The following is a 115343-nucleotide window of genomic DNA, read 5'->3' as shown; positions in this document are numbered from 1 at the left end:
ATTTTATTTTGGCGGAGGCGCGCCGAGCCCAGGCGGCGACATTGGTGGCGATCCGGTGGATTTGGCGACCGGACTCCTCATGGTCACGAAAACCGACCTGATGCTCCCAGGCCGTCTGCCGATCGCACTCACCCGCTCCTACCAGACCAACGGCACTGTGACGGGCCCGTTTGGACGAGGCACGACGCATGCGGCACAGATGGCCGTCCTGATTCAAGGGAACCAGCGTATCGTACGCGTGGGCGACGGCCGTCGATTTGCGTTCACGCAGCAACCGGACGGAGCGTTTCGCAATACGACCGATGGACTCATGCAGGGAGCGGTGTTGACGGAGCCCGGTGGAATTCCCACGCTGCGCTGGAAAGATGGGGCACGGTGGGTATTCGGCGCCTCGGTGAATCAACTCACCCGTGGGCTGACCCAACAGATCGATCGGAACCAAAACGCGCTCACCAACGTGTGGAGCGGCCAGCGCATCACGGCGATCACCGGACCGGATGGCCGCCAACTGACCTTCGCCTACGACGCCTTGGATCGCATCACACATGTCACCGATCCTCTCGGGCGAGCCGTGGTGTATGCCTACGACGCAGCGGGGAACCTGGCCACAGTCACGGATCCGCAAGGAGGCACCACCCGCTATACCTACGACAGTGCAAATCGGCTGACGACGATCTCCGATCCCACCGGGGTGGTATTCCTTCAGAACTTCTATGGTCCTAGCGGCCGTGTGTTGCGGCAACTTCAAGCCGACGGCAGTGACTATCGATTTCGGTATCAGCTGACCGGAGCAAGTTCGAGCGGCGGTGGCTGTACCAATCTGACGGGAAACGTCGTCTCAGTCACCTTGCCATTTGTGCCCTGTCCGACCATCGATTCCTGGGAGAACTTCCAAGCGGGCTATACCGTAACCGGCGGGACGATCACGGAGACAACCGTCGTGGACCCGCGCGGCCATGTGACGACGACACGCTTCAACGGCCGCGGCTATCGGACCAGCGTCACCGATGCGCTAGGCCAGACGAGTATGGTGCAGCGCAACGCGGCCAATCAAGTCGTCACCTCCACCGACCCCTTGGGTCGGATCACGGCCTTCGACTACGATGCTGCGGGGAACGTCATCATGATCACCGATCCCAACAACCAGACCACCCGGTTCGAGTACCATCCCACGTGGAATCGTGCCACGAAGATCACCGATGCCCTTAACCACATCACCGCCTTCACCTACGACCCGGCGAACGGCAATCTCCTCACGGTGCAAGATCCGCTGAACCATGTGACCAGCATCACGTACAACGGCTTTGGGCAGCCGTTCTCGGTGCAAGGGCCGATCGCGACCGAGCCGCCGACCACCTTCGCCTATGATGCAGTGGGTAATCTCATCACCACGACTGATCCGTTGGGGAATGCGACGCAGCGGACGTATGACGTGGTCTCGCGGCTCCTCTCCCTCAGTGACCCCCGCGGACTCGTCACGCAGTTCCGCTACGACGACTTAAATCATGTGACGGATATTGCCGACGCCCGGCAGGGGCTGACGCGATTCACGTACGATCCGAACGGGAATCTGCTCACGGTCACGGATGCCAAGAATCAGACGACGACGTATACCTATGATGAAATGGATCGCCTCAAGACCCGGAAGGATGCGCTGAACCGGCAGGAAAGTTATCAGTATGACGCCGCGGGCAATCTCAGTCAGTTCACCGACCGCAAAGGTCAACAGACTACTTTTGCCTACGACCCGCTCAACCGCCGTATCCAAGCGACCTATCCCGATGCGACCACGAGATTTACCTATGATGCCGTGGGACGGCTTATGCGCGTGTCGGATACGGCTCCGGGAGCCGGCGCGATCGACTTTGCCTATAATGTGCTGGACCGGTTGATCCAGGAGACAACAGGCCAGGGGACGGTGAGCTATCAATACGATGTGCTCGGTCGTCGAACGCAGATGATGGCGAATGGATTGGCGCCGCTGACCTATCAGTACGATACGGCATCACGCCTCACACAAGTGGCGCAGGGGTCGCTCGCCGTGGGTCTGGGGTACGATGCGGCAGGGCGCCGAACAAGTCTCACATATCCCAACGGCACCACCGCGAGCTACACCTACGACAATGCGTCGCGACTGACGAATATTCTGCATCAAGGGCCCAGTGGCGTGATTGAGAATCTGGCTTATGTATACGACGCGGCGGGGAATCGCACGAGCCTGACACGTAACAATGGAACCGCATCATTGCTTCCGTCTGCCGTGGCTTCTGCCACGTATGACGCAGCCAATGAGCAGACATCCTTTGGTGGTCAGATTCTTGAGTACGACACCAATGGGAATTTAGAGAAAGAAAAAGACAACGGAGGGACGCTGTTGCGGCAATACGCTTGGGATGCCCGTAATCGGCTGGTTGGCATCAGTGGCAACGCCCCGGCGACTTTCAATTACGATTCTTTAGGACGTCGAATTAGTAAGACGATAGGTAGCCAGGCCACACAATTTCAATACGATATCGATGACATCGTTGCCGAAATCAGTGGCGGAGCAGTCGGAGCCGCGTACCTCCGTGGCCTAAATCTGGACGAGCCATTTATCAGGCAGACCGCAACAGGGAACGAACATTACCACACAGATTCTCTCAGCAGTACCATGGTGCTCAGTAACAGCAGTTCCACGGGAACGACCAGCTATGTTTACGAGCCGTTTGGTCGAACGACGTCAAGCGGTGCGTCTTCGAATCCATTTCAGTACACCGGTCGCGAAAATGATTTGGCAAGTATCTACTACTACCGTGCACGGTACTACTCGCCCAATTTGGGGCGGTTTATGAACGAGGATAGAATTGGCTTTAGCGGGAAAAGCTTGAACCTATATTCTTACGCATCGAATAGTCCGCTGAGGTTTTCAGACCCTTTGGGCCTGTGGAGCGCAGAGGCGCATCGCCTGTTTTTGGAACATAGATTCGGAGAAATTTCCGATGAACTTCTAGCTCAAATGAAACAGGGGAGTCAGAGCGTAGATCTGCCAGCAGGCCAGTTGCCAGGGAATGCTCCACAGCACGCGATGACCCCTCTAAGCGGAGATAAGAAAAAGGCCTTTAGGGAAATGTGCGGCTTTGTTAAAGACCAAATGGATTTGTTCAGGCGCTATCTCAACAACGGTTCGCCAGATCTCGCTTATTTCCATCTGGGACGAGCATTGCACCCAGTAATGGATTCAACCTCTCCTCTTCATCGGGGCTTCCAATATTGGCCCGGACCAGGTGCCACTCAACACGGGGAAAGAGGTGAGGGTGTAAAGGACATAACGCCAGAACTTGAAGAAGAAACTCTTGGATTAATGAGCGCTGTGGCTAGCGGAGATTATTCAGTGCTGAAATTTGGCTCAATGAGTTGCAATAAATAGATGTCTGACTCCAAGAGTGTAAAACACAAATTGTAAGACGAAAGAGTAGGAGGACTGAGCACAGGACCATTCGCTCAGGGAACCGAAATGCAATTCGCAGAGATACGCTTAAAGAGTAACGACCCCAAAGGAATCTGTGTCATTGGAATTCTAAGCGGTCTTCTGTTTGCATGCCCCACATTGGCATACGCGCACGACATGAGCTTCCCGTTCTACGTTGTCCCTTGGTTTCTGATCATGATCTTTCAGATCTTTTGCTTGTACAGAATAGTTGGTTTGAAGGAGATGGAGGGCAGGCGTGTTGCGGCTAGTCTTATTTATTCCATTATTCTAGGGACTCTATGGTGGTTCATATTTTATGGGTTTCAGGTGGAATCACAGTCTTTTCTGGACTTGGCGCCAGGATCTGCTCGCGAAAAGGAGTACCGCAGGTTTGATACCGGACCTACCATTGAGGGCAGGCAAACTCACCAGTATCACGCATTTCAGAGCACGTTTGGTTCTGATCTAGCGGGCGGTCTTCATCTCATGTTTATTTTTGGAGTTCCTATCCTACTGCCGCCATTCCTTGCATGGGGTCTATATCGCGCTCTCAAGTCAGAGGACAGAAAATAGGGTCAGGCTGGATTTCCGATGATGGCCGTAGCTGAACGACACACGATGAGTATCGAAGGAAGCGTGGGCGCAACTGATCGTGTGACGACGATCACAGACGCCCTCAATCAGGTCACCGAGTTCACCTACGATCCGGCCAACGGAAATTTATTGACGGTGAAAGATCCGCTCAACCATGTGACGACGATCGGGTACAACAACGTCGGCCAGCCCACGTCCGTCCAAGGTCCCATCGCCACCGAACCACCGACGACCTTTGCCTACGATGTCCATGGCAATCTCCTCACGACGACGGATCCGTTGGGGAACCAGACGCAACGGACCTACGATGTCGTCAGTCGGCTGCTCAGCCTCACCGATCCTCGCGGGCTCATCACCCAGTTTCGGTATGACGGCCTGAACCGCGTGACCGACATCGCCGATGCCAGACAGGGGCTGACGCGGTTCACCTATGATCTCAACGGCAATCTCCTCACGGTCACGGACGCCAAGAACCAGACCACGGCATACACGTATGACAGCATGGATCGGCTCAAGACGCGCAAGGATGCCCTCAACCGTACTGAAACCTACAGCTACGATCCCGCCGGCAATCTCGCCTCCTTCACCGACCGCAAAGGCCAACAGACCACCTTTCAATACGACCCCCTCAACCGCCGCATCCAAGCCACCTATCCCGATGCCACCACACGATTCAGCTACGATGCCATAGGGCGGCTGACCCTTGCTGCGGACACCGCGTCCGGTGCGGGCGCGATCGACTTCAGGTACGACAGCTTGGACAGACTGATCCAAGAAATCACCGGCCAAGGCGCAGTCGCCTATCAATACGATGTGCTGGGTCGCCGCACCTCGATGTCAGCCAATGGGCTGGCCCCGGTGGGTTATCAGTATGACGCCGCATCACGCCTCACACAGGTCGCGCAAGGGGCATTGACGGTAGGCCTGGGCTATGACAACGCGAATCGCAGAACGAGTCTGACCTATCCGAATGGGACCAGCACGAGTTACGCCTACGATGTGGCGTCACGGCTGACGGACATTACGCACAATGGCCCGAGCGGACTGATCGAAGCATTGACCTACACCTATGACCGAGCGGGAAATCGGACCAGTCTCACGAGAGCAAACGGGACAGCGAGCCTCGTGCCGCAAGCGGTCCACTCGGCCACCTACGATGTGGCGAACGAACAGATCTCGTTTGCTGGTGCCACGCTAACCTATGATCAAAATGGCAATCTGACGAATGACGGCATGAATAGCTATACCTGGGATGCGCGGAATCGTCTCGCCGGGATCAGCGGGGGTGCAACCGCCAGCTTTTCGTATGACTCATTGGGCCGAAGGATCAGTAAAGCGATCGGGGGCGAGGCGGCACAGTTCGCCTATGACAGGAATGACATTGTTGCTGAAATCAAGGGCGGGGCGGTTGGGACGACGTATCTTCGGAGCCTCAACATCGATGAAATGTTCGGATTCTTACGACAGGACGGGCCCTACTTCTCCATCTACGATGGGTTAGGCAGTACGCTCGCGCTGACCAATCAAGCCGGTTCCTCTGCCGTTCAGTATACCTACGACCCGTTCGGAAAAACGCAATCTGCGAATCCAGCCTTTTCCAATCCATTCCAATTCACCGGTCGCGAAAACGATGGCAACGATTTGTATTACTATCGAGCAAGATACCTCTCGCCAAAGTTACAGAGATTCGTTTCTGAGGACCCGATAGGTTTGTTCGGAGGAGATGCCAATCTTTACGCCTACGTCTGGAGCATCCCAACAATATTGGTGGACCCGCATGGTCTAGCAGGCAAACAGCAAGAGCCACATTTCGATCCGTACAGACACGGTGGACCTCACTTCGACCTGCCCCAAGGCCGGTATGATGCCGAGACGTTGAAGCCGATACCGCATAAGGGGGCAACCCCGCCTGAGCTGACCCGAAATCAGATACAGTCTCTAAAGGTAAGCAAAGCATATAAGCAGTGGTTGAAATTTGCCAAGCAAGCAGGAAAGGTTGGCGGAATCGGGCTCGGGATATTCCTCGAATTGGCAGATCCCGCTGAGGCTGGTGATCCTGATCTAGACACAATCGACCTTGGTCAGAGGAAAACAGAATAGAAAACAAATCGAACTCGGGAATAACTCTGAAATGGGCAAACTGCGGCGGCGTGGCAACAAGAAAGAAAGATACGAATTTGTTTCGGCATATCCGGTAAAAAAATATAGATGCGGCCTGAAAGCGGGTGACCGACTTCGAATCAAGAAAAGAATTGTAATTAGAGACCACACAGGAAAACCTACTGGGAAAATCCATCCGGCAGGAGAGGTTTGGACAGTATTGCCAGGGGCAAAAGACAATCCAACACTTGTGTGGATTCGCCAAGCAGATGGCAACAGGCATACCTGGGACGATGACGAGTCAATTTTCAGAACGTTTGAACTCATGAAGCCGTTAGATCACAGAAAAAGAAAGCCAGCGGGTCAGAGCTCTGCAGGAAAAGCTAGAGACCTCGGTGAAGCCATGAGGCACCAGTTCGGTGAAATCATTGGTGAACGCCAACTGAATAGAGCCGGTGCGCGGAGTAGGGATCTGACGGTAACCCTGGGAAAACCACGAAGAAGCAAAGACGGTGACTGGGAATGTGCCTTCCGAATCACTGGCTTGGGAATTCAATACGGATATGGTGTAGATGGCATACAAGCTCTGATTACGGCTCTTGATGGGATTCGAGTCATGTTGGAACGAAGTGCACAACGATTCTCGTGGTTGGGGGGTGATCCGGGTTATACAGGGTTTGATCGCTTCGTTACCACATCGCTTGGAGAAAAGTTCAACAAGCGACTAAATCTGATAATAAATCGCGAAATAGCCAAGTTTGTGTATCTCCTTGAACGGACACACCAGAAAAGAAAAACAACAACGAGAAAAAAAAAGCTGCTCCCGCCTGCCCAGTAGAGGGAGATGGATGGGGTGGGTGGAAGAAGAAATTTTTTATATGTGGACAGTTGCGGCGAAGACGATTCGATCCACAGGCTGGTGGCTGCCCCCGTTGCTTGTCGTGACTCTCCTGTCTGAGCCCTCCGCAGCTCAGGCTGATCGTTGTCCGGATCGTTCAGACTCATTCGATGGGCGTCATGATCGGATGACTTGCATGGTGGACAGTGAATCGCACACCGCTGTCTTCCTTCATCTCGAAATCCGCTGGCAGTTGGTTGTGTGGACTACCACGCTGGTGTCCCTCCAGATCAGACCGCCCCGTTGGGTCAGACCACCACCTTCACCTACGATCCGGCCAACGGCAATCTCCTCACCGTCGCGGATGCGAAGAACCAGACCACCACTTATAACTATGACAACATGGATCGGTTGAAGACGTGCACGGATGCGCCAAACCGACATGAAAGTTATCAGCACCACGCTGCAGGAAGACGTACGGCACTGACGTATCTTGATAAGGACCAGCACCAGTACGCTTAGGATATCGTATTGGGCCAAAGCTGGTGCCAGAAATGATTCTCTATAGTCTGGCTCAATTTGAACAGGGCGTGTTGAGGTCAGCCGAATGAACAGGTTCCCTTCATATAGTGTTGCGAGATTTGGCCTGATGACTCTGCTCTGCGCGAGTCTTTTGATGCCGACGGCCTTATCTGCCGACACCGCGCAATATTTCTACGATGAGTTGGGCCGACTGGTGGGCGTGATCGATGGGCAAGGACAGGTTGCGGTCTACACCTACGATGAGGTCGGTAATCTCCTCGCCATTCAACGGTTCACGACGACTGGTGCGGGTGTCGGGCTCTTTGTCGTTGCACCAGGCAGCGCACGCGTGAACACAGCGGTGACCATTCACGGCTTCGGCTTTACTGCTCCGCCTTCGAGCAATCAGGTGTCGTTTAACGGTGTGGCAGCCACCGTCCTTTCGGCGACGGGGACGAGTCTGGTCGTGAATGTGCCGGTTGGCGCATCCACGGGCCCTGTTACGGTGACGAATACGAACGGTACCGCCACCAGTTCCTTGGCGTTCACCGTGCTGATTCCGCCCGTCATTGTGAGCGTCATGCCCAATAGGGTCCCGCAAGGCAGTACGGTTCAGCTTGTGGTCGGGGGATTTAACCTGGGAAATACCCCTGTCATCACGTTCGCCCCTTCCAATCTCACGGCCACGGTGGTGCAGGGGAATAACCCGCAGGAAATCACCATGAATGTGACGGTCCCGGCGTCTGCGCCACTGCAAGCCTATACCTTCTCAGTTGACACGCTTGGTGGCACGGCGACCAGTGGAGCCGTGACGGTCACTGTCACGCCCGCGCAGTCATCATCTGCGGTCGCGAAGGGAAGTGTGTTTCGCCATGGGCCGTCAACGGGTTCGTCATCGAGTGTGACCATGGGGAGCGTCCTCCTCGACGGGCCCCATACCGGTCCGTCGTTCGGTGTGGCGAAGGGTAGCGTGCTGTTGCCATGAGAGAAGCCCGTCAGGGTTGTTGTTCATGCGTTGAAATGACTGACCACAAGGAGTCGATTATGAATGGCTATCTACGCGGTATCACCCTAGCGCTATCTTGCCTTGCCTGGGGATTGGTTGGAAGTCCATCGGCCTTGGCACAAGTGCCGTTCAATAGCGGCAGCACGGGAGTGTTGGGCGCTCTGAACCCGACCTCCAATACGGCCATCGCCTTGCCGCCGGACGGGGTCTTGAATTACACGACTGTGAACATCCCCGCCGGTGTCACCCTCACCTTTACCCCGAATGCTAGCAACACGCGGGTGACCCTGTTGGCCTCAGGCGATATCATGATTGCCGGAACCGTGAGTGTGAATGGGTTCGATGGAGTGCCTCAATCCACCAGTGGTCCCACATTAAATTTTGGTGCCCTCGGTGGCCCTGGCGGATTTGCTGGGGGTAACGGAGGTCAGCGAGGGACCAATGACTCAGGAACGACTGGGCAAGGGCCAGGCGGGAGGCCGGGATGTGCCTCCAGCACGTGCAACAATGCTCCGCAAGGGCATGGTACCTATGGCGCCGATCTGTCCTTTGTATCGCTCGTCCCACTCTTCGGCGGGTCCGGAGGAGGAGGAACCCGTGCAAATTCTACGTCGGGGCAGACCATAGCCGGTGGGTCTGGTGGCGGAGGGGGCGGCGCGATTGTGATTGCATCTTCAACCCAAATCACCATCAGCGGGGCGGTGACGGCAAACGGTGGCAAAGGAGGAATGCTCGGTGCTAATTGCTCTTTTAATACGGTTGCCGGAAGTGGAAGCGGCGGGGCGATCCGATTAGTGGCCTCACAGATTCTCGGTGCGGGAACCCTGCAGGCCACTCCTGGCATCCAGCCATCGTGTTTTTACAATTTTTTGAACAGTGGCCGTATCCGGGTCGAGGCCAACACATTGTCTTTCACCGGAACGAGTACGCCCGGTTTCTCGCCGGGGGCGCCGACTGGGGTGACGGTTGCCAGCGTGCCCCCGCTGATCAGCGCGCCGAGCTTGCGTATCGCCTCGATTGCCGATGTGGCTATGCCGCCGGTCCCGATCGGGTCCGCCACGATGCCGGATGTGACGCTCCCGGTTGGAACTGGCAACCTGGTTCCGGTCGTACTTACTGCCAACAATATCCCCGTGCCGACATTATTCACCGTGCAAGTTCATTTACCAACGACCTCCAACCCCATGGTGACGGTCACGAGCGGCGCCTCAAGTGGGAGTTTTGCCTCCTCGACTGCGACCGCGAATGTGACGCTCACTCCCAGCCAAGTCTCGGTTTTGATTGTGTATGCCAATTTCAATATCCCTCCGACCATTGCCCGCTTGTTCCCCCTCATTGATGGAGAAGAAGTGGACCACGTCATGATGGCAGCGGGGCTTGGCGAAACTTCTTCCACTTCATTGGTGACCAAACATGGCAAGAAGGTTGATCTGGATCAACTATCACGGGCGGATCAGCTGAGAGTCGCCACGGCATTCGAGGCCCTCCAGCATGCAGAGAACTAAGCAACGGTCGCACCGCAGATTCCTGTCTCGGGAGCGACCCTCGTGCTCCCACTCTCTACCGCATGCTGGCGGATCTGCCGGACATTCTCGAATACCCCTCCACAAGCCCAGAAATCCAGGACGACCCAGAGAGACAGCCATCGTGCCTATCTCACGCTTGTCCTCCGCTGAAAACTTCTGCCGTTCCCCCATAGGATACCTCCTGGCCCATTATGGGCCCGCACCCAAGTGTTCGTAAAATAGGGGCGCTACCCGTGCTTCCTATCTTAATAATTACAGCGCATTCGCACTTTACCTTCTCATTAAATTAGACTATATATTATATTGCATTAATGGAGGTGCCATGAAATCCGACGAAACCAAAACCGAAACGCTTCAATTCAAGGTGACCGAACAAGAACGTAAACTGATTGAACGGTGCGCAGCAGATGAAGGGACGACCGTCTCCAAGTATGTGCGCGGCGCGGTTCTCATGAGCATGGTGATGGACGGCAAAGCTGAGGCGATCAAGATTGTGGCGAGAGAAGTTGGCGAGAAAGCCTTTGGCGTCGTCCGACAGAAGCTTGTTCGACCGACACAGGAAGGACGCTAATAACAGTGCTAACCGTCTCCCTATTAATGGACAAAGCCGGTCCGCGCCGCATGCCGGCAGGCTGGGGCGCGGAGCGGAATGGCCCCCGTCTTGGTAACACGGGGGCGCTACCCACAGCGCTCATTACAGGAGTTCGATAGATTCTATGGATTCTGGCTTCACTCTGACGATTGATTGGCTGGCGTTTACCGTCTTGGCCAGCAATCCCCAAGAGACCATGAAAGTGCTTGGCGGAGACTGGAGCAAGGCCAAAGGCGGCTTCCGAGGCTATCCCTTGTCCTGGATGAGAACCGACGGCCAGCGCGGGGTCGGCAAACTGGGCACGAATGCGCCGCGTCGCCCGAATGAAATCCATGTGGATCTCTCGGGCGGCCTGGCGTCCGCCTTAACACTGGATCAAATCCGACCCCTGCTCAAGTGGGTACAGGCTCAACAAGGGCACGTCACCCGCATCGACTGTGCCCTGGATGACCGAGCCGGAACGGTTCCCGTCTCGACGATTCGTGAAGCAGTCTCGGCAGGCCAGTGTGTCACGAGGGCGGCTCAGGTTCGTCATATCGTCTCCAACCTGACCCACGGCACTGGGGCAACGACCGGCGAGACGATGTACTTCGGCAGTCCGCAGAGCCAGACCTTGTTGCGCATTTATGATAAACGGCTCGAACTGCAGAGCAAAGGCCAGGAGAACTATCAGGACTACGGGACACGGTGGGAGTTAGAGCTCAAGAAGGATCGGGCCGAACAATGTGCGAGAGCGTTGGCCTCGTTAGACGAAGCCGATTGGAAGGAGTTGGTCGTCGGCTTGCTTCGCTCCTATGTGGATTTCCGACAGATCACCAAAGAGACAGAAGACGAAGACCGGTACCGGGCTCCCATGCTGGAGTGGTACGCCCTCCTGACGGAGGGATTTCAGAAGGGGCGATTAGCCCAGGAGAAGCAGGTGCAGACCCTGCAGAACGTGAAACGATGGGTGAGCAACACCCTGACGCCGATGTTGGCGGTCATTTGTGCCACCCCTGGAGGGGAAGAATGGCTACTACAGGAAATTGTCAGGGGCATCTCCCGGTGGAAAGACCGACACCGGAACTTGCTCACACGACCTACTCGGTTTCACCGGTCTGCCGGCGGGAACGCGGGCAGTCCATGTTAGGGGGACTGGGGGTGTCGCGAGACGCCCCCGGTAGATCTGCACATGCTCACTACCAAAGAACTTTCGGCTTGGCTCAACATCAAAGAATCCACACTCTACCTCTGGGCCTCAGAGAACAAGATTCCCTGCCGCCGCATTCACGGCCTCGTCCGCTTTGAACCTGAGGCGATCCAGGCGTGGCTGAGTGGCTTTGATGTGGCTCCTGGAAAGCCACCCACCCTGCCTACTCACCATGACACCCGTGACCTTGATCAGCTCATTGAAGCCGCAAAACACGAGGTCTATACTCCCCGTCACGGGGAAGCCATTCAGTCAAGCCTCATCCGGAAGGAGGATGCAGATGGGGCTGTTTAGACGTAACAAAGTGTGGTGGATGACGTTCATTCATCAGGGCCAGCAGGTGCGGCGGTCCACAGGGACAACGGACAGGCGCTTAGCTGATGCCATTCTGGGAAAAGTACGGGTCAAGATTGTCGAGGGCCGATTCTTTGACACGTTGGAAGCCAAAGACCATACGTTCAACGACATGATGGATCGATACCTTAAAGAGCGATCAATCACCAAGGCCCCGGCAAGCCGACTGCGGGACGAACAATGCCTCACGCATTTACGAAGTGCGTTTGGTTCGTTGAATCTTGCAGAAGTCACACCGAAACTTCTTGCCGCCTACAAGGCGAAGAGGCGTGAGACGGCCAAGCCAGCAACCGTCAATAAAGAACTGGGCTTGGTTCGGCATAGCTTCAACGTGGCTATCCGAGAGTGGGAATGGTGTCGGGACAATCCCATGCAAAGAGTCTGCATGGAAAAAGTGCGCAACGAACGAGACCGGTGGCTGTCTTCAGATGAAGAGGGCCTATTACTGGCTCATTCGGCACCGTGGCTGCAAGACATCATTGTCTTTGCCTTAAACACGGGCATGCGACGAGGCGAGATTCTCAACTTGCAGTGGCCAGCCGTTGACCTCAATCGGCAGGTCTTGGTGGTGATGCGAAGCAAGAATGGAGAGAAGCGCACTGTCCCACTGAATGGTCGGTTAACGGAATTGCTGAAGCGAAAGGCGTCAAAGAAGACAGCAGGCTCGTTCGTGTTTGCGAGTTCAGCAGAGACGCTATTCGACGCTCGAAACCTTACACGAGCATTCAGACTTGCGGCGACGAAGGCAGCGCTGAGCGATTTTCGCTTTCACGATTTGAGACATACCTTTGCCACTCGACTCGCACAAGCAGGAGTGGATCTGTACAAGGTGCAACGCTTACTGGGGCACAAAACAGCGGCTATGACGCAGCGTTACGCGCATCATTCGCCGGAGAGTCTGAGAGAAGGAGTGTTGATTCTGGAGCGCGTTCACCCTCAGATATCACAAAACTATCACAATGAGGGTGGGAGCGTCGGGGGCTGTTGTGTAAGTGCTTGAGAAAATTGGAGCGGGAAACGGGATTTGAACCCGCGACCCTCGCCTTGGCAAGGCGATGCTCTACCACTGAGCTATTCCCGCATCCATCGACCGAAGAAGCGGGATTCTACCGGCCATGCGTAAAGACTGTCAAGCCGCCAGTCACAAATATCATCTTTGTCTCCATCTACGTAGACTCCTGGGGTGCGCCACCATCAAAACGGACCATCGACAGAATGGGCGGGTGGCCCCCTCTTCCCTACGCTGATCAGCCTTTCGACTCAGACCTGTCTGCTTCTTCTATCCACTTGACGGACCTTCTGAGCTTGAGTAGAGTGATTGTAATGACGCTCCGCACTATTCTCATCAACCAGGGAACCTCAGCGTGACCTCACGTCCGCAGCCGTCGATTCCTTTTGCAGCACAAGCGATCCCCTTCGACGAGTATCTCGCCTCGGGCAAGATTCCCGATGGTCTACTGACAAGTGAATATGTCGAGCAGCAGTTTGTCGAGCGACTGGTTCACTACATCCTGAGCGTTCCTGCCGGCAGCTATTCGATGGCACAACTCAGCCGTCTGCTTGAACAACTGGATCCACGTGCGCAGGTGTTCTTCTTCAAGCGGTTGAAAGAGAATAGCCCAGACAGCCTGAAAGACTTTGCTCCGCTGTACTATGGATTCATGAACGAGTTTCACTCCCTCCTGTTCACGTAAGTCACAGCCCAACAAAAAAAAATCTTGTCGGGCCCCCAATCTCAGGTATAATCACGAGAACCTCTCAATGAGCCAAGGAGCACTATGAATCCCACGCTACAACGGGCTGTTACGAGTTTTTATAATCTGGTGTACGAAGCCCAAACGTTCGCGACCACGATGTCTCGGATCGACACCGCCGAGCAAGAACACTATGCGGGGCGGATCGAGGGCCTGAACTGGGTGCTGGACCGCTGCCAGGAGCTCGAGGACATGGATGCCAACATCACTCCGACGACACTGCAACGTGTCCTGACGGAAGTGAAATCGGACTTAGATCATGAGCTCTCCGTACAGCGGCGTGAAAAAGGCCGACGAGCCGACGGACGCGAGGAAGCCTTGACCTTCGTGGCGGACTATTTGTCCAGCCTGATCACGGCAACTGAGATCGAATCCGCCAAAACCTCCGTGTAACCGCCTGTCGATTGTCTCCAGGCTTATCCTTCGTTATGGCCTCCTCCGAGGGCGACTATGGCCCGTGAGTGGATCATCTTCGCCGTGTGCCTCGGCTTGGGAGGCCATATTGCCCTTGCCGTGGTGCTACACGCGCCAGACTTGTGGCCCTGGAGCAAAGCGTGGCTCTATGGATTACTCTCGGGCATCGCGCTCTATGTTGTGGTGCAAGTCATTCGCTCACTCTGGTGGATTTTTCGCGGCAGAAACGCCGAGGAAACGGAACCCCCTGAGGATCAGCGGATCGGCCATCCCTGAATTCAACCACGCAGACCTCTCCAGGTTGCACCACATCCCTCTCCCTCAGTAAAATAGCGATCATGCAGTCACGTTCGAACAGACCCTCACCGCCCAACTGGCCTCCACAGGCCACACGGTCGCGCCCTGCACCTTCACAGTCCGGGCACCGCCCAACGGATCAATATGATTCGTTTAACGCCTCCCTTCTATATTGCGGAAAATGTCGCCAGGCGACGCCCACCCGGCAACGCCTGCTGCTCGTCCTGCCCACAGGCAATCTCTACGAATACCTCTGCGCTCAATGCGGAACCTCAACCGGCTCAAAGACGGAAAGTGCGTCGGCCGAGGGCGGACTGCTGACTCCGTAGCCATTCTCGTCAGAATCCACAGCCAGGCGCATGAGGACTGCGCGCACTCAGGTCACACACCGTAGATGAATGGGGATCGGCACTGCCCGTGGCAATGCACGCACACCGGCCAGGGAGGCTCACGTCGAAGAGGACGAGTCTGAGGAAGGGGAATTAGGAAACCTGCTCCAGAGGAATGCCTTCGTCGATCAGCATGACGGGAATGTCTTCTCGTACGGGATAGAGAATTTTATTGTCGGACCGGATTAATCCTCCATCCAGTTTTTCGGTGACGGGCTTTTGCGCCTTGTTCTTCAGCGTCCCACGCTCAATCGCGCCATTCACCTTTTGAATCAACTGATCGTCGGCAAGCGTCACGGCTTGTTTCGTTTCCGGGCAACACAAAATGGCCAACAGGTCCTTATCTACATTCGCCTTTTTCCCTAGCGCATCGCTCACAGTAGCTCTCACAATCCCACCCGAGCGGGTGACTGAATGGTTATGGGGAAGATAGTCCAAATGAGCCGCTAGATCAAGAAGATACCAAATCCAACCCCGTTCTGTTATCGTAAATGACCTATTCCTCCCTCACTCACCAATAGCGGGACGCGGCGTGACTTCTTCTCATCGGCTCGGACGCATCTTCCTCACAGGACTCCTCGTGCTGCTCCCGGCATGGACGACATTTCTCATTTTGGCCGCACTGTTCGAAACACTGGACTCCTTCCTGCTCGATCTCATCGGGCGGCAAATCCAGCCCTACGCCCCAGGCCTCGGCCTCTTGCTGCTCGTTGGAATGGTACTCACTATCGGAGCGATTGCGACACAGGTCATCGGACAACGAATGGTACGGTGGACCGAGACCGTCCTCGAACGGATTCCGTTGATTCGCAGTATTTATCTCACGCTCAAAGGCATGACGGACTTGCTGAACTACCGGGCACGCTTCGGGCAAAGTACCGTCGTGGCCTTCCCCTTCCCCCGCGACGGACTCTGGGCGCTAGGATTCGTCATGGGCCCGCCGCCACCGGCACTTCAGATCGCCCCGATGGTCGAGTTGGTCATGGTCTTCGTCCCTACCGCCATTCATCCCTTCACCGGATACTTGGCGATGATCCCCAAAACACAGCTGCGTCCACTGAGCCTGCTGCCGGAAGAGGCATTGAAGCTGGAGTTTTCCGCAGGATTGTATCGCCCCTTACCAGGTTGGCTCACAGCGCCGACACGCAACGCGTCATGATCCTCGCCGATCACCTCACCGTCCGTCCGGCAACCCTGGATGATCTGGACACACTCACGGCATTCAGCGCCGCCATGGCACAGGAGACTGAACAACGAACGCTCGATGAGACACTCCTGCGACAGGGAACTCAGGCGGTCCTCGAACAGCCTCAGCACGGCCGGTTTTACGTCGCAGACTTGCGGCAAGCTGCTCCGCTCGATACAGTAATCGTGGGACAACTGCTCATCACCTACGAATGGAGCGATTGGCGAAACGCTCAGTTCTGGTGGATCCAAAGCGTATATGTGCACCCCGCATGGCGACGCAAGGGTGTCTACCGATCCCTGCATGACAGGATCCTTACGTGGGCACGATCACAATCCGGGGTGTGCGGTGTCCGGTTGTATGTCGAGGGCGACAACCACATCGCCAAGACCGTGTATGAGCGAGTCGGACTCACACCATCCGGCTACCACGTATATGAATGTGACTTTGTCCTACCCAAGACCCATACCACCGGCGACCAAGCATAAGCCCGCCCGATGGAGATCTGCAGAAGGAGGATCACACATGCGACGAGTGAGTATGCTCCTGGCCATGATGATACTGACGCTGAATGCCTGCGCATTCAGCCGCGGCACGCTTGGCGACGAGATTAAGACCGAAACCGTCAACCTGATCAAAAAAGGTGTCACCACCAGGGCTGAGGTCCTGGCTCTCCTCGGCGCTCCCGACCGACTCCTTCAATTGAACGGGCGAGACCTCTTTCAATACTACCGGTACGATGCGAAGGTCGGCAGCCTGCTGTTGATCATCGCTAATTTTTCCCGTGCCTCAATTAAAAGCGACGATCTGTTTGTGGTGATCGCCCGCGAGGGAACAGTCGAAGAGGTGATCGCGTCAAAACGCACCGAGGGACTGGAATTTCGTTTCTGGCCGTTTGGGGACTGATATCGTGATGTCCTGGAACCGCTCCCTCACACTCCTTTTTCCCCTGATCCTTGCGGCGGCCCTGTCCGGCTGTAACGTGGCTCGCCTCACGATCAATACACCATTGACGTCAGACTCGGTGGCCTTCATCACGGAAGGCCGCACCACACTGGCGGATGTCATCGCCACGCTGGGGGCACCGGACTCCATGACCGATGCGGAAGCCGGAACCCTCGTGACCTACCGGTTCCTCGACGCCAAGTATTCCCGGGTGAATTTCGGATGGCTGCTGAAACCCTGGTCGCCGGTGGATCCCGACCTCATCTTCTCACGCTCCGGCCTGGGCACAGATGCGTTTGAGCTCCTGTGCGACAACAACTGGATCGTGACCCACCAGGCCTTCGTACGTCACCGCCCTGCGCCGCCATTTACTCCTTATCCGTTCTGATCCCGCCGCCGAGAGGTCGACCTCGATGAATTGCTGCCTCCCGTACATCTGGTTATAATGCCGCTCATGGGTGCAGGTTCTTCCGACGACTCACCGAGCCAAGAGACCCCTGGCTCGTCCGCCTCATATATCCCTGCCGATCGCGACATCGACTTTCTCCAGCGCGACGAACTCCGCCCACTGCGCCTCGGGTTGGAGCTCCTCAAACCGGAATTGATACAAACCGAGCAAGGTATTCACTCGACGATTGTGGTGTTCGGTAGTGCAAGACTTCTCGAGCCCGCGCGCGCGCGCCAAGCCCTTGAGCAAGCCTCCGCAGAATTAGCGGCCTTCCCCGACGATCGAGCCTGCCAGCAACGTCTCGCCGTAGCTGAACGGCGTCTTGCGCTCGCGCGGTATTATGATGTCGCTCGGGAGTTCGGTCGGCTGGTGTCCTCAACCTGCCAGATTGATGGGCAGTGCGACTACGTGATCGTCACAGGCGGAGGCCCTGGGATTATGGAGGCGGCCAATCGTGGCGCGGCGGACGTGGGCGCGAAATCGATGGGGCTCAACATCACGCTCCCTCACGAACAGCAACCGAATCCGTACATCACCCCGGACCTCTGTTTTCAGTTCCGCTATTTTGCGCTCCGCAAGATGCATTTTCTCCTCCGCGCCCGAGCCCTGGTCGTCTTTCCTGGCGGGTTCGGCACACTCGACGAACTCTTTGAGACGTTGACCTTGCTCCAGACCGGCAAAACGCGCAACATCACGATCATCTTGATGGGACAAGCGTTTTGGGAGCGGCTCATCAATTGGCAGCTCTTGATCGAAGAGGGGCTCGTCAGCCCCAAGGACCTCTCGCTGTTCCATTTCGCAGAAACGGCGCAGCAAGCCTGGGACCTCATCAACCGGAACCATGGAGGGCCTACCACCCAATGAAACTCTCATTCCATGGGGCCGCACGATCCGTGACGGGAAGCCGGCACCTCCTCGAAATGCCCGGCAGCAACATCCTCATGGATTGCGGACTCTTTCAGGGGCAACGCCAGGAAGCCGATCGCCAAAACCGGTTGCTGGGATTCGACCCGCGCTCGATCCAAGCCGTGCTCTTGTCACATGCCCACATCGACCATTCCGGAGCCCTGCCCGTACTGGGCAAACATCAGTTTCGCGGGGCGGTGCACATGACTCGTGCGACCGCCGATCTTGCTGCCGTGATGCTGGAAGATTCTGCCCGCCTGCAGGAAAACGACTGCGCCTATTTGAATCGGAAGGAAAAGCGGCGCGGGAAGCGCTGCCTCCAACCCTTTTACGAAAGCCGCGATGCCCGCGCCATTATCCGTCGCTTCGTCGGCGCCCGCTATGACGACCCGATTAAGGTGACCCCACGCGTCACCGCGTCCTTCCACGACGTCGGCCATATCCTGGGATCCGCCGCCATTCGCCTCAAATATACCGCGCGCGGCAATAGTACGACGGTGCTCTTTTCGGGCGATCTCGGGCGCTCGCAAATGCCGATCCTCCGTGATCCCACTCCGCCGCCAAGCTGTGATGTGCTGATCATCGAATCCACCTACGGCGACCGCCTGCACGAAGAAGCCGGGGAGGCGTTGACTCAAAAAGCTCAGCAACTGGTCGCCCATGCCAAAGAACAGAAGAGCAAGATCATCGTGCCCGCATTCGCGCTCGGACGCACGCAGGACCTGGTCATGCGGATCAAACGATTGGTGGCTGAGGGGAGAATCGACCCGCTCCCGATTTATATCGACTCGCCTCTGGCGTCGAAGGTCACAGACGTCTTTCGAAAACACCCCGAGTGTTACGACGAAGAAACCTTCCGTACGTTCACGTCAGAAGGAGATCCCTTTGCGGCCCGATATATTCGCTATGTCTCCTCGCCGGAAGAAAGCAAACGATTGAATGAACTGAAGGGTCCCTGTGTGATCATCGCCTCTTCCGGCATGTGCGAAGGAGGGCGTGTCGTGCATCACCTCAAACATGCCATCCAGGACGAAGCCAACATCATCGCCATCGTGGGATTTCAAGCTGAGCATACGCTGGGCCGCAGACTGGTCGAAGGATGGGATATCGTGCCGATCTTCGGGGTTCCGACCCCACGCCGAGCCCAGGTGGTGGTCTTCAACGGGTTGTCGGCCCATGCGGACCGGAACGATCTGCTTGCGTATGTGCGAGCGATCTCCCCCGCCCCCCAACAAGTGTTCGTGGTCCACGGAGAAGAAAAACAAGCTTTGTCGCTGGGCGCGGCCATTCAGACCGAACACCCCAACATGGCTGTTGTCGTTCCGGCCAAAGACAGCACCTACGAGATCTAGCCCCGCGTCTGAGGCGCACCCACTCACGGAGGAAATCGGCAGACATGAATCTCTCAAGAACGAGCCTCGATGCAGTCCTGTCCTGCGCCGTGATCCTGGTGGCTGCCTGTGCGTCTCCGGCCTGGAGCCTGGACGGATCGCCCGATGCCGTGACCCAGGGCCGAGTCCGTGCGCGCGCCTTGGGGCTGAACCTCGGACAATTTCAACCGGGCCCCCTGAATGCCATCACCGATGTGCCGGGCGTCAAAGTCGGGCAGGTGACGCTGACCCAGGGGGAGGGCCCTCTGCAACCCGGCCAGGGACCGGTCAGAACCGGCGTCACGGTCATCGTGCCGCGCGACGATGTGTGGCGCAAGAAAGTCCCGGCAGGAGCCTTCGTCCTGAACGGCACTGGTGAAATGACGGGACTGTCCTGGGTCGCGGAATCGGGTTTTCTCGAATACCCCATTGCGTTGACTAACACCCTCAACGTGCCCCGAGTGGCCAATGGCGTCATCAGCTGGATGCTCACGCAATATCCCGGCATCGGCATTACCGATGACACCCTGACCCCCGTCGTGGCGGAATGCGACGATGGACGATTAAACGACATTCAGGGTCGCCACGTCTCGGAAACCGATGTCATGCGGGCACTGAATGAGGCGTCATCAGGCCCTGTCACGGAGGGGAGCGTGGGAGCCGGAACCGGCATGATCTCCTATGGATTCAAAGGCGGCATCGGCACGGCCTCGCGGCGAATCCCGGATGCCAATGGAGGATTTACGATCGGGGTCTTGGTGAATGCGAACCATGGCCGCAGGTCCGAACTCACCATGGGCGGGGTGCCGGTTGGGCAACGCTACGACGCCGCAGGCCCGCAAGCGAGCCTGTCGCTGGAGCGAAATTCGAGTGCCCTTCCCGCCCCCCGCGAAGGAAGCAGCGGCAACGCCGAAGGGTCGATCATTATCGTCATTGCCACCGATGCGCCGTTGGATAGCCGACAACTCACCCGCCTCGGAAAACGAGCCGCATTAGGACTCGCCCGCACCGGCTCAACCGCCCGCCACGGGAGCGGGGATTTCATGCTGGCCTTTTCCACCGGCAACGTCATCCCTCATTACCCGTCCGACCCCACCTTTTCACTCACTCATCTGGCCGATACCCACCTCAATCCGGTAATCACCGCCACGGTGGAGGCCACTGAAGAAGCGATTCTGAACGCGCTCACCGCAGCCACCACCGTCATCGGGCGAGACGGGTTTCGGGCAGAAGCCATTTCCATCCCTCGCCTGCGAGAGATCCTCTCCGCCGGTAACGCACCTAGTCCCTAGCCCGCATGATTCAGGGTGGTTCGTCTCGAACTGGCGGAGTCGCGCAACGAGATGGGCGCACGGAGCCGTGATGGAAGAAGCATCCTTGAACAGGAGGCCGACCGACCGAGCGGCGAGCCCACCCGACGACAGGCTGGTCGCACCTGCGCATCCTCAATTGCAGCAGCGCTCATGAATACTGCGGGCTAGCCACGCACCAGCTTCCCCTCTGCGGCTCCGGCACCTTGCTTTTGTAAGGCCTCACAGCTATCCTTCTGGCTTGTCAGTATGTCATACGGAGGGCTATGGCTGATTATTCTATCGGAGGTGGCCTTACACTTCTGACCGCGCTCGAAAAGAACGGGAAGTTCGCAGAATTTCTACAAACACGCATGACGCAGGCACTGGAAACCCAGGACCCGACCGAACTCCATTACTTGCTCGCCCAGCTTGATGACTACCATTCGTATATGTGGCGCTATTACAAGAAACTTGCGTCGGAGCGCCCTGAGCGCATGAATCCAGGCGTCTAACCGCACCAGGCAGGTCGCACCCCGATCCTATAGGCAAAGATCTACCGGTGATTCTCACACCTCCATCAACACTGCGGTTTGCATCCGCCCTCACCCGCCAGGCGGACGCGCAGGCGGCCGCAGATGAACTGATCCGGGCCATTCGTGAGCAGTTGGGGTCCTCCCGCATTGACGTCGCCTTCCTGTTTATCTCCGCCCAACATGCGGATCAGGCCGATACGCTCTCACACGCAATTCGTACAGCACTCGGCCCAGAAACCCTCGTCGGCTGCACAGGAGAGGGCGTTATTGCCACCGGACGTGAAGTTGAAATGGGACCAGCCGCCACCCTCTGGGCAGCCCATTTGCCCGGAGTCATCGCCCATCCGTTACGGCTGTCATTTTCAAGCATCCACGATCAGTTTTCCCTGCGTGACTGGCCTGAACTAGACTACGGGGGCGAGTCGGCACCCCTCATGCTCCTCTTCGCAGATCCCTTCTCCACCCCACTGCAGGACGTGTTGGGCATCATTGAAGAGCGGTATCCGCAGGCTCGAACACTTGGCGGGCTGGCAGGAGGCGGTCAGGATCTTGCCGAGAATCGACTATTCCTCGATGAGGAGGTGTACAGCGACGGACTCGTCGGTGTCGCGCTCTCCGGGAACATCGCCGTTCGCTCCGTCATTTCGCAAGGCTGTCGGCCGATCGGCGACCGATTCATCGTGACAAAGGCGGAGCAGAACATCATTCAAGAACTCGGTGGAATCCCAGCCTTGCATTGCTTGCAGACCGTCTTCGGGCAACTCTCTATGGATGAACGTGCGCAGGCCCAACGGGCGCTCCATATCGGCATCGCCATGGATGAACACCGCGCGGAATTTACCCGCGGGGATTTTTTGATCCGCAATCTCCTGGGAGCAGACCAACAGACGGGGGCCATCGTCGTCGGCGACGTCATCCAGGAAGGGCAAACCGTTCAATTTCAAGTCCGGGACGCCCGGGCCGCCGACGAGGACCTCCACGCGCTACTCGCCGCGTCCCGTCTCCATGAATCACAACGGCCGCTGGGCGCGCTGCTCTTCAGTTGTTGCGGACGCGGGAAAGGGCTCTTCGGTGTTCCCAACCATGACGCCTCTGTCCTGGGAGAGCAATTGGGCGCCATTCCGTTGGCGGGGTTTTTTGCGCAAGGCGAGCTAGGCCCGGTCGGCGGACGGAATTTTCTCCACGGGTATACGGCAAGCATCGCCATCTTTTCTGAACCGGGTCGATCAACCACACAACGCTCGACTCGTTGAGTTCCATCAGCGCGTCAGGCCATCGAACTCGCACACCGGGAAAGGACTTCTCCATGACCACTCGCTTCTGGTTGACGACTTGCGGTATCGTGGCACTCTTATTCCTGACTATAGGGAGACCAATCATGGCAGAGAGCGAACAGACCGCCCCAACCCCAGAAATCACGACCGATTCAGGCCTGAAATACGTAGACCTCGTGGCGGGCACAGGCCGTGAGGCCACCGCGGGAAACCAGGTGAGCGTGCACTATACCGGCTGGCTCACGAATGGAACGAAGTTCGATAGTTCCGTCGACCGCAAGGAGCCGTTTTCCTTTCCACTCGGAGCCGGCAGGGTCATCAAGGGATGGGATGAAGGCGTCGCGGGCATGAAAGTCGGCGGAAAACGGAAACTGACGATTCCCTCGCAACTTGGATACGGAGCGCGTGGAGCCGGCGGTGTGATCCCACCCAATGCCACGCTCGTCTTCGACGTGGAACTGCTGGAAGTCCGGTAGGGCCGCTGCACAGACGTCGACATTCACTCACCACCTTGGACGGTAGATACACCTGATGAAACAGACACCCCTGATCGATGCCCATCGCAAAGCTCAAGGCAAGCTAGTCGACTTTGCAGGCTGGGAAATGCCCATCCAATATTCCGGCGTGGTGGACGAATACCAGACCGTCCGCCGGCATGCCGGACTGTTCGATGTGAGTCATATGGGGCGCATCCGCGTCACCGGACCGGGCTCGTTGGCGTTTTTGCAGCGCATCACCACCAACGATGTGTCGAAACTCTCTGTGCGTCAATCGCACTACTCCATGATCTGCGCTTCGAACGGCGGCATCAAAGACGACATCTTCGTCTACCATGTGAAGCCCTATGAGTTTCTGGTTTGCGTGAACGCCTCAAACCGGGAAAAGATTGTGGCGTGGTTGCATGAGAAGGTGGCGCAGGCCCAAGGCTGCAAAGTCCAGGACCAGTCAGCCTCCCTTGCGCAGATCGCGATCCAGGGTCCAGCCTCACGTGACATCCTGACAGCCGCCGGCCTGGCAGACCTCGCGGCACTGAAAATTCGTCAGTGCCTAGACACCACCCTTTGCGGCCACGCAACCTTGGTGACACGGACCGGATATACCGGCGAATTGGGATATGAGTTGTATCTTCCGGCAGAGGGAGCGCCGAAGGTTTGGGCTCAGCTCCTCGAAGCGGGACGTCCACTCGGCATCAAGCCGACAGGGTTAGGCGCTCGCGATTTGCTCCGGCTTGAAATGGCCTACCTGCTCTATGGCAACGACATGAACGAGGAGACCACTCCCATCGAGGCCGGGGCTGATTGGGTGGTGAAATTCGATAAGGGAGACTTCATCGGCCGGACTGAATTACTTGCCCAACAATCACGCGGAGCAACACGACGGCTCGTGGCGTTTGAACTCATCGAAAAGGCCGTACCGCGGCATGGGTTCAAGATTCTGAGCGCGCAGGCTCCCCATCCCGAGATCGGCGACGTCACCAGTGGAAACTTGTCACCCTTGCTGCAAAAGGGGATCGGCATGGGGTATGTCACGCCGGCTGTGGCCCAGCCGGGATCCTCCATTCTGATCGATATTCGAGGCAAGGCTTACCCCGCCGTTGTCGTGAAGCCACCATTTTACAAGAAACCTTCAGGCACACCGTAACGCATGGTCAAACCGATCTACAAAGGCACAGTAGTCACGCTCAACGTCGATACGGTGCGTCTGCCGAACGGCCACACGATCGATCTCGAAGTCATCCGCCACCCCGGTGCCTCTGCCGTCGTTCCCCTCAAAGAAGATGGAACGGTCGTGCTGATCCGTCAATTTCGTCATGCCGCGAACGGATTTATTTACGAAATACCCGCGGGGAAACTACATCCGAAAGAAGACCCACTCGACTGTGCGGCCCGCGAACTTGAAGAAGAGATCGGCTACAAGGCCGGTCGCTTTGAACTCCTCTCCAGCATTTTCACGGCGCCGGGATTTGCGGATGAAGTCATCCACATCTACCTTGCCACAGGCCTGACGATCGGCACGCAGAATCTGGATGAGGACGAAGTTCTGGAAGTAGTGGAAATGCCTCTTCGCGAGGCCATTTCGAAAATTGAGGATGGAACCATTCGGGACGGAAAAACGATCGTCGGGCTACAAGCAGTCTATATTCGGCAGGAACGACACCGGTAGAAGACCGAAGAGGTCTCCCACCTTGGAAATGGGAGACCTCTCAAGCCAGCTAGCCTCGCCGAAAACGGTGTTGTTTTTAGTGGCCGCCCTTTTTCTCGTCCTTCTTCTTCTCTTCGCCGAACACGGTCTGGGACAAGTGTCCACCCTTCTTCTCGTCCTTCTTCTTCTCTTCGCCGAAGAGGGTCTGGGAGAAGTGGCCGCCCTTCTTCTCTTCCTTCTTCTTGTCGTCACCGGCGAACGAAGGAGCGCTGAACGCAACCAACAATGCAGCCGCCATCACCGTCAACATCATCTTCTTCATTCTGACTTCCCTCCTGTTAGATTTGAGATTACCAACGACCGACGGATGCTTAATAAAGCAAAGTTCTTGCCGTCTGGACGCACAACCATAAACTATTGTTTTTTCGGACATGTCCCTCAAAGTACCTCATAATGCTACAGAAAGCACAATTCGATTCTGTGGCAGAATAGTCTGGATGCTACTAAACCGCCTCATCGATCGATTCAATTGATGCCGCAAGGTACCTCTCCACGACCATCATGCCCATGCCAAAACAATCTCCTTTGCCAGACCATCTCCGACCGGGACTCAGCATCGTCTTTGTCGGCATCAATCCGGGGACACGCTCCGCCCAACTTGGCCATCACTATGCCGGACCGTCGAATCGGTTTTGGAAACTGATTTATGAGGCGAACCTTGTGCCGGAACCATTGAGCTACCGAGACGACGGGCGACTTCCGGACTGGGGGCTGGGCCTCACCAACCTGGTGAGTCGATCGACAGCGAGTATGGACAGTCTCACACCAAAAGATTACGCGGCAGGCCGGCTCACACTTATGCGAAAGATTCGCCGGTATCGTCCCCAGGTGGTTGCCCTGCTGGGCATCACACTGTACCCCACGCTCTTTCCGCACGAACCAAACCAGACAAGGCGAAAACCGGGGCTGCAACCGGCGACGCTGTACGATTCAAAAATCGTCTTACTCCCCAACCCAAGCGGGCGAAACGCATCCTATCCCTACCATTCCATGCTGGAAGCCTTTCGTACGTTGACACCATGGGCCCAGAGCGGCCTCACGAGTCGCTCCTGATGCCCCTCATCCACGCCGTGCCCTCTGATGGAATTCCGCTGTGCACCTGCTGTAGAATCTGCCGCTGATTTTCCGCCAACACATCGACACGGACATTCCATGAAATCTCTTCGCCTCACGCTTAGCCTTACGATCACCCTGTTATTCGCTGCCGAGTTGGCTCGCGCAGGCACCTCGGCGCAACAACTCACCGCCGATGCGACGCACGAATGTGCGCTGGGCCGTCAGGCTCACACGCGTGCGGAGCGCGTTCAACATTTCGCGCAGGGGCAAGCCTTTGGAGAGCAGGCGATTGAAAAGGATGACTTATCCCCCGATGCTCACTTCGCGCTCTTCTGCAACCTCGGTGAGCAACTGCGGATTGACGGGGAAAGCCTGACCTCGCTCTTTGGATTCCGGCGGATGATGAAGGAGTTAAACCGCACCCTCGAGCTGGATCCTGACCATCTGGATGCGCTCTCAGCCAGGGGGGCCGTTCTGGTTCGTATCCCGGGGTTCATGGGCGGGGACAAAGAAAAGGGAGAGACCCTGTTGCGTCAGGTCATTGCCAGGGAACCGGCGGCCGTCAATGCCCGACTGAGCCTCGCAAAAAGCTACTGCGCCGATGGGCGACATGAAGAAGCGATCGCCCTTGCCACCAAGGCACTGGATCTCGCGCAAAGCCTTCAGCGTGCGGATTTCATTCCTGAAGCGAGGCAGGTGCTCTCCCAGCTACGAGCCCAAGCCGCTAAAGGCAACTGAGCCGGCTACTTACCCCACGCTGCCGAGAGCAGAGCTTCCGACTTCCTGCCATCACGCCGTTTCCATCCTCGTGGCTTGGGATCGGCATAACCGCTCGATGTCATCTTTCGTCGGCAGCGACTCCTGCGCCCCACGTCCCGTCGTAGCCAACGCACCGGCCGCATTGGCCCTCTCTATTGCGCTCGTGATCGATGCCCCTTCAGCCATCGCACAGGCCAAGACACCGTTAAACGCATCGCCGGCACCCGTCGAATCAATCGACTCGACCACATAACCGGGAATACGAGTTGCTTCGTGCCCACCGATCATCAACGCCCCCGCTGCGCCACAGGTCACAACCACGGTGCCGACTCCACGACCAGTCAGAATCCGTGCCGCCTCCGCAGGATCCGACGAACCGCTCAACGCATGCGCTTCGGTTTCGTTGGGCGTGAGAACATCCACCAATTGCAGGAGATCCGATGGTAGCGGAGCGGCAGGAGCTGGATTGAGAATCGTGGTGAGACCATGTGCCTTGGCCAGGCTCAACGCCTCACGAACGGTCTCCAGCGGAATTTCCATTTGAACCAGCAGTACCCGTACTCCAACCATCAACTCACAATGCTGCTGCACAGCGGCGGGCGTAAGACGCCCATTACTCCCTGGCACAACCACGATCTGATTCTCGCCATTGTGATCCACGAGAATCATCGCCACTCCGGTAGGAGCTTCGGCATCGCGAAGAAGGACCGGGCGTGACAGCCTCTGCGTGGCCAAGTGCTGTTCGATCAACAGTCCATTGGCGTCTGCCCCCAGCATACTGAGAAATGTCACGTCCCCGCCGGCGCGGGCTGCCGCTACGGCCTGGTTGGCACCTTTGCCACCGAATGATTGGGCAAAATGGTACCCGAGGACGGTTTCCCCTCGGTTCGGCAGACGATCGACCGACGCCACCAGATCGATATTGCTGGACCCGACCACTAGGACCATGGACATAGCCGGCTGCGCAAGAGACGCAGCGCCCGATCAACATCGACATCAACGGCCACGCGCATATTCGGGCTCATCTTCTCCTCCGGCCTGCGTAGGCGTCGATCCGCCACCGTCATCCCGCGAGACACACGCCCAACCATTTCAACCGCCACATGGAATGGCTCCACCTTCAACAAAGACGAATCCGCGGCAGCCAGAACGGCCAACGGATCGTGAAAATAGAAGAGCCCATGGCCTTCAACCGTTTCAGCAAATTCGAATGCCTTGCGCGTCATATCAGTTGTGATTCGACCAAGCGGGTCACACGACTCAGCGGCCCAGGTCGTCAGGCGCTCGCGTGTCACCGCAACACGGGTCGTCACATCGAGCGGAACAAGGGTCAAGGGAAGCGACGCCTGAAACACCCGATGGGCCGCATGCGGATCCACATACATATTGAATTCTGCTGCCGGCGCAATATTGCCGGGGACGCCGATCGCCCCACCCATCACGATGACCGAACGGAACTTCTGAACCGTCAGGGGGTTCACTTTCAGTCCCAAGGCCACATTCGTCAGTGGGCCCAACGTGATCAACGTGACCTCATCGGGGTATCGACGAACACATTCACTCCAGACATCCTGCGCGGTCGAGAGCACAGACGGCAAGCGGACTTGAGGGTAGCGTAGCGCGCCCTCCGCGGTCAGCACAGCGTCCAATTCACCAAGCCCATCGCTTCCGTGAACCTGGGTCGCCATCACAAGATCTTCCTCCAGGGGCCGCGCCGCTCCCTGTCCGACCAACAACCCCGGCGGCGTCTTCACGAGATTCAGGACGCGGAACAAATTCTTCGTCGCCTGTCCCACAGGCACGTTACCGCACACGGTCGTGATCCCCACCACCTCCAATTCCGGCGAGGCCAACGCCAGCAGGATCGCCAGAGCGTCATCGACTCCGGGATCGGTATCGAGAATCACTTTCGTGGGCGAAGGTCTCTGCATGCCTAAATGGTGTGGGACGGGAATCCACCCGTGTTACAAGCCGACATCGCGCTCGGGAACCGAAGCTGCCAATCGGGTGGATTCCGCAAGCTGCTCCAGGACTGAGTGAAAATCAGACGCCTCGTCTGGTGGCCCCATGAGAAAATAAATGACCGCGGTGTCCCCTGGACCCAGAACTGCCAAGGCTCGGCCGGCCATGTCGTCCCCCTGATACGACCGAGCAATCGAACGATCGGTCTCCAGTTCTGAACCGGCGGGAATAAACGATAACCCGTGCAAGAGCGACAGCGGTTGACTAAGGTGGTCACGGACCGTCTCACGGGTGACATCGGTGAGGGGGAACATCATCCCCAGGCCCTTCCCTTCTTCCGCCGTCAGGAAAGGCATCTCTGAATCTTCAGGGCGAGTACTTTGCCAACCGGCCGGGATCAAGAACGACCAGTCGGTTCCAGGAATTCGGAGCCTGGTGCCGGCGCGGTACGTGGCGCCAGGATTGATATCGAGCGGACGCCCATCCGGTTGTGTGTCGATCACGCGGCCAGGATTCGATTCGGCCCACACGGCGAACGAGACACAGACGTTGAGCAGAAGACAGCCGGCAACAATCTGAAGGACGGTACGCGCCCACCGCAGGCGGCCTGCCGCCGCCTCGCACGAACCACTGCCCACAGACCGGCTAGGATGCTGGATCCATCGGAGGGCAGGTGCAAAAGAGGTGGCGATCGCCATAGGCTTCATCGATACGACCTACGCTCGGCCAAAATTTATTCTCCCGAACCCATGGAGCAGGAAACGCGGCCTGCTCACGCGAGTAGGGCTTCGTCCACTCGGCCGCCGTGACCGCCCATGCCGTGTGAGGAGCATTTTTGAGTGCATTGCCCGCACGCGGTTGCCGACCTTCGGCAATCGCCTGAATCTCACCCCGGATCGCGATCAAGGCGTCACACAACCGATCCAATTCCGCCTTCACCTCGCTCTCCGTCGGCTCGATCATCAAGGTGCCTGCCACGGGAAAAGACACCGTCGGAGCATGGAACCCGTAATCCATGAGACGCTTGGCCACGTCCATGGCTTCCACACCGCTCCCCTCCTTGAGTGGACGAAGATCCAGGATAAATTCATGCGCGACGAATCCACGCGAGCCGCTGTACAACACGGGATAATGCTTCTCCAAGCGTTTGGCCATGTAGTTCGCGTTGAGGATGGCGACCTGCGTGGCCTTGGTCAAACCCTCACGACCCATCAGTGCAATATAGACCCACGAAATCGTGAGAATGCTTGGACTGCCATAGGGAGCGGCTGACACCGGACCAATCGACTGCGGTCCGCCGAGTTTGGTCACCGGATGCCCGGGAAGAAATGGCACCAGATGGCTGGCCACACCAATCGGTCCCATCCCCGGCCCGCCACCGCCGTGGGGGATACAGAACGTCTTGTGAAGATTCAGGTGACAGACGTCCGCCCCCAGATCTGCCGGCCGACAAAGCCCGACTTGCGCATTCAAATTCGCGCCGTCCATATAGACCTGCCCGCCATGCGTATGCACAATCTGGCACATCCGGCGAATCCCTTCCTCAAACACCCCGTGGGTTGAAGGGTAGGTGACCATCAATGCCGCCAAACGAGTGCGATGTTGAGTCGCCTTGGCTTCGAGATCGGACAGGTCCACATTACCGCGATCGTCACAGGCAACGGACACCACTGTCATTCCGCACATCGAAGCACTGGCCGGATTCGTCCCGTGAGCCGACACCGGAATCAAGCAGACATCACGCTGCGTTTCCCCGCGATGCCGATGATGCGCGCGGATGACCATCAGTCCCGTATATTCCCCTTGAGAGCCGGCATTGGGCTGCAGAGAGATGGCGGCAAACCCGGTCAGCTCGGCAAGCCATGATTCGAGCTGCTGAAACAAGACTCGGTACCCCTGCGCCTGCTCGGAAGGAGCAAACGGATGGAGGCGCCCGAACTCCGGCCAGGTCACCGGCAACATTTCCGCCGTGGCATTCAGCTTCATCGTACAAGACCCCAGGGGAATCATAGAATGTACGAGCGACAAGTCGCGGGATTGAAGCCGGTGGATGTAGCGTAAGAGTTCATGTTCAGCATGGTACCGGTGAAACACCGGATGCGTCAGATAGGGACTCGTGCGCGCGAGCGGAGCGGGATACCGCACATCGACCGAAGCGAGAATGGACTGAACCTCTTCCGCCGGGATCTCGTGGCCGACAAAGAGCGCCAACACCTGCTGAACTTCCGCAACCGTACTCCATTCATCCAATGACAGCCCCAGGCTGTGGTCGTCATACTGCCGGAGATTGATCTTCTGCTGGCGCGCCCGATTCAGAATCGTCTCCGATTGGGCCGGCGAAAGTGGAACACGTAGCGTATCGAAGACAGGCTCAAGGCCGACAACACAGCCGTGCCGACGCAATCCCTCTGCCAGCATCATCGTCAAACCATGGATGCGTTCCGCAATTCGCCGCAACCCCGCCGGTCCGTGGTAGACGGCAAACATCCCCGCCATGACCGCCAACAGCACTTGCGCCGTGCAGATATTGCTGGTGGCCTTCTCGCGCCGTATATGCTGTTCCCGGGTCTGCAGAGACAGGCGATACGCCATACGGCCCGTCACATCTTTCGAGACACCGATGATCCGGCCCGGCATCTGCCGGCGAAACTCTTCCTTCGTGGCAAGAAACGCCGCATGCGGTCCACCATATCCAAGCGGGACACCGAACCGTTGGCTGGACCCGATCGCCACGTCCGCGCCGAATTCTCCCGGTGAACGCAATAGCGTGAGGGCCAGCAGGTCGGTCGCCACCACGACGTAGGCACCGGAGGCATGCGCCCGCGTGATGAATTCGCTGTAGTCACCGACATACCCATCCGTCGAGGGGTATTGCAGCAACAGCCCGAAGAACTCGCCCTGGGAAAGGTCCAACGATTGAATCGAACCGATCTGCAATACAATACCCAGCGGTTCCGCGCGGGTCTGCACCACGGCAATGGTTTGCGGATGACAATTTTCAGAGACGAAGAATTTCTTGCGCTCATGCCCGGCGGCGCGAGACATGGCCGCACACATCGTCATCGCCTCGGCAGCAGCAGTTGCTTCATCGAGTAGCGACGCATTGGCGAGCGGCAAGCCGGTTAGATCGGCAACCATGGTCTGAAAATTGACCAGTGCCTCGAGGCGCCCCTGCGCAATCTCGGCTTGATACGGGGTGTACTGCGTATACCATCCTGGGTTCTCCAGAATGTTACGTTGGATGACCAACGGAGTGATGCAATCGTAATAGCCCATGCCGATCAGAGACCGCCACACCTGATTCTGTCCGGCCAAACCACGCAATTCCGCCAACACCTGCTGCTCACCTCGCGGAGAGGGCACCGTCAAGGAGGTCTGCAAGCGAATGTCGGAAGGGACCGTCGACTCGACGAGTGCGTCCAACGACGGCAGGCTCAACGTGGCCAACATCTCCTGGATGTCGGAATCCGTCGGGCCGATATGGCGAGGCACAAAGGTATCGTTCGGCTCAAGAAAGTTGGGTTCTGGCATGAGGGTGAAATCCTGCTAAAAGTTGGCGTTCTCGTCCATTCGAAGGGGCGTGAACTAACCTATCATGCAGGGCCGAGTTTTCCAAGCGTTCAGCGCCAACGCCCATCGCTTGTTTTCCGAAATTCCATAGCGTAATAGTGACGATGGATCTCCGTTCTGGGACGCCGATTGTGCCCCGAACAGTCATCAGCATAGGAAGACCCATGATTACGCATGACATCTTGATTGTCGGGGCCGGGCTCGCTGGAATGCGGGCCGCGATCGCCGCACCACCTCACCTGAATGTGGCCCTCCTCTCGAAGGTCCACCCGGTCCGCAGCCACTCCGTGGCCGCCCAAGGGGGGATCAACGCGGCCATCGGCGAGCAGGACTCTTGGGAAGCCCATGCCTATGACACCGCCAAAGGGGGACTCTACCTGGGCGACCAAGATGCGATCGAGGCCATGTGCCGGGAGGCGCCGCAGGACATTCTAGAGCTTGAACGGATGGGTGTGATCTTCAGCCGCACCCCGGAGGGGCGGATCGCCCAACGGCCGTTCGGCGGGGCCGGATTTCCGCGCACCTGTTATGCCGCCGACCGCACCGGCCACGCGCTGCTGCACGCCATGTACGAGCAGCTAATGAAGCGCCGCTGTCGGGTCTATGAAGAATGGTATGTCACGGCCTTACTGGTCGAACAGGGCCGTTGTTGCGGCGTCGTGGCCTGGGATCTGGTCCACGGAGGGTTGCAGGCCCTGCACGCCAAGGCCGTCATTCTTGCCACCGGCGGAAGCGGCCGCGTCTTTTCCACCAGCACCAACGCCGTCATCAACACCGGGGACGGCATGGCCCTGGCCTATCGTGCCGGCCTCCCCCTGGAAGACATGGAGTTCGTCCAGTTTCACCCCACCACGCTCAGAGACACCGGCATTCTGATCACCGAAGGCGCGCGCGGCGAGGGCGGCTATTTGCTGAATACGCTCGGCGAGCGATTCATGAAACAGTACGCACCGGAACAGATGGAGTTGGCGACCCGGTCCACGGTCTCTCTCGCGATCGGACGGGAAATTCAGGAAGGACGAGGGGTAGATGGTTGTGTCCTGCTTGATCTTCGGCACCTGGGCCGTGCCCGCATCCTTGAGCGGCTCCCGCAAATTCGGGAGCTGGCGCTTGAATTCGCAGGGCTCGATCCGATTGAAACACCCATTCCCATTCGACCAGGCGCCCACTATCAAATGGGCGGCGTGCGCACCAACGCCTGGGGAGAAACCGATTTACCGGGGCTCTTCGCGGCGGGCGAATGTGCCTGCGTCAGTGTTCATGGAGCGAATCGCTTAGGCGGGAATTCCCTGCTCGAAACTATTGTCTTTGGTCGCCGCGCCGGCACAAGAGCCGCCGAGTCGATCCACGATCTTGCCCCGCCGGCTGTTCCGGCGGGAATCCTGGAAGCAGAAGAACAGCGTCTGCACACCCTCCTGACCAATCCCGGCCCCGAACGGGCCTGGCAGATCCGGGATGACCTCGGCAAAACCATGAGCCTGAATCTCGGCATCTTCCGCACCAAGCAGTCCATGCAAGAGGCCCTAGACGCCATTCAGGCCCTCAAGGTCCGGGGGCAACAGATGTGCGTCCAGGACAAGGGACGGGTCTTCAATACCGATCTGATTCAGGCCCTGGAGCTCCAGTGTCTGCTGGACATCGCGGACACCATCGTCGTGAGCGCCCTCGGCCGGGAAGAAAGCCGCGGGGCCCACTACCGGGCCGACTTCCCCACTCGAAACGATAGTGCCTGGCTCCGCCACACCCTCTCCCACCGCCAGACGGAAGGGCCTCGGTTAAGCTATACTCCCGTGACCATTACGCAATTCCCCCCTGCATAATACGTCGTCTTCCGCATCCGAAGTCTCCCCAGGCGAACCACCCCGAAAACCGGCAGCCCAAGCCGGTTCGGCCGGTTGCGCTCCTGCGGTTTTGCGCTATCCTTTTCAGTAATCACCAACACTCTACTCACGGGACCGTCCACCATACGCCCGGGCGAAGGGTCGTTCGTTACCATGGCAACCATTCACCCAGGCACGGCAACCTCTGCGCTCGCACTCTCTCCATCGCTGGATTCGACACAGACGGTAGTCTGTCCCTTTTGCCACGCCATCGCCCCTTGCCCGCCTGCCGCCGGTCTACCCCTACATGAATTCCCCTGCCCATCGTGTCAAGCAAACCTGCTGATACTCAACCCCAACGGGTCAGCAGCCGATGAGGAACTGGCCGTCTCTCACTCAGTAAGCGCCCCTGACGCAACCGACATGACGCGCCGGCTCGTCGGCATTGTGGTGGCTGTGTTGGCCTGTGTATTGAATTACCTGCTGCTGGCTGGAATGGGCTTCTGGATGTTTAGCCAAATCAAGGCAACCCACGACCCCTACGATATCGATGAATTGACGCTCTCCTCGCTGATCCTGAAAACCAACGGATGGACGCCCCTCCACCTTGCAGCCGCACGAGGCGATATGGCTGCCGTGACGTCGCTCCTGCAGGAAGGAGCACCGGTCGACCAATACAACGACAAGGGACGAACAGCCTTATTTGAAGCAGCCAAACGAGGGCGGACGCCGGTGGTGACGGTCCTCTTGCATCATGGGGCCAACCCCAATGCGAGAACCAAACAGGGCCTGACCGCACTCCTGACCGCTGCCGAGCAGGGACATGCCGATACGATCGCCGTGCTGTTGTCGAACGGCGCCGATCTCAACGCGACGTGCACCTGTGGCGATTCAGCGTTGCATCGGGCCGTACGGAGAGGCCATCTGGTCGCGACGCAAACCCTGCTTGAACAGGGCATCGATGCGAACATCAAGAGCCATGGAGAGACCGCCCTTGAGATCGCGCAGCAAGACGAGGACCAGGAACTGATCGCCCTCCTGCTCGCGCATGGGGGCAAAGAATTTTCTCAAGCGAAGGCCCATCGAGCCCAAGGCGTGGCCTTCCAGAAAAAAGGGCAGATCGATCAGGCGCTATTCGCGTATGCCGAGGCCTTGAACCTGGACCCAAACGATCCCGAATCCTATTTCGATCGCGGCACGGCACTGCTGCAAAAGAACTCGCCTGACGAAGCCCTCATCGCGTTTCACGCAGCCATCCGCCTCAGCCCAGCCTACTTCGAAGCCTATCGCGCGGCGGCCTCAGTGCACACCATGCGCCGGCAGTGGGACGAGGCCATCGCCTTGTGGGACCAATTCCTGACACAACGCCCACAGAACGGTCGCGCCCATTATGAACGCGCACGGATCAGGCAAGCGAAAGGCGACGGCAAAGGTTTCTTGCGAGAACTGCAACAGGCCTGTGCATTCGGCCACCAGGCGGCCTGCTGAGCGATGAACACCATGGAAACCCACACCGAGACCAGCGAACGGGCCCCCCGCGTCACCTGCCACCGCTGCCTGGGCCAATACCGTATCCGCGACATACATCGATTGACGCACCGGGCTCGAAGTAGGTGCCCAGCTTGTGGCGCGCGATTCGCCATTGTGATCCCGACGCCCCCGAATGAGCATCCGCATGCAAGTGGAGACCACCGTCCACCGACGCCCCTCACATCCGTACCATCCGGAAGCACCGAAGCCCTCGACCCCATCAAACGTGGATCCTTCCACGGAGCCGGTGGCACCTTACTGGGCATGCAGATCGTCAATGTCTGCCTCACCATCCTCACCCTCGGCGTTTACCACTTTTGGGGCAAAGCGAAAGTTCGCCGATACCTGTTCAGCCACACGGCGTTCGCGGGAGATCGGTTTGCCTATCACGGCACCGGAAAAGAACTCTACCAGGGGTTTCTGAAAGCGATGTTGGTGTTCGGTATCCCCTATTTTTCATTAGGCGCCGCGCACACCTTCCTCACAGTCCCGCCATCGGTCGATCCCTTCCTGCAGGCAACGGCCGGTCTGGTGCTCTTCCTCTATGTGCCAGTCGCGATCGTGAATGCGCGGCGCTATCGCTGCACGCGCACATCTTGGCGAGGCATCCGGTTCTCGTTTCGAGGCCACACGGTGGACTTCCTGAAACTCTATTTCAAAGGGTGGCTCTTCACCGTCCTGTCCCTCGGCACCTACTATCCCTATTTCCACACACAACGACAGGCGTTCCTCCACTCCCACACCTACTTCGGCAACCAACGGTTCCACTTTACCGGGCATGGATCGGGCCTGATGGTGCCCTTTGCCGTCACACTCTTCACTACCTATGCGGTGCTCTGCCTGTGCGGTTTCGCCCTGGCCCTTCAACTCACAAATGGCGGCCTGACACTGCTCTTGATTCCCTTAGTGCTTGGGCCGGTGTGGGTCTGGTGGCTCGGACAAAAGCAGAAGTACTGTTGGGACCACACCACGTTCGGCGACGCACAGTTTTCATGCAGCATCACCTGGCAGCAGCTCTTCACCCTGTACCTCGGCAATGTCGCACTCGTGGTTGTGACCTTGGGGTGGGCCTGGCCATGGGTGACAGTTCGGAACGCACGCGTCTTTCTCGGCACCCTTTCGTTACAGGGAACCACCGATCTCGACCACGTGCTGCAGGACAACACTGAAACATCCGTCACCGGCGAAGGCCTGTCGAACCTCCTCGACACCGGCTTTGATATGGACTAACCCGTATGCCCATCAGCCGAAGCGCCCATTACCTCGACGGTCGCACAGCCACGCGCCATCGCGTCACCCTCACGATCACCCCCACCAGCCTGCACATCGGGATGCCCGACGGCAGCATCAAACAATGGCCTTACGAGCAGATCCGTCAAACACAAGGGACCTATCGCGGCGAACCAGTGCGCCTGGAATTCGGACCAGAACCGGCCGAAGCCGTCGTGACTGGCACCACGGCGTTGTTAAGGGAAATTCACAAGGCCGCCCCTGCCGGTGCACAACACTTCCACAACCCAACCTCGCGAAATGCGCGCGTCCGTTGGACGGTGTATGCCGCCGTGGGAGTCGTCCTCATGGTCGTGGGACTCTATCGATGGGGCATCCCCGGGGTCGCCGCCGCAGCCACGCCCTATGTGCCAGTGACGTGGGAAGAATCTTTGGGACAGCAGGTCGTCGCACATCTTGCGCCGGAAGCGCAGAAATGCCGCGATCCGGAACGACTACAAAAGCTCGACCACATCGTGCGAACATTGACTGCCACTCGTCCGGCGTCCCCCTATCGAATCACCCTATCCGTCGTCGATGCCCCAACCGTCAACGCGTTCGCCGCTCCCGGCGGGCAGGTGGTGATTCTCCGAGGCCTGCTGGAGCAAACAGACAGTCCGGAACAACTGGCCGGAGTGCTCGCCCACGAACTCCAGCATGTCTACCAACGTCATACGACCAAAGCCATTCTTGAACAGACGGCGATGACGTTTCTTCTCACCACCATCTCCGGCGATCTGTCCGGCGGGCTCGCCTGGGGACTCGAAGGCGCGCGCACAATGAGCTCGTTACACTACAGCCGCACCCATGAAACGGAAGCGGACATCGAGGGACTCCGCATGATGCAGGCCGCCCACCTCGATCCTGCCGCGATGATGTCATTTTACGGAACCATGGAGAAAGGCGCGCTGGATCACGCCGGGCCGCCTGATTTTCTCTCCACCCATCCGGACATGGGCGAGCGGCTTGCCACGCTCGTCACGCTGGCCGGCCCCCCTCCATCCGACGCGCAACGGCTCCTCCCGGGAGAAGACTGGAAAGACATTCGCTCGCTCTGCCGCCTGCAAGCCGGCGAACGCTCCGCCGCACTATCCCTCGACCTTCCCTAGCCCGCACGATTCCGCTGCTCACAGATTCGGCCGCCTCTGGTATAATCCACGGACTTGTGAGCCCTAAGTATGCGCGTCCTCGTCATTGAAGATGAAACCAAGGTAGGCTCTTTCATCAAGCGAGCGCTTGAGGAGGAGAGTTACGCCGTCGACCTCTGCGAGGACGGCGCGCAAGGCCTCGACATGGCCTTGAGTGGCACTTACGACCTCATCATGATCGATCTCATGCTGCCGAGCCTGCCAGGCCTGGAAGTGCTCACGCGTCTCCGCAAGGGAAAAATTCAGACCCCGGTGCTGATCCTGACGGCACAGTCGAAAGTAGACCAGCGGGTCAAAGGGCTAGACGCCGGCGCAGACGACTACCTCACGAAGCCCTTCGCCATCGATGAATTGCTGGCGCGTGTGCGGGCCCTGTTACGACGCGGCACGGCGGAATCCTCCGGCACGCTCCAGATCGACGATCTTCTGCTCAATCCGGCCACACGCGAAGTCACACGCGGCGGGCAACGTATCGACCTCACCGTGAAAGAATATGCGCTGCTGGAATATTTCATGCGCCATGCGGGGCGGGTGTTGACCCGTCCCATGATCTCAGACCACGTCTGGAATCAGGATTTCGATACCTTCACCAACGTCATCGATGTCTATGTGAACTACCTGCGGAATAAGATCGATCGTGGACGGGCTCGAAAGTTAATCCATACGATTCGAGGGAGTGGGTACATGCTCAAGGTGGACTGATGCCGCTTCGCGTCCGGCTCACACTCTGGTACGGCACGGCCTTGGCGCTCATCCTGCTGACCTTTTCCGTAGTGCTGTACACCATCACGGCCCGCAGTCTTCGAGATCAAGTCGATGAGTCGCTGCAAGAAACCGCATCGGCAGCCGTACGTTCCCTGGAGAAGCGCGGATTTCTCCCCCTGATCGACGAAGATGCCCTCCTGAGCCAGTTCCCTGAGTTGACCCGCATCGATAAATTTTTTCAGATCTTCAGTCCCACCGGCACCATCACCATCCGCTCCCCCAATATCCGGCAACATGACGTGCCCTTGAGTCGGCCCGCGCTGGAAGCCGCATTTACCGGCAGCACCGTCTTCGAGTCGGCCAGGTATCCCAACGAACCGCCACTACGCTTGGTCTCCGTCCCCATCATCTATCGCGGGTCCCTGTTGTATATCGTGCAAGTCGGCACAACCCTGGAGGGTGTAGAGGAAACGCTGCGCCGGTTCTTGCTGGTCCTCGTTGTGATGGCCCCGATCGCACTGGTCGTGTCATTGGTCGGAGGATGGTTTCTGGCAGGACGTGCCTTACGGCCCGTCGATTCCATCACCGTCGCGGCGAAACGCATCGCTGCAGGAGACCTGACGCAGCGCCTGACGTCCGAACGCTCCACGGATGAAATCGGGCGTCTCACCGACACCTTCAACAACATGATCGCGCGCCTGGAGACCTCCTTCGCGCAAATCCGGCAATTCAGCAGCGATGCCTCGCACGAACTCCGGACTCCGTTGACGGTGATGAAGGGCGAAAGCGAGTTAGTCCTGCGGCGTCCTCGCCCCGTCGAAGACTACATTGCCGTCTTGGAAAGTAACCTGGAAGAGATCGACCGGATGTCGCGCATCGTCGAGGAACTCTTATTCCTCTCACGAGCGGATTTGGGCCAAGTCAAAACAGAATGTGAACCGGTCCGCCTGGAGGCATTGGTGGAGGATATCCAGCGCCAGGCCTGCCTGCTGGGCCAAGAGCGCGAGGTGGATGTCGTCATGGGCACCATCCAACCCGCTACGGTGCAGGGCGATGAACTTCGCCTGCGGGAACTCATTCTGAACATCGTCGACAATGCCGTGAAATACTCCTACCCACAGGGCAAGGTGGAAATCGATCTGCTGGTGGAAGGCCGCACCGTTCGCCTCTCGGTGCGCGACCACGGCATCGGCATCCCCCCGGACGCGCACAAACAAATCTTCGACCGCTTCTTCCGCACCGACGACGCACGTGCCCACACGAAAAAAGGGACCGGGCTCGGCCTGGCCATCTGCGCCTGGATCGCTGAGGCTCACCACGGACACATCGAGGTCAAGAGCGAGGTGGGCGCAGGATCGACGTTCACCATCGTACTCCCCCTCGCTCCGCCGACAGCTTAACGACTTCTAATCGCGCGTTAATTGGTTTCTCATCCACGGCTGCTACCTTTCAGCATGGCTGTAGCGGGATTTCTCCCGCGCACACAGATCACCGACGTTAGAAGGAGGAGCCCTCATGAAACGTCCCTTGCAGTCCGTCAGTGCCATTGCCGGCATCGCCGCCCTGGGCGCTGCCTTGATCTGGAGTTATCTCCCGCTCACGACCTCACACGCCTCGAATCCGTCACCAGCGGCCGATGACCGTCCGGCGACGATAGCCGGCGGCCTTCCCGCAGCCGGATTCACGGACGTCGCGAAGAACGTGACACCGGCCGTCGTGAACATCACCACGAGCGGCGCAGAAGAAGTCTCTGATTCATCCCGCCCACGTGGCCGGATGGAGGATTTTTTCGGATCGCCGTTCGGGCCCCGACGCTTCGGCCCACCGATGGAGCCCAGGGAACGCCGTGGCGGAGGGCAAGGATCCGGCGTGATCGTCACTCCGGATGGCTATGTGCTGACCAACAACCACGTGATCGCAGGGGCGAAAACCGTCACCGTCACACTACCCGACAAGCGGGAGTTCAAGGGGCAAATTGTCGGCAGTGACCCCAAGAGCGATATCGCCGTGGTCAAGATCGACGGCACTCAGCTGCCGACAATCCCATGGGGCGACTCCGGCCGTCTTCAGGTCGGTGAATACGTCCTAGCCGTCGGGAACCCGTTTGGGCTGAACTCCACGGTCACCCTGGGCATCGTGAGCGCCCTGGGCCGTGGACATATGGGAATTACGCAGTACGAAGATTTCATCCAAACCGATGCCGCCATCAATCCAGGCAACAGCGGCGGCGCGCTGGTGAATACCAAGGGTGAGTTGATCGGCATCAACACGGCCATCTTCTCTCAGACCGGCGGCTACCAGGGCGTGGGCTTCGCCGTCTCCACGAGCATGAGTAAACCCATCTACGAGAGTCTGGTCAAGACGGGGAAGGTCGTACGCGGGTTTATGGGTATCGGGATACAGGATCTCAATCAGGAGTTGGCCAAGTCGTTCAACGTCAAAGGAAATCATGGCGCCATCGTCACCGACGTGAAAGAGGAAGGACCGGCAGACAAGGCCGGCCTGAAACAGGGCGACGTGATCGTGTCCTATCAGGGAACCGCGATCGAGGATGCCGTAACACTCCAACGCGCCGTCACCCGAAGCTCGGTCGGCAGCAAAGCGACCGTGACAGTGATGCGGGATGGCCACGAGAAAGATTTGTCCGTAACCATCGGTGAGCTCCCCGACAACCCGCAGGTGGCCAAGGCGGAGGCCGTTCCATCGGAACAGCCGCTGGCCGGACTCGCCGTACAGGAGTTGGATCGGGAAACCGCTCAGGAACTTGGACTGAAAGGGAAGATTCAAGGCGTCGTCGTCACAACCATCGAGCCTGAGAGCGACGCGGAGCGGGCGGGATTGATGCCAGGTGACGTGATCCGGGAGATTAACCGCAAACCGGTCACTTCGATGAAAGATTTCGACCGGGCTGCCTCTGACCTCAAGAAAGGGCAAACCGTGCTAGTCCTGGTCAATCGACGAGGCGCGTCACTCTATCTCAGCGCAACAATCTAAGAGCGGCTGTAGGAGCGGGCTACTGGTGAGCGCAGGCTTATCGGTAGCCTGCTCCGGCTTTTTTGGGCATGAGCAGCGTGGGAGCAGTCGGAGAAGAAGCTGGAGAGTCGACCCGACCAGCCGCCTGGGCAATCAAGTCATACCCGGCCACATCGGTGATGGTGACTGAAACAAACTCACCCGGCTTCGCCGCAGCGCGATCACAGAAGACCACCCCGTCAATCTCAGGTGCCAGCCCTTCATGCCTGGCTTCAAGCAGCCGGTCAGATTCTTCAGAGATCCCATCCACAAGGACCTCCATTGTACGGCCGAGGTAGTCACGATTCTTGGCTTCTGAAATAGATTCTTGCAAGGCCAGCAATTCATTGCGCCGCTCTTCCATGACCGCCTGGTCGACTTTCCGGTCAAGATCGACAGCCGATGTGCCCTCTTCATCGGAATAGAGAAATACCGCCACGCGATCGAATTCCATCTCGAGGATGAATTGTTTGAGTTCCTCGAACATGGCATCGGTCTCACCGGGAAATCCGACGATAAACGCCGTCCTGAAAAAGACGCCAGGAATCTTGGTTCGAATACGTTCGACTAGTTTGGTGACGTGTTTGCGGTCTCCCAACCGGTGCATCCGCTTCAACATCCCGTCGCTGATATGTTGCAGAGGCATGTCGAGGTACTTCGTAATGCGCTCCTCTCCAGCATAGAGACTCAGCAACTCATCCGTCACCTGTTGCGGATACAGATAGAAGGGCCGGATCCAGCGCACATCCTTCACCGTCACCAGTTCGCGAAGCAGCGCCGTGAGCCCCTGTTTCAATCCAAGATCCACGCCGTAATTGATCGTGTCCTGGGAGATCAGGTTGAGCTCCTTCACTCCTTCCTGCACCAACCGTTCGGCCTCAGCCACAATCGACTCAATCGGACGGCTCCGCTGCTTCCCTCGCATGATGGGAATCGCGCAGAAGGCGCAGTTCCGGTTACAACCTTCGGCAATTTTGAGATAGGCGCTGTGGGGAGTTCCGAGGCGAATGCGCGGCGTCTCGGCATCGTACAGATAGGGCGGTTGTCCAATCCAGAGTCGCTGCTGACGGGCTTTCGGCGCCAACAGACTGCGGCAGATTTCCGCAATACGCCCGAACTCGCCCGTCCCTACGACGCCGTCCAACTCGGGCAACTCTTTCAACAGTTCACCCTGGTACCGCTGCGCGAGGCACCCGGCGGCAATCAACACGCGGCAGGATCCGGACTTCTTCAAGCGCCCATGCTCGATGATGCTATTGATCGATTCCTGCTTGGCCTCTTCGATAAAGCCGCAGGTATTAATAATCACGACTTCCGCGGCTCGCGCGTCGCCGGTGAGTTGAAAACCGCCGGCCACCAACGTGCCGAGCATGACTTCCGAATCCACCTGGTTTTTGGAACACCCGAGGTTCACAAAACCGATCGTGGGCTTGGTGCGTTTCGCGCGTGATGGAGTAATCAATGATGAGGCCATAACCTGGCAGTCTACGAGAGGGCAGAAAAGTCTGTCAAACGAGGTCTCTTGCTATTCCGCTGTAGCTATCCTAGATTGAGCGTATGATCCGCACGTTTCAGGGCATCACCCCGACTATCCCGCAGTCCTGCTTTATCGAAGAGACCGCCGTGGTCATCGGCGACGTCGTGATGGGCGACGAATGCAGCGCATGGTTTCATGCCGTCATTCGCGGCGACGTGAACTACATTCGCATCGGGCACCGAACGAACGTGCAGGATCTCTGCATGTTGCATGTCACCCACGACACGCATCCGCTCATCATCGGCGACGACGTGACCATCGGGCACCACGTGGTCTTGCATGGCTGCACCATTCAGAACCGTGTGCTGGTCGGAATGGGCGCCATCATCATGGACGGGGCGGTCATCGGTGAAGACTCGGTAGTCGGCGCCGGCGCATTGATCACCGAAGGCACCGTCGTTCCGCCCAAGAGTCTCATCCTGGGCTCGCCGGCCAAAGTAAAACGTTCTGTGACCGAGCAAGAGCTCGCCTGGATCCGAGAATCCGCGCAAAACTACATCCGCTATTCCCGCCAGTACCTCTCTGGTCCCGATAAGCTTCGCCCCGGATTCTGGGTCTAGCACGATCCGCACACCCAAGCGCCTTCGGCCGTTCGTTTTTTACCCGAGCCGCATGAGGCAAATGGGATCACCCACCGTCGGTGATGCGAATGTCTGGCGGTCGATCCGGTAACGGATGCCTCGACGATGACACCATTCAGCGACCCACACCGCTTCCTCGACCGTCGTCGTCACCAATCCCGGAATCATCAATCGGCTTAAGCAACGATCCACCAATGTGGCCACCGCGCGCTGCTGCGGCAGGAACTTGCGCGCATCGAACGTCACCGGATTCGCACGCCCGTAGGACAACGCCGACAGCTCCGGGAACCGTTCGGGATCGTTCAGCACACTGACCAGCCAGAGGTGGTCCACCCGGTCTTTCACAGAACCGGCATCGCGATGCTCAAATCGTATCGGGAACCCGACGCAGGCTCGATTGAGAATCAGCACTTCCTGTTTCCGCAGATTGCAGGCGACCGCGCGTCGCCTGAGATCCAGCGTTTCCATCGCGAGCAGCGGAATCTCCGCCACCCCGGCCCCCACGTACAAACTGGCACCCCCCGAGCGAAGTCGCGACACCAGCGCCTTCGCGAGTTTCAGACCAAGACGTTGACAGAGCCCGCGTTTCACCGCCCAAAATTCATCCCCGCCTTCGTCGCAATAGATCGGCCCCAATCGCGCATAGTCGAGGCACGCGAAAATATCCTTCATCGCCTGCCGAACGTCAGTCCCCACGGTCTTCAGTTTACGAACCATGATGCTCCATACCGGCCAAACCTGTTGCCGCTGTGCCGGCGCCGACGACAACCGGGCTCATCAGATTGAGGGTCAACCGATCGCATTTGATGGGAGTGCGGCCGGCCGAGATTCGCCGCAATTGGAAACCACCAGCCAGCACGGCATCGTGACACCACGCAGGGGTCCACGCTACGACCTCCATCTGCGGATCGTTGAAGCACCGCGTCATCAACGACTACGCCACGATCTCTGTGCCGATCCCCTTGTGGGTGAAGATTTCCAACAGAATGGCATGGGGCGTACGACCGTCGATGATGTGCGCCTTCCCCACGCCGCCGGCCAAGGCATCCAGGCAGGCGTGCACTTTCGGCAACATGCCCTCGCTGATCGTGCCACGCTTCACCATCCGCTGCACATCCTTACGGGAGACCGTCGGCAGGTGGCGGCCATTGGCATCGCGGATGCCCTTCACATCGGTCAACATCACGAGTTTTTCCGCCTTCAACGCGGCGGCAATCGCGCCCGCCACCAGATCGGCGTTGATGTTGTACGTACTGCCTTCCCGGTCTGTTCCGATCGGCGCGATCACAGGAATGTAATTATCTTCCTGGAGCTTCAAGAGCAACGTGGGATCAATCGACTTCACATCGCCGACAAACCCGAAGTCGGCATCCGCATCATCCGAGTCGAGGTCCTTTTCTATGCTTTCCGCCCAGGCCTTCGCCGTCAGGGCCTTGGTCAACATCAACCCGCCGTCCTTGCCGCTGAGTCCGACTGCCTGTCCACCGTGTCGATTCAAGAGGTCGACGATTTCCATATTGATCCGGCCGGCCAATACCATCTCGACAATTTCCATCGTCGCCGCGTCGGTGACTCGCACCCCATGCCGAAACTTCGCGACCATTCCCAATCGATCCAGCATCTGATCGATTTGCGGACCACCGCCATGCACGATCACGGGGTTGAGCCCGACATACTTCAGCAGCACCACATTCTGGGCGAATCGCTCTTTCAGCGGCCCATCGGTCATCGCATGCCCACCGTACTTGATGACGACCGTCTTGCCCTTGAAGGTGCGGATGTAGGGCAGGGCCTCGATCAGCACGTCTGCCTTCTTAATCAGTTTATTCATGCGTTCCCCCGTCCTGCCGGCCGCTTACAAAATATAGCGGCTCAAGTCTTGATCCTTCACAATATTCTGCAAGCGCTCCCGCACATACGCGGCATCCACCACGATCTTCTTTTCTTTCATCTCGGATCCTTCGAACGACACCTGCTCCAGCAAGCGCTCCATAATCGTAAACAGCCGCCGGGCCCCGATATTTTCTGTCCGTTCGTTGACCTGCACGGCCGTTGCCGCAATCTCTGCCACCCCATCATCCGTAAACTCCACCGTGAGGCCTTCCGTCGCCATCAACGCATGGTACTGACGCACCAACGCCCCTCTCGGCTCGGTCAAGATACGCACGAAGTCTTCTTTGGTGAGCGGCGCCAATTCGACACGGATCGGGAACCGGCCCTGTAGTTCGGGAATCAAGTCAGACGGCTTGGCAACATGAAACGCGCCCGCAGCGATGAAGAGAATATGGTCGGTCTGCACGGCGCCATGTTTAGTGCTCACCGTGGTCCCTTCCACAATCGGCAACAAGTCACGCTGCACCCCTTCACGGGAGACATCCGGCCCCATCGCGCGTTCACGCCCTGCGATCTTGTCGATCTCATCCAAAAAGACAATACCGGTCTGCTCGACCTTCGTGATGGCCTCCCGGACCACTTCATCCATGTCGATCAACTTTTGGGCTTCCTCCTGGGTGAGATGCTTGAGCGCATCGGGCACTTTCATCATTCGTTTCTTTTTCTTCCCTTGGAACATACCGCCCAGCATGTCGCGCAGGTTCCCTTCAAGATCCTCCATGCCGCCCGCATTGGAAATCACCCCCAACGGCAACGCCCGCTCCTTCACTTCCACTTCCACGGATCGCTGATCCAGCTTGCCCTCGCGCAGTTGCAGGCGAAGCTTCGATCGCGTGGCATCCGATGATTCTGTGGATTCAGACGTGTCGGCACGTGCCCCGGAAGGTTCGAATCCAGGGGACGTCGAACGCGACGGTGCACCAGGCAACAAGAGATCGAGTAGCCGCTCTTCTCCAAGCCGCGACGCCTTCTCCTGCACCTCTTCCAAGTGCTTGGTCTTCACCAAACTGATGGCCAGCTCAGTGAGATCACGAATGATCGATTCGACATCTCGACCGACATAGCCGACTTCGGTGAATTTGGAGGCCTCCACCTTGATGAACGGCGCTTCGGCAAGTTTCGCCAGGCGTCTGGCGATTTCGGTTTTGCCCACGCCGGTCGGCCCGATCATGATGATGTTTTTCGGCATGACCTCATCACGCAACTCAGGAGCCAGTTGCTGACGACGCCAGCGATTACGGAGCGCAATCGCCACCATACGCTTGGCATCCTGCTGGCCGATCACATAACGGTCCAGCGCTTCGACGATCTGACGAGGTGTGAGGTTATTCACGTTGAGGGGACGGGAGGTCGTTTCGGTCGTCATGGCGGCAGATCCTAACGCGAGAGCGATTCGATCACAATCTGTTGGTTGGTATAAATGTCGATCCCGCCGGCAATCATCAGGGATTCCCGGACGACTTGTTCGGCAACCAGTTCGGAATGCCCCAGCAAGGCGCGCGCGGCAGCCAGCGCATACGGCCCGCCTGATCCGATCGCCAGGATCGCGTCTTCCGGCTCAATCACATCTCCGGTTCCCGAAATGATGAAGGAGTGATCGAGATCGGCCACGGCCAGCAACGCCTCCAAACGCCGTAACGCGCGATCGGTGCGCCAGTCCTTTGCCAATTCCACGGCGGCTCTCGTCAGATTTCCACGATACTCGGCCAGTTTGGCCTCAAACTTTTCAAACAAGGTGAAGGCATCGGCCGTCGCACCGGCAAACCCTGCCAGCACCGTATCACTGTGCATACGGCGCATCTTCCTGGCATTGTGCTTCATGACCGTAGTGCCGACCGTGACCTGCCCATCGCAGCCCATCGTCACCTGGTTGCCTCGTCTCACACACAAGACCGTGGTAGATCGAATGATCATCGCGACCCCTTCCGCTTGGTAGACTCGCTCGCCTCCGTGGCACTCACGGCACGAGGGTGAGTGCGATCGTATAACGCGAGTAGTTGGTCCGTCGCAAGATGTGTATATTTTTGTGTCGTACTGAGCGAGGCATGTCCCAGCATTTCCTGAATGGCGCGCAGATCGGCGCCCTCATCCAATAAATGCGTGGCAAACGAATGGCGCAAGGTGTGAGGATGAACCGCGCCGCCGGTCAGCTGCCGCGAATATTTGGCCACAATGCGCGCAATGGTTCTAGTGGTCAATCGGCCCCCGCGGCTATTGCGAAAGACGGCCACGGCGTCCGATCGCCCAGAGGACGGCCCCGGCACCGTCTGGATCTGCGCGTGGTAGGCATCGATCGCCTCCAAGGCCATGCTCCCGATCGGAATCACCCGTTCTTTCCGGCCCTTTCCACGCACGCGCACCAGCCCTTCGCTCCGGCTGATATCGTCGCAATTCATGCCGACCAATTCACTGACGCGAGCCCCGGTGGAATACAAGGTCTCGAGAATCGCGCGATCCCGCCCCCCTTCCCGCGCTGTGGCACCGGGGAACTCCATCAACGCACCCGCATCGTCTTTCGTGAGAACCTGGGGAAGGTGTTTGGGAAGCTTCGGGGCGCGCACGTCCTCTGCGGGATTCACCTCCAATTGCCCGACACGCACGAGATATCGAAAGAAGCTGCGCAGGCAGGCCAGCTTTCTTGCCAGCGAGGCCTTCTTATCCCCCTTGCGATCCCGTGCGGCGAGAAATTCGCGAATCAGAGCCGGTGTCACCGCTTGAGGCACCAGCGGCCCGCCCGGCTTCAGCACACTCAGCACGAAGGCGTGGAACTGAGCCAGGTCGGACGTATAGGCCCGAATCGTTTGAGGCGACGCGCTCTGTTGGACAGACAAGACGTCTAGGAAAGTCCGGATTGCGCGATCCATGCGTCAAAATCCTCAACGGCTCGTTGCTGGATAAGACGCCGCTTCTGATCCTTGTCGCGCGTCTTGACGGTGACGGGTGGGAACAGCCCGAAGTTCGTATTCATCGGCTGAAAGTGGGCCGGGTCGCTCTTGGCAATATGCGCAATCAAGCAGCCGTGGGCGCTGTTCGGCGGCGGAGTCACCAACGGCTGGTCCGCCAGGCCTCGCGCCGCATTGATGCCGGCAATCCCTCCCATCGCGGCCGACTCGGTATACCCTTCGACCCCGACCAATTGTCCGGCAAAAAACACCGTGCCGCGAGATTTGAGCTGGAGCGTGTCGCGCAGCAGTTGTGGCGAGTTGATGAAGGTGTTGCGATGCAGACTTCCAAGTCGTAGAAATTCAGCATTCTCAAGGCCGGGAATGAGACGAAACACCCGTCGCTGCTCCGGATAGGTGAGTTTGGTCTGAAACCCGACCATGTTGTAGCAGGTCCCATGCGCATTCTCGGTACGCAGCTGCACCACGGCATAGGGACGCACACCGGTCTTGGGATGTTCCAGCCCGACCGGCTTGAGCGGGCCGAACTGCATGGTCTGTCGACCACGCTCGGCCATGACTTCAATCGGAATACAACTTTCAAAATAGGCGATTTTTTCGAACTCTTTCGGTTGGACCTTTTCGGCCGTCATCATCGCGTCGTACAACGCATTGTACGCGGCTTCATCCAGCGGGCAATTAAGGTAATCAGCGCCCCCCTTGCCATACCGTGACGCACGATACACGATGTCCATATTGATCGACTCCGCGTCAATAATGGGCGAAATCGCGTCGAAGAAATAGAGATGCCGCTCGTGGGTCAATTCGCTGATGGCTTTCGATAACTTTTCCGACGTGAGCGGACCTGTCGCAATGATGCAGACGGCGTCCTGCGGAATCTCCGTGACTTCCTCACGCATGATCCGGATATTCGGATGCCCCTCCAGCGCCTGCGTGATTGCCCGGGCGAACTGCTCGCGATCCACTGCTAACGCCGAGCCGGCCGGCACACGCGCCTCCTCAGCGGCACGAATCACCAGCGAGTTCAGGCGACGCATTTCCGTTTTCAAAATGCCGGGGGCATTCAACGGATCGACGGATCCGAGGGAGTTCGAACACACGAGCTCTGCGAGGTCACCGGTCTTATGTGCTTTGGTCATTTCTTTGGGGCGCATTTCGTAGAGCGTCACCTTGGCGCCACGATTCGCGGCCTGCCAGGCGGCTTCTGTGCCGGCCAGACCACCCCCGATGATCACGATGTCTTCACGCATGAATGGGAAACCTTTGAAAAGATGGAAGGAGGCCCATTGTAGGAATCGCCTTTTCTCGATGTCAAGAAACGCGAGGCCCATTCCATTCAGCCCTCGCCCATGAGGCCATCTGAAGCCATTGAACCGGAAGGCCGACCGGAAAAGGCCCCTTGAGTTTGTTGCTCCCTTTTGCCAGACCGTGCTAAACTCCGCCCGCGTGGGCGATTAGCTCAGGGGGAGAGCGCTTCCTTCACACGGAAGAGGCCACTGGTTCGATACCAGTATCGCCCACCATCTTTTCAACGACTTCCGAGACAGTACTCTCCGACACCCTCAACACTGTGGTCATGTTTGTGTCACGGTGTGACCGTCGGTCCAAAATTTCACTCCATCTCGCAGGCTTTCCTGGTAATGATGCGCACAGCGTTGCGTCATCCTCGGCGACTTGTGTCCGAGGAGCCGTTGCACCTTGTAGAGGTCCACTCCCGCCTGGACCAGCCGCGTCACAAAAGTGTGGCGGAGATTAGGGAATGGAGCGCGGGCACTACCAGCTCGCGTAACCATGACGGACAGGCATCGAGCAATCTCACCTCCTCGCCTTCCATCAGCCACCGAGGACCTTGATGGTCTCCTGCGGATTGCTCGCCAAGACCGTAAAGGCCAGCCGATCAATGGTGAGGGTGAATCTAGAATCCATGGGATCTATCGAACTCCTATACGGAGCGCTGTGGGTAGCGCCCCCGTGTTACCAAGACGGGGGCCAACGCGAAGGGAAGGAGGCGTATGGAGGCATATGTGCGCTTTCGTGCGCTAGGAGCGGCAATTGCGTGCATCGTCCAGAGGTAGGATAGGGTCGGAACAAGAAACCAGCTCGTTTTTTAATCCCTGTACGAAAACAAAGTTTGGAATGAATTATTAGACTTGTGGGATAGCATCAGAGTCTGCTGGCCCATTCATTCTATTGGGGCACGATAGTAGCAACATTACCCATGGCCCCGACATCGACGTGTGAAGATAGTCCGGACGCGAGCATTGAGGCAGCGCCAACAACCAATGCAACGTCGAATGCTGATGGGGGAGAACTTGCTGTAGGAGCGTTTCTTAATCAGGCCACTTGTGGGTGCGAGTAAGTCACAGGTGAACATGGCTTCCATTGTTCTTCAAGATTTCTACGATTCGGATACATACTACGTCCTTGACGAGGAGTCTGGAGACTTCTCCATCCAAGACAAGTCTTCTATGCAGCCAAATGAGACCCGCCCGGTCGGATTTGCCGACGTAAAGGCTGTGGGGTGGCCATGGAAAAGAAAAAAATGGCTGATCGCTCTCTATGCCATACATAAGACGCTGCTGCTTCGTGTCGGAGCAAGCACATTTAACTGGGCAAACCCTGACTTGGAGGTTTCTCGCGAGCAACTTTTTGGTTGTTTAAAAAGTTTTAGAGTTGCACAAAATTCAAAAGCAATTCTATCGCTTCTCTACTGTCATAACGATTGGGGAGGAACATTTCCAAATAACCCAGGCGGCGACTTTTGTACACACATTGTATGGAGTCTTCGAAGTCGTGGGGCGATGCTACGTTACATGTATCAATGGCAAGCTATAAGCCAGGGAAAGCCTTTGAATCAGTTACTCTTCAATGAGATCAATTCCCGTATACGCGAACGAGCCGAGGTTGGGAAGCTCTAGCGATACGAACCCCACCTCCCTCTATGACCAGGTCGGGAACTTGACCCGCGTCACCGATCCGGATAGCGTGCTGGCCATGACCTACGACCAGGCCAACAGGCTGCTGAGTGTGAACACAGCCGGCTCGCCGGACCAACCGGCCGTCACCCTGGGGTATGCCTATGACCAGATCGGCAACCGACTGCTCCTCGCCAAGGCGGCCAAGACAACCAGCTATCACTATGCCGGGCTGAATCGCCTGACGGGCCTGGGTAATGGGTTGACCCTGCCGCTGCCGACCACGAATCGCGAGGACTGGCGGAAGGGCGAAGGCTCAGGGCGGATGAACAGGGGACCAATCCCGGTATCCTGCGCAACGGGGTGAGCTTCGCGGCGGGCTTCGCCGGCCAGGCCTTTCAGTTCGACGGAGTCGACGACGAGATCGGGTTCACCAGCGCGGTGGGCCACTTCGGGTATCAAGCCATCGTGCTAATTGTTCTGCTCGAACCTTTAGCCATTCTTGCCCACTAAATTCTCTATCAGAGACTGGTTTAGAGAAGCATTTGGAGGTGCTGGACCAGAAGTCCCAGACTGCAAGCCATACCAGATCAATGCCGATTGGCCGGACAGTCTCTCTGGAAGTGGAGGATTCTAAATGAGAACAGCAAGTCGAACGTTTGTGGAGAGGCTTATTGTATTTGCGTTACTCTGCAGTAGTTTCATGGTTGGTTGCGGCGATTATTCCATTAAGCTCCCAAGAGAATACTCACTCGTCAGGATATATGGAGGCGCATTTCTCATTTATCATCCTGATGGTAAGGTTGCTGTAGATGCAAATGTTGATGGATATAAGGTTTATGGAACAATTGTTGTGGGGCACGTATCAGCCGCGGATCTCGAGCCTGAAAAATCCTATAGCAGGCCGGGATACTTCACTATTAATACAGAAACCCGCGCAATAGACGCTGGTCTCAGCAAACAAGCATTTCTTGATTCATTGCATAAACTCGGGATAGATACCGAACCGGCTTTACTTAAACCGGCCCGTTCGCAATCATAGCAGTGTAAGAAAACTAAATTTGGGGCCAGCAACTGATCCCGCCTCGCAGGCGACCAATATCCTGCATCAGCTCACTGCCACCAGCACCCAGATCAACAAGGCAGAGTATGTCTATAACCCCGTCGGGAATCGGACGAGTCTCAGGGATCGACGAGGCCCACAGGCCTTCGGCTACGATCAGCTCGATCGACTCACCAGTGCGAGCCATTCGTTGCTAGAGGTCTCACTGTCGAATGAGGTCTTGTGTGCCTTGTTCATAGGGATTCGGCCCTCATGGGATCGGCTTCGCTTTCTCATTTGATCCTAGCCTTGAATGGCCCTGAGATTGCGTCGATGAAATGTGACGCACAATTCCTCGCTCATCAAACATGACCGTGAAAGTATTCACGTTGGATGTTGCGCCGCCAGCAAAGAGCCCCACAATCGGGATAAACGTCGCGCCATCGACTTCCACATCCAAATGAGAGTAACTCCAAATCTCCATAATGGTTCCAGGCTGAGATGGCGGCAACCCGGGAATGGCCACATAGCTACCAGATTGGCGGCTAACGCTGTTCGGCTTGCCGAGAATCCGTTTCACGTCCTCCTTTGTGGACGAGTTGAGTATGACTTGAGACGTACGACCTTCATCCACAACGGAAGGGTTGCCACTACTCACGCAGCTTGATGTAAGCAAAAGAAACGCTAGGTACTGAATGGGGAATCCACGGAAGAGGCGAAACGAGAAGAACATAAGCGCCTCGCAGGGTGGCCCATTTTAGGCGGGAGGGGTCAGACTCGCAATGGCACGTAGCAGGAATGTCGAGACTGGTATCGTGATACTTGCGCAGATACAGGCACAAGTGCGATAGCGCATACGGTCATCGAGGGGCCGTATATTGAATATTTTTGACCGGCGACCTTAGCCGGCTTCACATCGATTTGCGCACCCTCGCCTGGGTGCTCGTTGCTGAAGAGGATCGAAAGATCGGCTGCCGGCGACGTCGCGACCTGTGGGCCAGATCGGAGGATAGCCGAGGTTCCAGCAGATCCAGCGGATCGTGGCGGTCACCACCCGAATACGACGCACCCGGCCCAAGCAGAACCGAATGCGCACCGCTCCAAAGTGCAGATCTCGGCGAGCCTGCCCAATCAGCCGAACCGCCTCTATATATCTTGATACCTACTGCGAACTGCAAACCGGCACATCCTGGTCCCTCCCCCGATCCATTGGCCTACTGTTCACCTCTGTAACAGCAATGGACACGCCAGTCTCCTCCTGGACCTCCTGTTGTAGGCGGGGAATCATCTTGTTCAGAAGAGTGTGATAGGTATCGGTATACCGTTCTTCCATCACCTGCTCCAGAGTCAGCTGCGAAGATATTTTCTGCCAGTTGCTCCCCACCTCATCGTTCATCAATTCCGAGGATGGAGACGGCTTTCCTTCCAATAAATCTGATCGACTCGCGACAATGTAGTACAGGGCTTCGACTGGCTTCTTGTCCTTGGTGCACGCAACGGCCTTAAACACACGGGTATCGCGCTCATCAAACGTTCCCGGTTTCTCCGGTTGAGCCAGCCCATCCCCTACCCATGTCAGCGACAGCAACACCAAACCGATCCCGGCAGAGAGATAGCTACCCCATCGACTTGGGGCAGACCGCTTCTGGACGGTGCTGCTCCTAGACAACAATGCAATGACTCGAAGTGCTGTGCCCATGATGTCCCTTTCTCAAGCGCCCGGACCATTCCCAACCTAGCACCGAAGAATTCTATGGGCGACCAGGAATTTCCCCGAAAGGTGGCCCCGGTTGATTGGACAGCCTAATCGCCTCGCTCCTCTGGTTCGCCACCTGCTGGTGGCTTCGGTGAAGTCAGGCTATCACGCGTACCACAGGGCCCGAATCCGGTGCCACCTCTTAACGCGAATGTATCTTTAAGAGGGTGAGGGAAAACAACTTGCCATAAACTCGATCAAACCAGAGAAATCTCCCTGGTCCGCCCTCTTCATCGCTCCAATATATCGTGCTCGAACCTCTTCTCCTTGAGCCATGAGGTGAATCTGAGGCCACTGAGGTAAGGGGTGCTTACGGGAATGGAGAAAAATATCTGTGACAAGCCTGGCGTGCCGCCCATTGCCGTTTCTGAATGGATGAATTTTCGTCAGCCGATTCTGAAGACGTGCGGCCACTTCTATGACTGGCATGTGTGACTCGGTGGAATCCCAGGCAAGAAAGTCGTCACTGAGTAACTTCAGTTGCTCTCGAATCAGGTGCGGCTCACAGCCCATATTGAGTCGTTCTTTGCGATACTGTCCTCCCCACGCCCAAATAGAGCCAAACATACTTCGATGCACAGCGAGGATAAAATCATCCGTGAGCCATGTTGTCCCGCGCTTTTTTCTTCGTGCTTCAAAAATATACTGGTTATAGGCAAGACTGATAGTTTGGGCTTCCGCAGCATTTCGATCAACTCGTGTGACAAGCGAGAGGTTTATCAGGCCTGACGTGTCCTCTCCCGGTGTGGCTCCGGCAAGGTGCGTCTCATCCGCCATCATTCTTCCCTGATATGCGTTTCCTCGTGCTGCGTAAAATGTTGTCTGTGCTCTTTTCGAGCAACTGTCGAAATGCTTCTTCCTCGGGGGCCTGACGTTCAAGCGCCATCGTGCCCATTGTCTGCTTGAGCCGCTTGAGGGCAACCGTGCGTGCCCGTCCTCGGAGTATTTCTTCAAGTGGCTTTTGCGGTCGCGGCTCAATAGAGAGCGTGCAGGAAAGCCCCTCATAGATCCGCCGGAGCGTTCCCAGCTGCGGATCGACTTTTCCAGACTCAATTGCAGCCAGGTTGGGCTGCGTAATATGTGCACGTTGTGCCAATTCACTCTGAGTCATTCTGAGGTAGTTGCGAAGAATGCGTATCCAGTCCCCGGGCGAACGATGGCTGGTCCCTGTTGGAGGCTCAACCGTGAGGCGTGACAGTGCGATATCGTCAAGAATCGTGACCAGCTTTCTCTTCATGGCTACATCATACTGTAAAGAATATAATATTGAGTAGTTTTATATTGCTAACAGCATACCTATTAAAATTTATATACTGCTAGCGATATACTATCGATATTAAGATATTGTTATAATTGATCAATGACGTTAAGCGGGTACTCTTATAGAGTAGTCGTAAGCCAGGGAGAAATGAGGAAGACAGGTCGAGAAGGTGGAGCGTGGATGATTTTCAAGGCTATGGCACTTCCCTCCAGGCAAGAGACCTTGATTCGAACTCGACTTCCTCGACCATAGGGTGGTCGCCTCCCTTCACTGGACAGAATCAGCACCCTGAGCTAGACTTTTCTCACAAGGAACACACATTCGTCTTTACGAATGTTCCGACAGAAGAAAGAGAGGCATAGCATGCGCGGGACTGTAGCAACGATCATCTTAGGATTAGCGCTGACCACTGGCTGCTCGACCACCAATCAGGCTGCGACACAAGACCAGAACTACAACGCGCCGCTCAGCATTTATAGCGCAATGGACAGTACCTCGTTGGTCTATTCCGACCCTACGGCTGCCTCACAGGCCAATGACAACCCCTATCGGTGGCTTGGATTCATCCTCCATCCGGTCGGGCAACTCGTTGACTACACCGTAAACCGCCCGCTGTATGCTATTACCAAACACGCGCCTTACATCTTCGGATACACGTCCGAAGATTCAATGATCGATTCACAGCGCCGGTAGCACTGCTCGACACTTCGCCGGCCGGGCCCCTCCCGGTGGCGAAGTGACATCGCCCGCCCGTCCGACTGCCAGTCGCATCTCCCTAACCATTCAGGTATGCTCTCCTCCGTAATCCTGTTCTACGTTGAACCCGAGCCTCGAACCGGCTATGCATCGCCGCCTCTCACTGCTTCCGTTATGCTTCACAGTCTGCGCCCTCTGGACGGGATGCGAAACTCCGCCCCCCCCCAGGGCTCCGCTTCCCCCTTCGGAGAGCGATCTCGATCTCATGGGGCCCACAAAACTCTGCGATTCACGGCAAGCATTCCTGGCAGTACATCCCGGTGTTGCGCCTCACATCGAAACCTGGGGCAGCGGGCAAGAACTCCGTATTTCCTCCGAGCACAGCCACTCCAAGAGCGATGAATCGTATTTTTTTGACGAGGACGGAACGCTGGTTGGAATGCTGTTCGTGTATCGCGCCGGACTCGATCTGGCCCCCTACAGGACCCTCCGATACACCCTCTCCCAACTCAAACCCAGTCTCGAGTTTTATTTGACGGTGGCACAGTTGGCTGATCGCCAAAACATGGAATCCAGTACCATCTATGACACCGGGGACGAAAAAACGACGACCCGATACCTGGTATTGGGAGAACGCGGCGACCAACGCCTACTCGAAGCGTCCTTTACAATCGATCCGTACGTGAAACTATTTTCTCCATACCGCAAGGAGTTTCTCGACCGCCTCCGCGAGACATCTACGCAGACCGGCGGCCGACAACTCGACAAACAGGGAGCTGAGGACAAGGAGCCCTTCGCGTCCCTGCAACAGTTCGCCCGTGGCCAAACGGCGCAACTTGCCTATTGCGGAACAAAAAACCAGGTCATCGCCCTCGACGCGTACCAAAAGGCCAGCACCTCGGGATTCACCGGGACAATCTGGCAGGCGGAGCTGCGCCACCGTTTGGGCGTCTCCTGGGAAGCGGCCGGCAACTTAGAAAAGGCCAAAAGCGAACTCGTCGCCTCCTTAGCCTTACGCCCTAATTCGCCGGAGGTCGTCAACAACCTTGGTGCCGTGTACTGGAAACTGGGCGAAAAGAAAAATGCTCTGGCCTCCTTCGAAAAAGCCATATTGATGCGCCCTAACTACGCCATTGCCCGTTTCAACGTCGCCGAGGCCATCGCGGATGACAACCCGAGGCGGGCTATTACGGAATATGAAACGTACCTGGCCCTCGTAGAAGGCATTCCCGAAGAAACGGACCGTGCCGCGCTCGCACAAAAACGCGTGCAAGCACTCAAGCACCAGTAGAATTGGGCAGGGCGCTTGATCGGCGTTGAATCGATGTAGGGAACGCGGGGCAGATCAGCGGGGGGACTTTTCGGCTTCTTCCTGACTCGTCTTACACTCGATACACAAGGTCGTCACGGGGCGTGCTTTCAAGCGCTTGTAGGGGATATCGCCCTCACAACCTTCGCAAATGCCATAGGTCTGCGTGACGAATCGCCCCAGCGCCTCATCAATCTTCTTGAGCAGTTTCCGCTCACGCTCGCGAATACGGAACGAGAAATGCTGGTCCGCTTCGGCGGAAGCCTGATCACTCACATCGGGAAACACTTCCAACCCGGTAGGATTCGTCAGCACCACGCCGGCTTCAGCTAAAATCGCCGCACGTTGCCCTTCGAGGTCCGCCAGAATGTCGGGATACTTGACCCCGTTGGCTTTGGATGGCTTTCGCCGAGCGGCGGTTGGAGTGGCTTTTTTCGTGGACGTCTTCATCAAATACTCGGAATCGAGATGCCGGTATTGTCTTCAGAGCGTAACCAGAAATTGGACTATAGCAGCCGTAAATCAACGGGGTCAATCCGTTCTTCGAGGCTCCGCCAAGGCATCACCATGCTCTCACCAGAATCTCATGCTCAGAGATCCCTCCGGCCTTCAATGGACTTGACGAGGGTCACTTCGTCCGCATACTCGATGTCCATCCCAACCGGAATGCCATAGGCAATGCGAGAAACCCGGACGTGATGCGGCTTCAACAGCCGAGTGAGGTAGATGGCGGTGGCCTCGCCTTCGATCGTGGGGTTCGTCGCCACGATCACCTCTTCCACCCCTCCCGCCTTCACTCGATCCAACAACTCCTCCGCGCGAATATCCGATGGCCCGACACCATCCAGCGGGGACAACACCCCGAGCAGCACGTGATACAAGCCTCGATAGCCGCCGGCACGTTCGATCGCGTACAAGGTGCTGGGCTCTTCAATGACGAGAATTTTACTGCGATCACGCTTCGGGTCTCGGCAGAACTCACAGAGTTCCTCTTCGGCAATGTTGCGGCATTGTCGGCAGAACGACAGCCCCTCCTTCATCGCCTGAATCGCTTCGGCAAGGCGCATCGCATCGTCTCGTTCAGCCTTGAGCAGATGAAAGGCCAGCCGCTGCGCGCTCTTCTGGCCGATCCCTGGCAGGCGCACCAACTCGCGCACAAGTTTTGCCAACAAACCTTGCTGATCAACACTCATGGCACATCGCCAAATCGCTGCAGCCGCCGGCCATCAAAATAAACCGGGGATCTTCATCCCGCCCGTCACGGCCTTCATCTCTTCAGCCATCATGTCGCGTGACTTTTTCAACGCATCGTTGCCGGCCGCCACAACCAAGTCTTGCAACATCTCGACATCGCCGGCCTTCACGACCTCCGGATCGATCTTGACACTCAACAGATCCATCGCCCCGTTGACCGTCACCGTCACAATTCCACCACCCGCCGTTCCTGACGCCGTCTTGCTCGCGGCCTGCTCCTGCACCTTCGCCATCTGTTCCTGCATGGCCTGCGCTTGCTTCAAGATGTTGGACATATTCCCGAATGGACTCTTCATTCCTGTACCTCCTGCGCCGGAGCAGTCGTGCGAACCTCCGCCAGCTCTCCGCCGAACATCTCCAGGGCTTGTTTCACAAGGGGATGTGCCTTCGCCTGTTGCGTCAAGATCAGGCGCTGTTCCTGCTCCTTTGCAACCCGGATCTGCTTCATCGTAGGGGCGGCCCCTGGATCCTGTTCCGCCACCTCGACGATCCGAATTCGTACGGCACACCCGTAAAGACTCTCTCCCAACGTCGCCAAGGCCTGCAGGTTATCCTCTTTCTCCAACATCGATCGCGCGGTAGTGGCCTGCTTGGCAAACCCCAACGTGATCAGCCCGCCCTCAATCTTGACCAGACGGCCCATTTCAAGGAACGGCGCGATATTAGGATGATTCATGGAGACCGCATCTTGAAACTGCTCCCAATTCACCTCCACCGCAACGGCCGAGGCCTCGGCAGAAGCAGCCACCTTGGACTCGCGCTGAACCGACGCAGCAGAAGCCGGAGCATTCATAGGGGCCGAGGAAGACGCCGCAGGCGGGGGTGCAGGCGGAGTCGCTACTTCGCGCGGGCGTGCGGCAGTGGAGGCCTTCGAGGCGCTCCCGCCAGAAACAGACGGTTTCGCGATGCTGTCCTGACTGATTTTCGCATCGGCAGGTTTGGCCGGTTGAGGCGGTGTCACCCTCTCCTGAGATTGCGCAGGCGCCGGTGTCACCACCCGGCGATCGGCTACCGGCCTCTCGGGCTGAACACCGGGGCGGCTGGATGTCGGTTGAACCTCTGCGTTTCTCAATAACCGGGTGGCACGGACCGCCGCCGTTTCGAGCACAAACCGCGGATGGGCACTGACTCGCAAGCTGTCTTCGGCAGCGGCATACATCCGAAACAAGTCCTGCAATTGCTCCACGGTGAACCGTCCGGCGTCGCGAACCAGTTGCGTCAAATCTTCTTCGGTCGCTTCGATGAGGCTCCGCAGCTCCGGCCCTGACGGCACCACCGCCGCCACCAGCATATTCCGCACGTATTCCACTAGATCGGCGCAGTACGCACGCACGTCGTGCCCTTGATCCAACAACGCCGCAATAACCTGCAGGGCCTTAGCGCTGTCCTGTTGAATCACCGCCTCGACCATGGCTCGTATGCGTTCTTGCGGGACCGCGCCGAGCAATGCTTCGAGATCCTCATGGCGAATCGTCTTGCCGCCGAACGCAATAATTTGATCCAGTAAACTGAGCCCGTCGCGCATGCTCCCCTCGCTGGCTCGCGCCAGAGCCAGCAGACTGCGGTCTTCGATACTCAACCCGTCTTGATCGGCGACATGCCGCAACCGTCGTGCGATTTCGGCCTTGGAGATCCGGCGAAAATTGTAGTGCTGACAGCGTGACAGGATCGTCGCGGGAATCTTATGAATTTCTGTCGTCGCGAAGATGAACACGACATGGGCGGGGGGCTCTTCCAGCGTTTTCAGCAGCGCGTTGAACGCCGAATTGGAAAGCATGTGCACTTCGTCGATAATGTAGACCCGATACTGCCCCCGGAACGGCGTAAACTTGACGTTCTCGCGAATCTCGCGAACGTCGTCCACGCTGGTGTTCGAGGCGCCGTCGATCTCGACCACATCCACCGACGTGCCCTGCGTAATCTCCTGGCAATTCGCACACGTATTACACGGCGTTCCGGTCGGCCCCTGCTCGCAATTCAGCGCTTTCGCCAGAATCCTGGCGACCGTCGTCTTTCCCACCCCGCGGGTACCGGAAAAGAGAAAGGCATGGGCAATCCGCTTCGTCGCGATCGAGTTCATCAACGTCTGTACGACGTGTGACTGCCCGATGACGTCGTCAAAGGTCCCCGGCCGGTATTTTCTTGCGGAGACTTGGTAGTCCATGGGGCGTGGATCATTCCTCGTGAATGGTACCGTCCATGGTATGGACGCTTCACGAATGACGTGTCGCGAGAGACGTCATCAATGAAAGTGGGGCCAGGTGATCCTGCGGCACACAGAACGAACCGCTTACCGTTGCTTCCTTCCGGACCTGGCGGGGTTCACAGGGTTCTGTTGCACAGGGCCCGGCCCCGTTACAGTTACAATAGCTAGTCCATTGCCTCGATTGGCGAGGCGACGACTGATCACAGGTCCCCTCAACCTTGCGCGGCATTTTTGATGGCGGAGAGGGTGGGCATTCGAAGTCGCGCTCCCACTGAGGGGGCCTGCCCCCTCGTGTCTCCCCACGCAGGGGAGTGTCTCCCCCGCGATCCCCCTCGTTCGAATCCCACCGCATCAGTTCGCGATGGCCATTCCAACTCACACGCCTTCTCAATCTTGCAAGGCTCTGCTTGATGGCGGAGAGGGTGGGATTCGAACCCACGGTCCCGTTGCCGAGACGCATGCTTTCCAAGCATGTCGATTCGTCCACTCTCGCACCTCTCCGCGATCGGACGACTTCAAGGGGTCGCATCTTATCACGCAGGTTTTGGTGCGGCAAGGTAAGGTCCCGCATCCGAATAGGATGCCACGAGGGTGCAGGACACAGACCAACAGGCGAAAATCCAACAAGTGAGCGCCACAAGGCGCCGGACGCCCCCCTAACCTGTCACCATTGACCCATCCGGCGCGCATTCCTATACTGCGGAACCATTTCAGGGGAGGTCCGTGATGAAAATTCTGGTCGGGATCGGAGTCGTGATCCTACTGCTCATCGTCCTGATCGTCGCATTGCCCTTCCTTATTGATTTGAATAAGTATCAGGATCGATACCGCCCGTTAATCGAAGAAGCCCTCAACCGAAAGGTCGAACTCCAGGATATTCGTCTGACCATCTGGCCACGCATTGGCGCACGAGTCGGCGGATTCGTTGTCCAGGACGACCCGGCCTTTCGCTCAGGCCCCTTCGCCTCGCTCTCGTCCTTGGACGTAGGCGTCAAACTCTTACCCCTGGTCAGAGGCAAAATCGAGGTAGAGGAGATCACCCTGCGCAACCCGGTCATCGCGGTGCTGAAGAATGCGCAGGGCCAGCTCAACGTCTCGACCCTCGGCTCCAGAACACCGGCTCCGCCGACCACTCCAAAACCAGACGCCCCCGCGCAGCCGCCCGGAAGCCCTCTCCAAGTCCTGGCACTCTTCGCGGTGGACCGGGTCTCGATCGACGGAGGGAAACTTTCGTATCGGGACGAGTCCACTCCAAAACCGACCGAGTACACCGTCAATAATCTCGAGTTTCTGCTGACATCGGTCCATCTCGATGAAAGCCCCACCGTCCACCTCGGGGCAACCGTCCAGCCGTACAATCTGCCGGTCCAGCTCGACGGCACGTTTGGGCCACTCGTTGAAACCCTGGACGTGAAATCGTTCGCGTTCACCCTTGCGCTAGGGAAAGTGGCGGTGGGCCTCAAAGGCCGCGCCGTCGGAGGCAACCTGGACGCAACCGTCAATGCCTTGCAGATCGATACGGCAGATCTCCCCATTGCACTGCCGCTGACAAAACCGGTACAGCTCAAAGATCTGCATCTCACGCTCCACGCCCTCTATCCTCTGTCGCCCGATATCGCACCCGCCAATCAGATCGATCTGACCGATCTGGGGCTGACCCTGGTTATGGGCGGGTCGGCCATTAACGTGAAAGGCACGGCTGCCAAAGGCCTGGTCAATCTGACGGCAGCATCCGCCAGTATCAACTCCGCGGATCTTCCGATAGCCGTCCCCCTCACGAAGCCGGTCGAGCTCAAAGACCTGCATGTGAGCCTGCGTGCCAAGTATCCGCCCAAAGAGGGAGCCGCGCCGCTCGAACTGGCCGAGATTCCGAACCTGGGCCTGACCGTCGCCATGGGAAGTTCGCGTATCGAGGTCAAAGGATCGGTGCTGGGCGGATTGGCGAAATTCACTGCCAACTCAAAACTCATCAACACGACTGATCTGCCAATCGCGCTGACACTGAAGAAGCCCGTGGAGGTCAAAGACCTGCAGGCCACGGCCGAAATGAAGGGACAGGAAGCACGCCTCACCAGCCTCTCCCTCCAACTCTTCGGCGGATTCGTCCGCGCGCAGGGAACGCTCGGCCTGGGGACGACAGCTCCCCCCTTCACTGGCACGAGCTCGATTCAAGGGCTTCAACTTGGACCGGCTCTTCAGGCCGTCGGCACTGATCAGGTATCTATGAGCGGAACGGCCAACGCCGAGCTGGCAGTCAGCGGACGCGGGTTTACCCACCCTGACCTCGTCAAGGCCCTCGCGGGTACCGGCCATGTGGCCGTGAAAGAAGGAAAAATCGAGGGGATCAATCTCTTGCACCAAGCCTCGGTATTACTCAAAGTCGTGGGGGTTTCCCTCGACAACGTCAAAGCCACCGCATTTTCCACCATCGAAAGCGACTTTGCGATCAAACAAGGACTGATCGCCGTCCAACGACTCCTCGTCGACAGCCATGATTTTCAGGCCACAGGCGGCGGGACGATCGGCCTCGATCAGTCGCTCGACATGAAACTGAATCTCAACCTGTCCCAGGCCTTGAGCCAAAAAATTGCGGCCGGCTCTCCCATTGCCAGAGTCGCCCTCACCGGCGGGCGGCTCTCGCTGCCACTACTCATTACCGGCAGCGCACAGGCCCCCTCCTATGGCCTCGACACAAAAATGTTCGCTGGAAAAGTGAAAGACCAGGTAAAGGAGAAGGTCAAAGAGGCCGTGGGAGACCTTCTGAAAGGCTCGACCAAGCCGGACGATCTCAAGCAACAGGGCAAAGACCTCCTGAAGGGATTGTTCGGACGGTAGCATCGCGGAAGACACCTGTCGCTGGCCGACTTGGTCACACAATACCTCTGCAATATGGCTTTTGAATCACGGGGGCGATCCTGGTCATCGTCGCCGCGCTGTTCGTCGCCAAATCCGTTTGGGCCTACAAATCGCGCCGCTGGTGGCCAGACTCGCTATCGATCGTGCGCTCCAGGGCCTCCCGAGTCAGGTGGCCTCTGTCGAGGCCACACACATCGAACGTAATCAGGCAATTTTTCAACAATTACAAAGAGATGGGCTAAGCATCCTCTTCCCCCAGCGTGACGTACGGCTCCTTAATTCACCCTAATGACCCAGCCGCCATCCATATATCCATACGCCCACGGCTGCCTCCAGGACACCGGCGTGTCGCCTTACTTGTTGCCCCCTAGCGCAACATGCTACTGTACCCCGTTTCGTTCCAAAACGGCTGTGACTAAGGAGACGATACCATGACTAGGCAGACCGACCTCGATCGCCCTCGACATTCAGACCGAACATCGAGCGGCAGCCTCGTCGATGCAGACACGGAATCCGCGTTGACCGAAGAGCATGCGGCCGGCACAAACCTCGACAAGATTCGCGACATTCTGTTCGGCGCCCAGGTCCGTGATCATGAACGCCGCTTTACCAAACTCGAAGCCCAGCTGCTCGCAGAAGCGGCCCAGTTGCGCAGCGACCTCAAAGACCGATTCGCCTCGCTGGAACAATACATTCGAAAAGAAGTCGAGACGGTCACCGGCCGTCTGACGGCCGAAGAGCAGGGGCGTACCAATGCCGTCGGCCGCTTGACCACGGAGTTGCAGACGCTGGCCGGCGTGCTCCAACAGACGGCCACACAGTTACGGGACCAGAGCGAGCAGGCGCATCAGGATTTGCGCAATCAGCTCCAGAGCCAGGCAACCTCACTCGCCGGCGAGTTCGGACAACAGCACGCCGCCTTGTCGGCCACCCTCGACGACGCGGTTCGCCAACTCTCACACCAAAAGACCGACCGCGCCTCCCTCGCGACGTTGTTCCAAGAACTCTCTCAGAGGCTCTCGCATGACCAGCCTCCACAGCACACATAACGCCGCCACCACACGTGGATCGCTCCGGTCTGCCCCGCGGACCGGGCATGCCCATGTTCACCCGACGACGAGAGACGGTGTCGGCCGCTTTCTCTACGTCGAACAACGGAGACGGGATGGCGCACACACCTAAAGCCGTCACGCCGGCCGGCGAACAAGACTACGCCGAACTACGCAGTCTCCTCCTCGCACCCGAACAATCGCGGCTGGAACAACTGCAAGCACAAGTCGAACATCTCGATCTCACTGCGCACAATCTCAGTCGCGTCCTTCCCGAGGCGATTGCCCTGCGCGGAGAAGCCGACCACCGGTTGACCCATGCACTGACCCCTCACGTGTCGGAAGCCCTGGGTGTGTCCGTGCGCAAGCAGCCCCACATGATCGTCGAGGCCATTGCCCCGATCATGATGCCGGCGATCCGCCAAGCTATCGCCAATGCCTTGCGCAGCATGGTGCAATCACTGAATCAAACCGTCGAACATAGCCTCTCGATCCGAAGTCTGAAGTGGCGGCTGGAGGCCCTCCGCACCGGCAAACCGTTTGCCGAAATCGTCCTGCTCCACACCCTCTGTTATCGCGTCGAGCAGGTCTTTCTCATTCACGCGCAGACCGGCCTCCTGCTCGCGCACGCCGCCGGCGACTCGGTGGCCGTTCAAGACCAGACGCTGGTCTCCGGCATGTTGTCGGCGATTCGCAGCTTCGTGCAGGATTCCTTCGGCGCAACGGACGACCAGGGGTTGAATACCTTTCAAGTCGGCGATCTGACCGTCTGGATCGAACAGGGACCAGAGGCAATCCTGGCAGCCGTCATTCGCGGGACACCACCGGAAAGCTTTCACGTTCATCTACAAGACACGCTCAACCACCTACACGTCGACTATGCCGATGCGCTGGCGCGTTTCAGCGGGGATGCAGCCGCCTTCGCCAGTGCCACACCACGGCTGGAAGAATGCCTGCGGACTCAGTTTGAAACACACCGGCGCGGAATCGCCCCTATCGCGTGGATGCTCCTGGCAGCCATTGTAGCGGGAACGGCTTCATGGGGATGGTTGGCCTATCAAGAACGTCGACACTGGCACTCCTATCTGGATCGGCTGGCCTCGGAACCAGGGCTCGTCGTGACTTCCACGCATTCAGAGAACAATCGGTATGTGCTCACCGGACTGCGGGACCCGTTGGCCGCTGACCCGAACGCGCTTTTGCAGGACAGTGGCCTGGCCTCGAACCGCATTGACTCCAAATGGAGCCCGTACTACGCGCTCGAGCCGGCCTTCACGCTCAAACGAGCCGGCTTCGTGCTGTCCCCACCGAACACCGTCCAGCTGGCCGTGAAAGGCACGCGCCTGACAGTCAGCGGCACAGCCACCGCAGAGTGGATCCGGCAGAGCCGGCCGCTGGCGCGCCTGCTCCCCGGCATCGCCGAATATGACGACCACCCTGTCGTGACTCAATCCCTTGAGGCATTGGCCCAAGGGATGGCAGGGGTCTGGATTTTGTTCGAACAGGGAACCGCCACGATCCGATCACCAGAACAGCTTCAGGGGGTGCGTCACATATCAACACTTCTGCATCAGCTGGACGAGATGGCCCATTTCTCCGGCGCCGCAGTGACGATTGATGTCATCGGCCAAACCGACGCCTTAGGTCAGTCAGACCAGAACAGACGCTTGAGCGAGAGTCGCGCTCAAACCGTCCTTGAAGCCATCCATCCCACAACCTTTACGGCGATCACGTTTCGCACCCGTGGGATCGTCCCTGCATCTGAACCTCCAGCCATCCAACACACCGACACCCTGTCGCAGGCCCGGCGCGTGTCTTTTCTGGCCACCGTCCGGCCCGCTCCGTGAGATGCCCCTGAGATGATCGAAAAGAAGATCTGCATGCTGGGCGCCTTTGCCGTGGGAAAAACCAGTCTGGTGCGTCGCTTTGTCACCAGTTGTTTTTCTGAGCAGTATCAGACGACCATCGGCGTGACAGTCGACAAAAAATCCATGACCGTGGACGGCCAGCCCATCACATTGGTACTTTGGGATCTCTACGGAGAAGACGAATTCCAAAAGCTGCGACGCTCATATCTGCGTGGAACGTCGGCATACCTGTTGGTCCTGGACGGAATGCGGCGGGCCACGCTGGACATCGCCTCACGGATCCAACAGACCGCCCTCGAGACCCTCGGACCGGTGCCGTTTGTCGTCCTCATCAATAAACTGGACCGACGATCGGACTGGGAAATAACCGACCAAGACCTCGCACAGTTGACACAACGTGGCTGGACGGTGCTCCTGAGCAGCGCGAAGACAGGACAGGGCGTCGAAGAGGCGTTCACGGCGCTCACGCGTGCCATGCGGCTCACTGCCCAAGCGACACCCTCCCCGGGGAGCACCGATGGCGCATAAGACAAGCCCAGCCGAGGCGGACCGGCTGTATGCAGCCCTCCTGGAGCGATTCCAATTTGCGGTCCTCGAACACGTGACCGACACACAGTTCCGCATCATCGGACACCCACCGGCCTGGCTCTTCCATCTCTACCCGGAGGCCCAATACAACTTGCAGCTGTCAGTGGATGCGCGCACACCGGTGCTCCAGAATTTCCTCGCCGACGCCGCAGAGGCCTGGGGCATAGACGGCGACTCGATCACGCGCTCGGGCTTTTGGACCGAGCAAAGGGGAACCGACGAGCCCTGGCACGTTGAGGCCATGGCACTACGACAAGACTCCTGCCGCCTCTTACTGATCCAGCGAAGTACGGCGACCTATGACCAACAGGCCACGCTTCTTCAGCGAGCACGTGAGCAGGTCCTCCAGCAGCACGAACACGATCGCGCGCACCAGCGCACCCAGCAGAAACTCACCACGCAACTAGTAGACATGGAGCGGTCGCGGGATGACGTCGCCGTCATTTTACAGCAGCTTGGACTCGCCACTCTGCTGATCGACCAGGAGGGGCAGGTACGCTTTCTCAGTGCGTCCGCAGCTCGCCTTCTGGACACACCCACACCCAGCAACCCCGATGAACTCCGTTGGGACACTCTGCTGCGGCTCACAAAAGGCGACCGGCTGGCCCTGCAATCGATGCTGCGGCAACCCGCATCCGCGCGGGAACGAGTCCGGTGTCGCATTGAGACCCAAACCGGGCGGCACCTGTGGCTCGACATCGAAGTGCAAGACGACCCGCGAGACACGGGAATCAAAATCCTGTTCCTCCACGACATGACCGACGTCCACCATCTCCGACGTCTGCTGGAGCTGAAGGCGCACTACCACGATCTGGTCGGCAAAAGCAGCGTCATGTCCCAGATCTATGAACAGATCCAGGATTTGGCCCGTGTCGACGCAACCGTTCTGATCGAGGGGGAGACCGGGACGGGCAAAGAATTAGTCGCGCGTGCGCTCCACCAAGCGAGTGCCCGGCGAACAGGCCCGTTCATCGCGGCTAATTGCGCAGGACTCACCGATTCGCTCTTGGGCAGCCAATTGTTCGGCCACAAGAAGGGCGCGTTTACCGGAGCGATCGACGACCAGCAAGGACTCTTCGAGGCCGCCCAGGGCGGCGTCTTGTTTCTCGATGAGATCGGCGATATTCCCCACACCGTCCAAACCCACCTACTTCGTGTGCTGCAAGAGAAAGAAGTCACGCGACTGGGTGAGACCAAACCGAGAAAAGTCAACGTGCGGGTGTTGACGGCCACTCACCACAATTTGAGCCAGGATGTCGCGAAAGGCACCTTCCGCGCCGACTTGCTCTACCGGATTCGAGTCGCACGGATCCAGCTCCCGCCGCTCAGGGAGCGAAAAGAAGATATTCCCCTCCTCGTCACCTCGTTCCTCAGCGAGGGACGGGCCAGTATGGGAAAAGCCATCCATCGGGCCGGCCCGGCCGCGCTGGCCACGCTGATGGACTATCACTGGCCCGGCAATGTGCGGGAGCTCAAGAGCACGATCGAGTGCGCGATGATTCATTGCAAAGGGGACACACTCGACGCCACGGACCTTCCGCCGGAACTTCGACAGAGACCATCCGATGCTCCCTCCGAAACAGTCAGGCCAGAAGACGAGCGCAGTCGATTTGCGGCCGCTCTTGGACAAGCTCGTGGGAACAGGACCAAGGCCGCACGCCTCCTGGGAATGAGTCGCGCCACCTTCTACCGCCGCCTAAATGAACTCGGTCTCCCAACCGAGTAATTCTCCTCGCCGCCACAACTTGTTCCATGGCTGTCTCGTGCGAGACAGTGCGAGACACCTGCGGTCGTCTCACCACTGCGCTCTCATGCCAGATGCCTAAGGGTCCTCACGCACGTGGGCGCATCTGATCGCGCCCGAGGCAATCTGTACCGATCTTGGCACAAAGCTTGATAGTAGGTGCCCGCGAACAGCGCGGCGAACCACACTGTGGAGATCCCCGACACACCCTACGTCTCGAAGTAAACCCAAGGAGGAGAGATGAACAAGTTCGTAACCCTTTCACACCCACGCCCCGATGAGCCAACCGTGCGGGAACGCGAAATACTGAATCACATTTGGGCCGGCCTGACGAGTCACGAAATTGCCGCCCGGCTCCAGATCGCCCCCAAAACGGTAGAATCACACCGCGCCAATCTGTTGCGGAAATTCCGTGCATCTAACTCGGCACAACTACTCCGCCTGGCACTGCTTGAGGGGATTCTGCAAGTTTCGTCGACACATCCGACCCCCTCTGCTATCGTACGGAGGACTCAACACCCCAAAGGGGCGCGGAAACTGGCCAGCCTCAAATGACACACCCACGCCGAACCCATACCACTCATTCTTCGTGGCACCTGTTCGCCTCAAGCCCGACGTACGATCCGAATCCGCGCCGGTGTCGCATTGCACACTGCACCCCTGCACCAGCTGATCCCCAGCGGACACATTTCGGTCACTCATGACAGACGAATATCTACGTATACGCGACAAAGCGAGTCATTCATCCCGGAGCAACATAACGCCGAGCGTTCGACTACGCACCAGACCGAACCACCACGGAGAACGTTTCGCACATCAAACTGTTGACCTCCTAAGCAGAATCAATTATACATCGCGAACGTTCCTTACTGAGCGCACGGCCACTGTGCGCATGCCCTATACAAGACCCAGAAGGAGAACCTGCATGATACGCCGACTCGGATCCCTCTTTTTTGCGCTTTTGGTCATGACGCTCGCGACCTCCATTGCGCGAGCTGAACCTCCGACCTCAGCGGACACGGCGCCCACGGCGACGCCCCTGGATGCCGTCACTCTCAAGGACGGAACGGTGATCTATGGCCAAGTCCTTGGCATGGTCGCGGACGAATTGCACATCAAGACCAGTTTCGGACCGACCGCCGGAGAGGACATCGTCAAAGTCATGTGGCCGAACGTGGCCAAGCTCACCGTCAATCGTCCTGTGCCGTTTATGCTCAAAGAAGGCACGACGGTGGTCGGCACCGCACAATCTGCCGAACCTGGGAGCATGCTCCTGAAGGTTGCGCCGACCGGAACATCCATGGCGATTCCGCTCGATACGGTAGTGGGAATGAACCAACCTTCCGTCATCTATACCGGCGCCGTCCAGGCCGGGTTCTCGCAAACGACCGGCAACAGCCACTTGCGGAACGGCAGTTTACTGGGCGAACTCTCTGCCCGCAGCGAATCGCTTCGCCTGACGATCCTGGGACGCTATATCTACGGCGATAACGCCCAAGCCCTCATCGTGAGAAACAGCCGCGGCACCATCAAACTTGACTTCTTCCTTTCGAAGCGGTTGTATTGGTTCGCGTCCGCCTACTTCGAACAAGATACCTTTCAAGATCTCAAACTGCGCACGGCGCTTGCCACGGGCCCCGGCTATCAATTCCTCGATCGCGGTGACCTGGCCGGTGTCTTCAAAGACATGACCCTCTGGGCGGAAGCCGGCGCCGCCTACTTCAACGAAGATTTTAAACTCGCCGATGATAAGTCCAGCACTCGCGGTCGATGGGCCGTGAAATGGAATTGGCCGCTCTGGGGCGGCGATCAGGTCAGCCTGTACCACTTCCAGGAAGGGTTTCAGTCGTTGGCCAATTCGAAAGACCTCTACGTAACGGCCGACACCGGATTGCGGTTCAAAGTGTGGGGAGGGTTGGTCAGCGGGTTTCAGTGGACCATGCGGTATAACAAGAACCCCCCACCGGGCGTGTCGGATACCGACAATCTCTATCTGATCACGCTGGGATACAGCTTCGACACCAGCCGGAAACAGTAGGGTCCGAACCAGGGGCCACACACATTTGGTTCACACAAGGAGGTGGTGCGATGGGCATGATGAGTGAATTTAAGGAGTTTGCCGTCAAGGGCAATGTGCTCGATATGGCCGTGGGAGTTATCATCGGCGGGGCGTTCGGAAAGATCGTCTCATCCGTCGTCAGCGATATCCTGATGCCCCCCATCGGCCTGTTGATGGGAAAAGTGGACTTCTCAAGCCTCTTCATCCCGTTGACCGAGGACGCCAAGGGAAAATCGCTGGCCGCAGCCAAAGCTGCCGGAGCCGCCACCATTAACTACGGCGTCTTTTTGCAGACCCTGCTCGACTTTACTATTCTGGCCTTCGTGATTTTCATGGTCATCAAACAAATGAACCGTTTTAAGAAAGCGACCCCGCCCGGGCCGCCGCCTGCCCCGCCCAAGGAAGAAGTGCTCCTGACAGAAATCCGAGATCTCTTAAAGAATCAACGTCACTGACCCCGTTTCCTCACGGTTGGTGGACACCGCATGCACGTTCCGCAACCTCGCGGCTTTCAAAGGAGGATTCCATGACCGACTCTCGCATCATTCCCCTGGTAGTGAGCGCCTTGCTGCTTACCGCCTGCACCACGCCACAGGCACCCAATGACACCGCAAGCCGGGCGTTAAATGAAATGAAGGCTGTCGCGAAGCCACTCCCGCCGAAGCCCGATCCGCGCGATGCCAGGATAGCAGACCTTGAGCAACAGAACGCCAACCGCGATGCGGAGCTGGCCCGGCTTCGCTCCTCGCTCACCGGCGAACTGGATCAGGCGAAGACTCGAGCCGCTGGGCTTGACGCTCAACTCAGCCAACGCGATCAGGAATTAGCCGCGCTTCGGACGACCTCCGGCGACAAGGACCGGCTGGCCAATCAACTGTCTACGGCCGAACGGCAACTGTCGGCGAAGGATCAGGAACTGGCAGCCCTGAGAAGTGGCGTCGGTGAGAAGGACCACTTAGCCACACAATTGGCGGCGCTCCAGGGACAGCTGTCCTCGAAGGATCGGGAACTGACCGGACTGAAAGGAAATGCGGCCGACCGAGATCGCCTTTCGTCCGAGCTGGCGCAGGCCAAACAACGGATTACCGAATTGGAGCGACAGCTGGCCGCCAAGGACCACGAACTGGCAGGCCTAAAAAACGCAGCGAGCGACCGTGAGAAACTTGTCGCAGATCTTGCCGCGGCCAAACAGCGAGCATCAGACCTCGAAAGCGAGCTCGGGCGCCGAGATCACGAAATGGCCAACCTCAAAGGTGCGTTGGATCAACACAAAACCAGCCTGGCCGAGGCAAAAGATGATCTCTCGAAACTGTTGCAGGCTGAAGTGGCTAAAGGCAACGTCACGATGAAGCAGTTGGGCGACCAACTCACGCTCGGACTGGCCACCACTTTGCTGTTCGACTCCGGGGAAGCCACGCTCAAGCCGGGTGGGGCGGATGTTCTGCACCGTATCGGCAGCGTGTTGAAGCAGTATCCTGATCGTTCGATCCATGTGGTCGGCCACACCGATAACGTGCCGATCAAGGGAAGACTGGCGAAGACGTATCCGACGAACCTCGAACTCTCTCAAGCCCGCGCCGAAAGTGCACGTCAAGCGTTGACCGACGGCGGCATGGCGGCGGCAAAAATTGACGCGACGGGGCATGCGGACAGCCGGCCGATTGCCAGTAACGCAACCGCCGAAGGTCGGCAGAAAAACCGGCGCGTCGAGATCGTCGTCGGCCAATAACGAACAACCTGCTCGGCCCTGTCGACTTGCATCTACCCCAAGAACACGCTAAAGTACTATGCGTGTTCTTGGGGCGTGCATCTTGTACCACCTATTTACTAGGCACGCAGTGTTCACACCGACTGATCCCCATCCGTCAGTTCGGTTTCAGTCGTCTCTCCCCGCTGCCCCGTCTGGATTTCCTTGGATGACTGCCGACCTCAGGCACCCCACATTAGCTGCGCCCAGTCGCCAGGGAGAGATCGTATGAGACGAGCTATTTGGACGCTCATCATTCTCAATTCCCTCATCGCACAATCTGTTCCCGTCACCTACGCGCAAACCCTGGCAACGCAATCCTCATCGACTGAGGCGAAGCTCCTAGCCCTCCAACAGGAGCGTGAGCAGTTACTGGCGACCCTTGGGGAATTCCACGACCGGATTCGCGACCTCGAAAGCCGGCTTGGCGATCGACAGAGCGAACCCGCCGCCGCATCCTATGATCAATTGCTGAGTGCCAAGGAGGCGGAACTCGTAGAATTGAGACGGTTAGGCCCTGAGCGCGAGAAACTAACTGGGCAATTAGCGGCCACGACTCACGAGTTAGGACAGGCTCGTCAACGCATTGGAACACTTGAGCAACAGCTGGCGGCACGAGACAAAGACCTGGTCGCCCTCCAATCCCGCTCGACGGCCGTCGCAGAACTTGAGGTGGCTCGGCGCCGAATCATTGACCTGGAGGCTCACATCGCCCGGCAAGATCATGAGCTCCGCGCGGTTCGTATGGGAGCCGCTGAGCGGGAGAGCCTCGAAGCGCAGCTACAGACCGCCACCACCACCATCGATTCGTTGAAAGCCCGCATTAGCACGCTCGACCAGCAGCTCAAAGACCGAGAGAAAGCCTATGAAACGGTTCGGTCCCGCCTCTTGGAACGAGACAAATTGGTGCCGCAATATAACGCGATGATTGCGGAAATCCATCAGGCCAGACACCGTATCGCAGCACTCGAACAGCAGATAAATGAACAGGTGCGGGATGTGGCTCCACGACCCAGGAATACTCCCCCCACGGGCCGGCAACGCGTCGCGTCTACGGACCAATCAGCGGGCGAGACCGGAAGACCGACGCTCGGCGAAAAATCCGCACTCACGGGAAAATCTACCGGCCGCAGTGGAGGCCCATCTCAGAGTCCTTCTTCACAATCAGAAGCCAGGAGTGGAAACTTTGCAGACGTGAAGGAAGAACTCCTCAGAGTCCTGTCCACGGACAGTGGGCAAAAAACCCTCAGCTTCAGACAGGATGGAAACCGATTGACGGTTGCACTCGCAAGCAACTGGCTATTTACTGCCGGCGACGCGTCGCTGACCCCGGAAGGCACCACCATGCTGAAACGAATCGGCACTGTGCTGGGTCCGCTTTCCGACAAATTCGTACAAGTCACCGGCCACACCGACAATCAGGCCCTCAGCAAAGGCCTCCAAAAATCATTCCCCGACAATAAAGCGTTTTCTTGGGCTCGTGCGGAGAATGCTCGCAGGGCATTAGTGACCGGAGGGATGCCTGCCGACCGAACAAAGGCCGTGGGACTGGCCGATACACGCCCGCTCACATCCAATGCTACTGAGCAGGGAAGACAGAAGAATCGTCGGCTGGAATTGATCATCTTCCAGAATCCGACTGTTGCGTCAGCGGTCGAGGAGTCAGGACGCGAACACGATCGCCTCGCAGCGCTCAGCGCCATACACTAGGTTGCTTCTCCAAGGGGATTGCATCGGTGGGCGCCGTGGACTCCCCCGACACATCATCACACAACTCTTACAGCTGACAGACCCCCGGCTGGGCCAGAGCCGCAACACCCTCACCTCCAACCCGTGCCAGAATCTTGTAATGCCCCAGTCCTAACTCTTTGCCGTAGGCTTCTCCGACCAACACATCCTGCACATGCTGATGATCTGCAGCCCTGAAGTACGACCGACCTTCTTTGAGCCCATCAAACTCGTGTCCTTCCAATACCTTAATCAGAGCTTGGGCATCGGTCGACCCCGCGCGCTGAATCGCCTCGAGGATCTGCGTCATGGCGGTATATCCGAGATAACAACGCGAAGTGGGCGTGTGACTATACTTATCGACCACGCCCTGAATAAACCGTCTCGAACCCTCACTGTCGACCTTCGGGTCCCAGATCAGTCCCCAAATGCCGGCATTGTTGGCATACCCAAGCGGCCGGCCAATTTGTTCCCCCGCGATCATTCCCCCGACACCGATTTTATCTTTGGCCAACTCGAGTTTCGTGTAGGCCTTCAACGCGTGGACCAAGTCCCACCCATAGAGGTTGAGCACCACGAGTGTCGGATGTTTGTCCTTAGCCACGGTCAATGCCGCACTGAAGTCGGTTGCTCCAAAGGGCACCAGCGTCTCGCCCACAAACTCCACCCCATGAGCCTGACCGGCCGTGACCATGGCTTGAGCCATAGCTTTGCCATCCAACGAGCTGGTCGTCAGCATGTACCAGCGAGGGCCGTATGCCTTGACCAAGTGCGGCACGACCGCTTGTGCCATCATCGAAGCATTCGGCATAAACACGAAGGTGTGTGAACTACACGCAGCTCCGGTCAACTCGGGAAGATGAGCGCCCGTGACCATGAACAACTTATTCTCCTTCTTTGCCAACTCTGACACGACGAGCGCACAGTCTGCGTTGAACGTGCCCATCAGAACGTCTACGCGATCGTCATGGACGAACTTCTTGGCAGCCTGAAGAGCTGTCTCAGGGTTCGACGCATCATCAGCCTCGAGAATCACCACCGGCCGCCCCAGGACACCACCACGCTTGTTGAACAGATCCACCGCCACGTTTGCCCCGTGCACATCATGGATCGAGGATGTCTTATAGGGACTCGACAGCGGATCAAGAATCCCGATCTTGATCGGCTCTGCAGCAGAGGCCACCGATTTATTGGGCGAGAGACCTAGCACACGGTCGGTCACATCGCTCAAAAGCAGTGCGCTGCCGGCCATGGCCGATACTTGCAAGAACCGTCGTCGCGAGATCACACTCATACACGTGCGCTCCTTTGTAATCGCTCACACCCAACTGGAAGATTGTGCATTGCGATTCAGCTGTACTGGTCCTCAGTGTATACCTGCTTGATTGACCAAAAGACCGCCTCTTTTAGTTTCTTGATTTGAGGGTCAGGCGGATCATTCCGAATCTTCTGTAGCTTACGATCGAGGGCAAACAGCGGCTCAACCGATCGCCTGTCTGGGACCCGCCCCAAGGCCCAGGCAATTTCCGTTTGCACTATAATGTCAATGCCGGGCGCATCCAGCATATCAAGAAGCGGCGGTACGACCCTCGGGTCGCTGTGAATATTCCCGAGATCACCCAGCCCTTTAGCCGCCGCCGCCTGCAGATCAGCCTGTTTGGAATATCTTAAAATATCGATAAGCACCGGGATTCCTTCTTTTCCCATATTGCCCAAGGCCACCGCCGCCTGCTTTGCCAGATCTTTATCCTTCAACGCCTCCGTGAGTTGGGGCAAGGCTTCATCGGCCACCATCTCCCCCAGCAGTGAAATAATCTTCAATTTCCTGAGCTGGTTGGTGTCAGTGGCCTCCATCAATTTCAACAGTCGATCAGGCTGCCCCCATTCGGCCGTCAGGAGGAGGGGAAACTCATACTTCTCCAACTCACCCTGGAGGGCCGCCAAGGCATAAGAACCAGGCTCGCCGGCCTGGGCCGATTGAGCAGCCTGGGTGGCATCCTCAAATTCCGTCCGCACCTCTTTCTGCCACTTGATCTTCATCCCACCTAACGCATAAGTCACCTGACACGCCGGCCCCTTCCAGAGGCGAGAAGGAGCGTCCAACAAATCATGATCTCCGCCAGCCGACGCAGTCCCTTCCCAGGTCTTGCGTTGCTCGCATTTGACCCGCACGGCAACATCATGAGAGAGGCCAGGGTCCGCAACGACCGTATAGCCCAGTTCCTCCATGCGCCGCATAACGACATTTCTGATGCCGTCCGCGTGACCAGCCCCCTTGTCGGTCAGCGCGATGACCTCGATAAGAACCGTGCGAATATGTGCCAGCTCCGCCTTTTGCGCATCACTAAAGTAATCACGATAGGCCTCTGCAGAAGAAGCGATGCCCAAGATTGCCAGGATGAACAAGGCTGCAGCCGTCGAACAACTCCGTGTCATACACACTTTCTCCTTCTCTAAGGGCGCCTGGACGAAGGATCCGAGCGACACGAGCATTGATGCCCCCATTATACTCTCCCATACTCTCTAAGATCGCCCCAGACCACGAACGACCGCCAGACATCGTAAACAACCGGCAGCACGTGTCCCTATTTTCTTGCGTTCACTCCACGATTTCCTTCCAGTCCAAAGCACCGGCTCATACACAGGCCCCACCTGCGTATGGGTTGACAGGCAGACTCGATCGACGGTACAAAATGTCATTATTCATCGTGACTTTCCACTCACAGACGCATTCCATATGTATCATCGATAAGCAACCCAATACCCAGCGTCGCGCGAGAGTGGCGGAACTGGCAGACGCGCGAGACTTAGGATCTCGTGGGTAACCGTGGGGGTTCAAGTCCCCCCTCTCGCACCACCACTCATACATGTAGCGTGATGCACCTCACTTTTCGGATTCGGAGGACGCGAATAGCCTTATGAAAATGGAAATGACCGAACTCGGCCCCATGAAGCGGGCCCTTAAAATCGAAGTCCCGGCTGATGAAGTCAACGTGCGTTTTGTTCAAGCCTACTCGGAGTTGAATCGACAAGTTCGCATTCCAGGATTTCGACCCGGTAAGGCTCCGCTGCAATTGCTGGAGAAGCGCTACGCGAAGACCATCGAAGAGGATGTGATTCGCAGCTTGGTCCCGGATTATTATGATCGAGCCATCCGGCAGGCAGGCATCGTTCCGGTGCTCGTGGAAATACCGCCTCTAGAACGAGTCAAAGTCAAGAAAGACACTCCCTTTAGCTTCACGGCAACGGTTGAAATCAAGCCGACCATCGAGCTTCGAGATTACAAGGCTCCGAACCCTATTTCCTTGAAGCAGGATCAGCGAACCGTCACAGACGAGCAAGTCCAAAAAGCGCTTGAGGTCCTCCGCGAGCAAATGGCGCAATTACACCCGGCCCCCACAGGAACGGCATTGGCGGACGGCGACTTCGCGGTTCTAGACATTGCCGGAACCTTAGATGGCACGCCGCTTGACGGCACGACCAAGGACGGACACCTGCACAAGATGGGGTCACATGCCTCTGTTCTTGGCCTCGACATCGAAGCGCACCTTGCCGGCAAAAAGGACGGCGAGATCGTCACCATTCCACAAGCCTATCCGGCCACACACCCCGATACTCGAGTCGCGGGCAAGACTGTGACGTTTCGCTGTGCCATCAAATCCGTGAAGCAAAAACAACTCCCGGCGCTAGACGACGAGTTCGCAAAGGATTGCGGCCCCTACCAATCATTGCAGGAAATCCGAGAGAAGCTTCGCACCGAAATGGAACGGGCCTTGAAGAAAGATATCGAGGATACATACAAAGAAACCATCATCAAGCGACTGGCAGAAACCCACCATTTTGAACTTCCCGGAACCTTGGTCGAGCGAGAATTGTCGGCGATGGTCAGACAACAGTTGCAATCCAATCAGCGTAAATCTACTGAAAGTACCAACACGCCGTCCGGCTCACCTCAAACAGAAGATGCCAAAAAGCTCCAGGACGAGTTGCGCCCGGAAGCTGAGCGCCGCGTGAAAGTGGGACTCATTCTTGAAGCGCTTGCGGCGAAGGAATCCATCACCGTCACGAATGAGGACCTTGGCAACGAAATCGCGAGACTCGCGGCAGAGGTTAAACTCTCGGTCGAGGAAGTCACCCGCATGATCCAGGCCGGTGGGCAAGAGACCCTGGATGATCTTCGATCTAGAATTTTGGCGGACAAAGCATTGGATTTTGTTTACAAACACGCGATGATCCAGGGGTAGTGTAATCTGATGCAAGGAGTCGCAACACTGGATTGCCGGAAGGTGATCACCCAGTCCATGTTAGATGCGTATGGTAAACTGAAGAGTTTCCACCTGTCAGGCCTCTAGCGGAAAGGATTCAGCTGAATGCTAGTTCCGATTGTCATCGAACAGACGAACCGCGGCGAACGTGCTTATGATATCTACTCACGCCTGCTTAAAGACCGCATCATCTTTCTCGGCGCTCCGATCGATGACGTCTTTGCGAACCTGATCATCGCTCAACTGCTCTTCCTGGAAGCTGAGGATCCTGAAAAGGATATCAATCTGTATATCAATTCCCCTGGAGGAAGCGTCACCGCTGGACTTGGCATCTACGATACGATGCAATACGTCAAGCCGGCTATCAATACGATCTGCTTGGGCCAGGCTGCAAGCATGGGAGCCTTCCTTCTGACAGCCGGAACAAAGGGCAAGCGCTACGCCTTGCCGAATGCCCGCGTCATGATCCATCAGCCAATGGGGGGCTTTCAGGGCCAGGCGACAGAAATCGATATTCACGCGCGCGAGATTCTGAAGATTCGCGAACGCCTGAACGAAATCATGGCCAAGCACACCGGACAGCCGCTCGACAAAATCTCCCAGGACACCGAGCGAGACTATTTCATGTCGAGCGAGGAAGCCAAGCGGTATGGGCTGATCGACGAAGTCATCACGCGCCCCCTGAAGAGCCTCAAGCCCGTCGGGTCGACGGACTCGGGGAAGGACGGCGGTAAGAGCTAGTTGACCTTTGGTGTACAGGAGGCAGCATGGCTAAGCAAGAAAAGATTGATCGGCACCTGCGTTGTTCGTTCTGCGGGAAAAGTCGGGACGAAGTCCGGAAGCTTATCGCCGGTCCCACCGTCTATATCTGCGACGAATGCGTCAACCTCTGCAATGACATCATCGCAGAGGATTGGGAAGAGGCGAAGGAAGAAATCTCTTCGAAGCTCAAGAAGCCAGCCGAAATCAAACATCACCTCGATCAATATGTCGTTGGCCAGGATCGCGCCAAACGAATCCTTTCTGTTGCCGTGCACAACCACTACAAACGCATCTCCGCGAAGGAAAAGGATGTCGACGATGTCGAACTCCAAAAAGGCAATATTCTGGTCGTCGGCCCAACCGGTACCGGGAAAACGCTCCTCGCACAAACTCTGGCCAAATTTCTTGACGTGCCCTTCACTCTTGCTGATGCCACGACACTCACCGAAGCCGGTTACGTGGGAGAGGATGTCGAAAACATTATCCTGAAACTGCTCCAAGCCGCGGACTACGATGTGGAACGCGCTGAACGCGGGATTGTGTATATCGACGAAATCGACAAGATCAGCAGGAAAAGCGACAGCCCGTCCATCACGAGAGACGTCTCCGGTGAGGGTGTGCAGCAGGCACTCCTGAAACTGATCGAAGGGACCGTCGCGAACGTGCCTCCGCAAGGAGGGCGCAAGCACCCGCATCAAGAATTCATACAGGTAAACACCTCCAATATTTTGTTCATTTGTGGTGGAGCATTCGTCGGACTGGAGCACATCATCGAACAACGCATGAACAAGAAATCAATGGGGTTCGGAGCGGAAGTCCGAGGTCGCAACGACATCCGGTTGGGCGAGTTGTTGCCGCATGTCCAGCCGGAAGATCTCTTGAAGTATGGATTGATCCCGGAATTCATCGGTCGCTTGCCCGTGGTCGCCACGTTAGACGAGCTCGACGAGCAGGCGTTGATTCGAATCCTTACTGAGCCCAGAAACGCGCTCACCAAACAATATGAAAAGCTTCTGTCTTTCGAGAAGGTCAAGCTTCGATTTACCGAGGGAGCTCTGAGCGCCGTAGCCCGCAAAGCATTCACACAAAAGACCGGTGCACGGGGATTACGCTCCATTCTGGAGGAAGCTATGCTCGATGTGATGTATGACGCCCCTTCTCAGAAGCAAATCAAGGAAGTTGTCATCACTGAAGACGCTATCAGCGGGAAACACGCTCCAATTCGAATCTTTGAGCAGGATAAAGACGTGAAGAGCGCCTGATCCATCGACCACATGTTCACATCATTAGGGCAGTGACTATTCCTGAGGGGGCCTAGCGCCCCCTCTTCCTTTTCCCCCTGAAGAAGCACGTTCGAGCACATTCCACGCATCCCCCTACACAAATATCAGGTTTTTATCGACAAGCCAGTTTCCTGCGGTATACTTGCGGAAAGATGCCTATTCCATCAATGGTGTCTTTTCGAAGGGCGGTGCACGTGAAATTCCCAGTGGTTTCAAATAGTAGACACAAGGGCAAAACCCTCGAGGTTGATGCGACCAAAGAACTCATCACATTGGTCGGCATCAACGGTGAGCCAATGGGAAGCCTGGCGTGGGACTTTCTCGTCGATCAAATTCTGACGTATCGGAAACCCCCACAGTCCCGCGAGGCTCGATCTGAACCGCGCATTTCGCTCTCTATACGCGTCAAATACCATACCCCTGAAGGCACCCAATTCGAGAGTCGCGCTGGCGGGATCGGCGGAGGGGGACTCTTTATAGAGAGCTTTACGCCGTTGGCCGTAGGAACCAAGCTCGCCATGGATTTTACGTTGCCCGAAACTCCTGGTGAGTGGCTCTCGGCAAAGGGAGTGATCGCATGGGTCTGCCCAAAGGCCGACCAATATACATTTAGTCCGGGGATGGGGATCCGATTCACCGACATCACTACGGAAACACGGAACCGAGTCTTAAGCCTCGTCCATTCGGTCAAGGGCATCCCACAAGGCGAGTCGAACTAAGCTCCTGCTGTGAAGAACCGCCGTTTCAGGTCACCAACCATACACATGACACCTCTGAGTTGAAGATGAAATTTCCCGTTACCGCCACTCGCGAACACCAGGGGAAAATTCTCGATATCGACTGCGACCAAGAAACCCTTTCCCTCTTCGATGACAAGGGAAAACGGCTCAGCATCCTCGCCTGGAGCACCCTGATTGAATATATGCTCTCGGTCGATGAAGAGGCCCTCTTTGCGCATAGTCGCGCGCATCCACGAGCCCCTCTAGCAATCAAAGTCCATTGCACCACAACTGATGGCAAACATTTCGACAGCCTGACCGGCGGGATTGGTGGCGGCGGGTTGTTCATTGAAAGTAGTACGCCGCTGACACCCGGTACCGAGCTAACCGTCGAGTTTTCGTTGCCGGATCGGCCAAGCCAGAAATTCGAAACTCGTGCGAAGGTCGCCTGGACACGCTCAAAGCCTGAACGATATCTCTTATTTCCCGGGATGGGTATCCAGTTTACAGACATCGACCCGGAGGCTCAGAAACGGCTCATCGAATTGGTGGCTGCCCTGAACCGAACTCGTGCGACAGCCTAATCTGCTGAATCGCCCAGCCTGCCCATCCGCGAACCCCCACATCCAGATCCACTACCGCGATCGTCGATAAATCCGTCAACACATCGCTCGTACCAATTTTCCCCAACCGAAAGGCTGCCTCAGCACGCACGCCTGCAGACGCATCTGTCCTGAGCAATGAACGCAGGTGAGGAACAGCCCCACCGTCACCCGTCTCGCCCAACACCGCCACCACTCCCTGACGAACTTGTGTATCCGAATCGTGAAGCGCATCGACGAGATCGGCGGAGAGCGACACGGTATCCAGGTTGAGCAATGCCCGAGTGGCAGCGATCCGAGCGAAGTCTTGCGGATGGTGAAGGACCTTCAGAATCTGGGACTCACGAGCTGTGGATAACTCAATAGCACCGAGGGCCACTGCCGATGCCGCTCGAACGGTTTCGTCTGAATCCGTGAGACGCTCTACCAGCGCCGGCCCACTCTCACCATCGCCCAACCGTCCCAGAGAAAGCGCGGCCGCCGCGCGAACAGATGCATCGCGATCATTGAGCGAGAAAATCAGGCCGGCACTCGCCGACCGGTGGCCGACCTTCCCCAACGCTTCTGTGGCGGTACGCCGAACGTTCGGATCCGAGTCGGTCAGCAAATAGACAAGCCGCTGCGCCACCATTTCCGGATCTCCCGGCGGTGTATCGATGTAACACCCAGTCAGCACAGCAGACAGAAGCACACTCAGGAGAACGTGGAGCTGAACACGACGCAAACTCGTGGGAGCGTATCGCATAAAGGTCATGACACCGACCATCGAGACGCACGACTTGCGAAGAGAACCTGAGACTGTGCGAAAAAGCCTGACTCACCAATCATGCTGGCGACGAAGCACTCGGCAAGATAACAAGACCGAAGAACAAACAAGGCGACCGTGAAGGGTGACGCGAGCACCACGACTTCGAGGAACCATCTGGGCGGCTAAGGAAGAAACTCTTTCACGCGCTGCTACACGGGTTTTACAGGGGCATCGTCGTCCAGCACCGGCGCTTGCTTGGCGGCCTCGATGGACTGCTCCAATTCCTTCTGCGCCGAATCCATTTCGGCCCGTATGGTTCGCATTTCGGGATCGACTGAACTTCGCACATCCGCGACCGCTTGCCGGAAGGTCCGCACGGCATCGCCCAATCCCTCTCCCAAACCCTGCATGTCCTGAGCGGAAAATGCTGCCGGTTGAGCCTGTGCGGCTTTCGTTCGCATAGCCGCTTGAGCAGCCTGCACCCGAGCGACGGCGTCTTTGTTCACAATTGCCGACGGGCGCTTGGCCACGGGCTTGCTCTGGGCGCCTGGTGGAAGGGGCGGATACTGCGCGCGCATCACTGGGGCGGGCGCCGCCATGCGGTCTTCCATGGTTGGTGGTTGATGACTGTGCGCAACGGCCGACCCCGCTGCCGCCTGCCCCGGCGTCACAGTCGCCACGCGCGGCTTCACTGGTTGAGCCGTCTGCGGGCCCTGTGGCCCGGCCGCAGCCATCAACGCGGCCGTCGTACCGGGAGTGAGCTCAGGGCCTGGGGTATATGGCGATGTGGCTTTGGGAGCGGACGGCGCCGACGCGACGGCAGCCGGCTGCGCAACTTGCGCAATTTCCGCCGTCGGCTGAGCCTGGATCTGAGCAGGCGTAGCAGCCGTGTCGTTCGGTTCGGTAACGTTCTCAGGAGGTGGAATATCATTCACCTCCTTCTTGAACCCCTTGAGCGCCTTCCCAACCCCTTCACCAATTTGCGGCAGTTTCCCAGCTCCAAAAATGATCAACACAATCACTAGGATAATAATCAACTCGGAGAATCCCATCGTGCCAAACATGTTCGATATCCTTCCTCGGCAAATAGGGGCTACATCGGCCTCAGAACGCCGCATCGGCCATCCGAACACCCACGATAGCTGCCCGATGCAAAGGGTGTCAAGAAAGGTGACCAGCCACAGCCGACCCAGGAATACAACCGAAGAAACCTAGCTCATAGGACGGGAATAGGAAGCAGATCGGCCTGAATCGGCTGGCCATACACCACGGCGTCGCGGGCGGAAAGATACACATCCAGTTCACTCCGAATACCGAAATCATTCGGCAAGTAGATGCCGGGCTCAATCGAAAAGCAGGTGCCCGGCAACAACCGGCGCGCATCCTGCGTCTCCAGATTATCGATGTTCGCACCATTCCCATGCACTTCCTCGCCGATGGAATGACCGGTTCGATGCACAAAATACTGTCCATACCCGGCGTCCTGAATCACCTGGCGGCAGACATCATCGACTTCCCACCCATAGGGGAAAGAGCCGGCTCGCACACGCCCCTGCACAAAAAGAACAGCCGCATCCCGAGCCCGTCGAACAATCTGAAAAATGTCCTGATGCCTGGCAGGCACCGTCGCCCCGACGAACCCCGTCCACGTGATATCCGCATAGACCGCTCCGGGAGTCGGCTGTTTGGCCCAGAGATCGATCAATACAAGGTCTCCCTGTCGAATCGGGGCTGAGCCTTCACTGACCGGTGCATAGTGAGGATCCGCGCTATGCGCATTCACCGCCGCAATCGGCGGACTCGACGTTACCAAGCCACGTGCCTGCATGCGAGAAAGAATGTACTGTTGCAATTCATATTCAGTCAGACCTCGCCCAGAACCGAGCGACGTGCCGACACACTCAAACGCTTCATCCACAATTGCGCGTAAACCTTCTGCGGCTACCTGGTGCGACGCCAATTGCACATCATTCCACACCGCCTCAAATTGCTGGACCAGATCGGCAGACGTCACCACCTCCGCACCGAGACTGCGCACCAGATCAATCGTGCCGGCATCCACGCGTGAAAGATACGGAATAGCATTCATCGGCGAATACTGCATCGCGACCCGCTTGGCAGCGTGCAGTAGGGAACCGAGAGCCGCGTGCTGATCCCGCCAGGAGACATACTCGCGCGCGTCACCGGGCAGCCCATCCAGCACATGAGGCTCAATACGATGCTGGAGTTTCACCGGCGTGCCTTCGGCAGGAATCCAGTAGTACCAGCGCCGCGTGACATGCCGCGAGGGATCTAACAACAAGACGCGGTAGGCAATCGGGTCGAGATGACGAAAGTCATAAAACAACCACCCATCAAGCCCCGGTTGTTCCCGGATGGCCTGCTGAATACGAGTAATCCGTGCAGCATACCGAGCGGACGCGTCCATGTGGCCATCATAGCGTCATTTCGAAATCGATACCACTGCGCAATCCTGCTGTCCTCTGCCGTCCATGCAATGCTAGAATGCGCTGAACACGCTATGGCTATTGTTCCCTCATCCGATCCCGCGCAGTACCGCGTCACCTTCTTCTTCGGGCCGGAAGTCGTCGAGGATCGACCGAACCATCTGCGATGTATCTTCAACGTGAAGAAGCGGAGTTGGAAAGGCGGCGTGCAAGTGGCGGTGGATGTGGCTCAGGATCACCTCGACCGAGCCAGGGAACGAATTCATTATACGTCCTGGCTGGCCGGACTGCTTCAAGCGGGAAATCAAGACGAACGCAAGGAGCTGACCAGCCGCGCCGATGACCTGCTCGTCCAATCACTCTGTACCAGTGCACTCAATCTGGCCCTCCAGACAGGAATTGAACAGGTGAATCAACTGATCGACGCCGCCGCGTTCGCCGACGAACTGCATCAACTCCTCGACGACCAACCGGAACAGATCACCGATCGAATTCGCCTCGAACTGGACTTGGGTGAGATTTCCGAAATCTAATGAACAACGGACTGACAGCAAAGCCGGAAGGGGTTTGAAAACGGGGGCGAATTTGTTATAACGACAACGGACTCATCGGCATTCATTTTTCTTTCCACCGCATCGGAGCTTCAGCACGAAGGAGGCACCCAACGTGAACGTCTCTGTCTATCTGCCACTTAAAAGACGACGCAGCCTCTGGGCCCAAGTTTTCGTCTTCAGTCTTGTCACGATCTGTTCGCTGGCCTTACTCATCGCCCCCGTTTCAGCACAGGAGTCGAGTGGCGCTTCCAATGTACCTGTCTCACAGAACGATGCTAGCGCTTCGGGTGTCGGCGTTCAGGTAGGCTCCGCACTGGCCACGATCGTTTACTTCCCGCTCAAACTGGCCTTCGCCATCGGAGGCGGGGTTGTGGGCGGATTAGCCTATGGCTTCTCAGGGTTCAGTGAACAGACCGCCAAGAATATCTGGGTCCCGAGCATGTACGGCACCTACATCATCACGCCGGACCATCTGAAGGGCGATAAACCCATCCGTTTCCTCGGTGTCTCAAGCGAGCCGGCCCGAGAGGTCAGTGACTACAGCACCTCGGAACCAGTTCCGTTGCCATTGGAACCCATCCGCTAGCATGAAACCCGTCATCGGAGTCACGCCCGACTTCAATGCCGGTGATCGTCAAGAATGGGGCGGCAAAGAGCCCACGTATTTTCTACGGGCGCGGTACGTCCGCGCAATCGAGGAACTCGGCGGCGTGCCGGTAATTCTCCCGCTCGTGGCAGACCGCTCTGCCCGCCGGCGTCTCCTGCAAGGAATCGACGGGCTGCTGTTGACAGGAAGCGGTCCGGACTTAGACCCGAGCCTCTACGCAGAACGAAAACGATTCACATTTCCGATCGTTGCCGAACGCCGCTCCAGCTTCGAACTGGACCTGGTCCGTCTCGCCATCCGCCGTCACATTCCAACCTTGGCCATCTGCGGAGGCATGCAAACCATGAATGTCGCCTGCGGTGGAAGCCTCTACCAGGACCTGCCTGCTCAGGTCGATCACGTGTTGCAGCATCGACAGACAACGCCGGCCGTTCAACTCTCTCACAGCGTTTCCATCGCACCCAACAGCCTGCTCAATCGAATCGTCAAACACACCCGCATGCGGGTAAACAGCTCGCACCACCAATCGGTGAAAGCGGTCGGGCATCCCCTCATCGCCAGCGCAACGGCGCCGGATGGCATCGTTGAAGCCATCGAACATCCGACGCACCCCTTCTTCCTCGGCTTGCAATGGCACCCCGAATTCTTGTTCGAACGCCACCCCCTACACCGGCGACTCTTTCAGACATTCTTGCGGGCTGCTTCACGCCGCCCGGCACTCCAACCTTCACCTGCGAGACGCGGGAACAACTCATGACACGGTGCTCCGTCCGCCCTGACAGCGGACCTGGAGGTGACGCCACCGGAGAGAGGACACTGTGTGGGCAATCCGCTGTTTCGCACCAAATCCATCGAACGAATTCTCGCTGATTCCGAGGCTCCTGAACATCGCCTGAAACGGAGTCTGACGGCCTGGGATCTGACAGGACTCGGCATCGGCGCCATCATCGGGACCGGCATCTTCGTATTGATCGGCACCGCTATCGTCGGTGATGCGCATCGGCCAGGCGCAGGACCCGGCATTATGTTGTCGTTCATTCTTTCAGGCATTACCTGCGCACTGGCCGCCCTCTGCTATGCCGAGTTTGCCGCCATGATCCCGGTGGCAGGGAGCGCCTATACCTACTCCTACGCGACCCTGGGAGAGTTTCTGGCCTGGCTGACAGGCTGGAATCTTATTCTGGAATACGGTGTGGCCTGCGTGGCCGTCGCGATCGGATGGTCCGGGTACTTTAACAACATCCTCACACTCTGCGGCCTTGAACTCCCCTACTGGGCTACTCATCCGCCGGGTTCGGACGGCGGCATCGCAAACATCCCGGCCGCAATCATCGTGCTGCTCGTGACCGGCATCTTGATCATCGGGGTGAAGGAAAGCGCACGCGCCACCTGCGGCATTGTGCTGATCAAGCTCGCCGTGATTGTCTTCTTCCTTGCGGTCGGCACGTCCTCCGTCGACACGGCCAATTGGTCCCCATTTATGCCGTTCGGGTTTGCCGGCGTGGGCGCGGCCGCAGCCATCGTATTTTTCGCCTATATCGGGTTCGACGCGGTGTCCACCACCGCCGAAGAAGCCAAGAACCCTCAACGGGATTTACCCATCGGGATCTTCGCCTCACTGGCCATCTGCACCGTACTCTATATTTCTGTTGCCGCGGTCCTGACCGGCTTAGTGCCCTCTTCGCAGATTGACGTCCACGCACCGGTGGCTGAAGGGCTCCGCATCGTCGGCTTCAAGTGGGGAGCCGCCATCGTGGCGACCGGAGCGGTAGCGGGAATTACGAGCGTCCTGGTGGTGATGATGCTTGGCCAGATTCGGGTCTTTTTCGCCATGTCCCGAGACGGCCTCCTCGGACCTTGGCTTTCAGGCGTCCATCCAAAGTTTCGAACACCGCACCACGCGACCTATTTGACAGGCGTGGCCGTCGCCATCATGGCCGCGCTCATTCCCATCGGGGAGGCAGCGGATATGACAAACATCGGGACGCTCTTCGCCTTTGTCCTCGTCTGTATCGGTATCATGGTCCTTCGCTACACCAAACCGAACCATCCACGTCCCTTCCGTATGCCATTCATGCCGGTCGTCCCCATCCTCGGAGTCTTGGCCTGTCTAGGACTGATGTACTTCCTCCCCTGGATCACCTGGATCCGGTTCTTTGTGTGGACCATCATTGGGATCGTGGTCTACGTCATGTATGGAATGCGCCATAGCAAACTCGCGACAAGCCCCTCGACAGAGCAGACCGAGACACCTCGACCGGCATAGTCGAATCATGCGCGACGAAACTGATGATGGGCAAAACTAGGACGAGGCTTCGGTTGGGGCAACAGGAGTGGGCGCAGGTGACACGGTTGCAGCCGAAGCGGCTGGCTTGGCGGCAACTGCTGCCGGAGCAGGAGAACCTGGCGCTGCCGAAGCGGCGCTTGGGGCCGCGGAAGCAGCCGCACCGGCGGCCGGGGCGGCCGGTGGCTTGGGTGGCGCAGCGGGTTTCGGCGGAGCAGGCCGCTCGGGTTTAATCCCGCCTTCCCAGGAAGGGCCTGAATACATATCGGCTGCCAGCCCTTTGCCTTTCCACTTTTCTTCAAAATCTGCGGCAGCTTTATTCGGCGTTTCTCCCGCACCCACCACGTCATTCCATGGATAGGCCCGAGGACCGATCTGGCATCCGGTCTCCGTACGCCTCAAATACAAGGCAATCGGGTTCCCCCGGTACGGCCCGAGATAGATATGCACTGACCCCACATATTCAAGCAATGTGGCCACCACGCCTCCAAGAAGAGGTGCATGATGCCATAAGAGGCGGGAAGAGGGCAAGATGGGCCTATCCCCCCTGCGATTTGGTCCAGATTCAACTAGACCGCCGCAGGACGCTCTCTCGTGGGACGCATGCGGAGTAGATAGACACCCAAGATGAGGACGATAATCACGGTCACGTTGAGGCCGACATCCATCACGTACTGCTGAAAGAGTTCCTGTCTCGCCTCTCGCGTCACCACCTCAAGCTGATGGGACAATTCCGCGCTGGCCGTCAACACCCGTCGCGTGCAGGCGATGATGCCAACCGCCAGGTAGGGCTCCAATTCCAGCACCTCGGTTTGAAGAAACCGCACCACCGTTCGGAACAATTCCAGCAGGATGATGACGAGTAGCAGATCATTCAACAGCTTGAGCCCGGCCGGCAGGAGGGGAACATTGTCAGCGCGCAAAAAAAAGGCGTACCAGGCATGAACAAAAATCAGCATGCCCAAAGCCAGCAAGCTGAATCCTGCCCCGACATACCCCAGCCGGTCCAAATGGTCCATGAATCCGAGCAACCACTGCATGGTTGCCCGGCGAGACTTCTCTAGAGGCCCGGGAGGGGTCACCGGTGGCGTCATGCGGTTCCTGCCTGACCGGTCGGCATGGGAGAGTCCTCCCGCGGTTGACCGAATTTCAAGCTGTGGACCGCTTTGGCCGTGACGGTATGGCCACAACAGTTGACCCCCTGAAACCCGGCGCCTCCGTCGATCACCATCACGCGCAAACCGCAAGAGTCGGGAAACTGCCGCTTTTCTTCCAGCATGGCCCCGGGGAGCAATTCGCCTTTTCTCCGGCCTCTCGAAGAGATGATGTCCGGCACCACATCGTCCTCTGTCAGTTCATGCCCGCAACAGAAGATCTTCTGGAATCCCTCGCCACCGCCGGCCACCTTGACCACTAACCCGCACGAATCCGGAAAACGTTTTCGCTCGTCGAGAATGTCGCCCTTTTTGATTGCCATGCTGCCTCGAAATAAATGAATCGGAACACCGGGAACAGTACAGTTGATCCGATAGTGAATCAGATCGCCGACGGAAAAGCCAGCAGGGACTCCACCGGAGGAGCCTTCGAAGGCTGACTCCGGTGACGGGATGACATCAACGTACAGCCCTTACACGTGGGTTACCGGAGAATCATGAGAGGGTACCGGCTCCGGCGGATCAGCCGACGTCAGTTTGGGAAGACGCGCATAGGCCTTGTGCCACGAATCAAGCAGAACCCGGTGAGATCGACAGCCCACCACCAGTCGCGCATCGGAAATGGTGACCGGCTTATATGGATGAAGATACTGTGCCTTGAGGGTTGCCACGCGAGCCAGTGACTGCGCCAGTCGTTCCTGGGTAATTCGACCGTCGTTCACAGCACGCTCCATGGCCTGCATCGCCGCCATCACACGGTCTTGATCCTTACAGATCAACAACACATCGCAGCCAGCCACAAACGACCGGACCGCCGCCTCGCCGATGCCATCGTGATCGATGATGGCGTGCATCTCCAGATCGTCGGTAAAGACCACCCCGTCATACCGAAACTCCTCACGCAGCAAGCGCTGGATGATCGCCGCGGACAGAGTCGCCGGCGCCTCTGGGTCCAACGCCCGGTACAACACATGGGCCGTCATCAGGCTGGCCACGCCAGAACGAATGGCCTGCTGAAAAGGAGGGAACTCGGTGTCGCGTAACCGCGGCAGGCCCGCATCCACAACAGGCAATTCTTTATGCGAATCCGTCGCCGTGTCTCCATGGCCGGGAAAGTGCTTCCCGCATGCGACCACCCTATTGTCCTGCAGGCCTCCGATGGTGGCCAACCCCATCTCGCCGACAAGATCGGGGGAGTCGCCAAACGCGCGATCGCCGATCACGGGATTCTCCGGATTACTGTTCACATCCAGTACCGGAGCCATGTTCATGTTGATACCTACAGCCCGCAACTCTTTCGCAATGGTAGCGGCAGCAGAGTAGGCAAGCTCACTGGAATTACACCGGCCCAACTGCCCGCAGGGAGGAAAAATCGTAAACTCAGCCGGCAGCCGGGACACCCGACCGCCCTCTTGATCAATCGCGATCAGCAGCGGCTGAGCGGGCGACAGTTTCTGCAGCCCATTGGTCAGATCGACAATTTGTTGAACCGACTCGAGGTTGCGCCGGAAAAAGATGACGCCGCCCGGCGTATAGGATTTCAGAAACGAGGCTAGGTCGTTGGTGACCGTGGTCCCGGTGAACCCCATCATAAACAGCTGACCGATTTGCTCGCGTAGTGTCATAACCCCCTACCGTGACGATCTGAGTGAGAAGCAGGCAGCTGCCCCTACGGCAACGTGCGGTCCAGAAGGAACTGAATCAGGAGACGTGTGCCGATCCCGGTCGGCCCCTTCGGCACATACGCCCGCTCACGTTCACTCCAATCGGTACTCGCGATATCCAGGTGGATCCACGGGCAATCGCCGACAAACTTGCTCAGGAACAGAGCCGCGGTAATCATCCCTCCGCCCCGGCCGCCGATATTTCGCATATCCGCCACGTCGCTGCGCAGCTGCTCGAAATACTCCTCCCACAACGGCATCTCCCACACACGCTCACCGGCACGCTGCCCGGCGCTTCGGACCTGCTCTTTTAAGGGATCGTTATTCCCGAACATCCCGATGGCGAATTGGCCAAGCGCCACCACACAGGCGCCGGTCAGAGTCGCAATATCGATCAACACCGCCGGCTTGTAGCGGGTCGCATACGCCAACGCATCCGACAGAATCAGCCGTCCCTCGGCATCGGTATTTTGCACCTCGACGGTCTTGCCGGAGAGGGTCGTGACGATATCCCCAGGCCGCATCGCGCGCCCGCCCGGCATATTTTCAGCCACCGGCAGAATGCTAACGAGGTGGAGGGGGAGCTTGAGCCTTGCCGCAGCCCGCATCGTCGCCAGCACCTCGGCGCCGCCGGTCATATCAGCCTTCATATGCTCCATGTTCTCGGCCGGCTTGAGCGAAATACCGCCGGTATCAAAGGTGATGGTCTTTCCCACCAACACCACCGGAGGATCGCCCTTCTTCGCTTTAGCACCCTTGTATTCAAGGATGATGAACTTCGGCGGCTCATGGCTGCCACGCGCCACACCCAGCAACGCACCCATGCCGAGTTGTTCCATGTCCTTCTGTTCGAGCACCTTTAGGCGCACGCCGGGTTCTTTGGCCACCGCCTTGGCCTCCTGCACGATGCGCGTCGGCGTCATCACGTTAGCCGGGTGATTACACAAGTCGCGCACCAGAACGGTCGCTTCAGCCGTCGCCACGCCGCGCCGGATTCCTTCCGTGATCTGTGGAAGCAGGGCCGCTTGCGACGTGTAGATCGTCATACGCTCGACATCGATCGGCTTGGTGCCGTTGGCGCTACGATAGGCGGTGAATTGGTAATCACCGAGAATGGCGCCCTCGGCCAGGGCCTGCGCCACATCCTGGACGGGAATCTCCTCCAGGAGCGCGGCCGGCATCACCACGGCGAATGACGTGACTTTGGCTTGGCGAACACGTTTCACCGCGGAACCCAAGGCCTGGCGAAACGCATCCACACGCAGATCTTTTTCCTTCCCCAAACCAACCAGCAACAGCCGCTTTGCCTTGGCCTTGCCCTGGGTATGGACGAGCAACCCTTCGCCGGACTTCCCTTCGAATTCTCGGCGCTGAATCAACGCGGCAAGCTGCCTCCCGAGTTGAGCATCGATGGCGGCAGCTTCTTGCGCGAGATCGGAACTCCCCTCGCAATGAAGCAACACCAGCACCTCAGCCGCCTCGTTCTCAGCCCGTCCAACCTGTGCGTGAACTTGAATCTTCTTCATCAATCCTCCCCCGGTTCTTGCCGTTCAGCGTTCATTATCAGCCGTTCACAGACCGCCTCGTCCCTAAGCATCACGCCCCTCTCAAACACCACGCAAGTCCGGCGCCCAAATGTATTTGTGCATTTGGAGCTGGAAACGCACCGGCAGTTTATCGGCCAGTACCCACTCCGCCAAATGCCGCGCCTCCACCTCACCAAACACCGGACTCATGAGCACCGTGCACCGCGCCGGAAGATCGTGACGACGCGCCACCTCGCGCGCCCATTCATAGTCCGCTCGATCCTTGATCACAAATTTCACTTCATCCTGAGGCGCAAGCCGTTCGAGGTTCGACCAACACATGCGATCGGTCATTCCGCTCCCGGGACATTTGACATCAAGAATCACATGGACACGCCGATCGACGCCGGCCGTATCGATGGCCCCGCTGGTTTCCACCAGCACCTCGAACCCCTCGTCACACAGGCGACTCAGCAAGGGCAGCGATTCTGTCTGGCTCAACGGTTCCCCCCCGGTCACTTCCACAAGGTCACACTCGAAGGCGCGGACCTGATTGACAAGGTCGTCGATCGTCAGATCCCGACCGCCGTAGAAGGCATAGGCCGTGTCGCACCAGGTGCACCGGAGCGGACAACCGGTCAAGCGGACGAATACACAGGGGCGGCCAGCATAGGTAGACTCGCCCTGGATGCTGTGGAAGATTTCGGTAACCTTGACCATCGTCGATTGATCCGGCAACTCAGCATCTCACTGATGGATGATACGGAGGACTCATTTCCACGTCGTCACCGGCCATCCATTCCGCCGCGCGATGCGATCCATCCCGCGAATCGGATTCACGACCAACGGATGCCCCACCATGTGGAGCAACTCAACATCCCCGGGACTATCGCCATAGGCAAACGATTGTGTCAGATCAATGCGCAATTCCTGCGTCAGCCGGGCGATCAATTCACGCTTTCCTGGACCATAGGGAAGCGGGACACACACGTGACCCGTAAACCGGCGCTGTTGCCGCTCCAGCCTGGCCGCCAGCAGGGTCGGCACCTCCAGCAAAGAGGCGAGTGGAGCAATGAGGAAGTCGAGGGATCCGGTCACCAGCACGATATGATGCCCGGCCCGACGGTGTTCGTCCATTCGAGCGAGCCCTTGCGCGGACAGACGAGGAAACAGCTCGGCACGACAGAATTCCTCAGCCAGTGATTCGATTTCGGCCGCAGCCTTCCCGGCCAAATACAGTTTCCGTTCCCGTAGGGGGTGCAATGACACTGCAGGCGCCTGACGGAGCACCCAGCCCACACTGTCCAGAAGCTCGCGCCATCCGACGAGACCTCGCTTCCAGAGAAAACGGAAAAACCGAACTTCGCTGGCCTGTCCGGGAAGCAACGTGTTGTCGACGTCAAACAACGCAGCAATGTCCGTCTGCCGACTCGTGCGCGAAACATGTGAAACAGAGAGAGGCGTCATCTCGATTGTCGGCCTGCTGATCGCTGTTGATGAGGAAAGATCTGCGACGTGTCCGCGCAGCACGCGTGAATTCTACTGGACAACTAGTTGATTGACAAGCATTTTGGACCACTTCTATAATGCGCTTCCTCTGAGGCCTGGCGCCTGCGTAGCGAGAACGCGCGTTTCATCGCCGTCCAGCTGGCGTGCACCTCGCTTCATGTTTCGACGGAGAGACTCTCGGTTGCCGAAGTGGTGGAATGGCAGACACGCACGTTTGAGGGGCGTGTGGCGCAAGCCGTGCGGGTTCAAGTCCCGCCTTCGGCACCAAACTCAGCAGTCGTTCGACGAACTGGCGGTCCTTCAGTAACTCCCGCAGATCCAGCACGTTCCTTTCAGTACTATCTTACGGCGCCTCTTCCTTCCGGCAGAATGCACCCAGACCGGTCCCTACGCCGTCCGGCTTGTTGTGCGGCCACCAGCCAGGATCGACGGCTCTGCGATGACTCCTCTGCCACAGATAAACGGCCCTATTCCACTAGGGCCCAATTACATTTCCAATTGTCAATCATCTCTAACCGCCTGCTCCGGCTTGGTGCTATGATGGGCCACGTGCATGCCTAATCACTGGATCGTGAGTGCAACACTGCAAACCATACGGACGTTCCGTCGAAGCAGTCCCGCCCACCTTCTCGCAGCCACTCTTGGTGAGGGAATGCCCACTGAGGATGCAATCCGCTGATAACAGACGAAGGAGGCACCTGTGACTGCGCAAGACCTAACAACGGCCCTCTCGCCATCGGGAGATTCCAGCACCGTTGAGGCCCTTGTCCGAACCCTGTCCGGTCAAGCATCCATCGGCATCTTTCTCTCGGATCCCGAAGGCCGCACGCTATACCTGAATGACCGGCTGCGCCGCATCGCAGGACTGCCTGTCCCATCGACGCCCGGGGAATGCTGGCGCAATGCGCTGGCACCTGAAGACCATGACCCGATCTGTAGCGAATGGTCTGGCGCCACCAGCGCCGAACGGAGCTTTTCACGGGAGTTTCGCTTCCGCCGGCCGGACGGGTCGTTACGCTGGGTCATGGCGGAAGCCTTCCCGTTGCGCACCGGGGAAGGCCCCTCCGGCGGTTACGTCGGTATCGTGCGCGACATTACCCCCAGACAACTGGCACTGGACGCCCTGCACACCACAGAGGAACGGTACCGAACGCTGGCGCTTCAGTCGCCCCATGCGATCTTCGTCCATGCAGACGACACACTCCTCTTCATCAATGAAGCCGGCACCAGACTCTTCGGACTCGCAACCGCCCAGGCGATCGAAGGCCACCCACTGTCGGATTTCTTCCCGAAAGAGTTCCTCCAAAATCTCCCCCTTGCGAAAGTGACCACCAGACTCCCCAACAACCGACAGTTTCTACGATCCGATGGACAGGTCATCGATGTCGAATTGGTCGCCGCCCCCGTGGTATTCGACGGACACCCGGCCATTCAGGTACTCGTCACCGATATCACCGCACAAAACCAAATCGTCGAGCAGCTGCATCGGGGCAAGAAGCTGGCGACTGCGGCAACGTTGGCCGGTGGCATGGCCCATGAGTTTAACAATTGCCTGACCGCCATCATGGGGTTCTCGGACTTGGCCCTCCCGTCACTCGCGCCCGACAGTCGCGTCCATGGGCATATTCAGCAGGTCATCCTCGCGTCGAAACGGGCTCGTGACCTGGTCACACAAATGCTCATGTTTGGCCGCCAACCGGACGGCGCAAAACAGCCACTCTTCCTGGACATCCTCCTCAAAGAAACGCTGCGAATCCTCAGAGGGCAGTTGCCGGACAATATTAGCCTCCGCGAATGGGTCTCTGGCGCCACCAACCTCATCTCTGCCGACCCAACCCAGATCCATCAACTTTGCCTGGATCTCTTGGGTCGTGCACAACAAGCCCTGACCCTCAACGGCGGGGTCTTGGAAGTGCGCCTCGAGACAATACGCCTCGACTCCTCGATGCCCGGTCACGACCTCCCACTCCCCTCAGGCCAATATGTGCGCCTCACGGTCTCAGATACCGACGACGGCAGCCCCCCTGGGAGTCGACCTCAGACATCAACCCCGCTTTCTACGCGCCTCACTGGGGGGGATCAGGCACGAGCAGGGTTCGCAGAGATACAGCGCATCGTCAGCGAGCATGGGGGAACGCTTCGCGCCACCAGCACGGCCGGTCAGGGCACCACAACCGAAGTCTATCTGCCCGTCATGCCCCAGTCCCATTCGGCCTTGGGCACTGCACCGGCGCGTGGAACGACATCACCCCTTTCGCAACCGAAGGAATTTCTTGCTGAGCCTGACAAAGAACGGTAAATTCACTGAGCGACTCAAGAGAGCGTCGAAGCGCCCCGCTTGCGCCTTCTTTTGGGCACCGCCAAATTCCCTGGACGCTTGAACGCCCACACTCCTGCGAGGAATGTTATGCCTTCGGTTTTGATCGTGGACGATGAAGAAGCGATTCGCCGCCTTATTCGCATCACGCTCGAACAGGCAGGTTTTTATGTCCGCGAAGCGGCCGACGGCAAAGCAGGGCTGTCCCACTATCGCGAATCGCCGGCTGATCTCGTCATCATGGATATCCTGATGCCCGACCAGGATGGCCTTGAGAGTATCTTGACGCTCCGTCGTGAATTTCCCGAGGCCAAGATTATGGCCATCACCGGCGGGAGCGACATGATCGGTATCTTAAACTTCCTCGATGTGGCCCGTATGCTCGGCGCGCGCCGCACGCTCCAGAAACCCTTCGAAATGCAGCAACTCCTGGATGCCGTTCAAGCCGAAATTACACACTGACCCACACCCGCCTCTTCAGCTTCTCAATCAGCCGACCTCGCCACTGTCACATTGACTTCCGGCACATCGATCCGCACACTAACGCCCGCTTCCGTTTTCGCTTCATCAAAGAAAGTGGTGGTCATGAAAACATGGTGGACGCCGCACCTACACGCGGTACTGGGCGGCATCGTCGTCGCAATCGGCATCGTCGTCATGTGGGAGCAGGTGACGCCCACCTGGGCGCTACTCGTGGCTGCTGCGGCGACAGCCTTTCTCTGGTGGCAGGGACAGAGCATCACGGCGATCTGGGCCTGGACCACCCTGGGGCTCGGCGTCGAAAGCATGGCCTGGCCGATTGTGACCATGATTCGAATGCGGACAGGAGGGAGTCAGCCGAGCGACGAACAGATGGAAACGATCCTGAACGCAGTGCTCTTCGGACTCTTCACCTCGGTGTTCTGGATCACCTTCGCGTTTGGACTGTTCAAGCGTCTGCGAGAACAACAGACCCCGCCGGCGCCTCCCCCAGGAAGAGAACCAGCCTTGGCACGGAGCAAAAAAGCACGGGCGCGGCGTTGAAACTCGCGTCACGCCATGGCGATCGGATCGACGTCGATATCAAAGCGGAGCCCTCCTCGTCGTGAGTCCCGCTCAAGCGCCTCACGCGTCCGCACGACTATTTCTCTGCCTGTCGCAAGAGAGAGGGACTTGATGAGAATCTGCCAACAGTAACGGCCTCGCGCCATGGCATGTGGTGCCGGAGACGGCCCCAAGATAATGATGGCATTCGCCTCTTCGTCCGAACCGACGGAACACCGCGGCGAGGACACCCCATTGCCGACGTGAGTCTCCCGCCTTCCTGCACGCGCGACCTCCGTTCGCAGTAACGCCGCCCAACGACCAGCGGCCTGAGCTACCACCGATTCCAGCGTCCCGGACACATCCAGTCTCACCAGTGATGTCAGCGGCGGATACTGCAGCATCTGCCGAAACGCCTGCTCCTGCTCAAGAAACACCGAATCGTCGCCAGTGGCCACCGCCACGATGGCATGGTGATCCGTTAGGCGGGTCTGGATCATCACCACGCCTCCGGCATGAGCCGGTCGGGCTAATTCCACGGCATCCATGAGACCATGGTACATGCGCTCCCCGGAGCGAAAATCCGGCACATGCAAACCGGCATCCGCATCCGGCACCCCGACAAACGCGGCCCGCCCCTGAAGGCCAAACCGGAATAACATCTGGGTACCGATCACGATGTCTAATTCGCCAGCGGCAAGCAGCCGACGGAACGCCCGTGCGTCAGCAGGCCGACGAATCGTTTCGCTATCTACGCGACCCACGCGCGCCTGAGGAAACTTCCGACGCACAGCCTCCTCGATACGTTCCGTACCGGACCCCACCGGCTCCAGCTTGAGCGACTGGCATTTCGCGCAATGATCCGGCACGGGCTTCGTTCGCCCGCAGTAATGGCACCGCACATGATTGCTGCGCCGGAAAAATGTCAGCGCGACGCTACAGGCGTCACACTGCGGCATCGCGCCACAATCCGCGCAATGCAAGACGCTCGCGAACCCTTTGCGGTTGAGATACAGAATCGCCAGGGCCTGCTGCCGCAGGGCGTCCTGAATCCCCTCATAGAACGGTGGCGACAACAGGGTTCCCGCGGGAGTTTCCCTGGAGTACATTCTCAGATCGATGACCTGCACCCTCGGAGCACTCACCGGATTGCGATAGACGCAGGCCGTCATCTCCCCCTGCCGAACCGCGGCCCAACTCTCAAGCGACGGATGGCTCGAAGCCAGCACCAGCAGAGCTCGATCACAGACCGCGCGCCGTCGTGCCACCTCACGAGCATGGTACCGAGGCGCTTGTTCCTCCTTCAGGGATGCATCATCCTCTCCCTCCACCCACACCAACCCCAATCGCTCCAAAGGCGCAAACACCGCCATGCGGGTGCCGATCAGGATCGTGGCGGACGATTCCTGTGCCGATTGCCATACGTCCGCGCGCGCCTGCGCCGAAAGGCCACTATGCAAGAGCAGCGATCGTTCTCCCGCGGCTGCCAAGGCTGCGGCCAGTCGTGCGGCATTCTCAACATCACCTGTGAGAATCAACACGCGTCGTTGGTGGCGGATGGTAGCCTGAGCAGCCTGCACAAGACACCAGAGCCTGGTGACGCGGGCCCCCTGAACCAGGACGGAGGCATAGGCCCCCTGCGAAAGCGCCTGAGCGACCGTACCGGGCCACGCGGCTGCTTCCGGTGGAGACGGTGGCACATCATCCAGCATCTCGCTCGTAAGCCACGCTTGCCCCGCCCCCTGGGAGGGAGTCTTCTTTGGACGAGACACTCTCGGGACAATCGCATCATCACATCGAATCACAAGCCCTCTTCGAATCAGTGCCTGTAACGCGCGCATGACACGGGGTTTGTCGCCCTGCGTAAGGGTGGTCTCAGCAATGCCCTTGGGACGACGACGGAGTCGCGTGAGTACCTGAACTTCAACTTCCCCGAACTCATCGAGCGACTGGGAACTACTCATGCCCTGCTCCGTAGGCAGATACCGCAATGAACGGGGGGCGGCCTGCTCCGCGAAGGGCAGCACAAGCTTAATACATTGCCCCCATGACGCGGCATACCGGTCTGCCACCCACCGGCTCAAATCGAGTTGACTGGGACTGAGTAGATAGTCGGGGGAAGCTGGTGCCAGCGAGCGGACAGCTTTTAGCCCCTGCTCCGGCGCGCCGAGTGGAAGCCGATCATGCACCGCCGTCACGAGGCCATGAAGGTCTTGGGAGCCGAACGGCACGATTACGGATTGCCCGATGGCGACCTGCCCCCTGAGCGCAGGCGGGATCACATAGGTAAAGGGACGGTGAAGTCGGCGAGGGAGTACCACATCGGCATACACAGCGGGAGACGCAGAAGCCACCGCTGGGGTGGCAGGCAACCGTGGCTCGAACATACGGCATTCTAACAACACCGGGTGAGCGCAACAATCATGGACCTTGTGAAGAGAGCACTGGGGAGAGGCCGATCAGAAACAGGAGGCGCTGTACGGGGAGGGAAAACCGAGAAAACCCTGGCGACCGGCCTCTTCGTAAAAGGCCAGTCGCCGGCACTCACTACAAGCCTGGTGGGATCGGGGCTGCAGCATCTCCGGCGGGCGCGACCGGCAGAGCCCCATCGGCAAGAGCCACCGCCGGATCATTCGCGGCATCGACTGGATTCGATCCGGCCGGAGGTACTGGAGTCGACGGCACGGCGACGGCAGACGGCAACGCGCCCATCTGGTGATACGTAACCTGAGCCGGCGCTGGGACGCGTTCACTCACCGGAGCCGTCACAGGCTGAGCCTCGGATCCTTCCGTAGTGGAGTCGAGCACAATCTCAACGCGGCGATTCTTCTTGCGCCCTTCCTCGCTCCCATTGCCGGCAACAGGACGGCTCGCCCCATACCCCACGGCAGACAACTTCGCCGAATCCATGCCGCCCTTCTCAACCAAATACCGCACCACTTCGGCTGCACGAGCCTTCGACAATTCCCAATTGGTCGGGAAGACGCCTTTCAACGAAGGGCCGATTTCCATGTTGTCGGAATGACCTTCCACCCGGACCTGCTGAGAGGACCCGGTCGACTTCAAGTACTCTGCCACTTGCTCGAGAATCGGCACACCGTCCGGTTTGACTCTCACTTCGCCGGATTCATACTCCAACTGATCCGCCAGGTCCTCGAGACTGATCCTCGTCCCTCCGTGAGTGCGTTCGACTTTGGGGCGGCTGCTCGAACGGGACTCGCTGGGCATCACGGAACCATTCTCCAGCTTCGTGATTTTTACCGGTTGAACCGCTGTCGCTGGAAAATCCGCGTCCCCGTTCTCGTCCGGCATGGCGACAACCGGCGAGGCATGTTTGGAGCGAAGGCGGTCGCCGATCAGGGCACGGGCCGTCGCCTTGGACAACACCGCGGTCGCCGTATGAGGTTCTGTGGACAGGACCTTCACTTCTCCGATTTTCCTCTCGGGAAGCCCGCCGCCGGTGCGGAAAACTTCCATCTGGCGCCCAGGGCGGAGGCCATCGTCCGTGCCTTTATCGAGATACACCAGATTTCCCTGCGCCACGAGCGACATATGCTTATCGGCCTGCAACTCCACGATCATGGCATCGATCTCACCCGCATCTGCAACGGACTCCGCGACCTCCTCGGCCGGAGGGGGCGTAAACCGCATGACCGGGTCACCGGGGGAGAGCGGGCCGTAGGACCGAACGACTCGAACACCCACCAACGCCGAATCCAACTGAATCACTTTCACCACTCCGACCCGATTGATGATATAGCCCAGATACTGTTTCGTCATGGGGTGAAACACTTTGCGCGAGCGCCGATACACGGTGTAGAGGTCTCCGAGCGCCGCATCGCCGGGATTCTTCAATTTGAGGTAGAGCGTATCGGTCCCGGACCAGCCCAACATCATCCGGTTTCCGGAAAGTTGATTATCTCCGGTGATCACATTGATGACCCCCTCGATCGGCATCTCCTGCCGAATCGCCCCGGCCGCATAGGTGAGGGCGGATTCACCCAAACGCACGCTTTGAGCGTTCTGGGCATGAGCGGGGATGGCCGTCACGGCGGCGAGACTGCAAGACAGGATGATCAGGCTGGCGCGCATGGGTAATGTCCTCATATTGATCACACCTAGGAGGGTTATCTGTAGCAACCTTAGCAAAGAGCAGGGGGTTGTCAAGAAACGGGAGGGGAGCGGGACAGTTTGATTCAGGTCCATGCGGGTGTTATCGTGAGCCTCTCTTCGAGGTAACAACTCGGCGAGTATCGAGAACACGGCGGCTCAATAGCTGAGGGATGGTGTGGGAACAGAGAAGCGGCGCATCAACACTCAAATGCCCCGCAGATTGAAGGTTCAACCTGCCACACCGATGGAGTCGGAATGGGATATCACCGCCGATTCTCCGCCGAGCGCCTTGAGAACCCCGGCTGAAAAAATGAACACAGGGACTGCCAATCGCCCTGCGTCCACCGGCGCCACCTCGACACTGCCCAGGAAAAAGACAAACGATCCCGGCTCCTGAGCATAATCTAGCGCACCCCTAACTGCTGGACAGTATTCACATTCTAGGACTTTCGGGACTAGACGCGTAGGTCCTTTGTGCGCTTGCTATTAAAAATAGGCAGGGGCTAAGATTCCGACCTCCTAATTAGCCCTATAAGCCCTCAAACCTGTTGAGGTTCGAGCCAATGGCCGGTTCCGAGCTCCTCTTAGAGTACCTAAGCCGATATTTTCCGATCCTGATGTTTGTGTTCGTCGCATTGGCGTTCGGCGCAGGCACCTTGCTCATCAGCTACTTCGTCCAACCGAAGTTCCCGGAACCGGAAAAACTCTCCACTTATGAGTGCGGATCTGAACCGTTTTCCGATGCCCGGATGCCGTTTCCCGTTCGTTATTACATCTTTGCGATGTTGTTTGTGATTTTCGACGTCGAAGTCATCTTTCTGTATCCCTGGGCTATTGTGTTCAACAAGATCGGCCTGATTGGGCTGATAGAGATGCTGATCTTCATCGGACTTTTCCTCGTCGCCTATGCCTATGCCTGGCGAAAAGGAGCTTTGGAATGGGATTAATTCAACTGGGAGGTCACGACAAAGACGGCACTCCCGATGTCATCACCTTGACGGTTGAAAAGGCCGTGAATTGGGCTCGAAAGGGGTCCTTGTGGCCAATGACCTTCGGATTGGCCTGCTGCGCCATTGAAATGATCGCCGCCGTCTCGTCCCGTTACGACATGGATCGATATGGTGCCGGAGTGTTTCGGGCCTCTCCCCGTCAGTCCGACCTCATGATCGTGGCTGGAACCGTCTGCCGACGCATGGCGCCGGTTATTCGCAAGATTTATGACCAGATGCCAGAACCGAAGTACGTGATCGCCATGGGGTCCTGCGCGACGTCAGGCAACATTTATGACAGCTACAGCGTCGTGCAGGGAGTAGATCGCTTTGTGCCCGTCGATATTTATGTGCCCGGCTGCCCCCCGACTCCGGAGGCCTTATTCGATGGCATTCTGAAACTGCAAGAGCGCATCATGCAAAAGCGTGTCTTCCTCACGCAGCCGAAAGAAGTGAAAGACGCACTGAAGGTCTGACGGACGGAAACGAACCGCATGAGTCAACTGGCCAAACGCATCGAAGACACCTTTCCGGGTGCCTGCACCAAGGTGGTGGAGTGGCGCGGGGATGTTGCCGTCACCGTCAAACGTGAGGCCTTGCATGACATCGGCAAGTTCTTGCGGGACGACCCGTCCATGAGGTTTGACTACATCGTCCATGTGAGTTCAGTCGATTGGCCGGATGACGAAGAACGTTTCGAAGTGGTCTATGAGGTCTACTCGATTCGTACCCGGCAGCGTATCAGACTGAAAACGCGGGTTCCCGAGTCGGATTGCATCGTGGATTCCCTGACCGACATCTGGAAGGGGGCCGATTTCATGGAACGCGAAGTGTACGACATGATGGGTATCCGGTTTCGGAACCATCCCGACCTTCGCCGCATTTTGATGCCCGACGAGTATGAAGAAGGCTACCCCTTACGCAAAGATTTCCCGCTCCGCGGGAAAGGATGGCGCGATACGTTTGAGTTTTTGGATGAGCCGGCCCGGTAGGGCGGCGATGTTGGACCACTGAACCATCATGTCACAGTTCGAAGATCAACGAACGACGGTCTATAAAGTCGATCCAGAGCATCCGGAAGACGCCACGCTTCCGACACTGCGAACGGAAGAGCTGCTCCTCAACATGGGGCCACAGCATCCCAGCACGCATGGCGTGTTGAAGGTCATCCTCGAGCTGGAAGGCGAACGGTTGGTCAAATCGACCCCTGTGATGGGATTTCTTCACCGCGGCGTGGAAAAACTGGCCGAAGAGGGCACGTATCATCAGTTCATTCCGCACACTGACCGCCTTGATTACGTGTGCGCGATGTACAACAACTTCGCGTACTGCCGCGCCGTCGAAAAGCTGATGAACATTACCGTGCCCGATCGCGCCGAGTACCTGCGGACGATCGTTGCGGAAATCCAGCGCATCATCGGCCACCAGTTCTGGCTCGGTACGCAGGCCCTCGACATCGGAGCGATGACGGTCTTCTTCTATTGCTTCCGGGACCGTGAAATTCTACTCGATTGGTTTGATGAGCTGTGCGGCGCTCGCCTCACGACAAGCTGGTACCGTATCGGCGGCGTGGAGCGCGATTTCACGCCGTCCTTGTTTGCCAAACTCAAACAATTCCTCGACTACTTCCCGCCGAAGATCGACGAATATGTGATCTTTTTGGAAACAAACCGCATCTGGCTCGCGCGCACCAAGGGTGTGGCTGTGATTTCGGCCGAAGATGCGCTGAGCTTTGGCTTGAGCGGACCGACGTTGCGCGGTTCAGGCGTTGATTACGATCTTCGCAAATACGAACCCTACTCCGCCTATCCCAAATGTGAGTTCAGTGTCCCGGTCGGCAAGAATGGGGACACCTATGACCGGTACTGGATTCGTGTGCAAGAGCTCTACGAAAGCGTCAAGATCATTCGCCAGTGCCTTGAGCAGATCCAGGACGGGCCGATCATGGCGGACGTGCCCAGCGTGACTCTTCCTCCGAAGGAACGTGTGTTCACCAACCTGGAATCCATGATTCAGCAGTTCAAGCTCTTCTCGCAAGGGTTTAACGCACCCCCCGGAGAAATCTACTGCGGGACGGAAGCGCATAAAGGCGAATTGGGTTTCTACATCGTCAGCACGGGCGGCGGGAAGCCGTACCGACTGAAAATTCGCGCCCCGTCGTTTATCCATATGGGCGCATTCGATCATATGTCGAAAGGCTACATGATCGCGGACGCCGTGACGATCTTCGGCACCTACGATATCGTCATGGGAGAATGCGATCGATGAAGACCGATACAGCACGAAGGAGAAAGTGAGCGGCGCTGAGTCATTCGTTCGCCCCATCACTTTTGACTTGAGGTAACTTCATGGGTTTGAAACCAGCTACCAATCCAGACGTCGAAGCGGCCACGATCGAATTGTCGATCGACGGACGGACGGTATCGGCCAAAGACGGCGTTTCGCTGTACGATGTCATTGCCAGCACAGGCAAGATTATTCCTGCTATGTGTTATCACTATACCTTTGATCCATTCGGATCCTGCGGGATGTGCCTGGTCATGCAGGAAGGCAAGAAAGCCCCGGTCCGCTCCTGCACTGCCAAGGCAGCAGCCGGCATGGTGATCCGCACAGACGGCGATGACCTCTTCGCGGCACGAAAAAAAGCCGTCGAAAAACATCTCTCGGTTCACCCGCTAGACTGCCCAGTCTGCGACGCAGACGGCCATTGCGAACTCCAGGACATGGCCTTCCAGCATGGTGTGACCAATCTCGCCAATGCGAAGCAAAAATTCATTCCCGAAGACACGCGCAGCCTCGTCCTCGACTTCAACATGAATCGCTGTATCGCCTGCGCCGAATGCATCAACGTCTGCAAAGACGTCCTGATGATCGACGCGCTTCAGTTCATGAAGAAGGGCGGATTCAACCAGGTCGTGGCGAAAGGGGACCAACCCCTTGCCTGTGAATTCTGCGGGGATTGCCTGGCGGTGTGCCCCGTCGGCGCCATCACGAACAAATATTCCAAGTATCTCTACAAACCTTGGCAGATGAAGAAAACCACGACCACATGCAACTATTGTGGCGACGGCTGCCAGATGCATCTCGAAACCAAGGACACCGAAGTCGTCCGTGTGACTTCGCCGCTCTCCTGGAAAAATAAGTGGGGCGACCGGACGGAAACCGCCAAGGGACACGGGGGGCTTTGCGTCCGCGGCCGGTTTGGATTTCAGTACATCGACAGTGCGCAACGACTTCGGCAGCCCCTCGTCCGCACAGGCGAAACGCTGACGGAAGCACCGTGGCTCGACGCCATGCAGACGGTGATCGACCGGTTGTCCGACATTCATCGGAAGCACGGACCGGAATCGATCGCCGGACTGATTACCGCGCGTTGCACGAACGAAGAATTGTATTTGTTCCAAAAACTCATGCGCGCCGGGCTCAGGACCAACCAGATCGACAGCAGTGCCCGCTACGGCCACATGAATTATGTGCATGCCGTTCGCCATGCGGTCGGCGTCGGCCGTCCGCTCAACGACTGGGAAGATTTGACCAAAGCCAAAGCTATCTTGGTCATCGGCTCAAATATCACGGAAACCAACCCGCTGACGGCTGTCCGCATCAAGGAAGCTATCCGTGTGTATCATTCGCAGGTCATTGTCGTCGACTCGGCCAATACCAATATCGCGCAACTGGCCTCGCATCCCCTCCTGGTCAAACCAGGCAGCGAATCGTTCTTAATCGACGGGCTGGTGAAATCCGTGATCGAGCAGGATCTCATCGATGAGGCCAGCACCACACAGCACCCGCAGGCATATGCGGCCCTGAAGCAAGCCATGGCACACGTCTCCATGGATCAGGTCTCCGCACAAACCGGCATTGCCGCCGCACAGATCCGTGAAGTCGCGGCGATCTTCGCAGAGGCCCCGCGGGCCATTGCGCTGTGCGCCGAAGGCATCGTCCGGCAACCGAATGGCTACCAGAATGTTCTCAAGCTGATTGATCTCGCCTGGGTGACCGGCAAGTTAGGCCAACCCGGGAGCGGCGTCACCACAGTCACAGAAGAAATCAATGAACAGGGCGCAGTAGATATGGGCGTCGCACCGGAGTTCCTCCCTGGACAGGCACGCTTTGATGATCCCAGCGCAAGGGAACGCTTTGGGAAAGCCTGGGATGTGACCCTTCCTGCCAGCGGAAGCGGGGCTCATTTCCTAGAGATTCTCGCTCGTATTCAAAGCGGCCAGATTAAAGCACTGTATGTCATCGGAGAGAATCCGTTGGCGACCTTGCCGGCCTCCATGGATGTGAAGGGGGCGCTCGAAAAACTCCAACTGCTGATCGTTCAAGATCCCTTCCTGACGGAAACAGGCCGGATGGCGCATGTCGTCCTCCCAGCCGCCACCTACGCGGAAAAGGACGGCACCTTCACCAGTCTGGAAGGAAAAGTCTTGCGCGTGCGGCAGGCCGTGGATCAGGTCGGGGAAAGCCTGCCTGATTGGCATATCATGACTTCGCTGGCTAACGGGTTGGGATACGACTGGACCTACGAATCACCGCAAGACGTGCAGAATGAAATCATGAAGCTGCTACCGGGGTACTACAATCTCGGTCAGCCCCGACGCATCTCCCCTTCAGCCGACGCCTATCTGTCGGATGGCTATGCTGCCGAAGTAGCGAGTCGCTATCGAAGTCAGCACGGACATCCATCGTCGCACGACAACGCAGGTCCCTTTATCTTGCGGACCGGACAAGTACTGTATCATTCAGGAAAAATGTCCACGCAGGCCTCTGGGCTCATCAATATCGAACCGAACGATGGGCGTATCCGAATGCATCCAGCCGATGTGGAGCGGCTTGGCCTGAACAACCAATCCACCATCCGCCTCACGTCTCAGCAGGGCTCCGTGCAAGCCGGCGTCAAAGCGGACCCCGATATCCAGGCTGGATCGTGCTTCTTCCCCGAGCATTTTAACGAGCCGGCCGTGAAAGACCTGATGACCGTGGAAGTCGATACTGTAACGGGAGTCCCCTACTTCAAATCCACGCGTGTAAAGATTGAAAAGGTTGGTGCGTAAGAGTAAGCTCGTCCGTCTTTTTGATGTCGTTAGAGGTGGTGGGAATGAGTGTCGGGGCCTTGACCAAAAAAGTTTTGCAGGCGGCGTTGTTCTATGAAATTTGGGACGCCATGAAGGTGACTTTCAAGCACATGTTTCATCGCCCCATCACCTTCCAATACCCGCGCGAACAACGCACGATCCCCGATGGCCACCGCGGCGCATTAGGATTGCTTCGTTACGCGGACGGGCGGGACCGTTGTGTAGGGTGCGACCTCTGCGAAGCAGCCTGTCCGTCCCGCTGCATCAAAGTCATCAGCCAGGAAGACCCTGAACGTCCCTTGCAACGGTATGCCAGCGAATTCTATATCGACATCACCAAGTGCGTGTTTTGCGGATACTGCGTCGAGGCATGCCCCGTCAACGCGTTGGCGATGACCAAGATGTACGAATACTCCACCCACGACAAGCGCACCCTCCTCTTCGACAAAAAGCGACTCTACGAGATCGGTGAACGCCATCTCGAAGACGCCAAGAAATATCTGTACACCCATAACCAAGAAAAAAATTCGGACGAGAGCCGGGAGTATCGTTATTACTTTCCGCAGTCGGTTCTCAAACCCACACAGACACAACCCAAACATTTAAGCTGAACGTATCGTTATGGCCTTCGTGTTTTTCGCGTATTTCGCAGTGGTCAGTATTGTCGCCGGCATTCTCACCGTCGCACTGAAGAATCCCGTGCAATGCGGTCTGGCGCTCCTGGCCCTGCTCCTTCACGTCTCAGGCCTGTTCGTCATGCTGAACGCGGAATTTTTGTGGGCGGTCCAAGTGATCGTCTATGCCGGTGCCATTTTGGTCCTGTATTTGTTTGTCCTGATGTTGCTGAACCTCAAGACCGACGACCGCTATTTCCACGCAAAGGCCCCCTACCTCCTCGCGCCGGCAGCCATCGGTCTGGCCTATCTCTTATTCCTGCTGGTGGGGTCACCCTTCAACGGGGCCAAGGGCGATGCCTCAACGGCGGCGATTCTCATGAATGGGGATGCCCATGCCATCGGCATTAAAATGTTCAGCGACTACTTGCTGCAATTCGAAATCATCGGCGTGTTCCTGACCGGGGCCATCGTCGGGGCGATCGTCCTCGCGAAAACCCCCAAGTCCATTGAAACGAGGCGTGACACATGATTCCGTTGTCCGCCTATGTAGCTGTTAGTGCGGTGTTATTTGCCACGGGATTGCTCGGCGTCTTGATCCGTCGCAATTTTATTATTGTGCTGATGTCGGTCGAAATCATGTTGAATGCGGCCACCATCAATCTGGTCGCCTTTTCCCATTATCTGGAGTCGATGCAGGGCCAAATCGTGGCGCTCTTCATCATCGCCATTGCAGCGGGAGAAGCAGCCATCGGACTCGCCATCATTATTGTGGTGTTCCGCGGCAAGATTTCAACCAACGTCGACGAAATGAATTTATTAAAGTGGTAACGTGTCCGACTCTATTGATCTGATCGTCAAACTGATTCCCCTGTTCCCGCTGATGGCCGTCATTGTGAACGGGCTCTTCGGGCACCGCTATTCCCATGACCTAGCTCACCGCTTCGCCTGGGGATCGGTCCTGATGTCCTTTCTCTGTGTGCTGGCCGTCTTCACGGAAACCCTTCGAACGGGGGCGGCTCGTGAAGTGGTCGTTTATAAATGGATCTTCGGCGGCGATCTCACGATCAATCTTGCCTATTTGATCGATCCCCTGACCTGCATCATGCTCCTGGTCATTACGGGCGTCGGCTTCCTGATTCACGTCTACTCGGTGGGATACATGCACGGAGAATCCGGTTTCACCCGATTCTTCGTCTACATGAATCTCTTTATGGTTTCGATGCTGCTGCTGGTGATGGGCAACAACTATGTCGTCCTGTTCATCGGCTGGGAAGGCGTCGGCCTCTGTTCCTATCTCCTGATCGGCTACTACTACGACAAGGTCTCCGCCGCCAAGGCCGCCACCAAGGCGTTCGTGGTGAACCGAATCGGAGACGCTGGATTTCTGTTGGCGATCTTCCTGATCTTTGTCAACTTCAAAACCCTCGACTATACCCAGGTCATGCAGAATGTTGGGCAACTCTCGCCTGACATGGCCACCGCGATCGCACTCTGTCTTTTGGTCGGCGCCGTCGGAAAATCCGCGCAACTCCCGCTCTATACGTGGCTGCCCGATGCGATGGAAGGACCGACCCCGGTCAGCGCCCTGATCCATGCGGCGACCATGGTCACGGCCGGCGTGTATATGATCGTTCGTAATCATGCGATTTTTGACCTATCACCCACCGCCATGACAACCGTGGCCTGGATCGGCGGACTGACCGCGCTCTTCGCTGCCACGATCGGCCTCGTCCAGACCGACATCAAGCGAGTCTTGGCCTATTCCACGGTCAGCCAGCTTGGATATATGTTCCTCGGTTGTGGTCTGGGCGCATACACCGCCGCGGTCTTCCATCTCATGACCCATGCGTTTTTCAAGGCACTCCTCTTCTTATCCGCGGGGTCCGTCATCCATGCGCTGTCCGGTGAGCAAGATATCCGGAAGATGGGCGCACTGAAATCGAAAATTCCTTGGACTCACGCACTCTTTCTGATCGGCACCCTCGCGATCGCCGGTATTCCGCCCTTAGCCGGCTTCTGGAGTAAGGACGAGATTATGGGACATGCCTTCGTCCACCACCATTATCTGCTCTACGGTATGGCGGCGGTCGGCGCATTCATGACCTCGTTCTATATGTTCCGCCTGACCTATCTCACGTTCTACGGAGCGTCGCGCCTGGATCATCACACCGCCGAACATGTCCACGAATCTCCCATGGTGATGATCGCGCCCCTTGTCGTGTTGGCCACGCTCTCCGTCATCGGTGGTTTCCCCGGTGTTCCGCCAGAAAACGGCTGGTTCCACCACTTCCTGCACTCAGTGGCAGGCGTAGCAGGAGAGGAACATGCCACCCCACCTGCGCTGATGCTCGGGCTGATGGGAACGGCCACCGCGATCGCACTCTTGGGCTGGGGGCTGGCACATTATTTTTATAGCGGCCCGTCGACCGCCGCAGATGCGCTGGCCGCACGGTTGCCCGGCGTCTATACGACGTTGCTCAACAAATACTTTGTCGATGAACTGTATGACCGCCTGTTTGTGGAACCCACCAAACAGATCGGGAGATTCTGCGATTGGTTTGACCGAACCATTATCGATGGGGTCGTTCGATCCATTGATCGAGGAACGGACGCGAGTTCAGCGGCCATCACCTGGACGGAAAAATATGTGGTCTACGCCGGCTTGAACATCATCGGCTATGCGAACCACCTCCTGGCCCGCTCGTGGCGACGACTTCAGACCGGCATGGTGCACCAGTATGCGGCCATTATTGTGGCCGGCCTCTTTATTCTCGCGCACCTCATTCTTTTAATTTGGACCGGGAGCGGTTCAAACGGGTATTTATCACGCTGACGCAGCAGAATTCCTGGACACACGATGCTTGAAGAGTTCAGTTTTGGATTTCCGATCCTCTCGTATCTGATCTTCCTCCCGTTCGCCGGAGCGGCGGTACTTTGGTTGATCGAAGACGAAGATCTCATCAAAACCACTACCTTAGGGATCACCCTGGTGGAATTGGCCCTGGCCTGCCTGGTGTTGGTGCGTTTTGTGCCGGATTCCGCCGCCATGCAATTTGCCGAGCATGCGCGATGGCTGCCCGCTCTCGGTATCGGCTATCATCTCGCGGTCGACGGCATTAGTGTGCTTTTCGTCGGGCTGACTGCGTTTCTGACCGTGCTGGTCGTCATCTACTCCTGGGATACGGTTCGCAATCAGATCCGCCTGTACTTCATGGCGCTCTTGGCCCTTGAGACGACCACGATGGGCATTTTTACGTCGATCGACCTCATTCTGTTTTTCGTGTTCTGGGAACTCATGCTCATCCCCAGCTACTTCCTCATCAAGTTGTGGGGAGGAGGAGCGGAACGCCATTACGCAGCCCTCAAGTATGTTCTCTATACGCTCCTGGGCAGTGTCTTCATGTTAGTCGGCATCGCCTTACTGGACATCAACTATCACCAATGGGCCGTGAGTCATCATCTCGACCATGTCTACTCATTCGACCTGTTGGAGTTACTCTCGGTCCCCATACCGCTCTCCCAGCAGATCTTGATCTTCTGGCTCATGTTCATGGGGCTAGCCTTCAAAGCGCCGGTCTTCCCATTTCACACCTGGCTCCCTGACGCCCTTGTTGAAGGCCCCATCGGGATGGCCGTCATGTTAGCGGGCATGAAACTGGGCACCTACGGCTTCCTGCGCTTTACCTTCCCATTGCTTCCCGATGCGTCGAAGAGTGAAGGCGTGGTCTCCATCGTCATGGTGCTGGCCCTTGCGGCAATTATCTATGGGGCTGTGGTGGCCCTCGTGCAATCAGACTTCAAACGCCTCCTCGCATTCAGCAGCATCAGCCACCTTGGGTTTGTCGTGGTCGGACTCTTTGCTCTCAATTTTCAAGGCCTCCAGGGGAGTCTCCTGACCATGATCAACCTCGGCTTCAGCACCGCCGGACTTTTCTTCATGGCGGGTTTCTTATCGACCAGACAACAGAGTTCCCAATTGTCCTCCTTCGGAGGATTCGCGAAACAGGTACCGCTCTTAGCCTCTTTCCTCCTCTTAATCGGCATGGCCTCCATCGGGCTCCCGGGGACCAATGGATTCGTTGGGGAATTCTTGATCCTCCTCGGCGCCTTCAAGGCCAAGTGGTGGTATGGCGCAGTGGCGGTCACCGGCGTCATCTTCGGAGCGGCCTATTTCTTGTGGTATTACGAGCGCGCCATGCTCGGCCCGCTCAGCAAGAACGTCTCCGCGACGATCAAGGATCTCCACATGCGGGAGATCACGATCGCGCTGTCGCTGTCGGTGATGATCTTGTGGATCGGCCTATACCCGTCACCGTTCCTGAGAATGATGAATGGATCGATTCAGGCTCTCGTCGACCGACTGGATCGTGCAAAAGTAGCCTCAGTAGACACTGTCATCCACGTGCCCGCGAAGTAGGACCATGGCTGAATACACGCTGCTCATTATTCTGTTCGCGCCGTTTGTCGGGGCCCTGGCCCTGATCTTCGTCTCCAACCGCCAACTTTCACTGGTCCGCGGCATTGCGGCCACTTCGGCCTTCATCTCATTGATCGCATCGATCTATCTTTTTTATGCCTACGACCCGGTGAAAGGCGGCTTTCAATTTATCCAACGCATTGAGTGGTCACGGCAGCTGGGCATTTCACTCCATCTCGGGGTCGATGGGATCGGCACCCCGCTGGTTCTGGCCTCCGGCATCCTCCTCTTCGCCGGTATTTTCGTGTCCTGGCATATCAAAGACCGTGTGAAAGAGTTTTACATCTGGATTTTGATTCTCGCCGCGGCAACGATCGGCGTCTTCATGTCGCTGGATCTGTTCTTTCTGTACTTCTTCTACGAAATGTCCGTAATCCCCATGTATCTCCTCTTAGGCATGTGGGGGAGCCACACGAAGAAGTATCTCGAAATGACGGACACGGAAGGCCTCAAGCAGCGGGATTCGGTCGGTTTTATCTTCAATTTCGGCGCCAATAGTAAAGAATACGCGGCCATGAAGTTGGTCTTGTTTCTCTCCGCGTTCGCCGTCGCGGCCTTGATGGGCATTCTCCTGATTTACAAATTCTCAGGACTCAACACCTTCGATATCCTGATCTTGCGCGAGCAGGCTCATTTCTCCGGCCCACTCGCCACGCTGATCTGGCTCTTGATCTTTTTCGGCTTTGCATCGATCGCTCCGATCTGGCCGCTGCACTCCTGGTCCCCTGTCGGCCACGCGGCGGCCCCGGCGGCCACCAGCATGTTACACGCGGGCGTGCTGATGAAATTAGGGCACTTCTCGATTATCCGAGTCGCCTTCGAAATTCTGCCCGAGACCACCCGCGAACTCATGCCCATTGCCGCAGTACTGTGCATTTTCAGCATCATCTACGGCGGACTCGTCGCCTATTACGCGAAAGACACCAAATACGTCATCGGCTATTCCAGCTCCAGCCACATGGGTTACGTCTTCCTGGGAATGGCCGCGCTCGACTACATCAGCCTGAGCGGAGCCGTCATCTATATGTTCGCTCACGCCATGGCCACCGGAATGCTGTTCGCGATGGCCGGCTGGGTCTACGATCAAACCCACACCCGCGACATTCCTTCGCTGGGTGGCCTCTCCAACCGGATGCCGTTTATTTCCGCAGCCTTTGTCATCGGCTGCATGGCGTCGATCGGGATGCCCGGCACCGTGAACTTTATTGCCGAAGTGATGATCATCGTCGGCAGTTGGAACAAATACCCGTTCCAGGTAATCATTGCCGTCCTGGGTATCGTGCTGACCATGGCGTATCTGTTTAAAATGATGCGCGGTCTGTTCTATGGGTCCATGGCCGAGAAATACAGCCATTCGCACGATGCCGTGACCGTCATTGATCGCATGCCCTTACTGATCATGATCACCGTCAGCATCAGTTTTGGCATTTTCCCTGGACACCTGTATTCCGTCGTCCGATCCGGGGTAGATCCCTTAATCGCTCGCATCACCAAGGTCGTCCCGGTCGCGGAGCACCCACTGAAGATGCCACATGCCACCTCGCCGACCGTACCCTTATCTGCTTCCCGTGAAGCCCTTGCGAAGGTGAGCCCGCGATGACTT

The 115343-nt window shown here is 57.7% G+C and carries 110 protein-coding genes, 5 tRNA genes, 1 other RNA gene and 1 pseudogene (2 of these 117 only partly in view); 78 read left to right on the top strand and 39 right to left on the bottom strand.

Features of this window, described 5'->3' with window-relative positions:
* The 10 genes from V9G17_11070 to V9G17_11025 form a co-directional block, all read left to right on the top strand.
* Positions 1–3406: the 3' portion of an RHS repeat-associated core domain-containing protein gene (locus V9G17_11070; GenBank protein MEI2753132.1), read on the top strand. The gene continues 2315 nt to the left of window position 1, outside the view; 3406 of the gene's 5721 nt are visible here — the last part of the coding sequence; its start codon lies beyond the left edge, outside the window; its stop codon occupies positions 3404–3406.
* Between the two features lie 660 nt (positions 3407–4066).
* The gene (locus tag V9G17_11065) at positions 4067–6142 is read left to right on the top strand and encodes an RHS repeat-associated core domain-containing protein (protein ID MEI2753131.1); all 2076 of its coding nucleotides are present in this window, start codon (positions 4067–4069) and stop codon (positions 6140–6142) included.
* A 31-nt stretch (positions 6143–6173) separates the two neighbouring features.
* Positions 6174–6980, top strand: coding sequence for a hypothetical protein (locus V9G17_11060; protein MEI2753130.1), 807 nt, complete (start codon positions 6174–6176; stop codon positions 6978–6980).
* Positions 6981–7241: 261 nt separating this feature from the next.
* Positions 7242–7502 carry an RHS repeat domain-containing protein gene (locus tag V9G17_11055; protein ID MEI2753129.1) on the top strand — a complete coding sequence of 87 codons (261 nt, stop codon included), beginning with the start codon at positions 7242–7244 and terminating at the stop codon, positions 7500–7502.
* Between the two features lie 127 nt (positions 7503–7629).
* A complete protein-coding gene (locus V9G17_11050) occupies positions 7630–8487 on the top strand; it encodes an IPT/TIG domain-containing protein (GenBank protein MEI2753128.1) in 858 nt (285 codons plus the stop codon).
* Positions 8488–8546: 59 nt separating this feature from the next.
* Positions 8547–10013, top strand: a complete 1467-nt coding sequence (locus V9G17_11045; GenBank protein ID MEI2753127.1) for a hypothetical protein — start codon at positions 8547–8549, stop codon at positions 10011–10013.
* Between the two features lie 343 nt (positions 10014–10356).
* Positions 10357–10605 (top strand): hypothetical protein, encoded by a 249-nt coding sequence (locus V9G17_11040; GenBank protein MEI2753126.1) that lies wholly within the window; start codon positions 10357–10359, stop codon positions 10603–10605.
* 145 nt (positions 10606–10750) lie between these two features.
* Complete coding sequence (locus tag V9G17_11035; protein ID MEI2753125.1) at positions 10751–11755, top strand: replication initiation factor domain-containing protein; 1005 nt, start codon at positions 10751–10753, stop codon at positions 11753–11755.
* Positions 11756–11797: 42 nt separating this feature from the next.
* The gene (locus tag V9G17_11030) at positions 11798–12109 is read left to right on the top strand and encodes a helix-turn-helix domain-containing protein (GenBank protein ID MEI2753124.1); all 312 of its coding nucleotides are present in this window, start codon (positions 11798–11800) and stop codon (positions 12107–12109) included.
* Positions 12096–13169, top strand: a complete 1074-nt coding sequence (locus tag V9G17_11025; protein MEI2753123.1) for a tyrosine-type recombinase/integrase — start codon at positions 12096–12098, stop codon at positions 13167–13169. Before V9G17_11030 ends, V9G17_11025 begins: the two co-directional genes overlap by 14 nt.
* Before the next feature lie 6 nt (positions 13170–13175).
* Here V9G17_11025 and V9G17_11020 read toward each other — a convergent pair.
* Positions 13176–13250: transfer RNA gene (locus V9G17_11020), tRNA-Gly, on the bottom strand.
* A 283-nt stretch (positions 13251–13533) separates the two neighbouring features.
* Between V9G17_11020 and V9G17_11015 the strand changes: the two genes are divergently transcribed.
* The 3 genes from V9G17_11015 to V9G17_11005 all read left to right on the top strand — a co-directional run bounded on the left by V9G17_11015 (position 13534) and on the right by V9G17_11005 (position 14613).
* The gene (locus V9G17_11015) at positions 13534–13863 is read left to right on the top strand and encodes a hypothetical protein (protein MEI2753122.1); all 330 of its coding nucleotides are present in this window, start codon (positions 13534–13536) and stop codon (positions 13861–13863) included.
* Between the two features lie 84 nt (positions 13864–13947).
* Positions 13948–14316: a hypothetical protein gene (locus V9G17_11010; protein MEI2753121.1), complete on the top strand. Its 369-nt coding sequence runs from the start codon at positions 13948–13950 to the stop codon at positions 14314–14316.
* A gap of 57 nt (positions 14317–14373) precedes the next feature.
* Positions 14374–14613: a hypothetical protein gene (locus V9G17_11005; protein MEI2753120.1), complete on the top strand. Its 240-nt coding sequence runs from the start codon at positions 14374–14376 to the stop codon at positions 14611–14613.
* A 503-nt stretch (positions 14614–15116) separates the two neighbouring features.
* On the opposite strand, the gene V9G17_11000 is transcribed toward V9G17_11005, so the two are convergent.
* Positions 15117–15413 carry a Trm112 family protein gene (locus V9G17_11000; GenBank protein MEI2753119.1) on the bottom strand — a complete coding sequence of 99 codons (297 nt, stop codon included), beginning with the start codon at positions 15411–15413 and terminating at the stop codon, positions 15117–15119.
* Positions 15414–15555: 142 nt separating this feature from the next.
* On the opposite strand from V9G17_11000, the gene V9G17_10995 reads away from it, so the two are divergent.
* From V9G17_10995 to V9G17_10940, 12 genes are all read left to right on the top strand, one after another.
* Complete coding sequence (locus tag V9G17_10995) at positions 15556–16182, top strand: DUF502 domain-containing protein (GenBank protein ID MEI2753118.1); 627 nt, start codon at positions 15556–15558, stop codon at positions 16180–16182.
* On the top strand, positions 16179–16697 hold the full coding sequence (locus V9G17_10990; GenBank protein MEI2753117.1) for an N-acetyltransferase: 519 nt from the start codon (positions 16179–16181) through the stop codon (positions 16695–16697). The genes V9G17_10995 and V9G17_10990 overlap by 4 nt, the downstream gene beginning before the upstream one ends.
* Positions 16698–16734: 37 nt before the next feature.
* Positions 16735–17115, top strand: coding sequence for a hypothetical protein (locus tag V9G17_10985; GenBank protein MEI2753116.1), 381 nt, complete (start codon positions 16735–16737; stop codon positions 17113–17115).
* A gap of 4 nt (positions 17116–17119) precedes the next feature.
* Positions 17120–17542, top strand: coding sequence for a hypothetical protein (locus V9G17_10980; GenBank protein MEI2753115.1), 423 nt, complete (start codon positions 17120–17122; stop codon positions 17540–17542).
* 66 nt (positions 17543–17608) lie between these two features.
* Positions 17609–18466 (top strand): TIGR00730 family Rossman fold protein, encoded by an 858-nt coding sequence (locus tag V9G17_10975; protein ID MEI2753114.1) that lies wholly within the window; start codon positions 17609–17611, stop codon positions 18464–18466.
* Complete coding sequence (locus V9G17_10970; protein MEI2753113.1) at positions 18463–19860, top strand: MBL fold metallo-hydrolase; 1398 nt, start codon at positions 18463–18465, stop codon at positions 19858–19860. Before V9G17_10975 ends, V9G17_10970 begins: the two co-directional genes overlap by 4 nt.
* Positions 19861–19904: 44 nt before the next feature.
* Positions 19905–21170, top strand: a complete 1266-nt coding sequence (locus V9G17_10965) for a P1 family peptidase (protein MEI2753112.1) — start codon at positions 19905–19907, stop codon at positions 21168–21170.
* A gap of 284 nt (positions 21171–21454) precedes the next feature.
* Complete coding sequence (locus V9G17_10960) at positions 21455–21682, top strand: hypothetical protein (protein ID MEI2753111.1); 228 nt, start codon at positions 21455–21457, stop codon at positions 21680–21682.
* 47 nt (positions 21683–21729) lie between these two features.
* Positions 21730–22956 (top strand): FIST N-terminal domain-containing protein, encoded by a 1227-nt coding sequence (locus V9G17_10955; protein MEI2753110.1) that lies wholly within the window; start codon positions 21730–21732, stop codon positions 22954–22956.
* Positions 22957–23081: 125 nt separating this feature from the next.
* Positions 23082–23453 (top strand): FKBP-type peptidyl-prolyl cis-trans isomerase, encoded by a 372-nt coding sequence (locus V9G17_10950; protein ID MEI2753109.1) that lies wholly within the window; start codon positions 23082–23084, stop codon positions 23451–23453.
* Between the two features lie 55 nt (positions 23454–23508).
* A complete protein-coding gene (gcvT, locus tag V9G17_10945) occupies positions 23509–24618 on the top strand; it encodes a glycine cleavage system aminomethyltransferase GcvT (GenBank protein ID MEI2753108.1) in 1110 nt (369 codons plus the stop codon).
* A 3-nt stretch (positions 24619–24621) separates the two neighbouring features.
* Positions 24622–25140, top strand: coding sequence for an NUDIX hydrolase (locus tag V9G17_10940; protein ID MEI2753107.1), 519 nt, complete (start codon positions 24622–24624; stop codon positions 25138–25140).
* A gap of 76 nt (positions 25141–25216) precedes the next feature.
* Here V9G17_10940 and V9G17_10935 read toward each other — a convergent pair whose 3' ends face one another.
* The gene (locus tag V9G17_10935; GenBank protein MEI2753106.1) at positions 25217–25441 is read right to left on the bottom strand and encodes a hypothetical protein; all 225 of its coding nucleotides are present in this window, start codon (positions 25439–25441) and stop codon (positions 25217–25219) included.
* A gap of 245 nt (positions 25442–25686) precedes the next feature.
* On the opposite strand from V9G17_10935, the gene V9G17_10930 reads away from it, so the two are divergent.
* Positions 25687–26232: a mismatch-specific DNA-glycosylase gene (locus V9G17_10930; GenBank protein MEI2753105.1), complete on the top strand. Its 546-nt coding sequence runs from the start codon at positions 25687–25689 to the stop codon at positions 26230–26232.
* Positions 26233–26331: 99 nt separating this feature from the next.
* Positions 26332–26973 carry a hypothetical protein gene (locus V9G17_10925; GenBank protein MEI2753104.1) on the top strand — a complete coding sequence of 214 codons (642 nt, stop codon included), beginning with the start codon at positions 26332–26334 and terminating at the stop codon, positions 26971–26973.
* Positions 26974–27024: 51 nt separating this feature from the next.
* On the opposite strand, the gene rbsK is transcribed toward V9G17_10925, so the two are convergent.
* From rbsK to gcvP, 4 genes are read right to left on the bottom strand one after another with little or no spacing between them, the layout of a single operon-like run.
* Positions 27025–27948, bottom strand: coding sequence for a ribokinase (gene rbsK, locus V9G17_10920; protein MEI2753103.1), 924 nt, complete (start codon positions 27946–27948; stop codon positions 27025–27027).
* Positions 27933–28925, bottom strand: a complete 993-nt coding sequence (locus V9G17_10915) for a nucleoside hydrolase (GenBank protein ID MEI2753102.1) — start codon at positions 28923–28925, stop codon at positions 27933–27935. Before V9G17_10915 ends, rbsK begins: the two co-directional genes overlap by 16 nt.
* 33 nt (positions 28926–28958) lie before the next feature.
* Positions 28959–29594 (bottom strand): hypothetical protein, encoded by a 636-nt coding sequence (locus V9G17_10910; protein MEI2753101.1) that lies wholly within the window; start codon positions 29592–29594, stop codon positions 28959–28961.
* Between the two features lie 7 nt (positions 29595–29601).
* Entirely contained in the window at positions 29602–32487 is a 2886-nt protein-coding gene (gene gcvP / locus V9G17_10905; protein MEI2753100.1) for an aminomethyl-transferring glycine dehydrogenase, read from the bottom strand.
* 203 nt (positions 32488–32690) lie between these two features.
* Between gcvP and V9G17_10900 the strand changes: the two genes are divergently transcribed.
* The 7 genes from V9G17_10900 (at position 32691) to V9G17_10870 (ending at position 41992) form a co-directional block, all read left to right on the top strand.
* The gene (locus tag V9G17_10900; GenBank protein MEI2753099.1) at positions 32691–34346 is read left to right on the top strand and encodes an FAD-binding protein; all 1656 of its coding nucleotides are present in this window, start codon (positions 32691–32693) and stop codon (positions 34344–34346) included.
* Between the two features lie 423 nt (positions 34347–34769).
* Complete coding sequence (locus tag V9G17_10895) at positions 34770–35834, top strand: ankyrin repeat domain-containing protein (protein MEI2753098.1); 1065 nt, start codon at positions 34770–34772, stop codon at positions 35832–35834.
* A 3-nt stretch (positions 35835–35837) separates the two neighbouring features.
* Entirely contained in the window at positions 35838–37106 is a 1269-nt protein-coding gene (locus V9G17_10890; protein MEI2753097.1) for a DUF898 family protein, read from the top strand.
* A 5-nt stretch (positions 37107–37111) separates the two neighbouring features.
* Complete coding sequence (locus V9G17_10885) at positions 37112–38254, top strand: M48 family metallopeptidase (protein MEI2753096.1); 1143 nt, start codon at positions 37112–37114, stop codon at positions 38252–38254.
* A gap of 69 nt (positions 38255–38323) precedes the next feature.
* Positions 38324–38995 carry a response regulator transcription factor gene (locus V9G17_10880; protein MEI2753095.1) on the top strand — a complete coding sequence of 224 codons (672 nt, stop codon included), beginning with the start codon at positions 38324–38326 and terminating at the stop codon, positions 38993–38995.
* On the top strand, positions 38995–40398 hold the full coding sequence (locus tag V9G17_10875) for an ATP-binding protein (protein MEI2753094.1): 1404 nt from the start codon (positions 38995–38997) through the stop codon (positions 40396–40398). Before V9G17_10880 ends, V9G17_10875 begins: the two co-directional genes overlap by 1 nt.
* A 115-nt stretch (positions 40399–40513) precedes the next feature.
* Positions 40514–41992 carry a DegQ family serine endoprotease gene (locus tag V9G17_10870; protein ID MEI2753093.1) on the top strand — a complete coding sequence of 493 codons (1479 nt, stop codon included), beginning with the start codon at positions 40514–40516 and terminating at the stop codon, positions 41990–41992.
* A 37-nt stretch (positions 41993–42029) separates the two neighbouring features.
* On the opposite strand, the gene rimO is transcribed toward V9G17_10870, so the two are convergent.
* Positions 42030–43484, bottom strand: coding sequence for a 30S ribosomal protein S12 methylthiotransferase RimO (rimO, locus tag V9G17_10865; GenBank protein MEI2753092.1), 1455 nt, complete (start codon positions 43482–43484; stop codon positions 42030–42032).
* Positions 43485–43567: 83 nt separating this feature from the next.
* Between rimO and V9G17_10860 the strand changes: the two genes are divergently transcribed.
* Positions 43568–44107 (top strand): gamma carbonic anhydrase family protein, encoded by a 540-nt coding sequence (locus V9G17_10860; protein ID MEI2753091.1) that lies wholly within the window; start codon positions 43568–43570, stop codon positions 44105–44107.
* A 39-nt stretch (positions 44108–44146) separates the two neighbouring features.
* Here the strand turns inward: V9G17_10860 and V9G17_10855 are convergent, their stop codons facing one another.
* The 7 genes from V9G17_10855 to trmFO are packed head-to-tail and all read right to left on the bottom strand — an operon-like array spanning position 44147 to position 50174.
* On the bottom strand, positions 44147–44845 hold the full coding sequence (locus tag V9G17_10855; GenBank protein ID MEI2753090.1) for a hypothetical protein: 699 nt from the start codon (positions 44843–44845) through the stop codon (positions 44147–44149).
* Positions 44835–45029, bottom strand: a complete 195-nt coding sequence (locus V9G17_10850) for a hypothetical protein (GenBank protein MEI2753089.1) — start codon at positions 45027–45029, stop codon at positions 44835–44837. The genes V9G17_10855 and V9G17_10850 overlap by 11 nt, the downstream gene beginning before the upstream one ends.
* A 33-nt stretch (positions 45030–45062) precedes the next feature.
* The gene (gene argB, locus V9G17_10845; GenBank protein ID MEI2753088.1) at positions 45063–45959 is read right to left on the bottom strand and encodes an acetylglutamate kinase; all 897 of its coding nucleotides are present in this window, start codon (positions 45957–45959) and stop codon (positions 45063–45065) included.
* A gap of 24 nt (positions 45960–45983) precedes the next feature.
* Positions 45984–47387, bottom strand: a complete 1404-nt coding sequence (hslU, locus tag V9G17_10840) for an ATP-dependent protease ATPase subunit HslU (GenBank protein MEI2753087.1) — start codon at positions 47385–47387, stop codon at positions 45984–45986.
* An 11-nt stretch (positions 47388–47398) separates the two neighbouring features.
* Positions 47399–47935, bottom strand: coding sequence for an ATP-dependent protease subunit HslV (gene hslV, locus V9G17_10835; GenBank protein ID MEI2753086.1), 537 nt, complete (start codon positions 47933–47935; stop codon positions 47399–47401).
* Positions 47932–48885, bottom strand: coding sequence for a tyrosine recombinase XerC (locus V9G17_10830; protein MEI2753085.1), 954 nt, complete (start codon positions 48883–48885; stop codon positions 47932–47934). Before V9G17_10830 ends, hslV begins: the two co-directional genes overlap by 4 nt.
* The gene (gene trmFO / locus V9G17_10825; protein MEI2753084.1) at positions 48858–50174 is read right to left on the bottom strand and encodes a methylenetetrahydrofolate--tRNA-(uracil(54)-C(5))-methyltransferase (FADH(2)-oxidizing) TrmFO; all 1317 of its coding nucleotides are present in this window, start codon (positions 50172–50174) and stop codon (positions 48858–48860) included. Before trmFO ends, V9G17_10830 begins: the two co-directional genes overlap by 28 nt.
* Positions 50175–50372: 198 nt before the next feature.
* Here trmFO and V9G17_10820 point away from each other — a divergent pair.
* Positions 50373–50447: transfer RNA gene (locus V9G17_10820), tRNA-Val, on the top strand.
* A 51-nt stretch (positions 50448–50498) separates the two neighbouring features.
* On the opposite strand, the gene V9G17_10815 is transcribed toward V9G17_10820, so the two are convergent.
* Entirely contained in the window at positions 50499–50717 is a 219-nt protein-coding gene (locus tag V9G17_10815; GenBank protein ID MEI2753083.1) for a tyrosine-type recombinase/integrase, read from the bottom strand.
* 579 nt (positions 50718–51296) lie between these two features.
* Between V9G17_10815 and V9G17_10810 the strand changes: the two genes are divergently transcribed.
* The 3 genes from V9G17_10810 to V9G17_10800 all read left to right on the top strand — a co-directional run bounded on the left by V9G17_10810 (position 51297) and on the right by V9G17_10800 (position 52881).
* Entirely contained in the window at positions 51297–51842 is a 546-nt protein-coding gene (locus V9G17_10810) for a hypothetical protein (protein MEI2753082.1), read from the top strand.
* Positions 51829–52206 carry an RHS repeat domain-containing protein gene (locus tag V9G17_10805; protein MEI2753081.1) on the top strand — a complete coding sequence of 126 codons (378 nt, stop codon included), beginning with the start codon at positions 51829–51831 and terminating at the stop codon, positions 52204–52206. The genes V9G17_10810 and V9G17_10805 overlap by 14 nt, the downstream gene beginning before the upstream one ends.
* Before the next feature lie 270 nt (positions 52207–52476).
* Positions 52477–52881, top strand: a complete 405-nt coding sequence (locus V9G17_10800) for a hypothetical protein (GenBank protein MEI2753080.1) — start codon at positions 52477–52479, stop codon at positions 52879–52881.
* Positions 52882–53152: 271 nt separating this feature from the next.
* On the opposite strand, the gene V9G17_10795 is transcribed toward V9G17_10800, so the two are convergent.
* The 4 genes from V9G17_10795 to V9G17_10780 all read right to left on the bottom strand — a co-directional run bounded on the left by V9G17_10795 (position 53153) and on the right by V9G17_10780 (position 55874).
* A complete protein-coding gene (locus V9G17_10795; GenBank protein ID MEI2753079.1) occupies positions 53153–53461 on the bottom strand; it encodes a hypothetical protein in 309 nt (102 codons plus the stop codon).
* Between the two features lie 582 nt (positions 53462–54043).
* Positions 54044–54580, bottom strand: a complete 537-nt coding sequence (locus V9G17_10790; protein ID MEI2753078.1) for a hypothetical protein — start codon at positions 54578–54580, stop codon at positions 54044–54046.
* Positions 54581–54796: 216 nt separating this feature from the next.
* Positions 54797–55417, bottom strand: a complete 621-nt coding sequence (locus tag V9G17_10785) for a mobile mystery protein B (protein ID MEI2753077.1) — start codon at positions 55415–55417, stop codon at positions 54797–54799.
* A complete protein-coding gene (locus V9G17_10780; GenBank protein MEI2753076.1) occupies positions 55404–55874 on the bottom strand; it encodes a helix-turn-helix domain-containing protein in 471 nt (156 codons plus the stop codon). The genes V9G17_10785 and V9G17_10780 overlap by 14 nt, the downstream gene beginning before the upstream one ends.
* A 387-nt stretch (positions 55875–56261) precedes the next feature.
* On the opposite strand from V9G17_10780, the gene V9G17_10775 reads away from it, so the two are divergent.
* Together V9G17_10775 and V9G17_10770 are read left to right on the top strand one after the other, a co-directional pair.
* Entirely contained in the window at positions 56262–56591 is a 330-nt protein-coding gene (locus V9G17_10775; GenBank protein MEI2753075.1) for a hypothetical protein, read from the top strand.
* 268 nt (positions 56592–56859) lie between these two features.
* Entirely contained in the window at positions 56860–57885 is a 1026-nt protein-coding gene (locus tag V9G17_10770) for a tetratricopeptide repeat protein (protein ID MEI2753074.1), read from the top strand.
* 54 nt (positions 57886–57939) lie between these two features.
* Here the strand turns inward: V9G17_10770 and V9G17_10765 are convergent, their stop codons facing one another.
* The 6 genes from V9G17_10765 to V9G17_10740 all read right to left on the bottom strand — a co-directional run bounded on the left by V9G17_10765 (position 57940) and on the right by V9G17_10740 (position 61864).
* Positions 57940–58353, bottom strand: coding sequence for a TraR/DksA C4-type zinc finger protein (locus V9G17_10765; GenBank protein MEI2753073.1), 414 nt, complete (start codon positions 58351–58353; stop codon positions 57940–57942).
* A gap of 140 nt (positions 58354–58493) precedes the next feature.
* Positions 58494–59096, bottom strand: coding sequence for a recombination mediator RecR (recR, locus tag V9G17_10760; GenBank protein MEI2753072.1), 603 nt, complete (start codon positions 59094–59096; stop codon positions 58494–58496).
* A 33-nt stretch (positions 59097–59129) separates the two neighbouring features.
* A complete protein-coding gene (locus tag V9G17_10755; GenBank protein MEI2753071.1) occupies positions 59130–59453 on the bottom strand; it encodes a YbaB/EbfC family nucleoid-associated protein in 324 nt (107 codons plus the stop codon).
* Positions 59450–61321, bottom strand: coding sequence for a DNA polymerase III subunit gamma/tau (gene dnaX / locus V9G17_10750; protein MEI2753070.1), 1872 nt, complete (start codon positions 61319–61321; stop codon positions 59450–59452). The genes V9G17_10755 and dnaX overlap by 4 nt, the downstream gene beginning before the upstream one ends.
* An 88-nt stretch (positions 61322–61409) precedes the next feature.
* Positions 61410–61509, bottom strand: an RNA gene (gene ffs / locus V9G17_10745) — signal recognition particle sRNA small type.
* Between the two features lie 265 nt (positions 61510–61774).
* A tRNA-Ser gene (locus tag V9G17_10740) sits at positions 61775–61864 on the bottom strand.
* A 225-nt stretch (positions 61865–62089) separates the two neighbouring features.
* Here V9G17_10740 and V9G17_10735 point away from each other — a divergent pair.
* The 10 genes from V9G17_10735 (at position 62090) to V9G17_10690 (ending at position 74984) form a co-directional block, all read left to right on the top strand.
* Entirely contained in the window at positions 62090–64198 is a 2109-nt protein-coding gene (locus V9G17_10735) for an AsmA family protein (protein ID MEI2753069.1), read from the top strand.
* Positions 64199–64650: 452 nt separating this feature from the next.
* Positions 64651–65268: a hypothetical protein gene (locus V9G17_10730; protein ID MEI2753068.1), complete on the top strand. Its 618-nt coding sequence runs from the start codon at positions 64651–64653 to the stop codon at positions 65266–65268.
* A gap of 116 nt (positions 65269–65384) precedes the next feature.
* The gene (locus tag V9G17_10725) at positions 65385–67115 is read left to right on the top strand and encodes a hypothetical protein (GenBank protein MEI2753067.1); all 1731 of its coding nucleotides are present in this window, start codon (positions 65385–65387) and stop codon (positions 67113–67115) included.
* A gap of 12 nt (positions 67116–67127) precedes the next feature.
* Positions 67128–67664, top strand: a complete 537-nt coding sequence (locus tag V9G17_10720) for a Rab family GTPase (GenBank protein MEI2753066.1) — start codon at positions 67128–67130, stop codon at positions 67662–67664.
* On the top strand, positions 67654–69450 hold the full coding sequence (locus V9G17_10715) for a sigma-54 dependent transcriptional regulator (protein ID MEI2753065.1): 1797 nt from the start codon (positions 67654–67656) through the stop codon (positions 69448–69450). Before V9G17_10720 ends, V9G17_10715 begins: the two co-directional genes overlap by 11 nt.
* A 258-nt stretch (positions 69451–69708) precedes the next feature.
* Entirely contained in the window at positions 69709–70023 is a 315-nt protein-coding gene (locus V9G17_10710; GenBank protein MEI2753064.1) for a helix-turn-helix transcriptional regulator, read from the top strand.
* Between the two features lie 370 nt (positions 70024–70393).
* Entirely contained in the window at positions 70394–71506 is a 1113-nt protein-coding gene (locus V9G17_10705; protein ID MEI2753063.1) for a DUF481 domain-containing protein, read from the top strand.
* 50 nt (positions 71507–71556) lie between these two features.
* On the top strand, positions 71557–71982 hold the full coding sequence (gene mscL, locus V9G17_10700) for a large conductance mechanosensitive channel protein MscL (protein MEI2753062.1): 426 nt from the start codon (positions 71557–71559) through the stop codon (positions 71980–71982).
* A gap of 71 nt (positions 71983–72053) precedes the next feature.
* The gene (locus tag V9G17_10695) at positions 72054–73256 is read left to right on the top strand and encodes an OmpA family protein (protein MEI2753061.1); all 1203 of its coding nucleotides are present in this window, start codon (positions 72054–72056) and stop codon (positions 73254–73256) included.
* A 246-nt stretch (positions 73257–73502) separates the two neighbouring features.
* Complete coding sequence (locus tag V9G17_10690) at positions 73503–74984, top strand: OmpA family protein (protein MEI2753060.1); 1482 nt, start codon at positions 73503–73505, stop codon at positions 74982–74984.
* 67 nt (positions 74985–75051) lie between these two features.
* Here V9G17_10690 and V9G17_10685 read toward each other — a convergent pair whose 3' ends face one another.
* Positions 75052–76296, bottom strand: coding sequence for an ABC transporter substrate-binding protein (locus V9G17_10685; GenBank protein MEI2753059.1), 1245 nt, complete (start codon positions 76294–76296; stop codon positions 75052–75054).
* 56 nt (positions 76297–76352) lie between these two features.
* Positions 76353–77438: a HEAT repeat domain-containing protein gene (locus V9G17_10680; GenBank protein ID MEI2753058.1), complete on the bottom strand. Its 1086-nt coding sequence runs from the start codon at positions 77436–77438 to the stop codon at positions 76353–76355.
* A gap of 338 nt (positions 77439–77776) precedes the next feature.
* On the opposite strand from V9G17_10680, the gene V9G17_10675 reads away from it, so the two are divergent.
* The 6 genes from V9G17_10675 (at position 77777) to V9G17_10650 (ending at position 82615) form a co-directional block, all read left to right on the top strand.
* Positions 77777–77859 (top strand) — tRNA-Leu (locus tag V9G17_10675).
* A gap of 61 nt (positions 77860–77920) precedes the next feature.
* The gene (gene tig, locus V9G17_10670; GenBank protein ID MEI2753057.1) at positions 77921–79246 is read left to right on the top strand and encodes a trigger factor; all 1326 of its coding nucleotides are present in this window, start codon (positions 77921–77923) and stop codon (positions 79244–79246) included.
* Between the two features lie 126 nt (positions 79247–79372).
* Positions 79373–80008, top strand: coding sequence for an ATP-dependent Clp endopeptidase proteolytic subunit ClpP (gene clpP / locus V9G17_10665; protein ID MEI2753056.1), 636 nt, complete (start codon positions 79373–79375; stop codon positions 80006–80008).
* Between the two features lie 26 nt (positions 80009–80034).
* A complete protein-coding gene (gene clpX, locus V9G17_10660; GenBank protein ID MEI2753055.1) occupies positions 80035–81291 on the top strand; it encodes an ATP-dependent Clp protease ATP-binding subunit ClpX in 1257 nt (418 codons plus the stop codon).
* Positions 81292–81506: 215 nt separating this feature from the next.
* Complete coding sequence (locus V9G17_10655; GenBank protein ID MEI2753054.1) at positions 81507–82031, top strand: PilZ domain-containing protein; 525 nt, start codon at positions 81507–81509, stop codon at positions 82029–82031.
* Positions 82032–82096: 65 nt separating this feature from the next.
* Positions 82097–82615, top strand: a complete 519-nt coding sequence (locus tag V9G17_10650) for a PilZ domain-containing protein (GenBank protein MEI2753053.1) — start codon at positions 82097–82099, stop codon at positions 82613–82615.
* On the opposite strand, the gene V9G17_10645 is transcribed toward V9G17_10650, so the two are convergent.
* From V9G17_10645 to V9G17_10635, 3 genes and pseudogenes are all read right to left on the bottom strand, one after another.
* Positions 82569–83378 (bottom strand): HEAT repeat domain-containing protein, encoded by an 810-nt coding sequence (locus tag V9G17_10645; GenBank protein MEI2753052.1) that lies wholly within the window; start codon positions 83376–83378, stop codon positions 82569–82571. The two genes, V9G17_10650 and V9G17_10645, sit on opposite strands and share 47 nt — an antisense overlap.
* Before the next feature lie 941 nt (positions 83379–84319).
* Positions 84320–84445 (bottom strand): annotated as a pseudogene (gene tatA, locus V9G17_10640) (twin-arginine translocase TatA/TatE family subunit).
* Between the two features lie 152 nt (positions 84446–84597).
* Positions 84598–85809: a M24 family metallopeptidase gene (locus V9G17_10635; protein ID MEI2753051.1), complete on the bottom strand. Its 1212-nt coding sequence runs from the start codon at positions 85807–85809 to the stop codon at positions 84598–84600.
* Positions 85810–85902: 93 nt separating this feature from the next.
* On the opposite strand from V9G17_10635, the gene V9G17_10630 reads away from it, so the two are divergent.
* From V9G17_10630 to V9G17_10610, 5 genes are all read left to right on the top strand, one after another.
* Positions 85903–86361: a hypothetical protein gene (locus tag V9G17_10630; protein ID MEI2753050.1), complete on the top strand. Its 459-nt coding sequence runs from the start codon at positions 85903–85905 to the stop codon at positions 86359–86361.
* A 133-nt stretch (positions 86362–86494) separates the two neighbouring features.
* Entirely contained in the window at positions 86495–86968 is a 474-nt protein-coding gene (locus V9G17_10625; GenBank protein ID MEI2753049.1) for a hypothetical protein, read from the top strand.
* Between the two features lies 1 nt (position 86969).
* Complete coding sequence (locus tag V9G17_10620; GenBank protein MEI2753048.1) at positions 86970–87746, top strand: gamma-glutamyl-gamma-aminobutyrate hydrolase family protein; 777 nt, start codon at positions 86970–86972, stop codon at positions 87744–87746.
* A gap of 63 nt (positions 87747–87809) precedes the next feature.
* The gene (locus V9G17_10615) at positions 87810–89255 is read left to right on the top strand and encodes an amino acid permease (protein MEI2753047.1); all 1446 of its coding nucleotides are present in this window, start codon (positions 87810–87812) and stop codon (positions 89253–89255) included.
* 23 nt (positions 89256–89278) lie between these two features.
* On the top strand, positions 89279–89506 hold the full coding sequence (locus V9G17_10610; protein ID MEI2753046.1) for a hypothetical protein: 228 nt from the start codon (positions 89279–89281) through the stop codon (positions 89504–89506).
* Between the two features lie 336 nt (positions 89507–89842).
* Here V9G17_10610 and V9G17_10605 read toward each other — a convergent pair whose 3' ends face one another.
* From V9G17_10605 to V9G17_10580, 6 genes are all read right to left on the bottom strand, one after another.
* A complete protein-coding gene (locus V9G17_10605) occupies positions 89843–90367 on the bottom strand; it encodes a phosphate-starvation-inducible PsiE family protein (GenBank protein ID MEI2753045.1) in 525 nt (174 codons plus the stop codon).
* Complete coding sequence (locus V9G17_10600; GenBank protein ID MEI2753044.1) at positions 90364–90750, bottom strand: hypothetical protein; 387 nt, start codon at positions 90748–90750, stop codon at positions 90364–90366. Before V9G17_10600 ends, V9G17_10605 begins: the two co-directional genes overlap by 4 nt.
* A 150-nt stretch (positions 90751–90900) precedes the next feature.
* On the bottom strand, positions 90901–92052 hold the full coding sequence (nagZ, locus tag V9G17_10595; GenBank protein ID MEI2753043.1) for a beta-N-acetylhexosaminidase: 1152 nt from the start codon (positions 92050–92052) through the stop codon (positions 90901–90903).
* A gap of 44 nt (positions 92053–92096) precedes the next feature.
* Positions 92097–93617: a leucyl aminopeptidase gene (locus V9G17_10590; GenBank protein ID MEI2753042.1), complete on the bottom strand. Its 1521-nt coding sequence runs from the start codon at positions 93615–93617 to the stop codon at positions 92097–92099.
* Between the two features lie 81 nt (positions 93618–93698).
* Positions 93699–94337: a 7-carboxy-7-deazaguanine synthase QueE gene (gene queE / locus V9G17_10585; GenBank protein ID MEI2753041.1), complete on the bottom strand. Its 639-nt coding sequence runs from the start codon at positions 94335–94337 to the stop codon at positions 93699–93701.
* Between the two features lie 51 nt (positions 94338–94388).
* A complete protein-coding gene (locus V9G17_10580; GenBank protein MEI2753040.1) occupies positions 94389–95024 on the bottom strand; it encodes an HAD-IB family hydrolase in 636 nt (211 codons plus the stop codon).
* Between the two features lie 285 nt (positions 95025–95309).
* On the opposite strand from V9G17_10580, the gene V9G17_10575 reads away from it, so the two are divergent.
* From V9G17_10575 to V9G17_10560, 4 genes are all read left to right on the top strand, one after another.
* Positions 95310–95393, top strand: a tRNA-Leu gene (locus V9G17_10575).
* 433 nt (positions 95394–95826) lie between these two features.
* On the top strand, positions 95827–97425 hold the full coding sequence (locus V9G17_10570) for a PAS domain S-box protein (protein MEI2753039.1): 1599 nt from the start codon (positions 95827–95829) through the stop codon (positions 97423–97425).
* A 108-nt stretch (positions 97426–97533) separates the two neighbouring features.
* Positions 97534–97905, top strand: coding sequence for a response regulator (locus V9G17_10565; GenBank protein MEI2753038.1), 372 nt, complete (start codon positions 97534–97536; stop codon positions 97903–97905).
* 123 nt (positions 97906–98028) lie between these two features.
* Positions 98029–98466, top strand: coding sequence for a hypothetical protein (locus tag V9G17_10560; protein ID MEI2753037.1), 438 nt, complete (start codon positions 98029–98031; stop codon positions 98464–98466).
* A gap of 8 nt (positions 98467–98474) precedes the next feature.
* Here V9G17_10560 and priA read toward each other — a convergent pair whose 3' ends face one another.
* Positions 98475–100853, bottom strand: a complete 2379-nt coding sequence (gene priA / locus V9G17_10555; GenBank protein MEI2753036.1) for a primosomal protein N' — start codon at positions 100851–100853, stop codon at positions 98475–98477.
* A 160-nt stretch (positions 100854–101013) separates the two neighbouring features.
* Positions 101014–102573 carry an OmpA family protein gene (locus V9G17_10550; protein ID MEI2753035.1) on the bottom strand — a complete coding sequence of 520 codons (1560 nt, stop codon included), beginning with the start codon at positions 102571–102573 and terminating at the stop codon, positions 101014–101016.
* A 569-nt stretch (positions 102574–103142) separates the two neighbouring features.
* On the opposite strand from V9G17_10550, the gene ndhC reads away from it, so the two are divergent.
* The 12 genes from ndhC to V9G17_10490 all read left to right on the top strand — a co-directional run.
* Positions 103143–103526, top strand: a complete 384-nt coding sequence (gene ndhC, locus V9G17_10545) for an NADH-quinone oxidoreductase subunit A (GenBank protein ID MEI2753034.1) — start codon at positions 103143–103145, stop codon at positions 103524–103526.
* Positions 103517–104044: an NADH-quinone oxidoreductase subunit B family protein gene (locus V9G17_10540; GenBank protein ID MEI2753033.1), complete on the top strand. Its 528-nt coding sequence runs from the start codon at positions 103517–103519 to the stop codon at positions 104042–104044. Before ndhC ends, V9G17_10540 begins: the two co-directional genes overlap by 10 nt.
* A gap of 18 nt (positions 104045–104062) precedes the next feature.
* Entirely contained in the window at positions 104063–104560 is a 498-nt protein-coding gene (locus V9G17_10535; protein MEI2753032.1) for an NADH-quinone oxidoreductase subunit C, read from the top strand.
* A gap of 28 nt (positions 104561–104588) precedes the next feature.
* The gene (gene nuoD / locus V9G17_10530; protein MEI2753031.1) at positions 104589–105836 is read left to right on the top strand and encodes an NADH dehydrogenase (quinone) subunit D; all 1248 of its coding nucleotides are present in this window, start codon (positions 104589–104591) and stop codon (positions 105834–105836) included.
* An 80-nt stretch (positions 105837–105916) separates the two neighbouring features.
* On the top strand, positions 105917–108625 hold the full coding sequence (locus V9G17_10525) for a molybdopterin-dependent oxidoreductase (protein MEI2753030.1): 2709 nt from the start codon (positions 105917–105919) through the stop codon (positions 108623–108625).
* Between the two features lie 44 nt (positions 108626–108669).
* Positions 108670–109257: an NADH-quinone oxidoreductase subunit NuoI gene (gene nuoI, locus V9G17_10520; protein MEI2753029.1), complete on the top strand. Its 588-nt coding sequence runs from the start codon at positions 108670–108672 to the stop codon at positions 109255–109257.
* A gap of 10 nt (positions 109258–109267) precedes the next feature.
* Positions 109268–109792, top strand: coding sequence for an NADH-quinone oxidoreductase subunit J (locus V9G17_10515; protein ID MEI2753028.1), 525 nt, complete (start codon positions 109268–109270; stop codon positions 109790–109792).
* Positions 109789–110091 carry an NADH-quinone oxidoreductase subunit NuoK gene (gene nuoK, locus V9G17_10510; GenBank protein MEI2753027.1) on the top strand — a complete coding sequence of 101 codons (303 nt, stop codon included), beginning with the start codon at positions 109789–109791 and terminating at the stop codon, positions 110089–110091. Before V9G17_10515 ends, nuoK begins: the two co-directional genes overlap by 4 nt.
* A gap of 1 nt (position 110092) precedes the next feature.
* Entirely contained in the window at positions 110093–112096 is a 2004-nt protein-coding gene (gene nuoL / locus V9G17_10505) for an NADH-quinone oxidoreductase subunit L (protein MEI2753026.1), read from the top strand.
* Between the two features lie 24 nt (positions 112097–112120).
* On the top strand, positions 112121–113680 hold the full coding sequence (locus V9G17_10500) for an NADH-quinone oxidoreductase subunit M (GenBank protein MEI2753025.1): 1560 nt from the start codon (positions 112121–112123) through the stop codon (positions 113678–113680).
* Positions 113681–113684: 4 nt separating this feature from the next.
* Positions 113685–115340 (top strand): NADH-quinone oxidoreductase subunit M, encoded by a 1656-nt coding sequence (locus V9G17_10495; GenBank protein ID MEI2753024.1) that lies wholly within the window; start codon positions 113685–113687, stop codon positions 115338–115340.
* Positions 115337–115343, top strand: partial view of an NADH-quinone oxidoreductase subunit N gene (locus tag V9G17_10490; GenBank protein MEI2753023.1) — the 5' portion only. The gene runs 1490 nt beyond the window's last position; only the first 7 of its 1497 coding nucleotides appear in the window; the start codon lies at positions 115337–115339; its stop codon lies off the right edge, out of view. Before V9G17_10495 ends, V9G17_10490 begins: the two co-directional genes overlap by 4 nt.

The sequence above is a fragment of the Nitrospira sp. genome, from assembly GCA_037045225.1.
Taxonomy (GTDB): Bacteria; Nitrospirota; Nitrospiria; order Nitrospirales; family Nitrospiraceae; genus Nitrospira_A.
The sequence above is the reverse complement of the archived record's forward strand: the minus strand, read 5'-3'. Positions and strand labels throughout refer to the sequence as shown.

Bases quoted from the DNA above. Each gene is read 5' to 3' on its own strand.
- V9G17_11065 (MEI2753131.1), top strand. From the start codon at position 4,067: ATGAGTATCGAAGGAAGCGTGGGCGCAACTGATCGTGTGACGACGATC.
- V9G17_11060 (MEI2753130.1), top strand. From the start codon at position 6,174: ATGGGCAAACTGCGGCGGCGTGGCAACAAGAAAGAAAGATACGAATTT.
- V9G17_11050 (MEI2753128.1), top strand. From the start codon at position 7,630: ATGACTCTGCTCTGCGCGAGTCTTTTGATGCCGACGGCCTTATCTGCC.
- V9G17_11045 (MEI2753127.1), top strand. From the start codon at position 8,547: ATGAATGGCTATCTACGCGGTATCACCCTAGCGCTATCTTGCCTTGCC.
- V9G17_11040 (MEI2753126.1), top strand. From the start codon at position 10,357: ATGAAATCCGACGAAACCAAAACCGAAACGCTTCAATTCAAGGTGACC.
- V9G17_11035 (MEI2753125.1), top strand. From the start codon at position 10,751: ATGGATTCTGGCTTCACTCTGACGATTGATTGGCTGGCGTTTACCGTC.
- V9G17_11030 (MEI2753124.1), top strand. From the start codon at position 11,798: ATGCTCACTACCAAAGAACTTTCGGCTTGGCTCAACATCAAAGAATCC.
- V9G17_11025 (MEI2753123.1), top strand. From the start codon at position 12,096: ATGGGGCTGTTTAGACGTAACAAAGTGTGGTGGATGACGTTCATTCAT.
- V9G17_11010 (MEI2753121.1), top strand. From the start codon at position 13,948: ATGAATCCCACGCTACAACGGGCTGTTACGAGTTTTTATAATCTGGTG.
- V9G17_11005 (MEI2753120.1), top strand. From the start codon at position 14,374: ATGGCCCGTGAGTGGATCATCTTCGCCGTGTGCCTCGGCTTGGGAGGC.
- V9G17_10990 (MEI2753117.1), top strand. From the start codon at position 16,179: ATGATCCTCGCCGATCACCTCACCGTCCGTCCGGCAACCCTGGATGAT.
- V9G17_10985 (MEI2753116.1), top strand. From the start codon at position 16,735: ATGCGACGAGTGAGTATGCTCCTGGCCATGATGATACTGACGCTGAAT.
- V9G17_10975 (MEI2753114.1), top strand. From the start codon at position 17,609: ATGGGTGCAGGTTCTTCCGACGACTCACCGAGCCAAGAGACCCCTGGC.
- V9G17_10970 (MEI2753113.1), top strand. From the start codon at position 18,463: ATGAAACTCTCATTCCATGGGGCCGCACGATCCGTGACGGGAAGCCGG.
- V9G17_10965 (MEI2753112.1), top strand. From the start codon at position 19,905: ATGAATCTCTCAAGAACGAGCCTCGATGCAGTCCTGTCCTGCGCCGTG.
- V9G17_10960 (MEI2753111.1), top strand. From the start codon at position 21,455: ATGGCTGATTATTCTATCGGAGGTGGCCTTACACTTCTGACCGCGCTC.
- V9G17_10950 (MEI2753109.1), top strand. From the start codon at position 23,082: ATGGCAGAGAGCGAACAGACCGCCCCAACCCCAGAAATCACGACCGAT.
- gcvT (MEI2753108.1), top strand. From the start codon at position 23,509: ATGAAACAGACACCCCTGATCGATGCCCATCGCAAAGCTCAAGGCAAG.
- V9G17_10940 (MEI2753107.1), top strand. From the start codon at position 24,622: ATGGTCAAACCGATCTACAAAGGCACAGTAGTCACGCTCAACGTCGAT.
- V9G17_10935 (MEI2753106.1), bottom strand. From the start codon at position 25,441: ATGAAGAAGATGATGTTGACGGTGATGGCGGCTGCATTGTTGGTTGCG.
- V9G17_10930 (MEI2753105.1), top strand. From the start codon at position 25,687: ATGCCAAAACAATCTCCTTTGCCAGACCATCTCCGACCGGGACTCAGC.
- V9G17_10925 (MEI2753104.1), top strand. From the start codon at position 26,332: ATGAAATCTCTTCGCCTCACGCTTAGCCTTACGATCACCCTGTTATTC.
- rbsK (MEI2753103.1), bottom strand. From the start codon at position 27,948: ATGTCCATGGTCCTAGTGGTCGGGTCCAGCAATATCGATCTGGTGGCG.
- V9G17_10915 (MEI2753102.1), bottom strand. From the start codon at position 28,925: ATGCAGAGACCTTCGCCCACGAAAGTGATTCTCGATACCGATCCCGGA.
- gcvP (MEI2753100.1), bottom strand. From the start codon at position 32,487: ATGCCAGAACCCAACTTTCTTGAGCCGAACGATACCTTTGTGCCTCGC.
- V9G17_10900 (MEI2753099.1), top strand. From the start codon at position 32,691: ATGATTACGCATGACATCTTGATTGTCGGGGCCGGGCTCGCTGGAATG.
- V9G17_10895 (MEI2753098.1), top strand. From the start codon at position 34,770: ATGACGCGCCGGCTCGTCGGCATTGTGGTGGCTGTGTTGGCCTGTGTA.
- V9G17_10890 (MEI2753097.1), top strand. From the start codon at position 35,838: ATGAACACCATGGAAACCCACACCGAGACCAGCGAACGGGCCCCCCGC.
- V9G17_10885 (MEI2753096.1), top strand. From the start codon at position 37,112: ATGCCCATCAGCCGAAGCGCCCATTACCTCGACGGTCGCACAGCCACG.
- V9G17_10880 (MEI2753095.1), top strand. From the start codon at position 38,324: ATGCGCGTCCTCGTCATTGAAGATGAAACCAAGGTAGGCTCTTTCATC.
- V9G17_10875 (MEI2753094.1), top strand. From the start codon at position 38,995: ATGCCGCTTCGCGTCCGGCTCACACTCTGGTACGGCACGGCCTTGGCG.
- V9G17_10870 (MEI2753093.1), top strand. From the start codon at position 40,514: ATGAAACGTCCCTTGCAGTCCGTCAGTGCCATTGCCGGCATCGCCGCC.
- rimO (MEI2753092.1), bottom strand. From the start codon at position 43,484: ATGGCCTCATCATTGATTACTCCATCACGCGCGAAACGCACCAAGCCC.
- V9G17_10860 (MEI2753091.1), top strand. From the start codon at position 43,568: ATGATCCGCACGTTTCAGGGCATCACCCCGACTATCCCGCAGTCCTGC.
- V9G17_10855 (MEI2753090.1), bottom strand. From the start codon at position 44,845: ATGGTTCGTAAACTGAAGACCGTGGGGACTGACGTTCGGCAGGCGATG.
- V9G17_10850 (MEI2753089.1), bottom strand. From the start codon at position 45,029: ATGGAGGTCGTAGCGTGGACCCCTGCGTGGTGTCACGATGCCGTGCTG.
- argB (MEI2753088.1), bottom strand. From the start codon at position 45,959: ATGAATAAACTGATTAAGAAGGCAGACGTGCTGATCGAGGCCCTGCCC.
- hslU (MEI2753087.1), bottom strand. From the start codon at position 47,387: ATGACGACCGAAACGACCTCCCGTCCCCTCAACGTGAATAACCTCACA.
- hslV (MEI2753086.1), bottom strand. From the start codon at position 47,935: ATGATCATTCGATCTACCACGGTCTTGTGTGTGAGACGAGGCAACCAG.
- V9G17_10830 (MEI2753085.1), bottom strand. From the start codon at position 48,885: ATGGATCGCGCAATCCGGACTTTCCTAGACGTCTTGTCTGTCCAACAG.
- trmFO (MEI2753084.1), bottom strand. From the start codon at position 50,174: ATGCGTGAAGACATCGTGATCATCGGGGGTGGTCTGGCCGGCACAGAA.
- V9G17_10815 (MEI2753083.1), bottom strand. From the start codon at position 50,717: ATGGTTACGCGAGCTGGTAGTGCCCGCGCTCCATTCCCTAATCTCCGC.
- V9G17_10810 (MEI2753082.1), top strand. From the start codon at position 51,297: ATGGCTTCCATTGTTCTTCAAGATTTCTACGATTCGGATACATACTAC.
- V9G17_10800 (MEI2753080.1), top strand. From the start codon at position 52,477: ATGAGAACAGCAAGTCGAACGTTTGTGGAGAGGCTTATTGTATTTGCG.
- V9G17_10790 (MEI2753078.1), bottom strand. From the start codon at position 54,580: ATGGGCACAGCACTTCGAGTCATTGCATTGTTGTCTAGGAGCAGCACC.
- V9G17_10785 (MEI2753077.1), bottom strand. From the start codon at position 55,417: ATGATGGCGGATGAGACGCACCTTGCCGGAGCCACACCGGGAGAGGAC.
- V9G17_10780 (MEI2753076.1), bottom strand. From the start codon at position 55,874: ATGAAGAGAAAGCTGGTCACGATTCTTGACGATATCGCACTGTCACGC.
- V9G17_10775 (MEI2753075.1), top strand. From the start codon at position 56,262: ATGCGCGGGACTGTAGCAACGATCATCTTAGGATTAGCGCTGACCACT.
- V9G17_10770 (MEI2753074.1), top strand. From the start codon at position 56,860: ATGGGGCCCACAAAACTCTGCGATTCACGGCAAGCATTCCTGGCAGTA.
- V9G17_10765 (MEI2753073.1), bottom strand. From the start codon at position 58,353: ATGAAGACGTCCACGAAAAAAGCCACTCCAACCGCCGCTCGGCGAAAG.
- recR (MEI2753072.1), bottom strand. From the start codon at position 59,096: ATGAGTGTTGATCAGCAAGGTTTGTTGGCAAAACTTGTGCGCGAGTTG.
- V9G17_10755 (MEI2753071.1), bottom strand. From the start codon at position 59,453: ATGAAGAGTCCATTCGGGAATATGTCCAACATCTTGAAGCAAGCGCAG.
- dnaX (MEI2753070.1), bottom strand. From the start codon at position 61,321: ATGGACTACCAAGTCTCCGCAAGAAAATACCGGCCGGGGACCTTTGAC.
- V9G17_10735 (MEI2753069.1), top strand. From the start codon at position 62,090: ATGAAAATTCTGGTCGGGATCGGAGTCGTGATCCTACTGCTCATCGTC.
- V9G17_10730 (MEI2753068.1), top strand. From the start codon at position 64,651: ATGACTAGGCAGACCGACCTCGATCGCCCTCGACATTCAGACCGAACA.
- V9G17_10725 (MEI2753067.1), top strand. From the start codon at position 65,385: ATGGCGCACACACCTAAAGCCGTCACGCCGGCCGGCGAACAAGACTAC.
- V9G17_10720 (MEI2753066.1), top strand. From the start codon at position 67,128: ATGATCGAAAAGAAGATCTGCATGCTGGGCGCCTTTGCCGTGGGAAAA.
- V9G17_10715 (MEI2753065.1), top strand. From the start codon at position 67,654: ATGGCGCATAAGACAAGCCCAGCCGAGGCGGACCGGCTGTATGCAGCC.
- V9G17_10710 (MEI2753064.1), top strand. From the start codon at position 69,709: ATGAACAAGTTCGTAACCCTTTCACACCCACGCCCCGATGAGCCAACC.
- V9G17_10705 (MEI2753063.1), top strand. From the start codon at position 70,394: ATGATACGCCGACTCGGATCCCTCTTTTTTGCGCTTTTGGTCATGACG.
- mscL (MEI2753062.1), top strand. From the start codon at position 71,557: ATGGGCATGATGAGTGAATTTAAGGAGTTTGCCGTCAAGGGCAATGTG.
- V9G17_10695 (MEI2753061.1), top strand. From the start codon at position 72,054: ATGACCGACTCTCGCATCATTCCCCTGGTAGTGAGCGCCTTGCTGCTT.
- V9G17_10690 (MEI2753060.1), top strand. From the start codon at position 73,503: ATGAGACGAGCTATTTGGACGCTCATCATTCTCAATTCCCTCATCGCA.
- V9G17_10685 (MEI2753059.1), bottom strand. From the start codon at position 76,296: ATGAGTGTGATCTCGCGACGACGGTTCTTGCAAGTATCGGCCATGGCC.
- V9G17_10680 (MEI2753058.1), bottom strand. From the start codon at position 77,438: ATGACACGGAGTTGTTCGACGGCTGCAGCCTTGTTCATCCTGGCAATC.
- tig (MEI2753057.1), top strand. From the start codon at position 77,921: ATGAAAATGGAAATGACCGAACTCGGCCCCATGAAGCGGGCCCTTAAA.
- clpP (MEI2753056.1), top strand. From the start codon at position 79,373: ATGCTAGTTCCGATTGTCATCGAACAGACGAACCGCGGCGAACGTGCT.
- clpX (MEI2753055.1), top strand. From the start codon at position 80,035: ATGGCTAAGCAAGAAAAGATTGATCGGCACCTGCGTTGTTCGTTCTGC.
- V9G17_10650 (MEI2753053.1), top strand. From the start codon at position 82,097: ATGAAATTTCCCGTTACCGCCACTCGCGAACACCAGGGGAAAATTCTC.
- V9G17_10645 (MEI2753052.1), bottom strand. From the start codon at position 83,378: ATGCGATACGCTCCCACGAGTTTGCGTCGTGTTCAGCTCCACGTTCTC.
- V9G17_10635 (MEI2753051.1), bottom strand. From the start codon at position 85,809: ATGGACGCGTCCGCTCGGTATGCTGCACGGATTACTCGTATTCAGCAG.
- V9G17_10630 (MEI2753050.1), top strand. From the start codon at position 85,903: ATGGCTATTGTTCCCTCATCCGATCCCGCGCAGTACCGCGTCACCTTC.
- V9G17_10620 (MEI2753048.1), top strand. From the start codon at position 86,970: ATGAAACCCGTCATCGGAGTCACGCCCGACTTCAATGCCGGTGATCGT.
- V9G17_10610 (MEI2753046.1), top strand. From the start codon at position 89,279: ATGATGGGCAAAACTAGGACGAGGCTTCGGTTGGGGCAACAGGAGTGG.
- V9G17_10605 (MEI2753045.1), bottom strand. From the start codon at position 90,367: ATGACGCCACCGGTGACCCCTCCCGGGCCTCTAGAGAAGTCTCGCCGG.
- V9G17_10600 (MEI2753044.1), bottom strand. From the start codon at position 90,750: ATGGCAATCAAAAAGGGCGACATTCTCGACGAGCGAAAACGTTTTCCG.
- nagZ (MEI2753043.1), bottom strand. From the start codon at position 92,052: ATGACACTACGCGAGCAAATCGGTCAGCTGTTTATGATGGGGTTCACC.
- V9G17_10590 (MEI2753042.1), bottom strand. From the start codon at position 93,617: ATGAAGAAGATTCAAGTTCACGCACAGGTTGGACGGGCTGAGAACGAG.
- queE (MEI2753041.1), bottom strand. From the start codon at position 94,337: ATGGTCAAGGTTACCGAAATCTTCCACAGCATCCAGGGCGAGTCTACC.
- V9G17_10565 (MEI2753038.1), top strand. From the start codon at position 97,534: ATGCCTTCGGTTTTGATCGTGGACGATGAAGAAGCGATTCGCCGCCTT.
- V9G17_10560 (MEI2753037.1), top strand. From the start codon at position 98,029: ATGAAAACATGGTGGACGCCGCACCTACACGCGGTACTGGGCGGCATC.
- priA (MEI2753036.1), bottom strand. From the start codon at position 100,853: ATGTTCGAGCCACGGTTGCCTGCCACCCCAGCGGTGGCTTCTGCGTCT.
- V9G17_10550 (MEI2753035.1), bottom strand. From the start codon at position 102,573: ATGAGGACATTACCCATGCGCGCCAGCCTGATCATCCTGTCTTGCAGT.
- ndhC (MEI2753034.1), top strand. From the start codon at position 103,143: ATGGCCGGTTCCGAGCTCCTCTTAGAGTACCTAAGCCGATATTTTCCG.
- V9G17_10540 (MEI2753033.1), top strand. From the start codon at position 103,517: ATGGGATTAATTCAACTGGGAGGTCACGACAAAGACGGCACTCCCGAT.
- V9G17_10535 (MEI2753032.1), top strand. From the start codon at position 104,063: ATGAGTCAACTGGCCAAACGCATCGAAGACACCTTTCCGGGTGCCTGC.
- nuoD (MEI2753031.1), top strand. From the start codon at position 104,589: ATGTCACAGTTCGAAGATCAACGAACGACGGTCTATAAAGTCGATCCA.
- V9G17_10525 (MEI2753030.1), top strand. From the start codon at position 105,917: ATGGGTTTGAAACCAGCTACCAATCCAGACGTCGAAGCGGCCACGATC.
- nuoI (MEI2753029.1), top strand. From the start codon at position 108,670: ATGAGTGTCGGGGCCTTGACCAAAAAAGTTTTGCAGGCGGCGTTGTTC.
- V9G17_10515 (MEI2753028.1), top strand. From the start codon at position 109,268: ATGGCCTTCGTGTTTTTCGCGTATTTCGCAGTGGTCAGTATTGTCGCC.
- nuoK (MEI2753027.1), top strand. From the start codon at position 109,789: ATGATTCCGTTGTCCGCCTATGTAGCTGTTAGTGCGGTGTTATTTGCC.
- V9G17_10500 (MEI2753025.1), top strand. From the start codon at position 112,121: ATGCTTGAAGAGTTCAGTTTTGGATTTCCGATCCTCTCGTATCTGATC.
- V9G17_10495 (MEI2753024.1), top strand. From the start codon at position 113,685: ATGGCTGAATACACGCTGCTCATTATTCTGTTCGCGCCGTTTGTCGGG.